The sequence below is a fragment of the Ruegeria sp. CDSC068 genome (assembly GCF_059610545.1).
The window spans coordinates 57,672-173,014 of the sequence record NZ_JBXWNV010000003.1 but is presented as its reverse complement, the minus strand read 5'-3'; the positions used below and the strand labels follow the sequence as shown (position 1 = coordinate 173,014).

Genomic DNA, 115,343 nt, shown 5'->3' with positions numbered 1-115,343 from the left:
CGATTTTGGCTTGCTGGCTGGCCGAGCCGTGATAGCTGCGGAAACTGCGGCTGAAACTGCGCTGAACGCGGTCTGCGATCTGTACGTTCATGCGACCCACACCTGCCAGTTCTGACCGTCGCGAAACGGGACATGCGGGGTGGCAATACCACGCACGGCAGCTTGTTGGTGCGCCCATGCCGCCTCTTGCGCGGGGGTCGGGATAATACGGTCCCGCTGGGGGATCCAAATCCGGTCAAACGCCACCTCGGGTGCGCCACCACGGTCGATCACGGCGTGAAGCTCTGCCTGCGCAGCCTCCAGATCAATTTCAGGCACCGGCCCGTTCATTCCAGCACGGCGACAGAACTTTGCGAAACTGGCTTCGGTCAGATTATCCGCTGTGGCGCGGATCATATCCGGTGCGATTCCACGCTCGGGGTCAGCCGGACATAGCGTGCCACCGACAGCAATCAGCCGATCGGGACGAAACCCGGTTTGCGCCAGCCAATGACCCAAAGATGCAACACCAAAAGAAAAGGCAATCAGATTGACGCGGTCATATTGCGCAATATCAGGCAGAGGATCGTCAAGGTGGCGGAAGTCGTCGACGAATAGCACATCACCGTGCCCTGAAAGCCCAGCAAAAGGCGCAGCCCCCAGCGCCCAACCACCAAAAATCAGGATCAATTCATCCGTTCCCGAACGCGATAACCACCGCTGTTTCATGACATGCCTTTGACGAGCGAGATCATGGCCGATGTTACACGGCTCAATTCATTCGCAGAGATGATGTAAGGCGGCATGCAATAGATGTTGCGGGCAAACGGGCGCAACCAAACGCCGGTATCGGGTGCGAGCGCATGCGCAACCGCAGGATCAACCCATTGCTCCATTTCGATGACCCCGATCGCGCCAAGCACGCGCACATCGGCAACGCCTGGCAATTCACGTGCGGGGGCAAGCTCTTGCTTCATCTGGTCGGCGATCGCGTGCACTTCGGCACGCCAATCTCTGACCGATAATTGTTCCAGACTGGCCACCGCGGCAGAACAGGCCAGCGGGTTGGCCATATAGGTCGGGCCATGCATCAAAACGCTGGCTTCGCTTTCCCCAATTCGGCGCGCGACATCTTCAGTCGTGGCGGTCGCGGCCAGAGTAATATGGCCGCCAGTCAAAGCTTTGCCCAAACAGATGATGTCCGGAACCACTTCGGCGTGGTTCATCGCGAACAGTTCGCCCGTGCGACCAAACCCGGTCGCGATTTCGTCAAAAATCACAAGAATTCCAAGTGCTTTACACAGGTCTTGCGCGCCTTTTAGCCACTTGGGGTGATAGAAGTACATACCACCCGCGCCCTGCACCACAGGCTCAAGGATCAGGGCCGCGATTTGATCGGCCTTGGTTTCCAGCAGCTCTTCCAAAGCATCCAGCCCATTCAGGGTTGGATCATCCGTCCATTCCTGCTCAAACGATATCGGCGGGCGTGGCAGGAAATGTTGGATTGACAGCGCGCCACTGAACAGCCCGTGCATCCCATTCACGGGGTCGCAGACGCTCATCGCTTTCCATGTGTCCCCGTGATAACCGCCGCGAATGGTCGCAAACTGCGTGCGCCCCGTGTGACCCAGCGCCATCTGAAACTGCACGGCCATTTTCAAAGCGACTTCAATCGCGACCGATCCGCTGTCGCTGTAGAAAATGCGATCCAGCCCGTCAGGCAACAGCTCGACCAGCTTGCGTCCCAGGTCAATTGCAGGTCGATGCGTCAGGCCACCGAACATGACATGGGGCATTTGCCGCAGCTGTTCCTGCATCGCAGCAGTAATGGCCGGATGACGATGCCCGTGCACCGCACACCACCACGACGACATTGCGTCGATCATCCGAGTGCCGTCTTCCCGGGTCAGCCATACCCCTTCGGCCTCGGTGATCAGATGCATCGGACCGGGGTTCAGAACATTCGTATAGGGATGCCAAAGGTGGCGGGCATCAAACTCCAGAGCGGTCACAGAGCCCTCCGAATTGTTGCTGTGTCAATCGCATCGAAAGCATCCGACAGCGTTTCCCGCGTCAGGGTTTCAAGATACGGCAAGCGTCCCAAATAGGTAACCTGACACATCTCGGCGATGGTCTGTTCAACCTCTGGCTCAGCGTCGCCTACAAACGCTACGCCCAAAACGTTGCAACCTGCACCCCGCAAGGCCATCAGGGACAGGCTTGTGTGATTGATCGTCCCCAACGCGGTCCGGGCCACAAGAACCACGGGCGCCTGCCACCCCGAGATGACATCAAGGAAAAAGGTTTTGCGGTTCAGCGGCACCATGATCCCGCCTGCCCCCTCGACGACCAAGGGGCCGTTGACCTGCGGCAGCGCAAGTCGATCCGGCGAAATCTCGACACCCATGTCTTCGGCCGACAAATGTGGTGAGGCTGGCATGTTCAGCCGATAGGCTTCCGGCAAAATTTCAGCACCGGAAAGCGCCGCGACGGTTTCTGTGTCCGTTGCATCCTCCAGCCCGGATTGCACCGGCTTCCAATAGGTTGCGCCAAGCGCGGCTGTCAGGCCCGCAGCAAAAACCGTTTTTCCGACACCAGTGTCGGTGCCTGTGACGATAACAGCGCTCATGCCGCCTCCGTCTGTTGATGCGCCAGTGTTTCGAACAGGGCGCATATGTCGTCCTTGCCCACGTTGCCGGTGATCGAGACGCGCAGGCGTGACGTGCCCCGTGGCACGGTCGGCGGCCGGATACCACGGACATCAAAACCTTTGGCCTGTAACGTCGCTGCCATTTCCATGGTTTTGGCGTCATCGCCCAGAATAATGGGGATAATCTGGCTGTTCAGCGCCTCTTGGGGTGTGCCGATCTGACGTGCGACGGCATGCGCGTGGCGGATGCGGGACAGGGCGTTCAGGCCCAGCGAAGCATCTGTTTGAAGATCCTGCAGAACCGCGCGAACAAGGGCCGCGTTAAACGGCGATGGGGCCGTGGCAAAGATAAACGGACGCGCGCGGTTGATGAGTGTTTCGATCATCACCCGGCGGCCGCAAATCAGACCTCCAGAAACCCCCAACCCTTTGCCGCATGTGTGCAAAGTTAGCAACTCAGCTTTAAGACCATGCGCCAGACCTTTACCGTTCGGGCCAAATACTCCGGTCGCATGAGCCTCATCCACGACCAATATGGCACCGTGTTCGCAGGCCAGATCAGACAGCGCGGCCAAGGGCGCAATGTCGCCTTCCATGGAATAGATGCTTTCCACGGCGATCCAGATTTGGCCAGACCCGCCTTCTGCCAACCACGCCTCAATGGCCAGACGCGCTGCGGTAACGTCATTATGAGCAAAGGCACTCGTTTGGCCGCGTCCCATCCGCATGCCTTCATGCGCGCTTGCATGAATCAAAGCATCGTAAAGGATCAGATCTTCGGCGGCAGGAAGGGTCGAGAAAATCGCCTGATTGGCTTGGAATCCTCCGCCCATGAACAAAGCAGCCTCAGCATCAAAAAAGGCGGCGGCCTCGTTTTCAAGCGTCTCATGTTCGAGATGATTGCCCCGCAAAAGACGGGAACCACCAGATCCCAGCGGCACGCCCTGCGCCAATGCCGTTTGCGCGGCATCGCGCAGGAATGCCGATTGCGCCAATCCGAGGTAATCATTGGAAGCAAAATCCAGACCGCGCGGCTGCGCCAACTCCCGGCGGCGGTTCCGGGTGTCCAACGTTTCAAGCATCGAGTTCAACCGACTCAGTGCTTTCATTCAGCAGCATCCAAACAGGATTTTTCAGCTGATGTTTCCGCCTGCAGCCCAAGCTTGGCAAACAAAATAGCATCAGTGTCTTCTTCGGGGTTTTCTGCTGTCAAAAGCGTTTCACCAACAAAGATCGAGTTCGCACCGGCGAAGAAGCACATGGCTTGCAATTCCTCACTCATATCGCTGCGCCCGGCGGAAAGCCGTACATAAGACTGTGGCATCATGATCCGCGCTACGGCTATGACCCTTACAAAGTCGATCGGATCGATCGGCTTGGCGTCTGCTAAAGGTGTGTCTTCCTGCGGCATCAACATGTTGATCGGCACTGAATCTGGTGCTGGGTTCATATTGGCCAAAGTGACAAGCATATCGACCCGGTCCTGAACCTCCTCGCCCATTCCAAGGATACCGCCGGAACAGACCTTGATACCCGCTTCCTGCACGCGGTTCATCGTGTCAATGCGGTCTGCAAAAGTGCGTGTTGTGATGACTTCGGGATAGTACCGCTCGGACGTGTCGATGTTGTGGTTGTAGTAGTCCAGCCCCGCATCGCGCAGACGAACCACCTGATTATCGTCCAACATGCCAAGGGTCATGCAGGTTTCCATCCCCATCTCGCGCACACCTTCGACCATTGCGACAAGCGCATCCATGTCGCGGTCCTTGGGTTCGCGCCATGCGGCACCCATGCAGAAACGGGTTGCCCCGCCGTCGCGGGCCTTGCGGGCTTCGGTCAGAACGCGCTGAACCTCAATCAGTTTCGAGGCCGAAAGTTTGGATCCGTTCCGTGCTGATTGCGAACAATAGGCGCAATCTTCGGCACAGCCACCTGTTTTGATCGACAGCAGTTTCGATGTCTGGACCTTGTTGGGATCAAAGTTCTCCCGGTGCACTGTCTGCGCGCGAAACAGCAAATCCATCAGCGGAAGGTCATACAGAGCTTGAGCAGCGTCGCGGGACCATATCGGGGCGGTGTTTTTCATTTTATAGATACTTTTCGAGAACTCTCATGGCTACGCATTCTTTTATAGATAAAGATTGTTATCACAACCAGATTCTACCATCTGCGTCACTCAGGCGGAAAAACGCGGATGCTTGCAATGGTCCGCTGTGCCAACGCCGCTTTAGCAAACGATGCGGAACATTCTATCCCAATGCCGCTGTCGCTATTTCCGCAATATGCACCGCGCGATAATCAACCGTCTCAAATCGACACATGTTGCCATGATTGGGTAAGCAGATCACAATGGGCATCAGTACCAAACATTCCCGCATGCGCCGCGCCGCTGCAAACGCGTTGGATACCAGTGTCACACGGTTGTTTTGTAAGTCATGCAGAAGGCGCGTTAGCCAACATATTGAAAGGTTCCGAATGACCTCCTCCAACCATTTTTCGATGTCTCGCCGCCAGTTCCTTGCCACAACTACGGCCAGCGCCGCCGCAATCACCCTACACCCGTTTTCGGCCGCTGCTGCCGACAATCAGGCGCATCTTCGGATCATGGAAACCACCGATATCCATGTGCATGTCTTCCCTTATGATTACTACGCAGACAAGCCGCGCGATACGGTAGGCCTGTCGCGCACCGCATCGATCATCAATGACATTCGGTCGGAGGCAACCAACTCGTTGCTGGTGGACAATGGCGACTTTTTGCAGGGCAACCCAATGGGTGACTACATCGCCTATGAGCGCGGCATGAAAGAAGGCGACAGCCATCCAATCATCGCCGCATTCAACACCGTGGGCTATGACGCCGCTACTTTGGGCAACCACGAGTTCAATTACGGCTTGGATTTTCTGGAAAAGTCACTGGCTGGAGCAGATTTTCCGGTCGTTTTGGCTAATATCGCCAAGGAACAAGGCGCGGGGCCACGCGATGATAAGACCCTGGTCAAGCCTTACGCCATTCTCGACCGCGAAATTGAAATGGGCGACGGCAACAAGCATCCAATCAAGGTTGGCGTCATTGGCTTTACCCCACCTCAAATCATGAATTGGGACCGCAAGCACCTGGAAGGCAAGGTTCAGGCCCGCGACATCGTCGATACGGCGAAAGCGTATGTGCCAGAAATGCATGAGCAAGGCTGTGATCTGATCATCGCCCTGTCGCATTCGGGCATCGGTGAGGCCGATCACACTGATGGGATGGAGAACGCCTCGGTCGTGCTGGCCGGCGTCGATGGCATCGACGCGCTGGTCACGGGCCACAATCATCTGGTCTTCCCCTCGCCTACATTCGCGGATCGCCCGGGTATCGACGTCGAAAAAGGCACGCTGATGGGCAAACCAGCAGTCATGGGCGGTTTCTGGGGCTCGCATCTGGGTCTGCTGGACCTGTTGCTGGAACGCGACGGGAATGAATGGCGCGTTGTAACAACGACGTCCGAGGCGCGCCCGATCTCAAAGCGCAACGAAGATCGCTCAATCACCGCGCTGGTTGGCGACGACCAGACCGTGCTGGATTCGGTCGCCAAAGATCACGACGAAACACTGGCCTATGTGCGCCGCGCCGTTGGGAAGACGTCCGCGCCTTTGCACAGCTACTTCGCACTCGTCGCGGATGATCCATCGGTGCAAATCGTGTCGATCGCGCAAAAATGGTATGTTGAAGAGATGATGAAGGGCACCGAGCACGAAGGGCTGCCCATCCTATCAGCCGCCGCCCCTTTCAAGGCCGGTGGGCGTGGTGGGCCAGAGTATTATACCGACGTTCCAGTGGGCGATGTGGCTATCAAAAACGTGGCTGACCTGTACCTCTATCCAAACACCGTGCGGGCGGTCCGCGTGAACGGGGCACAGGTTCGAGGCTGGCTGGAGCGTTCGGCAGGCATGTTCAATCAGGTCGAGCCGGGCTCGGCCGACGCAATCCTGCTGAACCCAGAGTTCCCATCCTACAACTTTGATGTAATGGACGGCGTGACCTATCAGATCGACCTGTCCCAGCCCTCGCGATTTGGACCAAAAGGCGAAGAAGTGAACCCAGACGCGGCGCGGATTGTGAACCTGTCCTTCAACGGCACGCCGGTTACGGATGACATGGAATTCATCATCGCCACTAACAATTACCGCGCGTCTGGCGGCGGGTCTTTCCCGGGCGCATTGGGCGACACGGTTGTCTTCGAGGCCCCCGATACCAACCGCGACGTCATCGTTCGCTACATTGTCGAGCAGGGCACAATTGATCCAAAAGCGGACGCCAACTGGTCCTTCGCCCCGCTCGCAGATACCACGGTGCTTTTCGAAACCGGCCCCAAAGCGCGCGACTATATGAGCGATGTCAAAGGAGTGGTGATCGAAGACGCAGGCGAAGGCGCGGATGGTTTTGCCGCGTTCCGCATTAAACTTTAAACGTCAAAGATTTTAAGCCGGCTGCCACCCCGACTAATGGGTGGCGGTCGCGCACCGAAGATGGCGAATTTTTAAACACTTAAAACCGGGCTTTGGAGCAATCAGTCAAGTTCGCCGCTTTCTGACATCAAAATCGCCAGCGGTCGCGTAGAATGGATTTGCGACAAGATAATCATCACCACGGCAGTCAACGGTATCGCCAATATGGTGCCTGCCAGACCCCACATCGCGGTCCAGATCGTCAGCGAAAACAGCACCATAAATCCGCTCAGGTTCACCGAGTTTCCGACCAAGCGGGGTTCAAGGAAGTTTCCGACAAACAGCTGAGCGGCCATAAGCGCGATCAGTGCGACCCCGGCATGCCAGATGCCGCCGAATTGCACGAGGCTCAGCATTACGGGAAACAGAACGCCAACAATGGAACCCAGGTACGGAATATAGTTCAAAAGTCCGATCAATATGGCCCAGAACATTGCGAACTCGATCCCAAGCAACAACATGATCACATATGATATCACAGCCAAAATGACGTTGATCAGGGTCTTTGCGCTTAGGTAGCTGCCAATCTTCTGGTTGATCTGGGCGACGATTTGCAGCGACCGGTCAGCTGTTTCGGCATCACCCAAAGCCTTTCTAACTTTTTCCGGCATGTCATCCAGATCGGATAGGATGAACACAATATAAAGGATTGTCATCAACATGACCGTCCCGAAACCCTGCACTGTGGAAAGCGTCCCCTGCACAAAACCCAAAATATCGAACTTGCCAGCAATCGTCTGCTCGATCGTGGACCAATCTGGCAGTTTTTTGACGCCCAACATCGCCATTGCCGAGTCAATCAACGCTTTTAAATTGGTTTGGTAACGCGGGATATTCTGGGCGACCGCTTGCGCGTTTGCCTCAAGAAAGACCCCTATCAGAACCAACGTTAGAAATATGGCAAGCAGCGCAAGCAAACGGCGCCCGCGGCGTGGAATGTGGCGCAACCCCGGAACACGGCCGATTGTCGAGGCGGTCGAGTCCAGAATGTATATCCCGATTATGCCTAGAAGCACCGGAAGAAGGATACTTTTGCCCAGCACCAGCAGCCAGCCGATGACAACAGCGACGATCAGGCCAGATGCAAGTTTTGTCACATTAAACAGCAGCATATCTTCGCTTTCGGTCGGACGGGTGGTTCCTTTTGTGCCGGGTTCAAGGCTTACATTCAACTTCTTTCACGCGATCTGCGCGCCCCGAGCGCGGTGACGGCTGCCCGGTGCAGGAGGCGTTTCGCGACCACCGGCAAAACACTGGGCGATTGACATCCATTCGGCAGCAACCGGCCCCTCCACCTTCAGCGATGTATCCGCGATGTTGCGGGTTTGGGCTGAGACCTGTGCAAAATCTACCGCAGGGCCTGTTATCCGATTGTCCCCCCGTTCACCGAACTCCCACAAGGCTCCGGATGGCGCGGTCAGTTCAAGCCGCGGCATCGCCTCGGGCACAGGTTTGCCGTTGACCTGATAGGCCCAGCCAAAGGTATTCACACCCAGAATGACGATGTTCTTGACCCGGTCATGTTCGACGCGCTCGACACCAAGAACGTCAAAAACCTCTTGCCCATGTGCCCAAGTCTCCATCTGGCGGGCCGTGATCGACGAGCGTACAGACATATCTGGACCGGCCCATTTCACCCGGTGCTTTGGATCGAAATCGGCCCAACGCGCGCCAATATCTGTGTAAAGTGTCCGCCAGGAATCGCGCAGCTCGTTCCCGCGCAGCAAGATCGCTTCGTTCTCGGCTGCGCGCAGCCCTTCGGCCTTGGCTTTGACAAACAATGCCCCAATGCGCGCAGTGAACGCGTCGGGGTCCTGAAGCGACAGATCTGCCATCTGGTTCCAATAGTGCAGATGCACCAGAACATCGTTCAGCGTCCATCCCTTGAACTGAGTTGGCACTTCCCATTGATCACCCGAAATATCGTCCAGAATGGCAAACAATGCCTCGCTTTCTTGCAGAAAATCCGTTGCCTGTTGCACTGCTTGTTCCCTCAATTTTGTATTTGCCTATTCGATGTCCCCGGATGCAGTGTCTGAGCGGCGGTGACCGACACACACCCAATTCTATCTATATTTCGTCAATCTCGATCATCACATCCCCCGCGCTCAGCTGCTGCCCGACCTCAACATGGACAGAGGTCACGACGCCTGCAACGGCAGCAGTGATCTGGTGTTGCATCTTCATGGCTTCGAGAACGGCCAGACAGTCGCCTATCGAAACGCTTTGACCAGGTCTTGCCGCCACCTCGACCAGGGCACCCGGCATGGGGGCGGTGACGCGACCGCTAGCGATCGTTCCCGCATCCAATACACCGGGACGCAGGCGTCGAAACGTCAGGCGCTCGGCGCCGATGGCGATCTGGGCTGTGTCGCGGGTTATGTGTGCGGTGGCGTCGACGGTGTTGTCATTTATGCGTGCCCGGACCTTCCCGCTGCTGCGCTTGATAAACGAAACATCATACGCGTTGCCCTCAACCCATACCGTCCATCCATCGGGGCAGACGCGTGCGCGCGTTTGTATCTCTTCGTCACTATAGGCAAGCGTCACGGCGAACGGCGGTAACGCCGCGCTGGACCAACCCAACTGTTCGGCGGATACATAGCCCGCCGCCGCCCTTGCGCGGGCCTCATCCGCACCCAACAACAGCGCAACCGCCAAGGCGACGTCCTGCGCAGTTACCCAGTACGCAGGAAAGCCCCGGGGGTAGGTCCGATCCAGAAATGTTGTCGTTGCATCGCCGGCAATGAAATCTCTGTGCTGCAGCACATCTGCAAGAAACCGCGAATTTGTCACCGTTCCCAGCAAAATAGTTTCATGCACAGCTTTGATCAGCCGCGCACGTGCCGTTTCGCGGGTTGGACCGTGCGCGATGATCTTTGCAAGCATGGCGTCATAGAAAGGCGATACCTCTTGTCCCTGCTGAATGCCGAAATCCACACGCATTCCGGGACCGGACGCAGCCTGCCAGAAATCAATTGGACCGGTCGCCGGCAGATATCCGTTAGCGGGGTCTTCGGCATAAAGCCGCGCCTCAATGGCGTGGCCGGTCAAGGTGACGTCTTCCTGAGAGATTGGAAGGGCGTCACCCTGCGCGACAGCGATCTGTAGCGCCACTAGGTCGAGGCCAGTGACCATCTCGGTCACAGGATGCTCAACCTGCAGTCGGGTGTTCATTTCAAGGAAATAGAACACGCCGGACGGTTCAAATAGAAACTCCACGGTTCCGGCGCCGCGATAGCTCACCGCACGGGCCGCCTCAATCGCCACAGCCCCCATTTTTGCGCGCAACTCTGTCGTCATGACCGGGCTTGGGGCTTCTTCGATGACTTTTTGGTGGCGACGCTGGACCGAGCATTCCCTTTCGCCCAGATGAATTACGTTCCCGCACCCATCGGCAAAAACCTGAAACTCGATGTGGCGCGCATCACCGATCGCTTTCTCAAGGATCAGTTCGCCGGATCCAAAAGCGCTCTCGGCCTCGGATCTTGCGATTGAAATCGCCTCAGAAAGAGCGTCGGCGGATTGGACCACGCGCATTCCGCGTCCACCGCCACCAGCTGCGGCTTTGACCATGATGGGAAAACCGATTTTGCTCGCTTCAGCGACCAGTGCGGCACCCGATTGATCATCGCCTTCATACCCTGGAACGCAGGGAACGCCCGCGCCAATCATAAGGCGTTTGGCGACGGCCTTGTCGCCCATCAGCCGGATCGCTTTGGGATCGGGTCCGATAAAAGTCAGATCCGCGGCCTCGACTGCCGCTGCAAAACCCGCATTTTCGGACAAAAACCCATAGCCCGGGTGGATCGCCCCTGCCCCAGTTTCCTGAGCCGCAGCAATGATCTTTTTTGCGTTCAGATAGCTGGCACCAATCGGCCCTTCACCGATCCAAACTGCCTCATCAGCAAGTTCGACATGGGGTGCCCGAGCGTCAGAGGTTGTATAAACGGCCACTGTGCGCAGGCCAAGCGACCGGGCGGTTCGCATGATACGCGCGGCGATTTCCCCACGATTGGCAACGAGAAGCGTGTCGAATGTCATGCCTCAGCCTCTGCTATCTATCTTGGATGTGGATTTGGTGAGTAATGCAGCATGGTCAGAACCTGTGCACCCCGTACGAACTGGGTTTGACCGTTCGCGCGCGACCCTCAAGGCAGGTTTCAAGGCAAAAACCCAGCACACGCCGCGTGTCGCGGGGGTCGATGACGCCATGATCGATACACCGGCCCGAGGTGTAAAATGCATTCTCCTGTCGTGTGAAATGTGCTGTGATCGCTGCCTTTTGCGCAGTCAGTTTGGCTTCGTCGGGGTCGATCCCTTTGCGTTTGAGCCCTGCGCGCGCAACCAGTTCCATCGTCCCGGCGGCTTGCTCACCTCCCATTACGCCCGTTGCCGCATTGGGCCAGGCGAACAGGAAGTCCGGGTCATAGGCGTAGCCGCACATCCCGTAATTGCCGGCCCCGAAACTTGCCCCGACATAGAGCGTGATCTTGGGCACATCGACCGACGTAACGGCCTGGATCATCTTGGCCCCATGCTTGATCATGCCGCTTTGTTCATATTGGGTGCCGACCATGAACCCTGTGATATTATTTAGAAAAATAAGGGGAATATCGGCCTGACCACATAACTGGATAAACTGTGCGGCTTTGTTCGCGCCTGCAGGGTCCAGTGGCCCGTTGTTTCCAAGAATACCCACAGCGATACCATTGATTGCGGCCTGCAAACAGACAGTCGCTGAGCCATATTCGGGCTTGAAATCCTCAAAATCCGAGCCGTCTACTATGCGGGCCGCAACCTCGCGGACGTCATAGGGAACGCGATAATCGGTTGGAACAATGCCTGCGATCTCATCCGCATCATATTTCGGTGGCTGCACTTCTTTGCTGCGACGCACAGGCAAGGATTTGTTCCAATCCAGCCGGGCCATCACGTTCCGCGCCATTTCGATACCGTGCGCATCATCCTCGGCCAGATAGTCGACCAGCCCGGATGTGGTGGCATGCATCTCGGACCCGCCCAGATCACGGTCATTGGCCTTTTCGCCCGTCGCCGCGTGAACCAAGGCGGCACCGGCCAAGGCGGCCATGCCGTTGTTCTTCACGCCAACGACATAGTCTGCAAGGCCGGGCATATAGGCCCCGCCGGCGGTTGACGGGCCGTGCAGCACTGCAATGTTGGGCAGTCCTGCGGCCGAATGGCGGGCCAGATTGCGGAACAGTTTGCCGCCATTGGCCCAGAATTCGACCTTGTATTCCATCAGGTTTGCACCGGCGCTTTCGACAAGATGCACAAAAGGCAGGTTCTGTTTCAATGCCATGTCTTGCGCGCTCAGGAAGGCCGCAGCTGACATCTCGACCATCGCGCCGGCCTTGATCCCTGAATCGTCGACGATGATCATGCAACGCACGCCCGAGATGAAGCCGATGCCGATGACCAATGACGCGCCCGGAACCGATTGCTCAGGATCGCAAGTATCGACGCAGTAGCCCGCCAACCCGTGCAGTTGCAAAAAAGGCATGCCAGGATCCAACAGTTGGGCCAAACGGTCACGGGGTGTGATCTGCCCCCGGGCTTCCATCCGTTCGCGCCGTTTCTCTGACAGGGCGACAGGACGCGCTTCAAGCGCGCGCATCTCGTCGACAAGAGCCAGCATATCGGCTCGGTTCTTGGCAAAGCTGTCAGAATCGCGGACGACTTTACTGACAAAACCCATCAGCTTTCTCCTCGCTCGGGATATGAGAATAACTCTGCAGGAATCCTGATCGGTGTGGCCAGCAATATCTGGGCATAACTCTTGCCTTGCGCGTCGTTGCGCAACGAGGCGACGCCACCGCCACCCAGCGCATTGTGCAGCAGAATGTTCATGGAATGCGTTCCTGGAAGATAGAACCGTTCGACCCTGCCAGATAGGTGGTTAGAAAAAACATCTGCCAGCGTCGCTTCGGTCAGCGCGGCCCAAATGTAGGGCAAAAAGGTAGCATGACGTGCAATGACCCCAATGTTTGCGGCGTCGCCTTTGTCTCCAGATCTAGCCCAGGCCAAATCTTCCAAGGGGCATGTGATCCACTCGGTCACCTTTTCATCGGCTATTTCCGGGGCTTTTGCCGGGACAGGTTCCGGGTCTTGTGGGGACGTTTTCGGCGGATTGTATGCGATATCGTCCCCATCCATCGTTACGCAATAGGTCAGCGTGTTGTTTGGCACCAAGAAGGAAAACAGGGCAACGACTGGCGAGGGCTTTGGACGCCCTCCTCCGGTAAAGATGTGCAACCCCGGCGGTGCGGCCAATGCGCACCCGGTCATTTCACGCAGGAATACGCCAACCGCGCGAGGGTCATCGTGTTTCACGGCTACCTTGAACGAGATCTCTTCGTAATCACCGTCGCCAGGCCGACCTCCGAAGGTTTCAAACGACACCTCGCGATAGTCGGGGGTGCCCATCCGTTGCAGGACAGCGCGCGCGCGATCCAACCCCGCTTGGGCAAAAGTCTTCGCCTTTTGTCGTGCCTCACGCCCGTTGATCAGAATCGTCATGCCCGCGCGATAGCCATCCGCCCAGGTGGCGGACACTTTGAGTTGCCCGGTCGGCGCGCGGCCTTTTGCACCCGAAACGGTTACATGGTCTGGCTCGGATTGCTCAATCCTGACATTGGAAAAGTCGCAAATCACGTCAGGCAGAATATAGGACTGCGGGTCGCCGATCTCATACAGCATCTGCTCGCAGGCCGAAGCTGGGGCCACACATCCCGTCGTGCCCTTCGGCTTGGTCAAGACCAACCCGCCATCTGCGCTTACCTCGACAATCGGATAGCCAATTTGGGCGATATCCCCCGCCATTTCCCAATCCGTGAAATTCCCGCCAGTGGCTTGGGGTCCACATTCCAGCAGATGCCCCGCAAGCGACCCGGCAGCCAGTAAGTTGTGGTCCTCGTGCCGCCATCCAAAATGATACATGCACGCGGCCAACGTAAGTGCGCTGTCGACGCAGCGGCCTGTGATGACGATGTCAGCCCCGGCGTGCAGCGCCGCCAATATCGGCCCTGCCCCAACATAAGCATTCACCGAGGCGATCTTTTCGATCGGTGGCATCGGCGCACCGGAAAACATCTCAGTCCGATCGACAAACTCAGCCATACGCGGCAGCAGGTCGTCGCCTTCGACCACTGCAACTTTCAAGTTCAATCCCAACTCAGCAGATTTGCTACGCAATGCATCAGCACAGGCCACTGGGTTGACCCCCCCTGCATTTGACAAGACCTTGACGCCTTGCTCGGCGATTTGGGTTAAATTGTTGGCCATAACGTCAGAGACGAAATCCACCGCATATCCCTTTTGGGGGTCTTTAAGACGGGCGCGGGCCATGATCGACATGGTGATTTCGGCCAGGTAGTCGTAGACCAGAAAGTCAATCTGAGGGGCACGCAGCAATTGCTGTGTCGCATGAGGGGCATCCCCCCAAAAACCACTTGCTCCTCCGATCCGCAGAGAATGTGTCACGCCACGTCTCTCCCGCTTGGGTACGATCTGCAGTTTACAGACCGACTGTTCTGTTTTTATGATCCCCTGACCGCCTTGGTCAATGAAGATTTGCCACTGCGACGCGACGGAAGATGACGGATACGATGCCAAAGAAACCCTCGGTCCAGGATCAAAGGTCCCGGGATATGCAGGCCAAAATCTGCAATGCGACGGTCACCTGTCTGGATCAGCTTGGGTATGCCGAGACTACTTTTGCCAAGGTGCAGGCCAAGGCGGGAATCTCACGCGGGGCAATTACGCATCACTTCCCCACGAAACAGGCCCTGGTCGCATCTACCGCGATGCGACTGCTTGGCAATGCGCAAAACCCGCTCTGGCCACATGATCGCGCCCCTCAGCCCGTCTATGATCTGATTATGTCCGCCTGGGCCAATATCGTAAATTCCGCAGGCGGACGTGCCATAGTCGAGATTCTGGTTGCTTGCCGAACCGATCCGGAACTGTTTGGAATGCTTGAACAGAGCCTGAGAGATTGGGACAAATCGAACCTGAGCCTGATCTCAGCCCGGTATGTCAGCGCAACAGGCAACCGTGACGACACTGAATTGTTGTGGAGTATCGCCCGGAACTTCCTGCGTGGTTTGTTGTTGCATGAGAAATTCGTTTCGTCGCCAGAATACCTTACGCAGATGATGGATCGCTTTGCCCGCATGATGGAAAGCCAGCTTCAGGTATTGCCCAAAAATGACGTCGAGGAGGTCGAATGACCCTGCCATCCCCTTTCATGACCCCGGAACGCGAAGCTTTCCGCGGGAATTTCCAGCGATTTGTCGATGCCGAAATCAAACCGCATATTGAGCAATGGGAGGCGGATCGCAGCGTTCCATGGGAACTGCATGCTGCAATCGCTGAGTTCGGAGTATTTGGCTTTGGGATCGATGAGGAATACGGCGGTCTGGGTTTCGACAATGCATTTATGCGCCATGATTATAGCGAAATCCTGTTTGGTTGTGGGGCATCCGGTATCGGAGCCGCCGTAGGGGGGCGCACGATTTCAATCAGCCCAATTGCGAAATTCGCTTCCGAGGAGTTCAAACAGAAAGTGCTGCCCGAGATCATCTCGGGGCGCATGATGTCGGCCCTTGGGATCACCGAACCGGGCGCAGGGTCGGACGTTGCCAATATTCAAACAAGGGCCGAGTGCAAAGGCGGCAAATGGATTCTGAACGGGGAAAAGACCTATATCACCGGGGGGATGGATGCCGAATGGTTTGTGGTTGGTGCCCGTACCGGTGGAACAGGATTGACCGGCATTTCGTTGTTCTTGGTCCCTCATGACGCGCCCGGATTCAGGCGTACACCTTTTGGTGGCAAGATGGGCTGGCACAGTTCACAGCAAGCGACACTGCATTTCGATGATTGCGAGCTGGATTCTACTGCCCTGTTGGGGCCTAAGAACAGGGGCTTCATCGCAATCATGAACAATTTCAACTTTGAACGGCTCGGCCTGACATCCGCTTCGTTGGGAATGATGAAACTATGCTACGATAGTGCGCTGGACTGGGCACGGGAACGCGAGACATTCGGCAAGCGACTGGTCGAACATCAAGTCATTGGCCACAAATTTGCAGAAATGTCCGCCCGGATAGATATGAATGAGGCATATATCGAGCGGATCTGCTGGGCGATTGAGCAGGGCTTGATGCCTGTCGCCGAAATCGCCAAGGCCAAAGTTCAGGCCACGACGTCGCTGCAATTTGTTGCTTCCGAGGCGATGCAGATCTTTGGCGGTGCCGCGTACATGCTGGGTAACCCTGTCGAGCGTGTCTGGCGCGAAATCAAAATAATGGCAATTGGCGGCGGATCCGAAGAGATATTGCGCGATCTGGCCGTGCGGCAGATGGGATTGGCCGTGCAATAGCGGCGACGTTACGGGTCCGCATGCGCGTACTATGAACGTGAAGAGGTCGCCGACAGGCCAGCCTTAGACAAATCCTTTTCCTGGCAATTGTCCGTAAATGATCAATGCACAATTGCGCAATCATTCATGACAATCTAAGTTGCACCAAACTCAACACGCGAGGGAATTATGGATATTTGGTTCTATGTGGGGCTTGGCTTGTTGATATGGGCTATCAGAGATTTGGTATTTGGTTCGACCTACTTGTGGGAACGGGTTACCCGTGCCGAAAATCCGGGAACCTACTGGGTTTGTGTTTTGGTTTGGCTTGTCGTTGCGTTGGCTATTTTGGCCACGTCCCCAACGGTCTACTACCTGTTCTCCTGACAACACGTTCCGAAAAGAAGGCCATGCAACCCGCCGTTCCTAGACATGGAGACCGGTGTTTTCACTATGGATGCAGTCACCTTATCGTTCGCTTCGCGAACGCACCCGACTGTTCGGGTGTCAAAATCCAGTCGGCTATCCAGTATAGAACTTTATCGATTGCCTGAAAGCCCGCAAAGGCGATCCGGAATGGAAAATTCTCTAGAACGATATGGTGCGGGTGGAGGGACTTGAACCCCCACGCCTTGCGGCGCCAGAACCTAAATCTGGTGCGTCTACCAATTTCGCCACACCCGCAACCCAAGCACTCAGTGCCAGAATGTCGGCGTGAATAGCAAAGCTTGCTGCGGAGTGCGAGAGGTAAAATTGAGTTGTGCACAAGATTATTGATGACATCGGCGGAACATGCTTCTGAACCGACCGCCGTGCACATATGATGTGTGCTGGACGCCGCTGCCAAGCAGGATGCGGGTTATTCTCATATGTTGCTGTTCGCGACAGGAAAGCAGTCTGATTATTGGCGTTTTCCGAGCAGATAAAAAAGATTCCCAGGTCAAAATTTTTCAATTTCATTGTTTTGCATTTAGCAACATTCAGGTTCTTTTGGTGATAGTTTGAAAACTATCTAACGTTGAGTAAAGCGCCTCTCATTTAAGATCCTGCAATGGTGAGAATCCAAAGACGATTCCAACAAACACAAATTTTACAGACGTCCTCTGCGTAAATTATGTTGGGCTGAGTTCAAAAGAGGTGTCTAATTTCCGTTTATTAACAAATTACTAAATCCGCACTCAAAAATGTCGCACATTTGCGCCGTTGCAAATTTTGTCCTCTTGAATGCTGCAAACGGCAAATGGCGCTGTCTACATCGATGCCGAAAATACGCTCGTAAGTTGTGGTTAAAAAATACCACCGACCACAATTGCGACACAATTCAAACGCCAAAAAATCTTATTCGCGTCAAAATAAGACCGCCTTGAAAGTCACTTATGAGCAGAAGGAGTTAATGAGTCTTTTTTGCCTTCGGGCGCTGTACGAGTTTTTTCGCTCAACTCCAGTACAAGGGTCTGAAACGTGACCAATATGATGAACTCCGCTGCTGCCGAGCAAGAAGCCGTTGGCCTTGCGCGTGAAAGTTTTCTTGGTGAACTCAAATCCCTGAACCGCGACCATCCAAACACCGGGTTTGGCGTTTCATTGCGCACGCGCTCGGGGCGGCGATACTTGCTAGCCAACTCGCGTATGCCGCTGCCCGAAACCAAATCCGAGGGCTTTCCGACCGGGCGTCGTCTTGCCCGCCTTGAAAATAGCGAGCGCTTCAGCTCGATCGAAGTTTTGGCGGATTGCCACACCTTCGAGTCGATTTCGCCGGGCGCCGAAGCCGCTATCTTGGGCAATGCCCTGAATCTGATCGCCCGAATCGACACCATGACCAGCACGCCAACAGACACGTTGGCCGCGACCGGAACCGGAGGCTGAACATGGCGCGCAACGACCATCTTTTGTCAGTTGGCAATGAGGCACTGACGCCCATGACGTCAGCGATGAACTCGCTGACCGCACAGATTGATCAATTGACAGAGGTGGCGGATGCACGTTCGTCCGCGCGTCTTGCCACGCTCAAGACGCGGATGGAGAATTTCTCGGCCAGCGTTACGATGGTCGGGCAGGTCAAGGCTGGTAAGTCCTCGATCGTGAACATCCTGGCCGGGCGCCCTGCCCTGCTGCCGTCGGATGTAAACCCGTGGACATCGGTGGTGACCACACTGAACATCAACACCCGCACCGAAGGCGACAAACGCGCCAAATTTACCTTCTTTGAACAGGAAGAATGGGACAACCTGATGGTCGGCGGCGGCCGTCTGGGTGAGCTGGCAAACCGCGCTGGCGCCGATGACGAGATGGATGACATTCGCCGCCAGATCGGCGAGATGAAGGCTAAATCCGAATCCAGATTGGGCCAGCATTTCGACCTGATTCTGGGGCAGAGCCATCAATATGATTACTTCGACGAAGAGCTGATCCAGCGCTATGTCTGTCTGGGTGACGAAGATGACCCGGACATCAACCCCAAGACCGGGCGGTTCGCCGATGTGACGAAGTCGGCAGAACTGTATATGGACATTCCGCAATACCCGATTGCGTTGAAGCTGTGTGACACGCCGGGTGTCAACGATACTTTCATGGTCCGCGAGCAGATCACCCTGCGCAGCTTGCGCGGATCTGAGGTCTGCGTTGTTGTTCTGGCTGCCAGCCAGGCGCTTACAACCATGGACATGGCGCTGATGAGGATTATTGCCCAGTTTGAGAACCGGCAGATCATCCTGTTTGTGAACCGAATTGACGAACTGGCTGATCCGGTCAATCAGGTCCCGGAAATCCGTGACCGTATCCAGGACACGCTCAAGCAGAACAATATCGATGCCAGTACCAGCGTTGTCTTTGGCAGCGCATTGTGGGCTGAGGCCGCGTTGACGGGCAACCCCGAGATTCTGTCCGATGAATCCCGCGAGGCGTTGAACACGTTCTATCTGGCTGCCGGTTTTGGTGATCAGGCACCCTCGCTCGACAAAATCTGGGCGCTGTCCGGCCTGCCCGATTTGCTGTTGGCCATGAACGAACGCATCGCAGAAGGCGCAGGCACCCGTTTGCTAGATCGCGTCCGCCACCGCGCCCGCAATATCGCCAGCCAAATCCGCGCCACGGCCGTTGCCAAGACCCTTTCGGGCGGTGAAGGTCTTGTGCGTGATCTGGATGGTGTATCGCCAGAGGACGCGATCGCCACACTCTCGGATCAATACGATAAGAAAGTAGCTGAACTGACCGCATCCTTACGTGCGAAGGTGTTGGAGAGACTGAATTCGGCGGAAACCAACTTTGTCAAACGTGCAACGGATTCGCTGATTGCCCACCTTGAGCGGAACGGCGAACAAGGCACGTGGCAGTATGACCCGGCGGGTCTGCGGACCTTGCAAAAGGCCGCGTATTTCAGCTTTGCGCGGTCGATGCGCAAAGAAGCAGGTGCGCTGTACAATACGGCGGCCGCAGATATTGAGACACTGTATCAGAAGATACTGGGCAACCACCTGGGTGAGTTCAGTATCGAAGCACCCATTGTTCCGCGTGTCCCACCCCCACTCGGAATTGGACGAACAATCGCATTGGACTTGCAAAGCACCTGGTGGCGTCGCTGGTGGCAGCGCCGCAAAGGGTTCGAAGCCTATGCAGCCGACTATACGCGCCTGATCGCGTCCGAGGCGAATTCGATCACCAAGGACATCGAGGAAAATCAGGTTGCAGCTGTGTTGGAAAACGTTCGCGCGATCCTGTCGGATTTCATGCGCGAGCAGAAAGAGACGTTGCTTAGCATTTCGGCATCGGCCGAGAGTGACCCAAGCCGCAACGCAGCTCTGATGGCAGGACTGACACCACAGAAATCGCGTGACGATATTCTGGGCGACATCCTGAAAGATCTTAGTAACGAGGCAGCATAAGTAGCGATATGGCAAAAGACTCACAAACCCGTTTCGTCTCGCCCAAGGCATGGGAACGCATTGAGCAGTGGTCCCGCCGCAAGCCGATCTTTGCGCTTATGGGAGAGTTCAGCGCTGGCAAATCGACGCTGATTAACTTTCTGCTTCGGTCGCACACGCTGCCGACTCAGGTGACTGCCACGCAGTTGCCGCCCGTCTGGTTCAGCTGGGGCAAGCAATCTGCATATGTACAACGCCATGACGGCAAACGCGAAAACATCGAGCTAGATGCGTTGGAATCCGTCGGCGTCAATGACGCTCAATTCGTTCGTATTTTCCTTGAATCCGACATTCTCGAGGCGGTCGATCTGATAGACACGCCCGGCATTTCGGACCCCAAGATTTCAACCGATGTCTGGCGTCGCGCCGTGGGTCAAGCCAATGGGGTGCTGTGGTGCACACACGCCACCCAGGCCTGGCGTGAGACCGAACGGGCGACATGGGTCGCGCTGCCGGAACGGTTGCAACACAACTCGCTGTTGTTGGTCACCCGCGCGGATACCCTGGGCACGAAGGACCGTCAGAAGGTGTTGCGCCGTGTAAACCGCGAGGCCGGGCATCTGTTCAATCGATCGATTTTGTTCTCGGCCCGCGATGCTATTACCGCGCGCGACAAGAGTGGCGACGCCGAAATGTGGGGACGCAGTGGCGGCGGCAAGATGGTGGACAGCTTTCTTGAGATCACCGAACAGATCATGGACAACCGAGCAGACATGCTGGCACGTTACCAGATCGACAACAGCCTTGCCCATATGCCCAGTGTGCAACCTATCCGCCCACGCAAACACGGCGAGAGCGCAGAGCAACCTGCCACGCTAAAGCTGGTCAATCCTGTTCAGGACGAAAATCTGCAGGACGAAGTCGTTACGAGCTTTCCGGTCCGTCCTGCCCGGGTCGAGGCACGCTCAGGCGACACTGAACGCGCACCCCGCATTGACGCGGATGAGGCCGAACGGTTGCGGGCTGAAATGACCGCGATCTCGGAAGAGACCACGCCCGAAACAGATCAGGACGAGCTACGCTCTTTCTTCCGGGAAACGCCAAGTCAGCCTCTGAATTTGGCGGATGTTGTCGAGATCCCTTCCGAAGAAAACGCGTTTCTTGAACTGGATGACGAGGATCTCGACGAAGAAGAGCCCCAGGAACTGGAAGCCGAAGTCGAAGCAGATCAATCGGACGTTAGCGCCGATGGTCAGGATCCTTTTGTGGCGTCGCTTGGAGACAAGCTGGCCGACGTACCTGAAACTGTTGAGACCGACAAACCCGGCGCAGACGCGCAAAGCGCTGATGTGTCAGTGTCCTCCATCGCCGCCTTGCTCGCCGAGCAATCGGATGGTGCGGCGGATGAGTTCGAACCGGAACCTGAAACCAGCGGCCTGATGGAAACACAGATCGTGCATATGCCGAACGGCACGTCATCCGAGGCGGAGGCCGAGTCTGAATCGCTTGAGCAACTGCTCAATGTGGAGGCCGGATCAACACTCAGCGCATCGGCGATGTGGCGCGAGATCACAGCTGGTGAGGATCTTCCCGACGACTCGGAAGGCCTGAAAAAGGTTTTCATGGCCTTCCTGGAAGAGTTCGACAAGATCGCCGCTGAACACGGCGCCCGTGACGAAAAAAAAGACGTTTCAACGCTTCCGAAAGCCGGGAACAAAGGCGGGGCTGAATGGCATGTTTTATAACGTGAAACCAAGGTAGAAGGACGGGAAGCCCGATGTCTATCGAAGCCGCACTGAAATCTGCGATGGAAACGATACCCGACTGCGTCGCAGCCGGGTATGTCGACATGGAAACAGGGATGTTATTGGGGACCAGTGTCCGCGATCAAGAGGACGCCGAAGTGCTGGACAGTCTTGCGCTTGCAGTGGCGAACCTGTTTCAGGGCGGCGGCGTGGGTGCTTTTGAAGCCTTGCTGCGGAAATCGGGTAATGCTGATACCGAAAATCCGGGATTTGGGGAAATCGCGGTGTTTTCAAAGGATCGGTTGAACATCTTCTTGCGGACGCAGGCCTATCCGGATCATGTGGTCTGCTACATCTGTCGCAACAGCGCGAATGTAGGATTGGCACTGACAAAATCGCATCTCAGTCTGGGGCCCGTCGCGGCCGCAGTTTAGACGGGACCAGAGGGGGTCACGGCATGATGGATACAAACATACTCGATTTGCTCGAGGACATTGGGCGATCATCGGTTGCCCGGCTGGAGCCAGCCGTCGCGCTTGCTGGTGACACTGCGCTTGAGCGTCGCGAAAAGGTGTTGCAGTCCATCCGTGGCACTGTTTTGCCGCGCCGGTTAGAGTTTACAGCTGCCAATGGCGATTGTCTCGCGATCGAGGTCAACAGCTCTCGGGTTACTGATGTCTTTCGTGTCCGATCCGGCGTTGCGCCTGATTTTGAGACCGAAGGACGCGATACGCTGGCGGGTCAATTGGCGCAACTGGTAACCGATATTGCTGCCGCGCCTGCACCGCTTAGCCTGATATCATTGCGGCCGGACGCCACGCTGGAAGCGGACGATGTCGGAATCACTTTTAGCGAAATCGCTAGTGCTTGCACGATGATCGAATTGCCAGCTGAACCCGTCATAGCGGTCGTTCCGGACACTGCCGAACCCGCAATTAATGTGGAACTAACAGACGAAGCCAGCGATTTGGCCAACCAGTTCTATTACGGCAGCCAACGTTTGGCCGTTGGTCGCATCCAGGTCAAAGCCGAAGACGGGGAAGTGGTTCAGACTGACGGCGACTGTAGTAAAGATCAGCCATTTCATGCAGATCAAACTTTGCTGGCGCAGTTCGCGCGTGACCTGTCGGGCTGGGATGATGACGCGGCCGCTGCGCTGGATCATCCTCAACTGATCGTCATGCGTCCGTCCGGCGGTAAAGGTTCTGGTTTGGCCGTCCTGAATGACGGCAAGGAATTCTCCATGGTCGTTCACGAGGCGCGAAAGCTAGGCGCCATTGTGAATCTGTGGACATCTCTGACGGAGCGTTCCGAATGATAGCGCCCGTAATATTCAATTTTTCGACTAATTCAATCTGTGATTGCAAGTACCCAGGGTAACAGTATGAGTGAAAATAACCGTCGTGAGTTAATTCGAATCGCCGAAGACATGAACGGGGTCAGCAACGACGAGACCCGCCAGTTTATTTCGCGCATTGTAGGCGATCTTTCAAATCTGAAACCGTCAATTGCATTTGTCGGGCAGATCAAGGCTGGCAAGTCCCGCCTAATCAACGGGTTTACGGGACAGGCCGAATACCTGCCCTCGGATGTTAATCCGTGGACGACCGTGATCACCGACATGCATTTCGGTCACCCCTCGGGTCGGACCCAAGGGGCCGAATTTCATTTCTTCGATAACCGCCAGTGGCAGGCGCTGATCGCCGAGGGCGAAGAGCTGCGCAACATGTTCCCCGACGACGAGGACAGCTATAAGCGCGAGATGATCGAAGAGCAGGTCGACGCGATGAAAACCCGCGCCCAACTGCGATTAGGCGACAGCTATGAGCAGTTGCTGGGTCAGCATCACGATCTGGAACATCTGAACTCGGACGATCTGGCCCGTTATGTTTGTGCAGGTGACGATCCGACCGACAGCGAAGAATACGACCCCGGTTCAGATCGGGGACTGTACAGTGACATCACGCGCAAGGCCGAGGTCTACTTTGACATTGGCCATTTTCCGTTCCCGCTGACGGTCACGGATACGCCCGGCGTCAACGACCCGCTGCTGATCCGCGAAGAAATCTCGCGCCAATACCTCAAGGAATCCGATTTCTTTGTTGTTGTATTGTCCGCACATCAGGCGCTGTCCCGTGCGGATCTTAAGTTGTTCCGCCTGATGCAGGCGCTGGAACTGGGGCAGATCGTCGTCTTCATCAATCGCGTGGACGAACTGGGCGGCGGCGCTGAAGACGCTGGAAAAGTCCGGACGGACGTGTTGGATGGCCTGGAAAAAGCCCTGGGCAACTCGGACATTGATGTTCTGATGGGCAGCGCCCAATGGGCCCATTATGCCTTGACTGGTGACGATACCGGCGTGAACCACGATCACGTTCTGGCTTGGCTGCGCGCCCACCCCGAGCAGATGAAGCAATATCTGGACGGTGTAGAAGAGATCAAACAGGGCCCCGGCCCAATCAGCCGTGAGGGCGTTTTGCGCTTTGCCGCAATGATCGCCTCTGGTCTACCCGATCTGCGCCGCCACGTTACGCACGCCTTGACCCAAGGGCCCCGTGACGAACAGCTCAAGATGGCCTGGCAGCACCTTAACAGTTTTGCGCAAGGTGAGCTGGAACGGTCTAAGGCCCATCTGCGCGTAATTGACGACGAAAACTCCGCCGACATTACCGACGGCGACGAAAACGACAAAACATTGGCCGAGCTGCGCGCGCTGGTTTCGCAAAAAACCACACAGATCATTGACGATATGGATGATGTGTTGGCCAATCTTCGCGGCGTCATGGATGACACTGTATCCGAAGCCGTCTCCGCCGTTGTCCGCGGACCGAATGGCGATTCCCCTTTGTTGGCCAAGGGCGGTGACACTGAATTGAACTTTTCGCCGCTTCGGGAGCGCATGCGCGAGCTGGTTCAGGGTGCAACACAAGTGGTGCGGCAGCGAATGCTCAGCGAACTTTACGCCGTCGACATGAACAGCAATGCCGCGCTTCGCGCCCTGCCCGGCTGGCAGGACCCGGCCGATAGCCGGATGAACACCAGTGCAGTTCGATGGTTCCGTCCTGATACCACGGCACTTACCCGGGGCATCACCGTGGAATTGCGCGTCAGCTGGTTGTCCCGGCTGATTTCGCGCAAAAGTGTGGTCGCTCGGGCCGAGCGGATGATCGTTCAGGAATTCGAAATGATTGGGGACGATCTGGTAGACACGGCGCGCGCCGATCTGCTTGAGCGTCTGAACACCGTTCTTGACCATTATATGGCATTGTTGGCTGGACATCTTGAACTACGGGTCGGAACCGGCCAAACCAATGTTCGTGCAGAAGCACAGGCAGCATTCGATCAGGCGCAACGTGTCGCAGATGATCTGGATGCGGTATTCGGCGGCAATAGCGCGGACAAGAAATTAGCAGAGGCTGCGGAATGATTGAATTTCCCGGAACCGAACAGGAAGTACGCAAGCTTGAACGCTTCCTGACCGCCACCGAAAACCTGCCGTCAGAGGCCGGTCTGGACAAGATGCGCGAGCGCGCCTTGTTCCATGCCGAACGGCTTTCGAATGCGGTCAATATCGGTTTTGCCGGGGAATTCGGGGCCGGGAAATCCAGCCTCGCAAACATGCTGGCCGGGGCGGACATTCTGCCCACGGGTCCGCAGCATCTGAAGCTGCCATTGGTCATCGTGGCCTATGCGGACGCACCGGAAACCACGGTTGGCTGGTGGGACAAAGAGCCCAAAGTCTATTCCGGCATTGCGCTGGAAAAAGCCGCGGCTGATAACCCTGATTTTATCTCGGTTGGGTTGAATACCCCTGCCCTGCAAGAGATCTCATTATTCGATCTGCCGGGAACCGGCGCACTGGATGACACCTACAAGTCCACTTTGGACCTATTGTCCTATGTCGATTGTGCCATCTGGTGCACGAACGGAACCAATGCCTGGCGTGAGACTGAGCGCCACCTGTGGGCACAAGTTCCGCAAGAGTTGCGCTCGAACAGTTTGCTGGCCGTAACCCACGCGGATCTCCCCCCGGTTCGGGACGCGCTGGACCGTGTTCTGCACCGGTTGGAAAAAGAAAAAGGTAAATTCTTCCGGTCTGTCGTACCAATCGGCACACCGGTCGCCGTCAAGGCTATGGCGCAAGAACCCGAGCCTGATTTTGATCTGTGGGAGATCTGTGGCGGTCAAAATCTGGCCGAACAGGTCCTGCAAGTCGCATCCGAGCGGCGTTTGAAGGACTTGGAAGCTGCCCAAAATGACATCGAGCAGGAGTTTCTTCCGTTTCTGGCCAGCCTGAACATCACAGAAGCCGAACCAGCGCAGGTCGAAGCGCCCTCGATTCACGCCACGTTGGAATCCGCCCTTCCCCCGCTCGAAAACCCGATCCTTGAAGACTGGCTGGCGGCAATTGCTAGCATTTATGACGACTTGCGCGAGACATCGGATATTGAACCCGCCGCGTTCCTGAACAGCTGTCAGGAAATCGTCGAAGATTTTGCAGAGCGTCTGGAGCAAGGCGGCGAAATCGCCACTGAAGCCGACTGGATTCCCGGTGAGTTTGAAAAGGCCACCGATCTTCTTTTGCTGCTGCAATTCGAAAGCGGTGACGCGCCACTGAAGGACGCAATTAGCATCCTCGCCCAGCTCAGCGACAACCTCGCCTGGGCCGGCAGCCGCGTCGATTCCGTTCAGGCAAAAACCGGAACTTGACGCCTACCCGTTTTAATTGAGCCGCAATGCAGCGATTCGAAGCCCTCAGAATCGCGCGTTTATTGTTTCGGATTTAGTGACCAATCCGCAAAAAACAGGCACTCAGTCCGCAAGTATTGCCGCTAGAAAATCAACATTTAGATTTTCGCATGAGAAAGAGCGCGATATATAGATTTTCTTTGCGCTGGGTTCTTAGTGAAGCCATCGGGCGGCCCCAATAAAGTCAAATTTGAAACGTCTAACGTACATGAGTGTCCTGCGGTTGTGTTTGGTTGTGAGTTCGCGGGCTGAAAGCCCAGTTAAGTAAGCCGCAAAACGATTAGAACGGGCGGAAAGAAATGAGCCACAACCAGGCCGTCGGCGCGACGCACGACGAACCGAAAATCGAAGGTCTTCAACCAGGCGCCAAGCTGTTGCGCGGGCAGTACGAGATCCTGCGTTTTATCAGCAATGGCGGATTTGGGATCACCTATCTCGCGCGGGACAGTCTGGAACGCGAAGTTGTGATCAAAGAGTGCTATCCCGGTGCCCTTTGCCATCGTAACGGCGATATGGTTGAGCCGGTCGAGCCGGACTACAAGGACGATCTGCGCGCAATCATCGACTTGTTTATCCTCGAAGCACGCAATCACGCTCGCTTGGTACACCCCAATATCGTCGACGTTCATCAGGTGTTCGAAGACAACGAGACCGCTTATATCGCGATGGATTTTATCCGTGGCTGCGATCTGCTGGATTATGTTGAAGATTCCAAAAACAAAGCTGGCCCGGACTTTATCGTTCAGGTCACTGAAAAAATGCTGTCGGCGGTGTCTTTCATCCACCAAAGCGGCATGCTGCACCGCGATATTTCGCCCGACAACATCCTGATCGACGAAAATGGTGATCCGGTTCTGATCGACTTTGGCGCCGCGCGCGAACAGGCTGCCCACCAGTCCGCCGCGCTGATGACCCTGCGGGTTATCAAGGATGGTTATTCGCCACATGAGTTTTATGTACGCGGCGCGGAACAAGGGCCAAGCAGTGACCTCTATGTTCTTGCGGCGACCCTGTATCACGCCATCAGCGGCGAACGTCCGATCGACGGTCAGACTCGCCTGAACGCATTCAACAACGGTCAGACGGACCCCTACACACCGCTGGCGGGGCGTATCGAAGGCTACCCCGGCGGGTTCCTGGAAGCCATTGACAAGGCGATGGAAGTTCACGCAACGGATCGCCTGCAGACCGCATTAGATTGGCTACGCATGTTCCGCGGCCCCGGCGTGATGTTCGACAGCTTTGACTATCGGCCGGTGTCGGTGATCGTGGCGATGGACCAAAAAGACGAAGAAGAAGAGAAAGCCAGGATCAAGGCTGAAAGCGAAAACGCCGAAGCCGTTGTCACCGCATTGCTTGCCGGAAACACTGACATTGCACTGGGCAATGAGGACAAGAACGACGACGGGCTAGCCACGTTCACATCGAAGGATGAAGTTCCGGTCGCGGTGGATACCGTGGTCAAAAGCGGGTCCAGTGGTGCAGGCAAAATTGTTGCGGGTGTGGCCGTGGTCGCCGCTTTGGCGGCGGGCGGGTTCTTCCTGATGTCCGGAGAGGAAACTCCGGCCGAAGACACCGCATCGACGCAAACGCCCGTAGTAACGGAAACGGTGGAGGAAACCGCCACAGTCGAAACATCCGAGCAGGAACCGGTCGAGCAAGTGACCGCAGCCGAAGTGGAGCCGGCATCAGAACCAACTGAGACCACGCAGGCCGAGGTCGCACCCACTCCAGAGCCTATCGAGCAGGCGCATGAAGATCCGGTTGCCACGGAGCAGGAAGAAGCTGCGGCGACGGAAACGGCTGAAGCCGGGACCGTCGAGCCGACACCGCCTGTTCCGGCGGAACCGGTGAACCTCGCAGAACAGCAGATCGCTTTCTCTCACTGGGACGTAGACATCCCGTTTCAGACATCACGCCGCCGGGCTTCGACCGGCAACGTGATTGCGATAACTGGTGTTGACCAGGATATGGACGCGTCAATTGTGGGTGAGTGGGTCACGCGCGGCGCCACGATCTTCACTCTGAACGGCAAGCCAGTGCAGGCAGATACGACTTTTGCTGCTCAGGTGTTGAACGATCTGAATGTGGACCCGGACGGCTACATCCGCGTTTCTGCCCGCTATCGCACATTGGGTGAAACCCGCCCTCAGAACGGATTGTTGGCACTGCCCGCAATGCACGTGATCGGCTTGGAAAATGGCTACGTTTTCACAATTCTGAACAAAGACGGTGCGGGTTGGACAACCGTTCTAAGCTCGGTTCCGCCGGAGGCGGCAGGCAGCTTGCAGGAAGGGGATGTCCTGGTCTCAGAGACAATTTCTGGCACTGGCATTGATGGCTCGGACAGCCTTGATGTTTTGTTGGCCAAACTCGTTTCCGAAGATCAGCCGCAGGCCCGTTTCAGCGTTTTGCGCAGTGGCGTCGAGACGGATGCTGACATGCCATTAGCGCAGGAGTGATCTGACCGGTTCGTATGTGATCTGCCAGTATGTATTTGCTGAGGGTAGCGCCAAATTCGGCACCCCTGACGGGAACCGGCCCGTCGCGGAAATAGAAAGTGACCTTGTTGTCACAAATATCCGTGCCGTTGTGCAACCGCGCACAGAGGTAAGAAGCAGCCCCATAGGACCGTTGTCCTGTGCCAAGGAATAAAGGTGTCGACACCATGTTCAAATACAAAAGCCCTCTTAGCCGGCTTCTCGAAGGTGCCGGCAAACCGAAAGAGAACGAAGCCGAAGAAGCGGTAGCGCCAGAGGCGGAAAAGGCCGAACCAATCGCCGATTTCAATGCCCTGCGCGAAGCGCTGGCAGGCGGCAATATGTCCTCGGACAGCTACGAAGAAACCGATGAGTTGGTGCCCGAAGAGAAAATGCCGGAATTCTCTGAGGAAGACGTAGCAGATGCAACTGAGGCTGAAGATGATGTCGTCGTCGCTGAAGTTATCGCAGAAGTTCAGAACGTGGCAGACGAAGTATCCGCGCCCGAAGCAGAAACCGTGTTGACGCTGCACTCGGCAGTTGAGGAAGAAGTCGAAGAGGTTGTCGAGCACGAGGTACTTGAAGTCGAGGAACCCGAGCCGGAACAGATCATCGAGGTAATCGCTGACGAACCCGCCGCAGAACCGGTGCCAGAAGCACCGGTCGCCGAAGAACCACTGGCTGAAGTTGCACCGGTTCCGCAGCCTGCGGCTGCCGAAGATCGTCGTGGTCGCGTCAAGACAACCTTCCTGGGTTTCGAACGCGCCGACACGCATGTGCAGGACCTCATCGAGACAGCAGAACCTGCAGCCAAGACAGACAATGCCGAACAGTCTTTCCCGGTTGGTTGGCTGGTCATCACTGGTGGTCCGGGCCGGGGTGCGAGCGTAACACTGACCGAGGGCTTGATGCAGATTGGCCGCAACGACGATCAGGCCATTCAGCTCGACTTTGGAGACACTGGTATTTCCCGCAGCAACCATGCGGTGATTGCTTATGATCCCGAGGACCGCAAATGTTATCTGGGACACGGCGGCAAGGCCAACCTGGTGCGCTTGAACGGCAAGCCGGTTCTCAGCACCGTCCCACTGTCCAGCGGGGATCTGATCCGCATCAGTGAAACATCAGTCCGCTTTGCCGCCTTCTGTGACGATGGCTTTGACTGGCGGGATTCCTAATAGATGCTGGCGACACCGGCATATGATATTGCGTTGATCCTGGACAAGGGCCAGCGTGACACGCAGGAGGACGCGGTTGCTTCGCGCACGTTCGATGCGGCGAATGCAAGCTATGTCGTCGTCGCTGACGGCATGGGCGGGCATGCGGCAGGTGAAGTCGCCTCGGACCTTGTGATCCAGGCCTGGCGTGACGCGTTAGATGCCGAGCTTGAAGGTTCAACGACACCCGAGTCCGCTTTGATCGACGCGTTGCCCCTTGCGGCAATGCAAGCCAATGCGTCCATTGCCGGTTATTCCGAGGAACAAGGTACTGGATTCAACATGGGCTCAACCATGTTAGGCACTTTGTTGTTGGGCCAGCGGCTGTTCTGGATTTCGATCGGCGACAGCCCGCTTTACCTGTTCCGGGACGGAGAGCTGTCGCAGATCAACGAAGATCACTCGATGGCTCCTATGATTGATGCACAATTGGCCGAAGGGACTTTGACCGAGGCCGAAGCCCTGGCGCATCCTGACCGCAACCAACTGACTTCGGTCATCATGGGTGCGGCAATTCCAAAGGTCGATTGCCCGGAAACCCCGCTGGACCTGACACCTTCGGATGTTTTGGTTCTGGGAAGCGACGGCCTCCAATATCTCAGCAACGCTGAAATTCGGTCCATTCTTCAATCCAATGCCAGCGGGCTTGCACAAGACATAGCCGGGGCGCTGCAGGCCGCGCTGAACGCTAAGGGCGACCCAGATCAGGACAACATCTCAATCGGTGTTGTCAAACTTACAAAAAACTAAACAAGGCAAAGCAACAGGACCCATGAGAAACCATCTGATCATATCAAGCCTGGCACTTGCTGCCGCTGCGGGTACCGCCTCGGCACAACAGGCATGCTCAACCTACGAGATTCAACGAGGCGACAGCCTGCGCGAGTTATCCATCGAAGTTTATTCGACCGAAGACTTTCGTATCATTTACGATGCAAACCGGGACTTGATCGGGAACAATCCGAACATCATTCGGGTAGGCGACGTTCTGACCATGCCTTGTTTGGAAGAGATCGGGCGTGCACCAGCCGCGCCGCAGACTGAAGCCGAAGCCATGGCCGCCGAAATGGCCGCCGAGTTGGTCAAGGCAGCCGAGAATCGCGCGGCGAAAGCCATCGCAGAGGCTGAAGCCCGCGTTGCCGAAGCCGAAGCTGAAGCCAAAAAGGCAAGCGAAGATGCAGTGATCGCTGCAAAATCGGCTGCCAAGGATGAGATCGAATCCGCGCGGGCAGAAGCCGCAGCGCTGATCCGTAATGCAGACGCCGGCGAACGCCCGGAGATCCGCGACCGTCAGTTGTTGCTTATCACTGGCGGTAACTATGCGCCTTTCACCGACGAGGCCCTGCCCAATCGTGGGCTCTACACCTACCTTGTCGAGACAGCGATGCTGCGTGCCGCACCCGAGCAGGCTTATAAAATCCAGTTCGTCAATGACTGGTCATCGCATCTGGACCTCCTGATGCCGACACTGGCGTTCGATGCCACCTTCCCATGGTCGCGTCCGAACTGCGAGGCAGCAGAGACTTTGTCGGAAAAGGACCGTACGCGGTGCGAAACGTACGACTTCTCTAACCCGTTCTACGAAGTTGTGGACACGTTCTTTGCCCGCGAAGGATCGGGCTATGAGCAAACACTGACCTATGCTGACTTCGCCGGGACAACAATCTGTCGGCCGGAAGGCTGGTCGTTGTCACACATGGATGAGGTCGGATTGTATGAACCGGCAATCTCGCTTGTGCGTCCGGTTTCACCCGATGACTGCTTTCACGCCGTTATGGACGGGACAGCCGACATCGTCGCAATCGAAGCTCATCTGGCGATCGAAGCAATCGGACGGCTGGGATACGAACACCGTATCGTTGAAAACCCCAACCTGGCGGCGATCAAGTCCCTTAACGTCATGACGCATAAAGATAATCCGGATGGCGAAGCGATCCTGGAGACGCTGAATCAGGGTCTGGCAATCATGCAGCAATCCGGCGAATGGCGCGACATCGTGTCAACCGCCCTACGCCATCAAATGGAAAACGGCTGAAACACTTGAAAGCCCTCTCAATTACTATCTCTGGAGAAAACAACTAATGCCTAAACTACCGCTCCATAACGTTGCGATGACCTCTGCTGCCGTCATCGCGTTAAGCGCCGGAGCCGCCGCCGCCCAGCAAGCCTGTACGAATTATACGGTACAGGATGGTGACACGATGGCCACCATTGCAATTGCTGCTTACGGCACGTCAAACTACCAGCCAATTTTCAACGCAAACCGGAACTCGATTAGCAACCCCAACGATCTGGCACCTGGTCTGGCGCTTGTGCTTCCGTGTGAGGACGGCAGCTTGCCGAACGGCCAAAGTGCACGCGAGATTATTGCTGAGCAGCAAGAACGCTTTGCGAGCTCGACCCAAACAAGTTCGTTCAAAGCCCCAATCAAACTGGTTACGGGCAACGGTTGGGCTCCTTTCGCGGATGAGACCCTGAACGGCGGTGGTTTCATCACTCGATTGGGAACCACGGCTCTGCAGCGGGCGGGCAATGCGCACGAGTATTCGATCAGCTTTGTCGATGACTGGAACTCGCATATCGAAACCCTGCTTCCGCTGGGCGCGTTTGACGTGTCGATGGCGTGGAACATGCCCGATTGCACCAACCGCAGTTACGAATGGTCCTGGGAAACAGAAATCCGCTGTACGCAATTCCACGCGTCAGCACCTGTGTACGACATCGTCTTGGGTTTCTACACACTTCCCCAAAGCGATTACGCCAGTGCGACCAGCTTTGAAGACCTGAAAGGTGCAACCGTCTGCCGTATGGAAGGTTGGTTCATCCACGACCTCGAACAAGAAGGTCTGCAACCAGAAAAAACCATCGATCTGCTGCAACCCGTTACCGCGCGGGAATGCTTGGATGCCGTCCTAACTGGCTCCGCGGATGTCGCGACCTTCGAAGTTCAGCTTTTTGCCGACGCAATGGCTGAAATGGGTCTCAACGAGAACGATCTCGTCGAAAACCCGTATGTCACGACACTTTCAGCCCTGCGGTTCATTACTCACCGGTCCAACCCAATGGGTAAACAATACTTGGCGATGCTGAACAAAGGCCTGAACGAAATGCGGGAGTCTGGCGAATGGTACGCCATCATCTCGGACACACTGAATGAGCACAATGAACGACTAATAGCCTCATCCGGCTAAGGATCCACTTTCCAAATTCCAACCCACGGGAGGAAAAACAATGCACAAACAAAAATTTAACACCAAGGTGATGACGGCGACTGCCGTCCTCACACTCACCGCAGGCGCAGCGGCAGCGCAGGAAGCCTGTTCAAACTACACGGTCTCGGACGGTGACACGATGGCCACCATCGCGATCGCTGCCTACGGAACGTCGAACTATCAGCCCATCTTCAACGCAAACCGTAACATCATCACCAACCCGAACGACCTTGCGCCAGGTCTGGTTCTGGCCCTGCCCTGTGAAGATGGCAGCCTGCCAAACGGTCAATCCGCGCAGGAGCTGATCGCTGCGGAAGAGCAACGTGCAGCAAGCGTCAAGCGTTCGAATGTCTATGCCCCGCCGATCAAAATGGTTGCGGGTAACGGCTGGGAACCCTTTACCAGTGAAGCACTGGGCGGCGGCGGCATCATGACCCGTCTGGCTACGACCAGTCTTCAACGTGCCGGCAACAGCCGCGACTACTCGGTCAGTTTTGTCGATGACTGGAGCTCGCATCTGGACACATTGTTGCCGCTTGGCGCGTTCGATATTTCGATCGCATGGACCGTTCCGGATTGTACGAACCGCACATACGAATGGTCGTCAGAAACCGAAGCGCGTTGTACGCAATTTGTGGCTTCTGTCCCTGTATACGACATCGTAGGCGGCTTCTTCACATTGCCGGAAAGCGACTACGCCAGCGCGACCAAATTCGAGGACTTCGTAGGTTCTACCATTTGCCGCATGTCAGGCTGGAGCATGGTTGTTCTGGAAGAAGTCGGATTGAACCGCGAAAACACAACTGTGGTCCAACCCAACTCGGCCCGCGAATGTCTTGATGCTGTTTTGACCGGCACGGCGGATGTCGCCGCGTTTGAGGTCGATCTGTTCGCTTCGACCATGAACGACATGGGACTGACTTCGTCTGATCTGGTTGAAAACCCATATGTTTCGACCTTGTCCTCGATGAGCTTCCTTGCGCACCGCACCAACCCGTTTGCTCGCGAATATATCGCGATGATGAACAAGGGCCTGAACGAAATGCGTGAGTCGGGCGAATGGTACGCGATTATCTCGGACACCCTTCGCGAACAAAACGAAAAGCTGAACGCAGCATCTAACTGATCATTCGACTTTTAGCACGAATTGGGCCGGTCATTTGACCGGCCCTTTTTCGTTTAAAATAGGCGGTTTAGCTACAGGTTGCACCCAAATTCCCAAAAGTACGGGAATCCCCTAATTTCCAAAACTCGTGGATTAGTTAACGTGAATTCAACTACACCGGTGAGGCTTCGGCCTGACCACTCACTCAAAAAAGGGCCGACTTTGGGGGTCGGCCCTTTTTTCTATTGATCTCATCAATCCGAAAATACCCACGCCGCAAAACGTGGGTACTGTTTATCAGCCGATAATCGCGTTCAGTGTCGCGCTGGGGCGCATTACCGCTGCGGTCTTGGCAGGATCGGTGTGATAATATCCACCAAGATCCGCGGCAGCACCCTGAGCGGTCGCCAGCTCAGACAGGATCTGATCTTCTTTATCCGCCAGCTCTTTTGCAATCGGCGTGAATTCTGCTGCCAATTCAGCATCACCCGATTGCGCGGCAAGAGCCTCAGCCCAATAGCGTGCGAACCAATAGTGGCTGTCACGGTTATCTGGCTGCCCAACTTTACGGCTGGGCGACTTATTGTTGTCCAGGATGCCTTGCGTGGCCGCTTCGGCCGCGGCACCCAGAACACCCGCTTTGGCGTTGCCATTATTGTCGGCTAGGAAGTTCAGCGATTCACCCAAGGCACAGAACTCACCCATCGAGTCCCAGCGCAGGTGGTTTTCCTCAACCAATTGCTGCACGTGTTTCGGAGCGGACCCACCCGCGCCGGTTTCGAACAGACCACCGCCATTCATCAGCTTCACAATCGACAGCATCTTGGCCGATGTTCCCAGTTCCAGGATCGGGAACAGGTCAGTCAGGTAGTCGCGCAACACGTTGCCCGTGATAGCGATGCTGTCCTTACCTGCCGTGATGGTTTCCAAAGACTGGCGGGTCGCCTCGCGCGGAGCCATGATTAGGAACTTGTCGGCTACGCCAGCTGCCTCGAGTGCCGGTTTGACGTATTTGATCAGCTCCGCGTCATGGGCGCGGTTTGCGTCCAGCCAGAAGATCGCTTCGGATCCAGTCAAACGCTGCCGGTCCATGGCCAGCTGGATCCAGTTTTCGATAGGAGCTTTCTTCACAGTGCAGGCACGCCAAATGTCGCCCTTTTCAACGTCATGCGAATGCAGCGTCTCGCCATTGGCCAAAACGATACGGATGGCACCGTCGGCCGGCGCTTGGAACGTTGTTGGGTGCGAACCGTATTCTTCCGCTTTTTGCGCCATCAGCCCGACGTTGGCGACAGCACCGACAGTTGCAGGGTTCAGCGCGCCATTGGCTTTGAAAAACTTGATGCTCTCATCATAAACTGATGCATAGCAACGGTCGGGGATCACACAATTGGTGTCGCCCTTGGCACCGGCCTCGTTCCAGCCTTTTCCGCCCGCCCGGATTATGGCGGGCATCGAGGCGTCGATGATCACGTCTGACGGCACGTGCAGGTTGGTGATGCCTTTGTCACTGTCGACCATATACATGGACGGGCGATCACCTTTGATCGCTTCGATGGCAGCCACTATATCGGCATTGCCCTGAACACGTTCCAGTAAATCGCCCAAGCCGGAATTCGGGTTCACACCTAAAGCGTCGAGTTCAGCACCAAATTTTTCGAATACCGGGGCCAGCCAGGCTTTGACCGCAAAGCCAAAGATGATTGGGTCCGAGACCTTCATCATCGTGGCTTTCATGTGCAGCGAGAACATCGTGCCGTCTTTCTTGGTGTCCTCAATCGCATCTGTCAGGAAGGATGACAGTGCCTTGACGGACATGAAAGTGGCGTCTGCAACTGTGCCCTCAGCCAGAGGCCAGGCGCCTTTCAGGACAGTGACGCTGCCGTCTTTGCCAACAAATTCGATCTTGGCATCACCGGCCTGAGCGGCGGTAATGGTGGCGGACTTCTCGTTGGCATAGAAATCATTGCCAGACATCGACGACACTTTGGTTTTGCTGTCCGACGCCCATTCCCCCATCGAATGCGGGTTCTTCTGAGCATAGTTCTTCACCGCACGCGCCGCGCGACGATCCGAGTTACCTTCGCGCAGCACCGGGTTCACAGCCGAGCCTTTGATAGCGTCGTAACGCGCACGGATCGCCTTTTCTTCATCGGTCGACGGCTCTTCGGGGTAGTTCGGAATGTCATAGCCTTGCGACTGCAACTCTTCGATTGCCGCCACCAACTGCGGGACCGATGCCGAGATGTTGGGAAGTTTGATGACGTTCGCATCCGGAGTTTTCACTAACTCGCCCAGAGCTGCGAGATCATCGGTGATGCGTTGCGCGTCAGTCAGGTTCTCGGGGAACGTTGCCAGAATACGACCCGCCAGTGAAATGTCCTTGGTTCCGACACTGACACCCGCCGCAGAGGCGAATTTGCGAATGATGGGCAGAAACGATGCGCTGGCCAGTTCGGGCGCTTCGTCTACAATGGTATACAATATGTCGAAGTTTGAGTTATCTGCCATATTCTTTTACCTTTTTTAAGCCTTTCGGGGCGTGCGATCCTAGAGTGTGCCACAAACGGGTGGCTAATGATGGGCGTGTTCAACCTACCGCCCAACGGTGACTCTGTGTTGACAAGGTCTCCCTTAAATCACGATTGGCTTGGGATCAATCGTCTAAACGGGGCGCAAATTGCCACGGGTATGAGAATGTGGATAGAGGTTTTAGCTAAAACTACTGAGCACCGGTTGTGAGGGTCATTACTGGCGCTACTTTTTCCGGCAGCCCGTACGCCATGAAGCCGCTTTGTTTTTCAAGTTGACCGAGGTAATCTGCGATTGCGGCGTTCAAATGCTCAACAGAACCGGCGTCCGCCTCGCGCGGAACCGAGATTCCGAATCCTCGCATAACTAGTATCAAAATGTAGCGCCCATTCTCTCCGGTTTCCTCAAGGAAACCTTGGAGTACGGACATGGCGAGGTCCGGCCTGCCAAAGGCAGCAAGCAACGTGTAGCGGTGCAACCACTCTTCATCTTGACCCAAGGCATACCAATTCGAAACTTTGCGAAACCATCGCTTAGGGAAAACCAACTTAGCAAAGTCTCGCTGTACAGCGTAATCTGCATATTCGTTCACAAATTCAATGCCTTTGTCTTCGTCGCCGATTTTCAGATGTATCATGGCTGGCATAAACAACTCGTATTTTTCGCCAGGCTCCAGCCGAGCGAGCGTCGCAGATGCCGTAAGAGCGCTTTCATGATCTCCTGCGACATTCAGATCGTAGAGCAAACGAGCACTATACACCCATGTTTGATCGGGCCAACGCTGTTCGGCTTGTGCAAGAAACTGTTCGACCGCGTCATGTCCATTTACGTCGTAGTGAGCATTGATCAGTACTGTTCCCGCATCCCCATTGCTCGGGTCGAGTTCCAGAACCTTCTCCAACCCATGAATGGCGGCTAGAGTGTTTCCCTGGCCCCTGTCGAACTGAGCTTTGTGAAACAAAGCCTCAGTGCTGCTTGGGGATAGCAACAAAGCTCTTTCATACGCTGCTTCAGCAGATTGGACGTCCGCCGCCGCGTTATAGGCAATAGCACGCCACAAAGTTGAACGTGGGTCGTTCTGAGCGAGAGCCAAAGCACTGGTATAGTCCGAAATTGCCTCTTCGTACCGTTTGCCGCTGTAATACGCCCAACCACGAGATCTCAGCAGTGTGTTCCGGTTTTCTGGGGTAACACCCTCGCCATTTATCAAAGTTGTGCAGGCCGCGATCACATGCGCCGTGCCGCCTTTGTTGCCAAGGCATGACTGGGCCAGCTGCGTGTAATTTGGTCCGGATTTTGATGGTGAATTGAAGGACAGCAACAACGTGGCGATCACAATAACCAGGGCGGCAAGACGAATGTGCATTACACCTCCAATCTGTTCAAAGCACTCACCTTAAAGTGGCAATCCAGAACCTATACTCAAGGAAACGGGTCGCCAAAATTGTGTAATGAAACGGAAAAGACACAAGCGCAATCGCAGAGATTGATTAAACGCCCCAAGTGTCACTCAACCGATACCCACCCGGCCAAGGGTCGTCTGGATCAAGCATGTGCTGATGGGTTCCGGTGATCCATCCGCGCCCGCTGATTTCTGGAATGATAGCGGGTTGGGCACCAACTTGCGTTTCCCGAACAATTCTCCCGGTAAAGCGCGAGCCAATGATCGAGACGGCCTCGAGGGTTTGCCCAACCGTCATCTGCCCTTTGGCCGCCATTAACGCCATGCGCGCAGATACTGCTGTGCCAGTGGGCGAGCGATCCACCTTCCCGGGCTGGATGGCAACGGCAGATTTACCGCGCCAACCAGTCGGCGTCTTTTCAAGCGGGCCACAAAAAGCGCAAAAGGAAATGTGGGTCCAATCTGGGTTCTCGGGATGCGAGAACCCCAGTTGGGCATTGGCGGCATTCGTAATTGTAACGCCGGTCCGGGCGATTTCACGCGCTTCGTCTTGGGTTATATCAAACCCCAGCTTAGCGGCATCTACAACCACGAAACTGTCGCCTCCAAAAGCCGTATCAACAGTCAGCGTGCCCAAACCCGGAACCTCTAACGGGACAGAGAGCTTACCCGCAAAAGTGGGGAGGTTCTGCACGTGGATCCGTTCTGCCTTACCGCCCCGGCATTCAGCGCGCACGCGAACCAGGCCTCCGGGCGCTTCAAACGTCAGAATTGTCTCGGGTTCTTGCATTGCTATGATCCCGCTATCCAGCAATACCGTGGCAACACAGATTGAGTTTGAGCCGGACATGGGCGGAGTGTCCTCGGGCTCCATAATGATAAAGGCGGCGTCAGCATCCGGATGTTTGGGCGGAACCAGTAGATTGACGTGCCGAAACACACCGCCTCGCGGTTCGTTCAGTACGAAATTTCTTAACGTTTGATTGTTGGCGATATGCGTCCGTTGCTCCCAGATCGTGTCACCGGGCGGCGGAGAGACCCCGCCAACGATGACGTCGCCGACCTCGCCTTCGGCATGGGCCGACACAACATGAATGGTCTTAATGCTGCGCATATCCCCTCCTCAAAACCGGGTGGCGGCGTAAGGCGACAATGATATTGGTGGGTCTTGCCCATCGACCAGCGCCCCGACGAGTTCCGCAGTTCCCGCAGATTGGGTCAGGCCCAAATGCCCGTGCCCGAATGCGTAAACGACATCCGCCGATTTACGAGACGGGCCGATCACCGGAATGCTGTCCGGCAAGGATGGGCGGAACCCCATCCATTGCGTGCCACCTTCGGTTTTTAGTCCAGGCAGAAACGCCGCCGCCTTTTCCAACAAAATATCGGCGCGCTTGTAGTTTGGCGGTAAGGTTAACCCGCCCAGTTCGACCGCCCCTCCGACGCGCACGCCACCATTTATTTTGCTGGCAACAAAGCCGTGGCGCGAGAATGTCAGGTGCATACGCAAATCAAATGCGCCTTCCGGCAAGGTGGTATTGTATCCACGCTCGGTTTCCAGTGGGATGCGATCGCCCAATGTTTGCGCGATGTGATGAGACCAGGCACCTGCGGCAATCACCACTTTGGCCGCATCTATTGTTCCGTCCGCGCATGCGACCCGCACACCATTTTCCTGCGGTAACAGGGTTCGGATTTCTTTCCGTTCGAACCGACCGCCTCGACCCTGAAAGATCTCAGCAAGATGTTCGACCCATCGCTTTGGATCAACAGTGTTCAGCCAGTTCGGCGTAAACCCCGCATGGGTGAACCGAGGGCTGAGGCCCGGCTGCATCTCGGCAATTGCGGCCGGGCTTTCAAGCAGTTCAAATTCGATCCCGTGTTCGCGCCGCAAGTCCCATGTCGGCAAACTGGCGCGATATTCAGCCTCGCTTTCATACAACTGCATCTGTCCATCGCGTTGCAGCAAGTGCTCGCCATCGGCGGTAGATATCAGCTGATCAAGCGCAGTTTTGGAGAACGCCATCAAACTGGCTTGCGCACCAAGCAAGTTTTCATAGCGGTCCGGTCGGCTGGCGCGCCAAAACCGGTACATCCACGGTGCAATTTTCAAGGCGTAGGCCGGCGGGATAGACAGTGGGCCCAACGGATCCAACAACCACTTCGGTGCTTTGCGCATGATGCCAGGCGTGGCCAGTGGTTCGACCTCGGAAAAGGCAAACGCCCCTGCATTACCGGCTGATGTTTCAGTCGCGATGCCCTTGCGGTCCAGGACAAGCACGGAATGGCCCCGTCGTTGCAGTTCGAGCGCTGTCGTAATCCCAATTACTCCGGCGCCGATGACAACGACTTGTGAGGTCATGTTTCGATCCCGGCTCTGAAAGGATCGTTTTCGTTGAACAACAACGTCGCGTCGGCCATGACGAATGCCTGCCCGGTGATCGAGGGGATAATACCCCCGTTTGGCCCAGGCTGGTAGGACAGCCGATAGGAACTGCCAATCACGCTTTGCTGGATGATCTCCTGACTCGGCGCTAAGCGCCCGTCCGCCGCCAGACAGGCCAGTCGGGCCGAGCTGCCCGTTCCGCACGGTGAGCGGTCATAATTGTCATCGGGGCACAGAACGAAATTGCGACTGTAAACTGACGGATCTGGTGAATCATCTTGAAAGATAACGTGGTCAATTGGTTCGCCTTTTTCGCCGCCAACCCCGCGCGTGATCGAAGCCTCTCGGATGGCGACCGTCATATCCGTCAGTTGGCGAATATTGGCAGGCTCGACCGGGATCGGGCTGGGATCAACGATGAAGAACCAGTTGCCGCCATATGCAACGTCGCCTGTGACATGGCCATAGCCCGCGACATCCAGTGTAACGGCCTGATGAATTCTGCGGCTTTCAATGTTGATCACGGTTGCGGTGTTTGCATCGTGCAACTTGACCGTCACCACCCCGGCAGGCGTTTCGATCCGGTGTTGGCCCACGTCGATTCGTCCCAGATGAGCCAATGTGACCGCCAGACCGATGGTTCCGTGCCCACACATGCCCAAAACGGCATCGACATCGAAATAGATCACACCAGTCACGCATGTCGGATCAACCGGCTCGACCAGTAACGCAGCGACCATGGCTGGCTGGCCGCGCGGCTCTAACATGACAGAGCGATAGAACGCCTCATGCTCTGTCGCCAGCCGCTGTGCTCGTTCCGCCAACGGCCCAGAACCTAGATCGGGCGCGCCATCCAGTATGACACGCGTCGGTTCGCCGCCTGTGTGACTGTCGATCACGTGCATTCAGCGATCACTCCACCCTGTTTCGACCAATCGGCATACCAAATCTGGAACAGATCATATTGCTGTTCGCAATAGTTACGTTGTGCATCCGTCAACTCATCCGTTTCGTTAAAGTGCAATCGGTATTCCTGTTCCCCGTTCAGGACCAACAAGTGCTTGTAATACAGCACCAGATCCGGGCCTTCGTCAAAGCTGGAAAGTACTTGAATCGCCTCGGTCAGTTCCAGTGCGCGCTTGCGGGCCTCAGCATGGCCTTGCGCCGCTTTTTTGGACAAAGCAGCCAGCAACAGCGCTTCGCGCGGCAATGCTGTGCCAATCCCGGTGATCGACCCGGTTGCGCCGCAGTTTACGAAACCGTGGAAGACCTCGGTATCAACACCCACCATCAGGGTTACCTGATCGTCCTGACTGGTAATGTTCTCGGCCGCATATCGCAGGTCGTCTTTGCCGCCGAATTCCTTGAAGCCAATCAGATTTGAATGTTCTGTGCGCAGAGCAAAGAACAGGTCAGCCCGCGTAGCAAAGCCATAATACGGGCTGTTGTAGATGATCGCCGGAACATCGGGGGCGGCTGACAAAATCGCTTTGAAGTGGTTCCTCTGCGCGGCAGGTGAACTGCCGCGAGACAGAACGCGTGGAATGACCATCAGGCCAACGGCGCCTACCTTTTGTGCATGGGCTGCATGGGCCACGGCGGATTTGGTGTTGATGGCTCCGGTCCCGACCACAACGGGCAAACCCGCGTCGACCAAACGCTCGACACCTTCCATCCGCTGTGCATCGGTCAACAAGGGCCAATCCCCCATCGAGCCGCAGTAGACCACCGCGGACATACCCGCGTCGATCATCTGCTTTCCTTTGTGCACCAACGCATCAAAGTCAGGCGTCCGGTCGGGTTTGCATGGTGTCATCAGAGCGGGCATCGTGCCGGTGAACACATTGGTCGACATTGGTAAATTCCTCGATGGCTGGGCGGTTACACACACTTTTAGAATCGCCATAACGGATATTGGATACAAAATCCAGAAAAATTGAAAACGCGCCGGATCGATGATCGGGCGCGCTCAAATTACAAAATGGATTTTTCAGCGAAGGCGGTGACCTGTTTCGGGATCGAACAGCATCGCGCGTTCCGGTCGCACTGACAGCCCGATGCGTTCACCCTGTTTGCTGCGCTGATCTTCTCGTTCCTCGACAATCAGCTTATCGCCATTGGGCGTCAGCAGATACGTATAGCTGACACCGCCAAGCGCTTCGGTCAGATCAACCGTGCAAGTATCGCCTGCCCGATCCACTGCGATGTGTTCCGGACGTATGCCAAGGGTCACTTTACTCATCCCTGCCGGTACGTTTACAGGCACATCCAGCGGCTCGCTGAGAGCCGGGTGCGAAACCTTTCCATCGACGATGTCGCAATCAAGGAAATTCATGGCTGGTGACCCGATAAACCCCGCTACAAACCGATTGTCTGGGTCCCGATACAAATCCATCGGCGCGCCGACCTGTTCGATCCGGCCATCACGCAGCACAACGATCTTGTCGGCCATAGTCATCGCCTCGACCTGATCGTGAGTTACATAAATCATGGTCGCGCCAATTTCATTGTGCAGCCGCGCAATTTCAACCCGCATTTCGACCCGCAATTCAGCATCAAGGTTGGACAAGGGCTCGTCGAACAAAAACACTTCGGGCCCCCGCACGATGGCACGCCCGATGGCGACCCGCTGGCGTTGACCGCCAGACAGGGCTTTGGGTTTGCGCTTAAGGTATTGATCCAACTTGAGGATGTTCGAAGCGTCTTGCACTTTCTTGTTGATCTCGGACTTTTCCACGCCATTCATGCGCAAGCCAAAACCCATATTCTCAGCCACAGTCATGTGTGGATAAAGGGCGTAGGTCTGGAACACCATGGCCACGCCACGCTTGGCCGGATCCATATGGGTCACTTCGCGGGCACCTATATGGATTTGCCCTTCGGTTGTTTCCTCAAGGCCCGCGATCATCCGCAGCAAAGTGGATTTACCACAGCCCGACGGGCCAACGAAGACACAGAACTCTCCATCTTCGATTTCCAGATCAATGCCGTGAATAACCTGCGTCTCGCCATACCGCTTGATCGCCTGGTTCAGAGTCACACCTGTCATGTTGCTTGCATCCTGTCTGTGTCGGCGCTTGGGCGGGTCTCGGGGAACCGCCAGGCCTGTGCTTCGGCTCCGATTTGTTCGGCCACACGGCGAACACGGGGAACCCAGGTTTCCAATTGGTCGAAATTCATCCGTTCGGTCGATCCGGTCACGGAAATCGCCCCCAACATCCGCCCGCCCGAGGTGAGGATAGGACAGGCAATGCAGATGATGCCGGGCTCATGCTCTTCGTCATCGACGGCATAGCCACGGTTGCGGATCAGGTCGAGATCGGCACGCAACGCCGCCTCCGAGGTCAGTGTCTTGTCGGTAAAGCGGTGGTAGCTTTGCTGAGACACGGCGCGGTCCAGCGCGGCCTCATCCAAAAACGCCATCATGGCCTTACCGACGCCAGTGCAATAGGCCGGGCCGACCTTGCCAGCCTGCGAATACATCTCAATCGGCTGGGCCGCATTGCGTTTATCCACGTACAGCACCTGATTTGAATCAAGCTGTGCCAAATGCACCGTTTCCCCGGTTTCCCGGCTCAATGCATCCAGAAAAGGTCGCGCAATTGGCGCGAGCGAGCTTTGTGTCCACGCTGCATGAGCCAGCCGAACCAATCGCAAACCAGGCGTATATGTCTGTCGGTCCGGATCATACGACAGCATTCCCTGATTGGTCAGCGTTTGCAGGAACCGATACAGGGTCGCCTTGGGGAAATTGCTGCTTTCCAACAGCTCTGCGAATCGAACCGGGCGCGCGAATGCAGCCACCTGATCCAGCACATCACATGCTTTTCCTATTGTTCCGTCACCAGCCACGGATGCCTGTTCTCCTCCAATTAACCCATCGCAATCGGCACGAGGGTCTTGACAAGACTAACCGAGTTGATGTGTAGTTTTCAATATATAAAACACAGTTTCACTATTTGGAACTGAAAAAGTATAAAATGGAAGCTAAGGGAGGAAACCATGCATTCCATGTACAAGCGCACTGCCGCCGCTTTGGCAGCCAGTGTCGCACTTGCCGCACCTGTCGCCGCCGAACTGACCGGCGAGCTGCGAATCTTTCTCGATACCTCCAACCCGGCGCCACGCGCGACGATGGAGGCAATGATCGACCGTTTTGCGGAACAGCATCCGGGACTGGAGATCGAAACCACAGTAATCGACCGCGAGGCGTACAAGACCCAGATCCGCAACTTCCTGACTGCGGATACGCCGGACGTGGCGACGTGGTATGCGGCGAACCGCATGAAGCCCTACGTCGAGGCGGGCCTGTTCGAAGATGTATCGGATTTATGGGCCGAACCTGAAATCGCCGAAAATCTGGCATCGACCAAAGGTGCGATGACCATCGACGGCAAGCAGTGGGGTGTACCCTACACCTACTATCAGTGGGGTGTTTACTATCGCAAAGACATCTTTGACGAGCTGGGCCTGACCGAGCCAACGACTTGGGAAGAAGAGCTGGCGAACTGCCAGAAGATCGTCGATTCCGGTCGCGCCTGCTATACGATCGGCACCAAGTTCCTATGGACCGCTGGCGGCTGGTTCGACTACCTGAACATGCGCACCAACGGGTTTGACTTCCACAACCAGCTTGCCAATGGCGAAATCAGCTGGGAAGACGACCGGGTCAAGCAGACGTTCGCTAACTGGAAACAGCTGATCGACATGGGCGCGTTCGTCGACAACCATCAGACGTACAGCTGGCAAGAGGCCCTGCCCTTCATGGTGAACGGCGAAGCCGCCGCGTACCTGATGGGTAACTTTGCTGTTGCTCCGCTGCGCGAAGCGGGACTGACCGACGACCAATTGGACTTCTATCAGTTCGTTTCTATCAACCCGGATGTCGAACTGGCGGAAGATGCGCCAACTGATACGTTCCACATCCCGGCCAACGCATCGAATAAAGAAGCCGCGCGTGAGTTCCTGCGCTTTGCCGTTTCCGCGGATGAGCAAACTCAGATCAACAACGGCGCAAACCTGGGTCAGCTGCCTGTGAACGCCCAATCGTCTGTTGATGAAGACAAGTTCCTGCAGCAAGGCTTTGAGATGCTGTCGGCCAACAGCCCCGGTGGCGTCGCCCAGTTCTGGGATCGTGACGCGCCCGCGGAAATGGCGAAGGTGTCGATGGAAGGGTTCCAGGAGTTCATGGTCAAGCCGGACAATGCTGACCGTATCCTGTCCAAACTGGAACGCGCACGTCAGCGTATCTACGAAAACTAAACCGGTCGGGCCGGGCCTTTGCCCGGCCTGCACCACTTCGTGCGTAAGGCGGGTGCATACCCGGCTTACTCCTTTGATCCAAAACCGAGTGAGCGCATGTCAGCCGTCGATGTCCCTGAACAAGAAAGCTGGTTCCACAGAAATCAACAGCGCATAGCGCCCTGGCTATTTTTGGCCCCGGGTCTGCTGTTCTTCATGGTCTATGTGATCATTCCAGTGTTCCAATCGTTCAACTTGTCCTTGTACGAATGGGATGGGCTTGGCGCTGCGGAATATGTGGGTTTTCGCAACTACGAAGACCTGTATTGGGAATTGGCCGACCGCGACGCGTTTTACATATCGCTGAAGAACAACCTGATCTGGTTGATCATGTACCTGCTGGCAATCCCAGCTGGTCTGTTCATTGCTCTGTTCCTGAATCAAACCGTCTGGGGCATTCGGCTCTATAAGTCACTGTTTTTCTTCCCCTTTGTCATCTCTCAGGTCGTCGTCGGACTCGTTTTCACGTGGTTCTATGATCCGACTTTCGGCCTGTTGAACGAATTCCTGGGATTCTTCGGCTTCGGCCCGCTGAATGTTCTGGGGGATGAGCGTTTCGTCACCTACGGCATCATCTTTGCCGGTCTCTGGCCGCAAACAGCTTATTGCATGATCCTGTATCTCACTGGCCTGAACGCTGTGGATCCTGAACAGATCGAGGCCGGACGTCTGGACGGTGCAAAAGGCGGGCGGATGCTGTGGCACATCATCCTGCCTCAACTACGCCCAGCCACCTTCATTGCTTTCGTTGTCACCATCATCGGCGCGCTTCGGTCATTCGACTTGATCTCGATCATGACCCAGGGTGGCCCGTTCGGTTCGTCCCGTGTGCTTGCCTATTACATGTTCGAAGTCGCGCTGTCAGAATACGGCTTCCGCATGGGATATGGCGCCGCCATCGCGGTGATCCTGTTCCTGATCATGCTGTGCTTCATCGCCTATTTCCTGTGGTCGATGTACCGCGAAGAAAGGGGGCATTAAGATGTTTCCCAAACCCATCGAAAAACAACCCCGCGGGGCTCAGATCACCTACCAGGCGATGCTGCCCCTGGCACTTCTGCTGTGGCTCGGCCCCCTGTTGGCGGTAGCGCTGTTCTCGGTCAAGCCGGCAGCCGACTTTACCAACGCAAACTACTGGGGGATGCCGTCCAGCTTTGAGGGTGCCTACAACTATGGGCAGGTATTCTTCAACTCGGACATGCCACGCTATTTGCTGAACTCGTTCATGATCACCATTCCAACAGTGATCGGTGCCGTTGCGCTTAGTTGCATGACCGGGTTTGCACTGGGGATTTATAAATTCCGCTCAAACATCTGGATCTTTTTCATGTTTGTTGCGGGCAACTTCGTCCCGTTCCAGATTCTAATGGTTCCGGTGCGCGACCTGACGTTGGAGTTGGGTCTCTACAACACCAAAACCGGCCTCGTCTTGTTCCACATTGCTTTCCAAACAGGCTTTTGCACGTTGTTCATGCGCAACTTTATCCGCGCCCTGCCCTTCGAACTGATCGAGGCGGCTCGCGTTGAAGGCATCAGTGAATGGCGCATTTTCTGGTACGTGGTCCTACCGCTAATGAAACCGGCGATCGCGGCCCTCAGTGTGTTGATTTTCACCTTCATCTGGAACGACTACTTCTGGGCTGTTGTCCTGACACAGGGTGCGGAAAGCCAACCCGTGACAGCAGGTATAACCAGTTTTAACGCCCAATTTCGGGCGGCCTATCAACTAATGAGTGCCGGTTCCATCGTCGCGGCTCTGCCGCCGGTGGCCATGTTCTTCCTCATGCAGAAACACTTCATCGCGGGTTTGACCCTCGGTGCCGTAAAATAACGTCAAACCAAAGGTTTGCCACATGACCAAGATCACCTTTATCGGGGCAGGCTCCACGATCTTCATGCAGAATATCGTGGGCGACGCCCTGCTGACACCTGCACTGGCCGACAGCCATTTTGCGCTGATGGACATCGATCCCGTGCGCCTTGCCGAAAGCGAGGCCGTCGCCAGGGCGATGATCCGCTCTGTCGGAACAGGGGCATCTGTCTCAAAGCATACCGACCGGCGCGCCGCGCTTGAAGGCGCCGATTTCGTCATCACCGCCTTCCAGGTCGGCGGCTACAAGCCCTGCACGGTGACGGATTTCGAGATCCCCAAACAATACGGCCTGCGCCAGACCATCGCTGACACCCTGGGCGTCGGCGGCATCATGCGAGGCCTGCGCACGGTTCCTGTGTTGTGGGACGTTGCACAAGACATGATGCAGCTCTGCCCAAACGCAACGCTGCTGCAATACGTGAACCCGATGGCGATCAACACATGGGCGCTGGCAGAACGTTTCCCGGCGCTGAAACATGTCGGCCTGTGTCACTCTGTCCAAAACACCGTTGAAGAACTTGCTCACGATCTGGACCTGCCCAAGGACGAGTTCCGCTACAAGGTGGCAGGCGTGAACCATGTGGCCTTTTTCCTGAAGCTGGAGCATGACGGGCGCGACCTCTACCCGGCGTTGCGGCAAGGGTATGCCGGCGGGCAAATTCCCAAACCACCGCTTTTGATGCCACGTTGCGCCAACAAGGTGCGGTATGAGGTGATGGAACATCTGGGCTATTTCTGCACGGAAAGTTCAGAACATTTGGCAGAATACGTTCCATGGTTCATCAAAGAAGGCCGCCAGGACCTGATTGAGCAGTTCGGCATCCCGTTGGATGAATACCCAACCCGCTGCGAGGAACAGATCGCCAGTTGGAAAGAACAGGCCAAGACCCTGACCGACGGGCGTGATATTGAAGTGATCCGAAGCCATGAATTCGCCGCTGACCTGATGAATGCGATCGTGACGGATACGCCCTACGTGGCGTATGGGAACCTGCCCAATACTGGACAGATCCCTCAACTCCCCCTTGGCGCGGCTGTCGAAACACCTTGCGTTGTCGATACTAACGGTGTCCAACCTTCGGTCGTAACAGATATTCCGCCCCAGCTGATCGCGCTGATGCGCAGCCAGATCAACGTGCAGGAACTGACTGTGCGGGCATTGGTTGAGCAGAACCCAGAATACATTTACCACGCCGCTATGATGGACCCGCATACGGCCGCTGAACTGGACCTGCGTCAGATCCGCAGCTTGGTTAGTGACCTGTTGGTGGCACATGCCGATTGGTTGCCAGATTGGTGCAAACCCGCCAAGGCGGCCTGATCCCAATTTTAGAAGGCTTAAAAACAATGACAAAAAAACGCCGCTCTCAGCATTGGTATGGCAAGCTGGACAAGGATGGCTTTATCCACAGATCTTGGATGAAGAACCAAGGCTTTCCCGATCACGCGTTCGATGGTCGTCCGATCATTGGCATCTGCAACACCTGGTCGGAACTGACCCCCTGCAACTCGGGCCTGCGGGATCTGGCCGAAGGCGTCAAACGTGGCGTTTGGGAGGCCGGAGGGTTTCCGGTCGAATTTCCCGTCATGTCGCTAGGCGAGACCCAAATGAAACCCACCGCCATGCTGTTCCGCAACCTGCTGGCAATGGATGTCGAGGAATCTATTCGCGCCTATGGCATCGACGGCGTAGTCCTTTTGGGTGGTTGCGATAAGACCACGCCGGGGCAGCTGATGGGGGCCGCTTCGGTAGATCTGCCCTCTATCGTGGTCAGCTCTGGCCCGATGCTGAACGGAAAATACCGTGGCAAGGACATTGGATCCGGAACAGATGTCTGGAAATTTTCCGAGGCCGTTCGTGCCGGCGAGATGACCTTGAAGGATTTCATGAACGCCGAATCCGGTATGTCACGCAGCGCAGGTGTTTGCATGACCATGGGTACGGCCTCAACCATGGCGTCTTTGGTGGAAGCGATGGGTATGTCCCTGCCCACCAACGCCGCCCTGCCGGCAGTTGATGCCCGCCGTATGGCGCTGGCACACCTGACGGGTAAACGGATTGTCGAGATGGTGGACGAAGATCTTAAGCCGTCGGACATCCTGACCAAGGAAGCGTTCGAAAATGCCATTCTGGCCAATGCGGCCGTTGGCGGCTCGACCAATGCAGTAGTGCATCTACTCGCGCTGGCGGGCCGCGTGGGCGTAGACCTGACACTGAAAGATTTTGAAATCGGGTCGGAAATCCCACTACTGGTGAACTGCATGCCCTCAGGGAAATACCTGATGGAGGATTTCTGCTACGCGGGCGGTGTGCCGGTGGTTCTGAACGAGTTGAAACCCTTCCTGCGCCCCGCAAAAACCGTTCTGAACAAAGATATCTCGGCGCATTTTGAAGGGGCAGAATGCTTTAACCCTGACGTTATCCGCCCCTTCGACGATCCGGTGAAACCCGCCGCTGGTCTGCGCGTGCTGCGCGGTAACCTCGCGCCCAACGGGGCCATTGTGAAACCCTCGGCCGCGACGGATGCGCTACTGGAAACAGAAGCCGAGGCCTACGTTTTTGAGAGCATCGAAGACTTGAAAGCAAATATTGACCGGGATGATCTGCCAGTAACGTCTGAAACCATTCTGGTCCTGAAGGGTTGCGGCCCAAAGGGCTATCCCGGCATGCCCGAGGTCGGCAACATGCCGATCCCGGCCAAACTGGTGAAGGAAGGCGTCCGCGACATGATCCGCATATCCGACGCCCGCATGTCCGGCACCGCCTATGGCACCGTCATCCTGCATGTCAGCCCCGAGGCACAGGCAGGCGGTACGCTGGCACTCGTCAACACCGGGGACCGTATCCGGGTTTCTGCCAGCAACGGGGAATTGGAGTTGCTTGTCGCCGCTGAGGAGCTGGAAACCCGCCGCGCCGCGTGGCAACCGGATGATCCGCACTACACGCGCGGTTATGCGAAACTCTATGTCGACCACGTGCTGCAAGCCGATCAGGGCGCGGACCTAGATTTCCTCGTCGGCAAAGACACCCGCCTTGTGACCAGAGAGAGCCACTGATGGACCATCCAGCCACTTTCCACGATCTAAACGGCGCCTCGGTCTATATTACCGGCGGCGGCTCTGGTGTAGGGGCCGCACTGACAGACGGTTTTTTGGCCCAGGGCGCAAACGTTGCCTTTATCGGCCGCTCGGACGCCAGCGCATTCGTTGAGGAAATGCGAGACAAACATGGTCGCGCGCCGCTGTTCATGCAGGGCGACATGACGGATACCGAACTGCTGCACGCCACAATGCAAAAGGCTGCCGAGGCACATGGACCTTTGGATGTGTTGGTCAACAACGCCGCTAACGACAAGCGTCACTCGCTTGAGGAAACCACCGCCGAGTTCTGGGACTGGATGATTGAGGTGAACCTCAAGGCCTACTACTTCGCCTGTCAGGAGGCTGCGCGCCAAATGACTGGCAAAGGGGGTTCAATCGTCAACTTCAGCTCGATCAGCTACATGATGGGGAATGCGGGGTACCCAATCTATACGACGTCGAATGCCGGGATCACCGGGATGACGCGATCTTTGGCACGCGAATTGGGGCCGCAAAAAATTCGTATCAATGCGCTGGCTCCCGGATGGGTTTTGACGCAAAAGCAACTTGATATGTGGGCGACGCCGGATGACCTGGCAGCGCATTTGGAGCGCCAGTGCCTGAAAGAACACCTGACGCCCGAAGACATGATCGCACCGACATTGTTCCTGGCCTCGGGTGCCAGCCGCGCGATGACCGGACAGTGCATGGCCGTCGATGGCGGCGTTGTAGTAACGGGGTAAGGCCATGAATGCAGAGTGGATAGCCGTCGACTGGGGAACATCCCAACTGCGGGCCTGGGCCATGCAGGGCGACACCGTACTGGTGCAATCCCAGTCTGATCGGGGAATGGCTCGGCTGAGCAGAGATGCGTTTCAATCTGCCTTGCTTGACCTGATCGCCGACTGGTTGGGTCCTGAACCTGTCGACGTTGTGGCCTGCGGTATGGTCGGTGCGCGGCAAGGTTGGGTCGAAGCCCCATATTCGGCCGTCCCGTCAGCACCGCTGTCGGATGCGCCTATACGGGTACCCGGTACCGATGCCCGGATACGCGCATTCGTGGTGCCCGGTCTTAAACAGAACGCACCGCCAGACGTTATGCGCGGTGAGGAAACTCAAATATCTGGCTTTCTGGCAACCCGTCCGAACTGGGACGGGGTTATCTGCCTGCCCGGGACGCATTCAAAATGGGTTCAGATCAGCGCAGGAGAAGTCGTGAGCTTTCGAACGTTCATGACGGGTGAGATGTTTGAACTGCTCTCCGAGCAATCAGTGCTCAAGCATTCGGTCGGTGACGGCTGGGACGCCGACGCCTTCGCAGAAGCTACGGCAGACGCGTTGTCCAAACCCGAACAATTGGCTGCGCGTCTGTTCGGACTGCGAGCGGCGGATTTGTTGCACAATCAGGACAAGGAGACAGCCCGAGCCAAGTTATCCGGGCTTTTGATCGGGGCCGAGTTGGGCGCAACACGCCCTTACTGGTTGGGGCAGCAGCTGGCAATCATCGGCGCCGAAGGGATGTCCCAAATCTACGCACGTGCGCTGCAACTACAGGGCGCTTTCGTGGACACAGCTAACGCAACACAATGCACATTGGCAGGTCTGGCACAGGCCCGCAAACTAACGAGGCAAACCGCATGAGCCGCCCCATAATCGCCATTCTGCGTGGCTTGCAACCGGCAGAAGCCGTCAATGTAGGCCATGCTCTGATCGAATCCGGTATCGACAAGATCGAGGTGCCGTTGAATTCGCCTGACCCGCTGAACAGCATTGAATCGTTGGCCAGCTCATTCGGCGATCAAGCATTGATCGGCGCTGGCACGGTTCTGACCCCCAAGCAGGTAGAGGCCGTTTCGCAAGTTGGCGGAAAACTGATCGTTTCCCCGAATTATGACGCCGAGGTCATATTGCGCTCTGTCGCGCTTAACATGCAAAGCTGGCCGGGCGTCTATACCCCGACCGAGGCGTTTGCCGCGCTTAAGGCTGGCGCGACGGGATTGAAATTGTTCCCGGGTGTCACCGCCGGACCAAGTGGTTTGGCCGCACTGCGACCTGTATTGCCATCGGGTACTTTGGTCTATGCCGTTGGTGGCGCTGGACCTGAGAACTTCGCCGAATGGATCAAGGCTGGGGCAGACGGGTTTGGCATCGGATCGGCCCTGTTCAAACCGGGGATGTCCGTCGCGGAAATTGCCGGTCAGGCCAAGCGGATCGTCGCTGCCTATGACGAGGCTGCTGGATGACCTTTGTTTTTGATGATCGCCCTTGTGAGCTTGGCGAAGGACCCCTGTGGCATCCTGAACGCAAGCAACTGTACTGGTTTGACATCATCAACAAACGTTTGATGACGCAGACCGGGGATGAGCAACACAGCTGGCAGTTTTCGGAACATGTCTCAGCAGCAGGTTGGGTTGACCGGGATACAATAGTGATGGCCTCGGAAACCGGTCTGTGGCGGTTTGGTTTGAACAGTGGTCAAAAAGACCTGATCGTCTCGCTTGAGGCGAACAACCCGGTCACCCGCTCCAATGACGGGCGCGCAGACCCGTGGGGCGGGTTCTGGATTGGGACGATGGGTAAAAACGCCGAACAAGAGGCGGGCGCGATCTATCGGTACTGGCAGGGCGAACTACGCCTGCTTGTGCCCGAGGTCACAATCTCGAACGCGATCTGTTTTTCCTCAGACAGGTCCTGCGTCTATTACACAGATACAGTCACACGACAGGTTAGGCGCTGCTCGCTGGAGCCTGAGACGGGGTGGCCCGAAGGCAATAGCACGGTGTTTCTCGATTTGCGCGCTGATGACCTTTTTCCCGATGGCGCTGTGGTCGACGCAGAAGGCAATATCTGGATCGCCCAATGGGGGGCAAACCGTGTCGCTTGCTATGACCCGAACGGGCGGTTTCTGCATGCCGTTTCGTTTCAGGCCGCACATACATCTTGTCCCGCCTTTGGCGGCGACGATCTGACAACGCTGTTTTGCACCACTGCCCGTCAGGGGTTGGACGCAGACACTGTTGAAACACAACCAACCAATGGCATGACCTTTGGCGCATTGGACGCGGGCACAGGCCAGGCAGAACACAGAGTCCTTCTATGAAACCAGAACTTGGTGTTTGCTATTACCCGGAACATTGGCCCGAGGCCATGTGGGCCGAAGACGCGGCTCGAATGGTTGAAACTGGCATAAGCTGGGTCCGGATCGGTGAGTTTGCCTGGAGCCGAATGGAGCCGGTTCCTGGCGATCTGCAGTTGGATTGGCTGGACCGTGCAATCGAAACGCTTGGGGCGGCTGGGCTCAAGGTTGTGCTGGGGACGCCCACTGCGACGCCTCCGCGGTGGATGCTTGAGAAACACCCAGACATGCTGGCAGTGGATGTTCTGGGGAATACACGAAAATTCGGCTCACGCAGGCATTATTGTTTTAGCCACCCGGGTTATGTCCAGGAATCCGTCCGCATTGCCCGGATCATGGGCGAGCGCTATGGACGAAACCCGCATATTGCGGCATGGCAAATCGACAATGAATATGGCTGTCACGATACGACCGTCAGCTACGGCCTCGCCGCTCTGCATGCCTTTCGGCATTGGCTAAAGGATCAATACGGCAGCATTGACGCACTAAACGAGGCATGGGGCAACATATTCTGGGCGATGGAGTATCGTGATTTCGACCAGATTGATCTGCCCAATATGACAGTGACCGAACCCAACCCGGCGCATGTTCTGGCGTTCCGGCGTTTCAGTTCGGATCAGGTCGTTGCGTATAACAAAGCCCAGGCAGATGTACTGCGCGCTTTGACCGATGCGCCTTTGTTGCACAACTATATGGGCCGAGTGCTGGATTTCGACCATTTCAAGGTTGGCGAAGATCTGGATATCGCCACATGGGACAGCTATCCAATCGGCTTCCTCTCTGACCGGCTTGAAGCGGATGAAACGCACAAAACCGCCTTTCTTCAGCAGGGCGACCCGGACATGCAGGCTTTTCATCATGACCTGTATCGCGCGGTCGGGCGTGGGCGTTGGTGGGTGATGGAGCAGCAACCCGGCCCGGTGAATTGGGCACCATACAATCCGGTGCCACTACCCGGAATGGTTAAGCTTTGGTCACTTGAGGCAGTGGCGCACGGGGCAGAGGTCGTCAGCTATTTCCGCTGGCGGCAGGCGCCGTTTGCGCAAGAGCAAATGCATGCGGGGCTGCTGACACCCAACAACCACCCTGCCCCGGCCCTGACCGAGGCAAAGCAGACTTCGGACGCGTTGTCAGAAATAGGCAACGTTGTGCAGACACAGGCCCAGGTGGCCATCCTGTTCGACTACGCCTCGGATTGGGCTTGGTCGACACAGCCTCAGGGCGCTGGATTTGACTATTTTCGTCTGGTTTTCTCGGCGTATCGCGCCTTGCGGCGGGCGGGCTTGTCTGTGGACTTCGTGTCCTCAACCAACATTCCGCGTGTTGGCTACAAGTTCATCCTTGCTCCGGGGATAGCCACCGTGAGCGACAATTTGGAACGTCAATTGGTGGAGGCCTGTGATCTGCTCATCATGGGTCCACGCAGCGGGGCGATCACACATGATTTCCAGATTCCCCGGGCACGACCCGGTCTGAACGGTCTGAAATGCGACGTCAATTTGGTCGAGACACTGCCGCCTAACATCCGCCGTGGCGTTGAAGGCGGCGGAGCGGTGCAACATTGGATCGACAGGGTTTCGGGGGCTGCCCCCAATTTGCTGACATTTGCAGATGGCACCCCTGCGCTTTTGGGTGAAAATCGTCTTTGGTATCTGGCAGGTTTCCCGGATGACACATTGTGGGACCGGGTCGTTGAAATGGCCGCGCGCAAAACCGAGGTGACCCTATATCCGATGCCCAAAGGGTTGCGCCGTCGCGAGACGGCCACGCATGTTTTCCTGATAAACTACAATGCGCAACCGGTCGCATGGAACGGTGACGTCGTTGACGCCTGTGACGTTGCTGTCACGCAGAAAGATGCGCCCGAAGAGGAATAACCTCTCCGGACGCACGTTTAGGATTTAACTTCGAAACCTACTGGTCAGTCTGCAGGCTGTTGGGATCGAACACGCCCCCGAAGCCACCGTTGTTTGAAGGCGGAGTTTCAGTATCTGAACTCTCCTCTTCGGCGTCCCCACCAAGAGTATTAGGCGCGAAGACATTGCCAAAACCACTGTTGTTGGATGGTTTCGGTGTGGATTGCTGCGCACCACCTTGTTCGGCTTCTTCGGCCTCACGTTTCTTACGCTGTTCTTCGCGCTGCTTGCGCAGCTCTTGAATGCGTTGTTCCGCTTCCAGGCGTTTCTGCTCTTTCACATTGGCGATGCATTGGCCGGGGTTGTAGGCCGTTGCGGTGCCAACGACAGTGATCGTCGCAGCCGCAAACACAACCAGCAGGACAGCCGCCATGTTGCCAGCAAAGAAGCTGGGCAGCTTAATCTTGCCGGCCAGCTCCTCAACTGTGGCGCTCTTGCGGGCTGCGGCCACCAGTTCCTGACGCTTCAGCTTGGCTTCGTTCAACAAGGCAAAGAACACTGTCAACGCCACGATGATGAAGGCCAGAGCCGAAATGGCGGGTGTAATGCCGTAGCGCACCTTTTGGGCCAGTTCGATCGTAAGCGTCGGGTATTCACCAAAGGTGAAAGTGGTCGTGTTGTAGTTCTCGAACGAAGCGAGGAACGCCAGCACAGCAGCCGACGCTATCGCGGGACGCATGAAGGGCAACAGGATCTTGCGGAAAGCCTGAGCATGCGTTGCACCAAGGTCCAACGCCGCTTCGGTCAATGCCACATCGTAACGCTGCAGGCGCGCCACCAGAACCAACATGCAATAGCTTGCAATAAAGGTGGATTGGCCGATTACCGTCAGGAAGATACCGTTAGACAGGAAGCTATCTGCACCCAGTCCCAGCATCCGGTTGATCCGATCCCAGAACACCAAAGTCGAGATGCCAAGAACAACACCCGGGATCAGGATCGGAGCGATTATGATCGTATAGTAGGTCGCCCGCAACTTAGGCCAGATCTGGGTCAGCATCAGCGCACCGGCCAGACCCATCGCCACCGACAGAATAACCGTTCCGGCACCAATGATCAGCGAGTTCTTGATGCCGTTCAGGATACGCTGATCCTGAAACAGCTCGCCGAACCACTGGAAGGTCAGACACTCCCACGGCGTCATCCGTGGGAAGGCCGAGGAATTGAAGGCCGTGACCGACATGATTACCAGTGGGCCCAGCAGGTACAGGAAGAAGATGACCAGATAGACCCAGATGCTTACACGAAGGAAGGAATTATTCATTTCCCGATATCCCCCATGTTCACCTTGAACAGGCGCATCATCGCCAGCACGAACAGGATACAGGTCACCAGAAGAACGATGGCGTAGGCGGCACCCTGCGGCCAGTCATTGTTGTCATTGAATTGCTGGTAAATCAGCTGCGTGAACCACAGGCTGGACGGTCCGCCTAGGATTTGCGGCGCGGCCAGCGCACCGGCACTTAGCATGAACACCATGGTACAGCCCGAGCTGATGCCCGGTTTGGCGTAAGGAATGACCACACGCCAGTGGATCCGCCACCATGGCGCACCTAGATCGCGCGCAGCCTCGATCTGGTTTTTGTCCAGACTTTCGATCACGTTGTACATCGGGAAGATCATCAGCAGGATGTAAGCGTAACCCAGACCGGCATAGAGCGCGATGTCATTGCGAATAAAGTCAAATGGCGTATCCCAGATGCCCAGCCCCACGAACAGGGTATTCAAAACACCGGTCTCACCAAAGATTATCCGCAGGGCAAAGGCTCGCAAAATCTCGTTGATCCAGTATGGGATGATCAGCATGATCGCGAAGATGCGAATGTGGTTGCCTTTGGACTGACCCAGATAATAGGCAATCGGATAGCAGAGGATCAGGTTGAAGATCGTCACACAGACCGCGGCCAGCAGCGTGCGGAAAAAGACCCTCAGGTCGACTGCATTATAGGACTGACTACCGCCTTCAGGGCCATAGATCAGGTATTTGTAGTTCTCCAGCGTATAGACGTCCTTGGGTCCGCCAATCTCGGGCGGTGGCAGGTTCGGACGGAAGGAAAAATCCAGCATCGACAGCTGGGGCAGAATGATCAGGCCAATGGTCCAGAACAGGACAAGACCCAATATTGCGGCGCCCATGCCGATGCCGTTTCGGTTAAAGAATTCTTTCAGGAAGCCTGGCATAGTCGGCCCCCTTATTCCGCGGCCAATTCACCCGCCGGAACCAGAACCGCATTGCGGGTCTCATATTCCAACGTGATGTTTTGGCCTGTGTGGTCATCGAAGGATTGGCCGAGGTTTGGCAAGGACACCTTTATCTCTTTTCCGCCGTCACCTTCGGTAAAGATGTTAAAGACGTTACCTTCGAATTCTTCGTGGTTCACCCGCGCGGTGACAAAGTGATCGCCTGACGCACCATCGGAGGCGATCGCAAAAGCCTCGGGGCGAATGAACATCATGGCGTCATCACCCACTGCCAGCTTTCCTTGGTTGGCGGTCGAGATGCGTGCAACCAATTCACCAGACCGGTTCGTTGAAATCAGCGCTTCGTTCCCCATAATCTGTTTAATTTTGCCGCGGAATACGTTGTTTTCACCTACGAAAGAGGCCGCGAATGCAGTGTTGGGATCATTATAAATGGTCTTGCCATCAGCGATTTGATCGATCACACCAGCCCGCATGACCGCGATATTGTCTGACATGGTCAGGGCTTCGCCCTGGTCGTGGGTGATATAGATGAAGGTGATGCCGACGCGTTTTTGAATCTCACGCAGCTCGGTGCGCATATGCTGGCGCAATTTGAGGTCGAGCGCGGACAACGGTTCATCCAGCAACAGTACATCCGGTTCCGCACATAGCGCGCGAGCGATGGCAACCCGTTGGCGCTGACCACCGGACAGCTCGCTTGGCAGTTTGTCACCCTGGTCGGGCAGCGCGATCATGTCCAGCAGCTCATCGGCACGTTTTCGGCGCTCTTTGGCGCTTGCGCCGCTGATCTCCAATGAGAAGGTGATATTTTCCCACACTTTCATCAGCGGGAACAACGCGAGGTTCTGAAAAATCAAGGCGGTCGGGCGTTTGTTCGGGCCGATGCCCCGCATATCCTTGCCACCGATCAGAACTTTGCCTTCGCTTGGTTCCAGAAAGCCCGAAACGGCCCGCAGGATCGTTGTTTTGCCGCACCCCGAGGGACCGAGAAACGAAAAGAAATCGCCCCCGTTGATGTTCACGTTTGCATCCCTCACGGCAACAAAATCACCGAAACGGATCCACAGGTTCTCAAGATCTACACCGACCCCTGCACTCATTTTTGGTATCTCCGTCAGGTGCGGTCCGTGACCACACCGAAATAGCGTCCGTCACGCCATTGTGGCATGCGGGTTGATAGCCCTCCGCACAGTGGCGGAGGGCACCTTGTCAAAGCAATCAGGCGCTTTTGAACTTGTTGACGAACTCGGTCCGAGTTTCGGCATACCACGGAGCCTCAGCAGGCCATGGGTTCAGGTTTGCCAGCGAGTCGCCCGGATAGGCCTCGGCGAAGTTCTTCTTGTAAGTGTCGCCCGCATATTGGTCGGCACCCAGAACTGGCGAGTTGTAGCCATGGCTATCGATGGCGACACCAGCAGGCTTGGCCTGATAGGCAAAATCGATGAAGGCATAAACCTGATCGATGTTCTGCGCACCGGTCGGCATCGACATACCGTCGACCCATGCCATCGCACCTTCGACCGGAGCCTGATAGTGCACCGGCTCACCAGCCGATTTCAGCGCCAGCGGCGGACCATCCCAGGTCTGGCCAACAATGACGCCTTCGTTCAACAGGCCGTTTTTCTGGGTGTCGGCATCGTTCCAGATCAGCTTGATCCGGTTCTTCCGCTCGACGCACCAGTCGGTGATCTGACCCCAGACCTTGCGCATGGTGTCTTCGTCGCCGTACGCGGCCCACACAGAGCCAGGCTCCATCTCTCCGGAGGCTTCCATATACAGACCGGCACCCAGCATCATCGAGTGCGCGCGGCCCATGGTCTTGCCTGCGTTTGCTTCGGACCAGACGTCCCCATAAGACGGGGCGTCGCCCTCGGGCAGCCACAGGTCGGTGCGGTAGGCAATGCCTTCTGTACCCCAGATATGCGGCAGCCAGTGCACGCCACTGTCAGCAAAGTTCCAGGCGTCGGTGCCGATCTGCGCCATCGCGGGGTTCACCAGATCAATCGGAACCTTGTTCATATCGAAGGGCTGCAACAGTTCCAGAGGCCCCCACTGCAGCGAGCGGTTGTTCGTCGGTGATACGATGTCAAAGCCTTGGCCCTTGGTGGCCTTCATCTTGTTGATGATTTCTTCGTTCGACCCGATACCGGTATAGTTCACCTTGATTCCGGTCAGAGTTTCAAACTCTTGCAGGAATGCTGGCGGCAGATAGTCCGACCACATCAGAATGTTGATTTCACCCGAAGATGCCAGCGCGCTTTTGCTGTAAAGCGGTGCTGCCAGTGCTGCTGCGCCCGCGCCTTTCAGGACCGAGCGTCTGGAAACGGTTTTCCGTTCAGCCATATTTTAGTTCTCCCGTTATTGGACTGTGTTGTTTTGTTATTATGGGTGCCACGCTAGAACTTTGCGGGGGCATTGTCAGGCCAAAAGTGACGGATTGGGAATTTCGTATGTCCAGATTGCGATTTAATCTAGCAAATATGGCTAGTTACCCCCTAGGACCGCAGTCACATATTGAGACCGAAGTAGCCTATTTCTGCAACGTTTCTTAAGAAAATGACACAGCTGCCCGTTCGGCCCGGGACCAGATTTTGGGCCGCAATCCAATAGGGGAAAAGCGGGTTCTGTTATGCCAGGCCGAAAGAAATCACGCCAAAAACAGTCGTAAACAGCATGCTTTTGGCAACGCAAACAGATCCCGGGACTTGCTGCAGTGGGGCGCAGACAACGTTCCAAGCCGTATGAAAAGGGGCATTCGCGTACTGCATCGCACCCGTCGATCCATCAGGTTTGGGTTACAGTTATTTTCTCATAGACAGGCCCAGGTGAAAAAGGTGAACCTTGCCCGGATCTGCTGAAACGGCAACCGTTTGGCCCCGCATGTTTTTTTGGACGCCCGGCAGTTTTGCGATTGTGGCGTCCTCCCCGTCTTTTGCCGCAAAATACAGCAGTGTGACTTCGCCAAGGGCTTCGGTAAAATCCACAATCCCTTCCATAATCGGATTGCTTTCAACGGGGTGAAAGTCTTCGGGGCGCACTCCGATATTTACCTGTTTACCCTCGTCAGCTGCATCGGTTGGGATGCTGGTCACCGCCGTCCCACCACCATCCAGTTTTACGACGGTGCGCTCACCAGCCTGCGTGATGACCCCCGGCAAAAGGTTCATTGCGGGCGAGCCAATGAACTGGGCGACAAATTCATTGTCAGGCGTTTCATATAGTTCGAGAGGGGTGCCAACCTGTGCGATCCCCTTGTTGGCCAGAACGACAATCCGGGTGGCCAATGTCATTGCCTCGACCTGATCGTGGGTGACGTAGACCATCGTGCTATCCGGCATCGCCTCTTTCAGGCGTGCGATTTCGATGCGGGTCGCGACGCGCAGCGCCGCATCAAGATTGGAAAGAGGCTCATCAAACAGATAGACTTTGGGGTCGCGCACGATCGCCCGGCCGATTGCAACCCGTTGCCGCTGACCACCAGAAAGGGCCTTGGGAAGGCGGTCCAGAAACGGTTCCAACTGTAGGATACGAGCTGCGCGGTCTACCGCTGCGTCGACCTCGTCCGATGGCATTTTGGCTATCTTCAATGCAAAGGCCATATTCTCGCGCACCGTCATGTGCGGATACAGGGCATAGCTTTGGAAAACCATCGCAATGCCCCGTTGCGCGGGCGGTACGTCGTTCATCACCTGACCTTCGATCTCAAGCGTTCCGCCCGAAATCTTCTCTAGTCCCGCAATCATACGCAGCAACGTAGATTTTCCACAGCCAGAGGGCCCGACAAAAACGATCAGTTCACCGCGTTCGATGTCCAAGTTGATGTTTTTGAGCACATCGACGTTGCCATAGGTCTTTGCCACATCCGTGAGATTGAGTTCCGACATGGCTTACTCCTTTTCGCGCATCATCAAACAGAATTGAGCCGCGTCGAGGGTGATTGTCCCCGCCCCTTCGACGCCGCCCAACTCTTGCCCGATTGCCTGCCAGTTACCGTCGGGCAGTGTGATTTCCGCGCTGTCAGATCCAAGATTGAATGCGCAGAATATCTGTTGGACATTGTCCTCACGCAGGAAGGCAAGGATCGGTCCAGACTGCGCCATCTCGCGCTGTTGGCCTGACATCAATGCGGAATGCGCGTGGCGTAGCGCAATGGCACGGCGATAATGTTGCAGCATGGAGTTTGGGTCTTGCTCTAATCTGTCTACTGCACGCTCGGCCTGCGTTTGGCTGACTGGCAACCAGGGGGCTCCAGTACTGAACCCGGACTGTTCGTCCTGCGCAGCCCAAACCATCGGAGTGCGACAGCCATCACGGCCCTTGAACTCCGGCCAGAATTCTATACCGTAAGGGTCCTGCAGATGTTCAAACGGTACGTCCGCCTCGGGCAGACCAAGCTCTTCTCCTTGATACAAGCACGCTGACCCACGCAGGCACATCATCAGCACCGCGTGCTGACGGATGGCCGCATCGTCCAGCGCCCACCGTGTCGCGTGGCGCTGAACATCGTGGTTCGAGAACGCCCAGCAAGGCCATGCATCGCCAGCCTTTTCTTCCAACTGATCAAACACCTGCTTGGCGTACGCGGCGGTTAAAGCGCGTTTTTCGAGAAACTCAAAAGCATAACACATATGCATGCGTTTATCGCCGCTGGTGTACTCGCCCATGATCTCAAGACCGCGCTGCGCGTCGCCAACCTCGCCCAAACAAGCGCGGCCTTCGTATTCGTCCGTTAGTGCACGCAACCGCTCGAGGAAGGCGATGTTTTCCGGCTGGCTTTTGGAATGAAGGTGATCCTGATGGTTATAGGGGTTCACCATCGGCGCGATCGAGGCATTGCGCTGATCCATCGGCAGGCCAGGGTTGTCGCGCAGTTGTTTGTCGTGGAAATAGAAGTTGATCGTGTCCAGACGGAAACCATCAACGCCCAAGTCCAGCCAGAACCGTGCAACATCCAGCAATGCATCCTGCACGTCCGGGCAATGGAAGTTCAGATCCGGCTGCGACGTCAGAAAGTTGTGCAGATAATATTGCAGGCGTCGGGAATCCCACTGCCATGCGGACCCACCAAAAATCGACAGCCAGTTGTTTGGCGGCGTGCCGTCGGGCTTGGGATCAGCCCAAACATACCAATCGGACTTGGCATTTTCGCGATTGGATCGGCTCTCCTTGAACCATAGGTGCTGATCCGACGTGTGCGACAACACGAGGTCGATCATCACCTTCAGCCCAACTGAATGCGCCTGATCCAGGAGATACTTAAAGTCCTCCATGCTGCCAAACATCGGATCAACATCACGGTAGTCGCTGACATCGTATCCAAAGTCCTTCATCGGCGATTTGAAGAATGGCGAGATCCAGATGGCATCGACGCCAAGCGAAGCGATGTAACCAAGCCTTTGGGTGATACCCCTGAGGTCTCCGATACCATCGCCGTTGCTGTCTTGAAAGCTGCGCGGATAGATCTGGTATATCACTCCGCCCCGCCACCAATCGGCGGACGCTTTGGTTGCTTTATGTAGTTCTACGGTGTTCTGCACGTTCATCAGACGCCTCTACTTGACGGACCCGGCCAACAGACCGCGGACCAGATATTTTTGCATTGCGAAGAAAACAATCAGCGGGACGATGATCGAAACAAAGGCCGCTGTGGCAAGGATTTCCCAATTCCCACCGCGCGTGCCTAAAAGCTCAACGATGCGGTTGGTCATGACAGTGGTCTGTCCGGATGCGTCGATCAGGAACACCTTGGCGACCAGCAAGTCATTCCACGTCCAGAGAAACTGGAAGATCGCAAAAGACGCCAACGCTGGAAAGCTGAGCGGCAAGATCAACTTGGTAAAGATCTGAAACTCGGTCGCGCCATCGACCCGCGCGTTTTCGATCAGATCGCGGGGCAGACCCGCCATGTAGTTACGCAAAAGATAAATCGCCAGCGGCAACCCGAACCCGGTGTGTGCCATCCAAACCCCCAGATATCCTTTGCCAATCCCGATATTTAGGTGGAATTTCAGCAACGGGATCAGGGCCAGTTGCAGCGGGACAACCAACAGGCCAACGACAGCCGCAATAATCAAAGCGCGCCCGGGGAAATCCATCCAAGCCAGCGCGTAGGCTGCAAAAGCCGCCACGAGAATCGGAATGATCGTTGCCGGTATCGTCACGGTCAACGTGTTGAAAAATGCGCGTCCCATACTGTCGGTGCTGTCTTCTGCCAGAAGAACCTTGTGATAATTGTCTAAGGTAAACTCAGGCGGCAATTCTGCAGTTACAAAAACACGCGATCCGCGGCTGCCGGTGAACTCGTCCGGGTTCTCCATGCGGTAATTCCCTGCGGCATCTACGGTGATTGTGCCGCCCTTTCGCAGCTCAGCTGTTTCGCCGGGGGCAAAGGCATCAATCGCGCGAGAGCTGATCCCCCATTTTGAGATTGTCGCCTTCGTCCCTTCGTCAAACAGATTGCCTTCGATCACGTACAGCCCGTTTTCGAGTACCTGGGTATCCGGGGCAGCGCTGCGCAGTGTCAGGTTCTGCTCGGACGGAAACAGCGACCGCCACCAGCCGCTGGTTGCGATTTGATCCGCAGTCCGAAAAGACGAGATCAAAAGACCCAGAGTTGGCACAACCCACAGCACCACCAAAAAGAGGACCGAGGCATGGACGACCCAGCGAAGGGCGGGTTTGGTTCCTGCAATATCGCTCATGACCCTACTCCATCTCTTTCCGCGCGTTGCGCACATTCCAGACAAGGATTGGAGCCACTAAGAGCATGATCACCATGGCCGAAGCCGACCCGACGCCCCAGTCGTTGGCGCGGAACAGCTTGTCATACATGTAGTTGGCCAAGACCTGCGTTTCCCACTGGCCATTGGTCATTGCAAAAACGATGTCAAAGACCTTGAGGACGGTGATCGTAATCGTGGTCCAGACGACAAGGATAGTGGTTTTGATCTGCGGCACTTTGATCCGGAAAAATATCTGAAACGGATTAGCCCCATCCAGAATTGCGGCCTCAATCGTTTCCTCGGGGATTCCGCGCAGGGCGGCCGATAGGATAACCATGGCAAAACCGGTTTGGATCCAGATGAGGACAACCATCAGCAAAAAGCTGTTCCAGAACGGTATCGTCAACCAAGTCTGCGGCTCGGTCCCGCCAAAGAAAATATAGAGCGCATTGAGCATGCCAATCTGGTCTTGCTCAGCCGGACGAGTGTCATAGACCAACTTCCAGATAACCGATGCCCCCACGAACGAGATCGCCATTGGCATAAAGATCAGCGACTTGGCGAGATTGCCCCAACGAATGCGGTCAGTCAGCTGTGCCACCAACAGGCCAAAGGCCGTCGACATTGCAGGCACAATGATCAGCCAGAACATGTTGTTGCGCATCGCTTCCCAAAACTTGGGCTCCTTGGCCATCTGGATATAGTTGTCCAGCCCGACCCATTTGTAGCCGCCGCCCGGGACACGATCAGTCAGTGACAGCCGCAGGGTTTCGACAACCGGATAGGCCAGATACAAGCCCAAAGCAGCCAGCGCCGGGAACAGAAACAACCAAGGCCGGATCATGTTCGCGCGGTTGATATTGCGGCCAGCATTTGGCCCTCGAGGCGGGAAAAGAACTCTGTCCAGAAACTGATTGGATAGATAGAAATAGCCCACGCAACCTGACACGCCGATGGCGATGGTCAGCAGGCCTTGAAATGCCGGGTGCATGCCGCTCTCCCTTGCGACGATGGGTTCGGGCAACCCGACAGAGCGGGTTGCCCAATCTCAGACGCTTTAGTCCAGCGCGTCCCACGAGGACTGGATTTCGTCGGCGACGTCCTGGGCAGGTGTTCCGCCCGTATAGTCGACCATTCCAGTCCAGAAGGTGCCTGCACCCACGCCGCCCGGCATCAGGTCGGAACCGTCAAACCGGAAGGTGGTGGCCCCCAGAAGAATGTCGTTCATCTTCTTCAGCGTTGGGTCTGAGAAGACCGAGGTATCGACGCCTTTGTGCGGCGTCAGGAACCCGGTCAGAGCCATCCAGGCTTCGTGCGCCTCGGGCGTTTCCAGGTATTTCATCAGCGCATGCGCGCCTGGGCTGTCATTGGTAATGGCCCAAACTGTGCCGGCCCCAAGGACCGGACTGCCGAGGTCTTTGCCTTCATAGGCCGGGAAGTAGAAGAAGTCAGCATCCTCGCCCACAACCGTACCTTCGGGGAAGAAGGCGGGAATGAACGAGGCCTGACGGTGCATGTAACACTGCGGAGGCGAGCTGAACATACCCTTCGGGCTGTCGCGGAAGTCAGTTGTCGCAACCGCACCGGCTCCGCCGGCCACGTAATCATCGTTGCGCGCAAACGCTCCGAATTCTTCAATCGCGGCGACAACCTTAGGATCGTTAAATTTCAATTCGTTGGCGACCCAGGCGTCATAATCTTCGGGCGGCAACGTGCGCAGCATCATGTCTTCAACCCAGTCAGTCGCTGGCCAACCGGTGGCTCCGCCGGACCCCAGCCCGATGCACCATGGCGTTTCACCATCTGCAACGATCTGATCGGTCAGCGCCTTCAGTTCTTCCATTGTGGTCGGGATTTCATAGCCGGCGTCTTCGAAGTTCTCCGGCACAAACCAAACCAGCGACTTCACGTCGACCTTGTAGAAAAACCCATACAGATGGTCCTGCCCGTCCGGGCCCTGATAGGTTCCCAGATCCACCCACGACTGACCGGCCGCATAGTTGTCGCGAATCCAATCCGCAGTTCCTTCACTCAGGGGCGTCAGGAATCCCGCCTTGGCCATATCTGATGCCAGACCGGGTTGGGGAAACACTGCCACGTTGGGCGCCGATCCGGCTTCGGCATCAATTCTGATCTGCTGCTCAAAGCTGTCCGAGCCGACATAGCTGTACTCATGCCCGGTCGCTGCGGCAAAGCCGTCCAAAACCTTTTCGACATTTTCCTGATCAGGCCCCAGCCACGGACCGAACACGGTGACCTTGTCGGCATACGCCGCGCCCGCCATCAGGGCGAACGTGGCCGCGCCTGCATAAAGCGAGTGTTTCATGAAGTTTCCTCCCAACTTTGCTCGCGCCTTTGAGACTCATTTTCAAAGCGCTTTGGATAACGCACTTTATCCGCTAACATTCAATTTTTGTCAATAATCTGTTTACTGTTGCCTATATTATTAATATTCAGGGCAGTGCCAGCAAGATGTGGCAGTCGGGCGGGAAGCGCCCGCAAATCTGAAAATGATCAAATTTGAAGGCGCTTTGAGGCGAAGATGAATCTAAAGCAGCTCTCAGAAATCCTTGGTTTATCTCAAACCACTGTCAGCCGCGCGCTGAATGGTTACCCCGAGGTGAACGAGGATACGCGCCTGCGCGTTCAAGCCGCCGCTGCCAAGCATGGCTATCGGCCGAACAGCCGGGCCAAGGGATTGGCAACAGGGCGCTCGATGGTGATTGGGCACGTGATTCCCTCCTCATCCCAGCATGAAATGGTGAACCCGATTTTTGGTGATTTTGTCGCCGGTGCTGCACGCAAGTATTCGGATCATGGATATGACATGATGTTCACCAATGCAGATGACACCTCGATCGAGGAAGCATATCGCAGTCTTTTCCAGCGTGGCGCGGTCGATGGTATTGTTTTGCAAGGCCCCAAAGTCAACGAGCATCGGATCGAGGTCCTGACCAGAATGGGCGTGCCCTTTATCGTTCATGGCAGATCGACCGGGGTAGACGTGCCCTATGACTGGATCGACGTGAACAACAAAAGTTCGTTCCTGCGCGCCACCCGGTTTCTGATCGACCTTGGGCATCGTCGCATTGCCCTGATCAACGGGCTTGAGGATATGGATTTCGCTCAACGTCGCCGCGAGGGATATCTTGGAGCCCTGCATGAGGCAGGTCTGTCCCCCGACCCGGAATTGATGCGCAGCGCCGAGATGACCGAGGTTTATGGTCACCATGAAACCCGCGATATGCTTCGCCTGGATGACCCCCCTACGGCCATTCTGACAGCCTCTATGATTTCCGCGATCGGTGTGCGCCGTGCACTCAACGAAGCGGGGTTGAAGATGGGCAAGGATGTCTCGGTCATCGCCCATGACGACGATCTTTCCTATCTGAAGAACGGTCAGGACGTACCGATTTTCACCGCTACACGATCGTCTGTACGTAGGGCCGGAGAAATGGCGGCTGAAATGCTGATCGAACGCATTAAATCTCCGGAAGACCCGGTGAAAACTAGATTGCTGGAGGCCGAACTGGTAGTTGGCGGCTCAACCGGCCCCGCCCCAAACAGGTTCTGAAAATGAAATATACACGCTCGGACTTCCCCAAAGATTTTCTCTTTGGTGTCGCAACCTCGGCTTATCAAATCGAAGGACACGCACAGGGCGGCGCAGGAAAAACCCATTGGGATAGCTTTGCGGCCTCACCCGGAAACGTGGTGCGAAACGAAAATGGAGATCTGGCCTGCGATCACTTGAATCGTTTTCCACAGGATTTCGATTTGGTGCGTGATGCTGGTTTTGATAGCTACAGATTCTCGACCAGCTGGGCGCGCGTTTTACCCGAAGGGCGTGGCCCGGTAAATCAGGCAGGCCTAGACTATTACGACCGGCTCGCCGATGCGCTGCTGGAACGCGGCATTCGGCCCTGTGCGACCCTTTATCATTGGGAATTGCCTTCTCCGCTTGCTGATCTGGGCGGCTGGCGTAACCGGGATATCGCAAGCTGGTTTGCCGACTTTGCCGAGGTCATCATGGGCCGCATCGGCGACCGCATGTACAGTGTAGCGCCAATCAATGAGCCGTGGTGTGTCAGCTGGCTGAGCCATTTTGAAGGCCACCATGCACCCGGAATGCGCGACATTCGCGCGACGGCACGGGCCATGCATCATGTTCTGCTGGCTCATGGCCGCGCCATTGAGGCGATGCGTGGTCTGGGCATGTCAAACCTGGGCGCTGTGTTCAATCTGGAATGGGCCGAACCTGCCGATGACAGCCCCGCTGCGCGCAAGGCGGCTGACCTTTATGACGGGATTTACAACCGGTTTTTCCTAGGTGGTGTGTTCAAAAAAGCCTATCCGCAAAACGTTCTAGACGGGTTGGAACCTCATCTTCCATCCGGCTGGCAAGACGACTTTGACACCATTGGTGCACCCGTTGATTGGTGCGGTCTGAACTACTATACCCGCAAACTGATCGCGCCTGCCGATACCGCATGGCCAAGCGTGGAAGAAGTACCCGGCCCGCTTCCCAAAACACAGATGGGGTGGGAGATTGAACCCGATGCCCTGACGCGCTTTCTGACCCGTACGGTGCGCGATTATACCGGCGACTTGCCGATTTATGTCACCGAAAACGGCATGGCGAGCCCGGAACGCCAGCAAGATGACGACCGCATTGACTACCTCAACAAACACCTTGGTGCCGTTCAAAACGCGCTGGACGACGGCGTTCCAGTCAGGGGCTATTTTATCTGGTCCTTGTTGGATAACTACGAGTGGTCCTTTGGCTATGAAAAGCGGTTCGGGTTGGTTGATGTAGATTTCGATACGCTCGAACGGACGCCAAAAGCCTCGTACAACGCGCTGAAATCGGCCTTGTCCGGTGGGCCTGTTTCTCTGCCGATGGCTCAGCCTGCCGGAACAATGCACGAGCACTGGAATCTTGTCGCGGACATCGGTGGCACAAACACACGACTGGGTGTCATCTCGAACGGACAACTGACGGACCTTCGCAAATACCCAACCGGGTCGTTGCCAGAGCTTCTGGATGCGTTTCACAGCCTGCGCGACGAGATTGGCACCGATCCACGCGCCGTCGTCGCGGCCGGAGCAGGTCCGGTCAAAGACGGGACAATCCGCCTGACAAATGCGCATCTTGATTTGTCCGAACGCGACATCGGCAAGGCAACCGGCGCGCAGCATACCTTTGTTATCAACGACTTCACCGCTGCTGCCTGGTCGGTCGCCGAAATCACCGGTGACCATGTCGAGGTCCTGCAAGGGGCTGAGACACCACCGGCCGGAACGCGGCTGGTTGTGGGCCCCGGCACTGGCCTTGGCGTCGGCGCATTGCTGTATTCCCAAGGGCGATACCATACCGCGTCGGGTGAAGGAGGCCATATCGGGCTGTCCCCACGCTACGAGGATGAGGTCGAAATCTTCAAGGCCGCGCGCCATATCGCGCCCGAATGCTTCTTTGATGACAGCCTAGTGCTCGAAGCGGAAATGTTCCTCAGCGGAACCGGCCTTCCCATTCTGTACCGAGCCGCCAGCATGGCCGCTGGACAGACCGATGCACCAAATCGCAGTGCCAAGGATATCCTGCAGGATGCGCTGGCGGAATCCGACCCGATTGCGGTCCAAACGGCGCATATGTTTAAAGCGCATCTAGGCGCCATCATGGGCGACTTGGCTGTCGCCTACATGCCGACAGGAGGTGTTTTCCTTGTGGGTGGCGTCGCCGAGAAAAACCGGTGGCTGTTCAAGGATGCGTTCCGGGATGCCTTTAACGCCGGTGGGCGGTTCAGTGACTTGCGGCGTTCAATGAACCTGTATGTGTCCGAGCAGGATGAATTTGGCATTGTTGGCGCTAACAATTTCTGTAAAAGTGCGCTCGCGCGGTAAACTGGCCGCCTGACCCTGTTACAGAAAGGACCACGGCATGATTCTGTGCTGCGGTGAAGCCCTTATCGACATGATCGCCGAGCCGACCGTCTCGGGTTCGCGCGGTTTCGTGCCCCATTCCGGTGGTGCCGTCTTCAACACAGCCATTGCTTTGGGTCGGCTGGGCGCGCCGGCGGGTCTGTTGACAGGCTTATCGACAGATATGTTCGGACAGCAACTGGCAGACGCGCTGCAAGCCAGCCATGTGGAAGCAAGCCATGTGATCCAATCGGATCGCCCCACGACACTGGCCTTTGTGCAGCTAGTGGACGGCCACGCCACCTACAGCTTTGTCGACGAAAACTCGGCTGGGCGCATGTTGATGCCTGAGGACATGCCAAAACAGCTGCCTACTGTATCCGCCTTGTATTTTGGTGGGATCAGTCTTGCAAGTGAACCGTGCGCGGACGCCTACGCAGCCCTGCTAGAGCGTCACGGATCAGATCGGGCGGTCATGCTGGACCCAAACATCCGACCCGGGTTTATCAAGGATCAATTACGGTATCGTACACGATTGAACCGTATGATCGCTCAATCTGACATCGTGAAAGTCTCGGACGAAGACTTGGACTGGATTGTTCCGGGCCCTGAAACACTGGCCGAGAAAGTCCCACTACTCCTGCAAGCAGGACCTTCCGTGGTTATCGTAACGCGCGGCAGTGATGGGGCGTCGGGATATCTGGCGGACAGGTCCGAAACTTCGGTGCCTGTCAAAGCGGTCGAGGTGGTCGATACGGTGGGTGCCGGTGACACGTTCAACGCCGGCGTTCTGGCTGAGTTGGACCGTGCAGGTCGATTGACCAAGGCCAATCTGCGGACGTTAGGCCCGGACGACTTGCGCGCGGCGTTAGCCAAGGGCGCAGACGTCGCCGCCATCACCGTTTCCCGCGCTGGCGCAAACCCGCCCTGGGCGCATGAACTTTGACCCCCTGAGGGACCGAGATGAAAAGATCAGATATCAACGACATTAAAACCGAAGCCGAAGCCTTCATACGCTCGTTCGGGGCCGTCCTGCCCCCGTTTGCCAACTGGTCGCCGGAACAAATGCGCAGCGCACAGGCACAAGGCATCCGTGACCGCGGCCTCGGGTGGGATATTACCGACTATGGTCAAGGCCGGTTTGATGAGCTCGGCCTGTTCCTTTTTACCCTGCGCAATGGCGATGTGCAGGATCTGAACAAAGGTCGCGGGATGCTTTACGCAGAAAAGCTTTTGGTTTCTCGGGACAAACAACTCTCCCCGATGCATCGCCACATCATCAAGGCCGAAGACATCATCAACCGGGGCGGCGGCGATCTGGTCATGGAGATTTATGCCTCGGACCCTGAAGGCGGTATCGACCGAGATAACCCGGCGGTTGTTCCCAGTGACAACTGCCCTGTCACCATCCAACCTGGTGAGTTGCTGCGGCTGAAACCCGGTCAGAGTGTAACCCTGATGCCGGGTATCTGGCACGCATTCTGGGCGGAACAGGGCGACTGCCTGATTGGCGAAGTGTCAACTGTCAACGATGACCGGACCGATAATGTGTTCGAGGATCCCATTCCGCGCTTTGCAACGATTGAAGAAAACACAAAGCCCGATTTCTTGCTGGTATCGGACTATTGATAAACGGATAGCGCGTGCGCAGGCTTGATCACATCCGGGCCGGGTGCTGATCGCTGCATCGGGATAACACCCTTTCCCGAATTCAAAAAATCGAATTAACATGGCCCTCGACAAAGGAAAAAGTCGCGAGCCTGATTTTTGCGCGACCATCGAAGGACCCAAGTGATGGTAACCAAAGCACAGCTAGAAGCCGAAGTCGCAGAGTTGCGGCGTCAATTGGCCGAACAATCCAGCGCACGAGAAGGCACCTCAGATTCGAACAGCGGCAAACAAGCTGATCCGCACAAATCGATGACGGACGGAATTGTCGAAAGCTTGGATGAGTGGTCAACGCAACTAGAAGAAGTCATGACAGAGCTTGAGGAGTTTCCACATAAAAGGCCGATCCTATTCGCCCTTGGGATTTTCACACTTGGCTATCTTCTAGGCCGTTCCCGGTAGGAGCCCGAACATGAACCGCATTTCACGCAACATTTCGATCATCCTGCGAGCCGAGCGTCTTATTGCTCAAAGGCAACTGTCCGTCGCGGCAAAACGCACAGGCTTTTACGCTGCTGCCGGGTTAGCCGTTGGGCTTGCAGTAATCATGCTGAACGTCGCCGGGTTCTTTTGGCTGTCCGAGACCATGTCAAAGTCTCTGGCCGCGATCATAGTGGCCGGGGTGAACCTTGTTCTGGCCGTGATCCTCGCACTGGTCGCAAATTCCATGACCGCCGAAAGTGACACTTCGGCTGCCGTCGAATTGCGGGATATGGCGCTGTACGACATCGAGGACGAAGTCCGGGACAACTTCGCCGAAGCGCGCAACACAATCGTCGGCCTAAAGCGCGATCCGATCGGGATGCTGTCACCCGATATTATCAGCACGGTTCTAGGCGTTCTGCTCAGATACGCGCGGCGTGGAAAAAACAAACCGGATTAGGAGTTATTCTGCCATTCTGGCCGCTGCACGCGCGATCACCATCTCTTCGTTCGTGGGAATAGCCAGAATACGTACCCGGCTGAAATCAGTGGACAGAACCGTAGCGTTGTCGGCATTTTGGTTCGGATCCATATCAATGCCGATCCAGCGCATCCCTTCGCAGACCATCTGACGGATACGGGCGGCATTTTCACCGATGCCGCCGGTAAAGACCAAAGCGTCGATGCCTTCCAGTGCGGCAGACAAGGCGCCCAGTTCACGGCGGATGCGGAAGACATAATACTCAATCGCCTTGCGCGCGTCCGGAGTGTCAGCAGCCAACAGGGTGCGCATGTCCGAGGACATGCCGGACAGGCCAAGCAAGCCGGACTTTCGATAGAGAAGCTCAGCGATTTCGTCTGCCTCCATCCCTTCTTGCTGCATCATGTAAAGCACGACCCCCGGGTCCAATTGCCCGCTGCGGGTGCCCATGGGCAGACCGTCGAGCGCCGAAAATCCCATGGTCGAGGCCACGGCCCGGCCACCCGACACCGCACACATCGACGCGCCATTTCCCAAATGCGCAATGACGACGCGGCCGTCGTACAAACCCGGCGCAATTTCTTTCAGCTTTTGCGAGACGTAGTCATAGCTCAGCCCGTGAAACCCGTATCTGCGAACGCCCTTTTCGTAGAATCTTTGAGGCAATGCGAAGGTATCATTCACCCAAGGGTGTGTCCTGTGAAACGCGGTATCGAAGCACGCAATCTGGGTGGTACCCGGAAAGGCTGCCGCGGCCGCCTTGATACCCGCAAGGCTGTAGGGTTGGTGCAAAGGCGCGAAGGGAATGAAACCGCTTAGCGTATCAAAGACGTGCTCGTCCACCACGACAGGTTCCGAATAGACTGGTCCGCCGTGAACGACGCGGTGGCCCACGGCCCGGACGTAAATGTCCGGCAGGTATTCGCGGGTAAGTTCAAGAAACGCGCTGATGGCCTCGTCATGGGTCTTAGCCCCAGACAGCTGACGGTCGACAGACCGCCCCCCTGCCGATTGGGCCAACAGGCGTGGGGCATCCCCCAACCGCTCGATTTGACCGCGCCAGCGCATACTGGGACGTCGGTCCTCGACCAGTTCGTAAAGCGCGAATTTCAACGAGGACGACCCGGCATTCAGCGCCAAAACATGTTCAGCCATGGATTTTGCCTTCATTCGCAATTGCATGCAGCGCCGCGACAGCACAAGACGCCAGCCGCGAAGCATCATCATCTGCCCGAGATGTCAGGATAATCGGTGCCGCAGCACCTATCACAACGCCGGCAGCCTCGGCATGAGAGATATATGTCAGCTGTTTGGCTACCATGTTGCCGGCTTCGATATTCGGAACAACCAGAATGTCTGCGACCCCCGCGACTGGTGAGGTAATGCCTTTTGTCCGCGCCGCGTTCAGATCAACCGCGTTGTCCATGGCCAAGGGACCATCGACCAGTCCGCCGGTGATCTGTCCACGCTCGGCCATTTTCGACAACAGCGCGGCATCGACAGACGACGGTAAATGCGGGTTGATGGTCTCAACCGCTGATAAGACGCCAACCTTGGGCATCTCGATGCCAATAGAATGCGCAAGATGGATGGCGTTCTGAACGATATCGGCCTTGGTTTCGAGATCCGGTGCGATATTCACCGCCGCATCTGTAACCATGATGGGTCGAGACATGCCTGGCACGTCCATCACGAACACATGCGACAGCCGCCGCCCGGTTCTCAGGCCTTTTTCACGGCGCAGAACGGCGCGTAACAAGACATCTGTGTGCAAGTGACCTTTCATCAGCATCCGGGCCTTACCTTCAACGACAAGCCCGACCGCGCGTTGGGCAGCCACTTCGTGGCCTCGCGCTTCAATGATTTCAGCTCCGGACAAATCGGCCCCAAGCTGGGCGGCAGCGGCGGTGATTTTGTCCGGGTCGCCAACCAAAATCGGAGTAATGATGCCGTTTTCCAACGCGAGTAATGCCCCGCCTAGCGAATTCGGCTCTTCCGGGGCGACGATCGCTGTGGGCATCGGGTCCAGAGGACGTGCCTTTTCCAACAAAGCGTCGAAATGCCGGTGACGCTGAACGATCAGTCCCGGCACCTCGACCGAGTCGAAGGTCAAATGCCGCGACGGTGGCGTGACCTGTACGGTACCGCTTAGGATCAATGCGTTATCCCCGACCCGGCGCACTTCGGCGGAACAGGTCAGATCGCCGTCTTCACGCTTTTCGGTAACAGCCACAAAGGCGGTCAGTTCTTCGCCCGCCATAACCGGAGCATGAAAACTCAGGTCCGCCCGACGTGTTTGCGTACCGGCCCCCGGTAAGATGTTTCCAATGACTGCAGCCACCAGACCCGCGGGCCACAAGGCGGGCGCGACAGCCTCGGGGTGTCCATCTCCATCTCCGTCATAGGCCGCCAGATTCAGCGGGTTGTGATCACCCGAAGCCGAGGCAAACGCGTACAAGTCGTCCACGGTGCACAATCGGGTGACCTGCGCCTTGTCGCCTACCTTCAGTTGAGAATAGGTTCTGTTTTCTTGAATTTTCATCTCGACCGGCTTTGTTTACGAATGCGTGTTCGTCGTTTTAAACATTGGATGTGCGGCCCCTCCGGAACCAGAGCATATCCACCTTTGTCCCTACATTTCTGCGACGCAGCGTAGTCAGATCGTGGGCAAATGACAAATGACCTCTGTGCGTGGGGCGCTGAGTATTATCGCTTGACCCAAAATCGGAACTCGGGCAAGCATCACCCACGATGGTTCCCTATGGTTCGCCAAGGGATGAAAAGGGAATACGGTGAGGTTGCCAACAAGCGCCAAGTCCGTGACTGCCCCCGCAACTGTAAGCGGTGAGCGACGCCAAATACCCACTGACCCCAAATGGGTCGGGAAGGATGGCCAAGCCACGACCCGCAAGTCAGGAGACCTACCATCCGATGTTCAACCAACCCGGGGCGGGGCGTCCTGGAAGGAGGCTTTATGACACGTCTAAGACGTGATGACATGATTGGCACCTTCTGTCCGCGCTTGGCAACAGGCGGAGTGGGCCATGTCGATCAGTCCTGATCACTTCCTTCTGATTTGCGAGACCTGCGAGGGTTCTGACCGGGCGGATTCATTGCGCGCTGCGCTTGCAAGCAAGCTTCCATCCAGTTTTGACATCCAAAGCGTTTCCTGCATGGCCGGTTGCGGTCGTCCCACAGCCGTCGGGTTTCAGGCATTCGACAAAGCGCAGTACCTTTTCGGTGATATCCAATCGGCTGAGGACGTGGATGCTTTGGCCGAATTTGCACATCAATACCTTCGCAGCGCGGATGGGTGGACCAACGCAACGCAGCGCCCGCCTGCCCTTCTTGAAAAGACCCTGGCGCGCCTGCCACGGCTGAAGCTGGAGACAAGCGCATGACCTGCGGAGCTTTCCTTGAGGCGCGCGGGCTGGAGTTTTACGCCCTGAACGGCGACGTACTGCTGCAAAACATCAATTTCGAACTGAATGAAGGGGCCACTCTGGCAATTGCCGGCCCAAACGGTGCGGGTAAGACAACGCTGCTGAATCTTTTGTGCGGCGGCGAAGAGATTGTTCTGGGGGACGTTTTGGTAAAGGGGCGCAGCCTTCGGCAGCTTTCGGCGATGGACCGCGCCCGAATGATCGCCGTGGTCAGTCAGCAGGAATCGCCGGACGGGCGTTTGTTTCTGCGCGACTACGTGGCCCTTGGGCAAATCCCCATCCGCGCCGATCGATCTGCGGCTGAGCACGCCTTGGAATTGGACCGCATCCTGAAGCTGACCGGACTCGTCGCCCTCGCCGACAAGCGGATGGCCGTGTTATCCGGCGGGGAACGCCAGCGCGCTCATATCGCAAGGGCGCTGGCGCAAAACCCGTCGCTTTTGTTCCTGGATGAGCCGACGAACCATCTGGACCCGGACGCCAAGGGACGCATGCTGTCGCTGGTCGCCGAGCTGGGCATTACGGTGGTCATGATCGTCCATGATCTGGTCATGATCCCGGAATTCGCGACCCATGTCGCGTTGATGAAATCCACGCGTCTGACCGGTTTCGGCCCCGTGCACGAAGTGCTGACACCCGAAAGGGTCCGTGAAACGTTTGGTGTCGATTTTCTTAGCTTTCAGCACGAAGGCCGCATGATCCCGGCACTGGATATCCGAAGAACCACTACCTCAAACTAGGAAAAATAACATGAACAAAACTCTCTGGTGCGCTGCACTGATCACTGGCATTGCAAGTGCCGCAACAGCGCGCGAGATCACCGTCGACAATTGCGGCGAGCCGCTGGTGTTTGAAACTCAGCCCGAGCGGCTGGTCGTACACGACATGAACATGACCGACATGGCCTTTGCGCTGGGTTTGCAGGACAAGGTCGTTGGCCTGACGGGCATCACTGGCTGGTACAAAACCAGCCCCGAGTTTGACACACTGCGCGGCGACATCCCGGAACTTGCGCCTAAGTACCCGACAGTTGAAAATCTGGTCGCTGTCGAACCCGACCTTTTCTTTGCGGGCTGGTACTATGGGATGAAGCCGGGCGGTGACGTGACCCCCGACACGCTTGCGCCGTTTGGCATCAAAACGATGATCCTGACGGAAAGCTGCGTACACCTGGATAAGGATCGTCCCGAAGCCAGCATGGATTTGCTGTTCACCGACGTCCTTCGCTTGGGCAAAGTAATGCACGTTGAAGACAAGGCAGAAGAGCTGGTTTCCGGCTGGAAAGAGGAACTGTCCGCGATTCAAACACAGACAGCCGACCTGCCGAAGCCCCGCGTTTTCCTGCTGGACGGTCCCGCCGATGCCCCGTTTACGGCTGGTAAGTTTGCCATTCCTGACGCGATGATTGCTGCCGCTGGCGGCGAGAACGTCACCCATGACATGGACACCAGCTGGGGACGTTCCTCGTGGGAGGCTGTTGCCGCTTCGAACCCGGAATTCCTGGTTTTACTTGATTATCAAACTGGAAATGGCGCCGCAGATACCTTCAAGTTCCTGCAGGACCATCCCGTGATGTCTCAGACGGATGCGGTCAAGAACGAACGCTGGATTGGTCTGCGCTACGAGGAACTGACACCCGGACCGGCAAATATCGAAGCAATTTCGAAAATGGCCAAAGCCATGCACCCGGGCCTGAACTGATATGGGCCGACTTGGCCTTACACTCTTGCTGGGGGCGGCTGTATTGGCCGCCCTTTTGCTAACCTCGACGGTCTACGGGACCACATCCATTCCAGCCTCTGACGCACTGGCCGGTGTCTTGTTGGGCACGGGAATAGTGGAAGGGGACATGTCTCCGCTCCACCGCATCGTGTTTGACCTGCGCTTACCACGCGCGCTGTTTGCCGCCGTGATCGGTGCCGGGCTGGGCATCGTCGGCGTTGTCCTGCAAACCACCACACGCAACGATCTGGCGGACCCGTTTCTGTTCGGCCTGTCCTCTGGCGCTGCAGCGGGAGCTGTCTTTGTCATTACAGTAACCGGAGATGTGCTGGGCTTTTGGACCCTGCCACTGGCCGCGTTTTTCGGAGGGCTTGTCGCATCAGGTATTGTGCTGGCTTTGGTTCATGGGCTGCGCACAAGCGCGCCCGAAAAACTGATCCTCGCGGGGCTCGCGGTTTCGTTTTTGTTTTCAGCTATTACCAATTATCTGATTTTCGCAGGCGACAGCCGCGCGGCCCATTCGGTTATCTTCTGGATGCTTGGGGGTTTGGGTCTTGCCCGGTGGGAGACATTCCCGCTGGTCTGCGCAGGTTTAGCATTGATCCTCGCCTATGCAATGTACCGTAGCCGCTGGCTTGATGCACTGCTGACTGGTGATTTGACGGCCGCCACCCTGGGTGTGCCCGTTCAAGGCTTACGGTTCCGAATGTTCTTCGTCGCAGCTCTTGCAACCGCTGTATTTGTGTCCGTCGCGGGTGTGATCGGTTTTGTCGGCTTGATGGTTCCCCACATCGCACGCGGTATCGCGGGGCCTTTGCACAGCCAGCTTGTGCCTACCGCCGCCATTGTCGGAGCAGCTTTGCTTACAGGCTCGGATATCCTGAGCCGTCTGTTGCTTGCCCCGCAAGAGCTGCCTGTTGGGATTGTCACGACATCGCTGGGATCGGTTTTTGTTTTTCTTCTACTAATCCGAACCGCGCGCCCTCGCAGATGATCTCAAAGGGTCGCTTCGGCAAAAAAATTAAAGTTTCCTAAATGACTAATATTTAACAGGCCAAATGACCTAAATCAAAAAAGGCCCCCACAGATCACGGTATGCGATACACTCGATTACAGGAATCGAGTGTAGCCAGGTCGCATGCAATGCAACAACTGACCAGCCGACGCGCGTTTCTAAGCGCAAAGATCAGACCAGAGGACGGCAATATCGCCAGACCTCCGGGCTCGGTTGAGCTGTGCTTTGTTGAAACATGCAGTAAATGTGGTGATTGCGCAGATACTTGCCCCGAAGATGCGATCGTCATCGGGACAGATGGATATCCCCGCTTCCAGCCCACTGACAATCCCTGCACCTTCTGCGGTGACTGCGCCCGTATTTGTCCAACCGAAGCGATATCGATTGACCGTTTGCCAGATTGGCCATGGCGCGCCGCGCTTACAGCGGACACCTGCCTATCTATGAACGGCATCAGTTGCCGCATCTGTCAGGACAATTGCGAACAAAGCGCGATCCGTTTCAAACTGATGACCGGCGGCCGCGCAGAGCCGGTGCTTGACCTTGATACATGCAACGGCTGCGGGATTTGCCCAAGTTTATGTCCCGCCGATGCCATTGCGCTGGAACGCCAACCTCAACCACAAATGGAAGCTACTCAATGAACATCTGCGGTTGTCTCGCCCATGTCGCACCTGATCACACGAGCGCAGCAGCGCGCGTGATGAAGGGCACGCCGGGTGTCGAAATTCACGCTGAAACGGAAGATGGCCGATTTGTTGTCGTCGTCGAAGACACTCCAACCCGTCTTGCATCCGAAACCATCATGGATCTGCACCAGATCCCAGGCGTCATCTCTTTGACCCTGACTTATCACCATTTCGAGGATCTCGCGGACGCCCATCCGCAGCCCGATGCCCCAAGCCCAACCACCAGCCGGAGGCCCACGCAATGACACATTCTGAATCCCGTCGGACTTTTCTCAAGGCCTCTGCGGCCGCAGCAACGGCGTCAGCCGCTGGTATTCCGTTGGCGGCCGGTCAAGCCAATGCCCAGGCCGGAGCGCCAGACATCCGGTGGGACAAGGCGGCTTGCCGGTTCTGTGGTACAGGCTGCTCTGTTCTGGTTGGCACCAAAGAAGGTCGTGTCGTTGCGACGCAAGGCGACCCCGACGCGCCGGTGAACCGGGGGCTGAACTGTATCAAGGGTTATTTCCTGTCCAAGATTATGTACGGCAAGGATCGACTGACTACACCTTTGCTACGCAAGACCAATGGCGAATACGACAAAAACGGTGAATTCGAGCCGGTAAGCTGGGACGAAGCGTTCGATGTCATGGCCGCAAAATGGAAAGAGGCGCTGGCCAAGAAAGGCCCGACCAGTGTCGGCATGTTTGGTTCCGGTCAATGGACGGTTTGGGAAGGCTATGCGGCCTCCAAACTGATGAAAGCCGGGTTCCGGTCCAACAATATCGACCCCAACGCACGGCACTGCATGGCATCAGCCGTTGTGGGCTTCATGCGGACGTTCGGCATTGATGAGCCGATGGGCTGCTATGACGATTTTGAGCACGCGGACACGTTCGTTCTGTGGGGTTCGAACATGGCCGAGATGCACCCGATCCTGTGGTCGCGCCTCACCGATACACGTCTGACCAAACCGGATTGCGAAGTGCATGTACTGTCGACGTTTGAGCATCGCTCGTTTGAACTGGCGGACAACGGCATCGTTTTTGAACCGCAGACCGATCTGGCGATCCTGAACTACATCGCCAACTACATCATTCAAAATGGCGCGGTAAACGAAGACTTCGTCAAGAAGCACGTCAACATCACCAAAACCGCCACCGATATCGGCTATGGCCTGCGCGACACCAACGCACTGCAGCAAGAAGCCGAAAATCCGAACTCGGGCAAGATGGATCCGATCAGTTTCGAAGAATACGCCGAAGCCGTCGCGCCCTACACGCTGGAATATACCTCTGAACTGTCTGGTGTCCCTGCAGACAAGCTGGAGAAACTGGCCCAGCAATATGCCGACCCGAACCGTAAAGTGATGAGCTTGTGGACCATGGGCTTCAACCAGCACACCCGTGGGTCCTGGGTGAATTCGCTGATGTATAACGTGCACTTGCTGGTGGGAAAGATTTCCGAACCCGGAAACTCACCGTTCTCGCTGACGGGTCAACCGTCGGCCTGTGGTACGGCGCGTGAGGTGGGGACCTTTGCCCACCGTCTGCCGGCGGACATGGTTGTTACGAGTGATAAGCACCGCGAAATCTGCGAAACCGCATGGAACATCCCCGAGGGCACTATCCCGCCCAAGCCCGGCTTCCACGCCGTGTTGCAGCACCGCAAACTGAAGGACGGCGAACTGAATGCCTATTGGGTCCAGTGCAACAACAATATGCAAGCCGCGCCCAACATCAACGAAGAAGGCTATCCTGGTTACCGTAACCCGGAAAACTTCATCACAGTCTCGGATCCTTACCCAACTGTCACCGCAGTTTCGGCCGACTTGATCCTTCCCACGGCCATGTGGGTTGAGAAAGAAGGCGCCTATGGCAACGCCGAACGCCGTACGCAATTCTGGCGTCAACAGGTGCAGGCACCGGGTGAGGCCAAGTCGGACCTGTGGCAGCTGATGGAATTCGCGAAACGTTTTACCATCGAAGAGGTCTGGGGCGAAGAGCTGCTGGCCAAGATGCCCGAGCATCGCGGCAAGACCATGTATGACGTGCTTTATGCCAACGGTAAGGTCGACCAGTTCCCGCTGTCGGAAACGGCGGAAGGGTTCCACAACGACGACGCGGAGCATTTCGGCTTCTACGTTCAGAAAGGTCTGTTTGAAGAATATGCCGATTTCGGACGCGGCCACGCGCACGACCTTGCTCCGTTCGAGATGTATCACGAGGCCCGTGGCATGCGCTGGCCTGTCGTCGACGGCAAGGAAACACTCTATCGCTTCCGCGAAGGGTATGATCCGTATGTGCCGGAAGGCGCAGACGTTAAGTTCTACGGCTACGAGGACGGCAAGGCCAAGATCATCTTTGCCCCCTATGAGCCCGCCGCCGAGGAACCGGATGAGGAATTCGATCTGTGGCTATCCACCGGTCGTGTGCTGGAACACTGGCATTCAGGCTCGATGACCCGCCGCGTGCCCGAACTGCATCGCGCGTTTCCGTCAGCCGTTGTCTACATGCACCCGGAGGACGCCAAGGATCGCGGTCTGCGCCGTGGGCAAGAGATCGTACTCTCCACCCGCAGGGGCGAGGTGACCAGCCGGGTTGAAACGCGCGGCCGCAACAAGGTGCCACGCGGATTGGTCTTTATGCCATGGTTCGACGAGCATCAGCTGACCAACAAGCTGACGCTGGACGCGACTTGCCCGCTGTCGAAAGAGACCGACTACAAGAAATGCGCCTGTAAGGTCGAGCGCGCGTAACGGACAAGCGAGGCAAAGGCCGTCCCCATGCCCTTTGAAGGTAAACCTCTTTCGCCGCAACGGCGTCGCTTCCTGCAGGATGCGGCGCGTGCGTCGGGCGGCTGTGTGGTCGCCGGGTCATTGTTGGCATGGCTTGCCCGCGATGCCCGCGCGTTGCCGGCCGAAGCGTTGCGCCCCCCCGGCGCGCTACCGGAAGAGGCGTTTCTGTCCGCTTGCATTCGCTGCGGGCTTTGCGTGCGGGATTGCCCTTACGACACATTGAAACTGGCGGAATTGGGCGTGGATGCGGTTGCTACAGGGACGCCCTATTTCACAGCGCGGGATGTGCCTTGTGAAATGTGTGACGACATCCCTTGCGTGGCCGCCTGCCCCACCGGTGCATTGGATCCGGCCCTCGACAATATTGATGATGCCAAGATGGGTGTTGCCGTCCTTGTCGATCAGGAGAACTGCCTGAACTTCCTCGGCCTGCGCTGCGATGTCTGCTATCGCGTCTGCCCCGTGATTGATGAGGCAATCACGCTGGAAACGGCCCATAACGAACGTTCGGGCCACCACGCAATGTTTATCCCAACCGTTCATGCGGACCACTGCACAGGCTGCGGCATGTGCGAGAAAAGTTGCGTTCTGCCCGAGGCCGCGATCAAGGTCCTGCCTGCGCGCTTGGCCCGCGGCAGCAGTGCCGATCACTACCGCAAAGGCTGGGAAGAAAAAGAGGCCAAAGGCGGTCCCCTTGTTGAAGGCCTCATCGATCTGCCGGACCGTCTGCCCGGACCGGGCACCGACAACCTTGCCGCACCGGGCGGGTTCGCACCAGCATACGATTTGCCGGGGGTCGGACAATGAGTGCACGCACACATATGCCGGCCGGAATGGAGGCCATCGAAGAAAAAGGTTGGGTGCGCGCCCACAAATACCTGCTGCTGCGCCGCGCAAGCCAGTTGCTCTTTCTGGCTGTGTTTCTTCTGGGACCGTGGTTCGGCATCTGGATCGTTCAAGGCACGCTTGCGGGATCTTTGACACTGGGCGTGCTGCCGCTGACCGACCCGCTTATCCTGCTGCAAAGCGTGATCGCTGGGCATTGGCCGGAATTGACGGCCCTGATCGGCGGAGTGATCGTTCTCGCCGCTTACGCTCTGATTGGCGGGCGCGTCTATTGTTCATGGGTTTGTCCGATCAACCCAGTCACCGACGCAGCCAACTGGTTGCACAGACGTTTGGACCTGCCGAAAGGCTGGCAGCCCAAGCGCAGCACCCGCCTTTGGATATTGGCCACCGTCCTAATCGTCTCGGGCGTTACAGGCGTGATCGCATGGGAGCTGGTCAACCCGATAACCATGCTGCATCGCGGGCTGATTTTCGGCGCGGGGTTCGTGTGGGCCATGATCATTGCCATCTTCGTGTTCGACCTGTTCGTTTCGCGGCACGGTTGGTGCGGTCACATCTGTCCGGTTGGCGCATTTTACGGCCTGATTGGTGCCAAAGGTTTGCTGCGGGTCAGCGCCCCGAACCGGATAGCCTGCGATGATTGCATGGATTGCTATGCCGTTTGCCCAGAAAATCAGGTCATATCTCCTGCGCTGAAGGGTAAGTCGGGTTCCACACCACTGATCCTTTCCCCTGACTGCACCGCCTGCGGTCGTTGCATCGACGTGTGCGCCGTCGACGTCTTCAAATTTACTCACCGGTTCGACGACAAGGTCGCCGCACCTACTGATCCAGTTCCCGCGCCCGATCCGCGCGCAGCCAGACCTATCTGAGGGAGTGCCAAGATGAACAAGCCAACCCGAACAGGCCTTATAGCCCTTATCCCCGTTTTGCTCTTGGGCGGATTCGCCCTTGCGCAATCAGCTCAGGTAGAATCCCTGCGGGGTGCCGATGTGGATGAACTGATCCCTCTGGAACAGATCCACAAGAACGTCGAAGGGCGCATGCAGCGCAACTATCGCCAACAACCGCCGCTGATCCCGCACTCGGTCGAGCAATACCAGATCGACACGCGCACAAATCAGTGCTTGTCCTGCCACGACTGGACCAAAGCCGGTGAACGCAACGCCCCGACATTGTCGATGACACACTATCTGGATCGCGACGGCAACGAGTTGGATCACATCGCAGGCACACGTTATTTCTGCAACCAATGCCACGTGCCACAAGCAGACGCACCGCCATTGGTTGACAACGTCTTTCAACCGTCCTCGGGCAATTAATCCAACGCAAGAATGAAAGGAGCACCAACATGGCAGACTCTCCTGAAAAACGCGGGTGGATTGGCCGCATCTGGAACTGGATCTGGACCCCGGCGGTTGCCTTTAGCTCGGGCTTTCTGATCCTTGCGGGTTTTCTGGCTGGAATCCTGTTCTGGGGCGGGTTCCACTGGACGCTTGAGCTGACGAATACCGAGGAGTTCTGTACCTCGTGCCATACGATGGAGACTAATCTGGGCGAGTATCGTGAGACGATCCACTACAACAACCACTCCGGTGTGCGGGCCATCTGTTCCGATTGCCATGTGCCGCATGAATGGAACCACAAGATCAAAGCCAAGATCATGGCGGTCAAGGACGTCTATCACGAGCTGGCAGGCACGATTAGTACACCCGAGAAATACGAAGAGCACCGTCTGAGCATGGCGACCGCCGTCTGGAAGAAGATGAAGGCCTCCGACAGTCGCGAATGCCGGAATTGCCACAACTTCGACTATATGGATTTCACGTTGCAGGAAACGCGCGCTGCCTCTGAGCACCAACGCGCCATTGATGAAAACATGACCTGTATCGATTGCCACCAGGGCATCGCCCATAGCCTGCCACCCGGCTATCAGGAGCGGTATCAGGAAGTGACCGAAACCTTGGCCAGCAAAGCGCAGGGTTCGTTGCAACAACAGGCCGCAGCTGACGGCGATGACATCAAGTCATTCCTGAGTACTCGGGCAGACTAAAAAGGGACACGAAATGCTGGAAATTCTGGGAACAATCGGGGCCAACGTCATCAGTCTGCCGGGTATCCTTGGGCTGGCCTTGGGAATGATGACACGCCGCGTTTGGCTGGGCGCATTGATGGGGGGCATTGTCGGGGTGTTGGCAACCTTCGTATTCGCTCATGGTTCATTTGCCGCGGTCGATACATTTGAGCTGTTGGTCGCAATTGGCATTGGCCTTTGCGCTGGTAGCGTGGGATCGGCCATACGCATCAAGGGGGCAACGGTCTGACACTATTGGCAATCTAAGATCCAATTACATTTACTTTGCCGCATGTGAAACTGCGGCAAACAACCCAGCGTTGCCTCAACGTAAAAGTTCAGGAAACGCGACAAACGATATCAATTCAGTAGTATAACCCTGTTAAGGCCTTTGGGCTTGGCGTGATGGTCAATGAAAACAAACCATTCAGACGGGGGCATCTATGCTGCGAACATTACAAGATTGGTGTTTTATCACCCGTGTTTTAGCGGCTTCGATTGCATTTTTGCTTGCTGATCAGGGTTTGGCCCAGTCAGATGCAGCAGCGCCCAGTGCGACCAATGACGATAGGCTGGAAAATGCAGACTGGGCCAACGTGCAGGATATCCTGAACCACCGCTGTGTGGTGTGCCACAGCTGCTACGACGCGCCCTGCCAACTCAAGCTGACATCCCCTGCCGGCCTTTTGCGCGGCGCCAGTAAAGAGGCGGTCTACCACTCCGAACGACTAAAAGATGCGCAACCAACACGGCTTGGCATCGACGCGCACACAATTCCCGGGTGGCGGGATCTTGGTTTTTTTCCCGTTCTTCCGTCATCCGAGGTGACCGGCACGGGCAGGTCGGTGTTAGAGCGCTCCCTTAACCTCGGCAGGCAAGCCCGTTTGACGCCTAACGCACCTGTCCCAACCCAGCTTGGTTTGTCGATTGATCGCCCCTTGACCTGCCCTACAACGCAGGAATTCGACGCCTTCAGCACGGAAAACCCAAGGGCGGGAATGCCCTACGCCACAGCCCCACTGAGTGAGCAAGAATACCAAACCCTCATGTCATGGCTTAAAAATGGTGCGCCCTTGCCATCGGCCACACCACAAATCCCTCAGGACATTCAGGATCAGATCACAAATTGGGAGGCCTTTCTGAACGTGCCCGACCTGCGCCATCAATTGATGAGCAGATATGTATACGAACATCTGTTTCTGGCGCGTCTCCACTTTCCATCCGACAATCCAAGACAGTTTTTTCAGCTGGTGCGGTCCGCCAGCCCGCCAGGATCAAAGATTGAGATCATCGCGACACGCCGTCCCTTCGATAGTCCCGGCCCAAGGCCGTTCTACTATCGCCTGCAGGCATTCGACGAAACGATCGTGCACAAAGATCATCTGGTCTATAGTTTTGGTCCGGATCGTCTGGCGCGATACCAGCAGCTATTCCTTGATCCGGCCTGGTCCGTCACCGACTTGCCTGCGTACGGAGAAGACGAAGGCGGCAACCCCTTCAGCACCTTTGCCAACATACCGGCCCGCAGCCGTTATCAGTTTCTTTTGGACGATGCGTTGTTTTATGTGCGCAGCTTCATCCGCGGACCGGTCTGTCACGGCGAAACCGCTGTTGACGTGATTGAAGATCGGTTCTGGGTCAGTTTCCTTGATCCGGATGCCGATCTGTCCGTCACAGACCCCAGCTTTTTGGCGGACGGAGCGGCCTTTCTGGAATTGCCGGTGGGTACTGCAGATATAGGGTTCTTGGGGGGCATTCAGGGAATGTCCCATGAAAACCAGATCAAATACCTTGAGTTTCGGGATGCCCGATATCGCAACAGCGCGGCGCACAAAAACGGGTTTGGATATGACGCAATCTGGGATGGCGAGGGCACCAATCCCCAGGCGCTGATTACCGTGTTTCGGCATTTCGACAATGCCTCTGCTATGGCCGGGTTCCACGGCGGCATCCCCGAAACCGCATGGGTTATCGATTATCCGGTGTTCGAACGTATCTATTACGACTTGGTCGCCGGTTTTGATGTTTTCGGTCGGCTCGAACACCAGCTTTCAACCCGGTTATACATGGACGAGCTGCGGATGGAGAGTGAGGACACTTTCCTGAACTTCATGCCGCGCGGCGACAGGCAAAGGATGCACAAGACCTGGTACCAAGGAGCTCTGGCCCAACTGCACACGTATTGGCACCGGCGCCGTGTCGATGACAGTTTTCCGACTGGCATAGATTTTAAAACGGACACGCCAAAGCAGGAATTCCTCGTGGAACTTCTAAATCGCGGCAACGGACTTTGGGCTGTCGAGGACACGATCAACAGATGCAATGGGGCCGCCTGCTCGAATGGCAATGCAGAAGTTGTGAACAACTTGCGCGACATTGCGAATGAAACCGGCGATTGGGTCAGGTATCTTTCAGATGTTTCTCTGCTTTTGGTGGACAACGAAGATGGTTCCACGTCTCTCTATTCGCTGCTCCACGACAAGGCCCATTACAATGTGGCGTTCTTGTTTGAAGAAAAAGATCGCAGGAATCCGCAAGCCGACGTGCTGACCATCCTTCCGGGGGTGATCGGAAGCTATCCAAATTTCTACTTTCGACTTCAGGAAGCCCAGCTGGCGTCTTTTGCAACCGACCTCAAATCAGTGCGGTCGCAGACCGAATGGCTCGATTTCGTAACCACTTATGGCCTGCGCAGGACAAGCCCGGGGTTTTGGGAAACCAGCGATCAGGTGATGACTATGTTTCTGGCAAGCGACCCCGTTCAGGCAGGCGTGCTGGACCTGAACCGGTATAAGGACCCTCGATCCGATAGCGATCCTGAAAACAACTAAGTCCGCCCATTGAAAAAGGGGCGTCTGATCATTCGCATTTTATCAACTCGACGCAGAAAGAAAGCCTAATACCTAGGCCACGTCATTGAGCCAAACTGAAGTAGCGGTAAGCACAGCAAACGCGGTTGTTACGGCATTTTCAAAAGCCGATGCCGCCTCGTTTACTTTATTTTCTGGCATGACATTATACTGCCTGCAAGAGCTCCGTCAGCCCTAGATAATCGGCGGGAAACCTTGTCTGTAACCCGAGCGGAAACAGAACGAAATATACACCTCGGCAAGCGAATAGCGAGATGGCGGAATATTGGTCCGCAACTTACTTTTCACCCGTCAGGTAGCCTATAATGCGTTTTAAGTGCCGCGCGATGTCCTCCGCGGTGAGTGGCATCCCGGCAATGCTTTGCTGAATGTAATACCGGTAGGCGCCGTCCAGCATCACATAGATGTCCACACCACGCACATCATTGATCGCAAACTTCTTTCCAAGCTCGTCACAAATTGCGATATACCGGGCCTCGACGTCAGCTACTCGCGGCCTGAGCAAACCATCGAACATAGCCTGATTGCGGATATCATACCAAAGCCTGTGCAGATGCGCATAGTTGATGATCGAATGGGCAAACAGATCGATATAGGCGCTGCGCGCCTCGCGCGGGATGAGTTCTGCATCAAGAATTTCGTTCAGCTGTGACGTGAACCGGTCGACCGACAGATCTACGCAATACAACAACAATCCCTCTTTTTCGGGAAAATAATACTGTATTTTGCCCAGCGATACGCCGGTAGAGGCCGCGATATCCCGCAAAGTGGTATTGGCATATCCAGCACGCGCAATTGTCGCAATCGCGTTCTCGGCAAGTTCCCGTCGCTTCTGTTCTCGGTTCCTGTCGCGCTGCTGGGCCCGATTCTCTGTCAAATTTCGCGTCATCTGCCTTTCCTAGCGCAAATCCCGCAAAAGTGTGAGCGGAACCCTGGTGTTTGTGGGAACTGGATCAAAGCCCTGAAAATACAACGTTTGCCGCGAAATATTATTCCAATTCCTCCGTACAATACAAACGTATTGAAAAGTGGTTTGCTATGTGCAACAAATAACTGTCATATCAGACAAACAACAAGTCGACGGGTAAACAGCAGGGGCAGATCCATGACCAATCCAGAGCACATTCGGGTCATTGATGAAGTTCGTGCAAGACAGTTGTTCGGTAACGCGGCGCAAACCCAAGAGGAGCGTGCCAATTAAAACATCTAAACAACGAGGAGGTGTCAGCCCGGGGATACTCGCACCGCAATAACCAGATCAAAACCCGGCCTAAGACTGGGCTGCAATACACGACAGGGACTATGAAAAATCGCGCAATCGGCTTGTTTGCCGAACCAATTGGTATTGCCTGCTGCAAAGCGGCCCACATCAGGGTCGAGGCATTGCATTCAAACGGAAGGCAACGTTCCGCCATCGCACCTAATTGCGACGGCCTCACGCTGCGCGCCTCCCTGCTGCACCACAAACAGTTTCACAAGCCGGAAACGCAACCATTTGAAGACACGTCATTCGATGGTTGCACGACCATGCGCAAACCACGGCGCTTTCAACAGGCCGCCGCGCCTTAGCGCCACGGTCACATCAGGTCCCCTCGGCACAATTAAGGACACAAAGCCGAGGAAAGGGAGGGAAGTATGAAGAAAATTGCAACATTGGCATTGGGCGCGGGCTTGATTTCAAGCCCAGCATTTGCCGGCGGAATCGAGGGGTTCCCATCGGTAAACCGGTTCCTTTTTGAGCAAGGCCGTTATGTCGAAATCACCGGAGGATGGGCCGATTCAAAAACCGAAGGCACTGAGTTCGGACAGCCAACAGGTAATGTTACACCCAGCATTAGCGGCCTGTCCCTGGCTTACAAACAGGATGTAGGCGACAAATGGGCAGTCGCAATCCACGGGTTCAATTCGGTCAACTATAAGCTACTATACCCAACCGGTACGGGTGCTCCGTCTGCTGGCACCAACGTCCGGTATCGCGGCACGGAAGTCGCGCTGATGGCGCGGTACAAGTTCAATGAAAATTTCAGTGCCTTTGCTGGGGTGCGCTTTGAAAAGTTGAACGACTTCAGCGGCGCCTTGATCAATCCTTCACTTAGCTACTCGCTGGACTCCGAAGGGGATTTCAATCCTGGCTTCCTCGTGGGCGCTGCGTATGAGATCCCGTCGCTCGCGTTTCGCGCCGACCTTACCTATTACTCGGAGATCAAACACGATCTGGACGGCGTCGAACAGCTGCAACCTCTTGCTCCAGCTGACGTGACCACGCAACTGACCACTCCTCAGACAGTCGCCCTGAACGTACAAAGTTCAATCAGCGGCCCTTGGGGCGCCTTCGGGTCGGTCCGTTGGAGAAACTGGGATGACGTCAGCGTGGAGTCTCCGGCCCTCGGCGGTCCGCTTGCGGAATTTGCGGAAAATTCGGTCGACTACCAAATTGGCGTCGGCTACCTGCTGAACCCGAAATGGTATTTCTACGGCATTCTGTCCCGCTCTGAACCTGAAGGCGGTTTTGTTGGCTTTGACTACGAAGGCGGCGGCAAAGGTATCACGCTGGGTGCCGTTCACTCGATTGGTCAGACCCGAATTCTGGTTGATGTCACGTATGGCACGCTTGGCGATGTGAACGAACCTGACGCGGGCCTGCAGATCCGGGATGTTTCCGGCACCGCTGTACGTGTGAGCCTGTCGCATAACTTCTGATCAAGCACCCGACCGCGGACGCGATCGGGATTTGCACTCCACTACGCGAATGGCCCCTGCTTGTTGCCTGTTGCTTCGGCGGTCATTTGCTTCTCAAACGCGGTCGTTAGGTACCTTTATCTAACACCTTTGACAATAAACGATCCTTGTGATCTGCTTTGAGTGATCGATCACTCACCGTCTTGCTGCAAGAAAATCCGGAGGAGAATATGAATACCAGTACTGAAAGCCCACCGGTCAGCATGCAGCTGTTTTACGGGGCGGGCGGCATAGCCAACGGCATCTTGTCGAACGGGCTGAGCTTTTTCCTGCTTATCTACTACAATCTGGTCATCGGCCTTCCGGCCGAGACGGTGGGGTTTGCGCTTTTCATTGCTCTGATGTTCGACGCTGTGTCCGATCCTGTTGTCGGTTACTTGTCGGATAACACGCGCTCTCGGGCCGGCAAGCGCCACCCGTTCATCTACGCGGCGGTTATACCTGTCGCGCTCCTTTTCTGGTTAATTTGGAACCCACCTGCAGCACTGACCTCAGAGACCCAGCTGTTCTGGTTCCTGCTGATCACAACGATCCTTCTGCGGACGGCGATGACGTTGTTTGACGTTCCACACAACGCGATGGTGCCAGAGTTGACCAAGGACTATGGCGGACGAACCATGTTGTCTGGCCTCAAGGTCTCGGTCACCTGGATTGCCGGTCAGATCATGGTCATCGCGATGTATGTGATCTGGTTGGTTCCGACCGACACGATGCCTTACGGCATCCTCAACCAGGCCGGCTATCAGGAAGCAGGCCTTGTCGGTGCAATCCTCATAGCGCTGGCTATCACTGTCACCGCCTTGGGCACGCGCAAATGGCAGAATAGAATGCTGGATATTTCGCATGTGGCGACCTACAGCATCTCTGGGTTTTTCAGACAGTTTTTCGCGGCGTTCAAGCTGCCTGCATTACTTGCCATCTTTGTCAGCTCGGCGGTTTTCGCGGTGGGCGCTGGGATCGGAGCAGCTTTGTGGACCTACCTGACCTCGTTCTTTTGGGAGCTGAACAATGACCAAATAGCTCTGATCCTGATGGCCAACCTGATCGGTGCTTTGATAGCGGGCGTAACCCTGAAACCTATCGCAGGATCCGGCGACAAAAAATCGAGCGCCATATACTTGTCGATCCTCTCGGCAATTGTCGGTGTCGCCCCTTACGTGCTGCGTGAAATCGGGTTCTTCCCTGCAAATGGCACCGAACTTCTGATCTGGTTGCTGTTTGTTCACGGCATTCTGCAAATCATCCTGATTGTCTGGACCACATCTCTGCTGACGTCGATGACCGCGGACGTCGTTGAATTGGGTATCAGCCAGAACGGTTTCCAGAACGAAGGGATCATCACATCGGTCATCACATTCGTGCTTAAGGCGGGCACGGCTGGCGGGTTAGCGATCTCAGGAATGTTTCTGGCATATGTAGGCTTTCCGGAAGCGCCAGACCAATCGAACCTTACCCCCGAGGTCACCCGTGCACTGGGATGGAACTATGCCTGCCTTAGCCTCGTCATATACATGGCCTCGATTGTTGCCCTGATGTTCTACCGGTTGGACAAGGCGCAGTTCGACCAGCTTCAGGCAATCCATGACTAAACAGCTGGCAGGTCGCCCGCGTGGACGGAACTTCAACTGATCAGCAATGGCGGCAAGCCAGAATATTACACAGCCTCTTCAAAGCCACGCAGTTTTTTGAGGCATAGGTAACCCATCGTCGTGCCCACTTTGATGCGGGCACAAACCCCGAAAACAGATAGAGAAGTTCAATGCAATACCTCAAATCCCACCCCCTATCTTGGATCATCTTCTTATGTTTGCTGTTGGCCACATGGTTTCAGGTCTACGCGATCTGGGGGTTGCTGTTCATGTGGTGGGCCGCCTCATCCTTCATGACCGGCCAGGCCTTTTTGATTGAAACAATCGACAGCCGAGAAAACCCGCCGCTTTTCTACGCCATCACGATCATGTGGTTCACCTTCGGGCTGCTTTACGTCGTGCAGGATCTCGCATGGCGTCTGTTTGGAATTTACATCGGTTAACTGTTCAGGAGAAACTCAATGACCAAAACTGCATTCATCGCTGGCCTTATGGCTCTTGCAGCATCTCAGGCGGCGGCCGGGGATATACAGATCGATATCTCTGGTGTCGATTCTGGACGCGGAGGCGTCCTTCACATCCTGGCCTTTGACGATAAGACCGCGTTCGACCAAAGCCAGATGGCGAAAATCGTAGGCTACGCGAAGATCCCCGCCTCAGGTAGCACAGTTTCCGGAACGCTCGAGAACCAGAAACCCGGACAGCTTGCGATCATGATACATCATGACCAGAACGACAACGGCCAGTTCGAGATGAAAGGGCCGATCCCGCAAGAAGGTTGGGCATATTCCAAGGGCGCAGGCGTCAGATCGTTGCCGGCGTTCGAAGACGCGGCGATTGAATACGATGGCAATACCTCATCGCTTGGTTTGAAAATGAATTACGCAAACTAAAGCTACCTTTCAAATTTGACCCCAACTGCCCCGGAAACGGGGCATTTTTTGCGGATATCGAATTGTTCGGGTTGAAACGGCGGGGCTAAGTTTTATTTTGTCTCATATGACAGTTTACTGAAATCGCAGCCGCTGTCGTCAGATCTAAAGGACCGCCATCCGCCATGAAGTCATCCCTGGAAGACACCAGTCGATTCTTGATGCAGGCCACGCTTGGGACCGATCAGAGGTTACTGCATCAGGTCAGCAAGACCGGCCCGGAACGCTGGTTGGATGATCAGCTGAACGCCTCGGTCGGAAACAATGGGCCGTTCGAAAAATCCACCCGCAGGATTTGGAAGAGCATTCGGAAGCGCCTGAAGCGCGCTCATGGTGAATGGGCGATCAACGGCGACGGCAACAATCCCGCCCTGCCCTATAAATGGTATTTCCACATGGCCTGGTGGAACCACACGCTGACGCAGCGCGACGACCTGTTGCGTCAGCGTGTTGCGCAGGCGCTGTCCGAGATTCTGGTTATTTCGGACGCATCTTCGCTGGAGCTGGATGCCATCGGGATGGCGAATTACTATGACCTGCTCTATAAGCACGCGTTCGGCAGTTATTCAGACCTTCTGTACGATGTGTCGATGCACCCGATGATGGGTATCTACCTGTCGCATATGACCAATCAAAAGGCGAACGAGGCCAAGAACATCCATCCGGATGAAAACTATGCGCGTGAGATCATGCAGCTGTTTTCTATTGGCTTGTTCGAACTGAACCCCGATGGCACGGAAAAACTGGATGCCAGTGGGGATCCGATCCCGACCTATGACAATCGCGACATCAAGGAACTGGCTCGGGTCTTCACCGGCTTGCTGCCCGCGGCCTATGAATACGAGTGGAACACATCGTTCTGGGAAGACAGCTATAATGGTTATCCAGTTCAGTTCGATGATGGGGTCGAAAAGGCCTATAAGACAGTGCCCTTCATTGACGCGACCAAACCGATGATCGTGGAAGAAGCCTTTCACGACCGTGGCGCAAAATCCCTGCTGAACGGTCGTCTGACCTTGCCCGGCGATCAGTCCGGCCCAAAAGAAATCCGTTCGACCATCGACCAACTGGTTGCCCACCCTTCGACCGCGCCGTTCATCGCAACCCATCTGATCAACCGGCTGGTCACCTCCAATCCCTCGCCCGCCTATGTCGAAGCGGTGTCGCAGGCATTTGGCCCAAACGGAGATTTGAAAAGCGCAGTTCGCACAATCCTGACCTACCCATTGACCAATGAGGTTGCCGCTAAACGTCTGCCGTCGGCATACAAATCCCCGACAAAAGTAGTACAGTCCCAAAAGCTGAAATCGCCCCTGCATCGCGTCACGCAGGTTCTGATTGCGTTTGGAGTGCATAACCAGACCGGCAAGCTGTGGCTGCTGGGTGATGACATTCAAGAGGCGCTGCAGATGCATCCACTGTCCGCGCCCACTGTGTTCAATTTCTACAAACCCGATTTCACCCCTCATGGCGCATTGCAGAAGATGGGCCTTCGCGCTCCCGAGTTTGAGCTGCACACGGCCGCAACCTCGGTCGCTTATGTCAACAACATCTACTACTGGTTCTTTGGCGGCTATCTCCCGCTGGTTTCGACCCAGATCGGCGCGGGTCCCGAGCAGATGATGGTGATGGAGTTTGACCCCGATACGCTATGGGCCAATTCCAAGAACGCGCTGCGCTTCGATCTGAGCGAAGAGATCAAAATTGCAAAGAACCGAGGCCGTCATGATGAGCTGATAGATCGGATTTCGGTCCTATTGACCGGTCGGACTGATGCCGTAGTGCGCAAACGGATCAAGCAAGCCTATGTGCAGTATGCGGACAATCCCGAATGGGTGGTGCAGACCATCGCCTTCATGATTGCCGTTTCCCCAGAATTCACCGTGCAGGAGGCCTGAGCCCATGCTGACCAAATCCTTTACGCGTCGGCAGTTTTTGGCCTCGACCGGTGTTGCCGCAACTGGCGCATTGATGGGTGCCGCCCTGCCCGGCTTGGCGCAAGCTGGGACGGGAATGATCAAGCCCGCCCGCAGGGCGCTTGTTTTTGTTATGCTGGATGGCGGCAATGACAGCTTCAACATGCTGGTACCAAAGGACAAAATCGCGCATGGCCAATACTCGGAAACGCGGGCGAATCTTGCCCTTTCGCGAGGTGAGCTGCTGGACTTGGATACGCCCAAAGATCGGCTGGGCCGCAGCTTTGGCCTGCACCCGTCGATGCCCGAAATGGCCGAGCTGTTCGATCAAAGGCGCCTCTCTTTTGTCGCCAATGTTGGGCCCTTGGTCGAACAGGTCCGGAAAGAGCAGTTCTATGACGGCTCGGCCGCACTCCCCCTGGGACTGTTGAGCCACGCAGACCAGTTCAAACATTGGCAAACCTCGCGCCCGGATCTGCATGTGAATGTCGGATGGTTCGGGTTCTTTGCCGACGACCTGCAGCCCTCAAAGTCGGCGCACGAGATCGGAATGAACATCTCATTGGCCGGAAACAACATTGCGCAGAACGGCAAGATCGACTTGCCATATTCAATCACAGACAAGGGCAGCGTCGGTCTGTATGTGAAAGAAGAGAAGAGCCCACTCAACGACCTGCTTTTGGACAGTTTCAACCGAATGATGAACGCCGATCAAAACGGCGATCCCTTCCGCGCGACATATCTGAACCTGACCCGCGACGCGCAGTCCAAACACGAGACGTTCAATTCAGCGACCCGCGGGATCAAGATACCCCGGTCCTTCCCATCCTCGGACCTTGCACAGCAATTGCGCATGGTCGCCAAAACGATTGCCGCCTCAGACCGGCTGGGTCACGAGCAGCAAACGTTTTTTGTGCGCTATATCGGCTGGGACCATCATGATGAGCTGTTGGCGAACCATGCCCGTATGCTGCGCGTATTGTCCGAAGCGTTGGGAGCGTTTCAGGCAACGCTTGACGATATGGGCTTGGCGGATCGTGTTGTGACGTTCACGGGATCAGATTTCGGCCGGACGCTGACGTCGAATGGCAACGGTACGGATCATGGTTGGGGCGGCAATACCCTGGTTATGGGCAATGCTGTCAAAGGCGGGCAGATTCTGGGGGACTACCCCGAACTTGGCCTAGCCAGCGACAACGCGCTTGATGTGGGCGACGGCGTTTTGATTCCAACGACCTCGACCGATCAACTTTATGCTGACCTATCTATTTGGTTTGGTGTGCAACCGTCGGCACTGAACACTCTGTTCCCAAATCTCAACAGATTTGCGGATGTGGCGGGCGGAGAAAGGCTTGGGCTTTTCACCTAGGCCCACCGCCCTCAAACACTTCGCCCCACCGGGACGCTTGAACACTGCTTGCGTTAGATTATCGTCTGGAACGATGGGCACTAATGTAGAAAGCGCTGAAGAGCGGTAGACACTCTAAACTTAAATTGACTGTCAGTATTGACAGTTAATTTCAACTAAGATATCTCTAAAATTCCGTTTCTGTGTAAGGGTAATCGCATGGGTCGCCCCTCGGTACAAGATCAACGTAAAAAAGAAGTCCTCGATGCCTTTATGTCGTGCGTCGTTCGCTACGGCGTCGAAGGCGCCACACTTGAACATATCGCGGCACAAGCCGGGCTGAAGCGCCCACTGATCCGCCATCACCTTGGCAACCGCAAAGCCATGGTTCTGGCGCTAGGTGAGCATGTCGTCGAAACGTTCAGCAAACAGACCGAAACATTGCGCGTTGCGCTGGACGAACATCCCGATGTGCGCAATCTGATCGAGGCTCTGTTCAACTCTGACGGTGAGATGGATCCCCGGATCAACATTTGTTACCAGGCCCTCGTCAACTCGATTGAGATCTACCCAGAGCTTCGCAAGCCGTTGCTGGAATCGATGGAGGCTTTTTACAAGGTCGCGATAGACATCGTTCTTGCCTCACACCCAAAAGCCGACAAACAAGCCTGTGAGATCGTCGCGCACGGAATCATAAACCTGTTTATCACCACGGATGCTTTCGTTCCGCTTAAACCGCCGAAAACATGGGGTTATTCGTCCTACTTCGCAGCGCTGAAACTGGCTGAAACATTGGAAGAAAAAACCTGACGGCGACGGCCAGGCCAACGGCCGAGTTAATCATAACTGACCGCAAGCTTGTCCGTCGTGGCAACCGCCTGGCAGGATAGGACGGCACCTTTCGCGATCTCATTATCATCCAAAGCGGTGCGCGCCCGCATATGAACTGCGCCCTTTTTCACCTGACACCGGCACGCGCCGCAGACCCCAGACTGGCAGGAATATGGCGGCTCCAACCCCGCCTGTTGAGCAGCTTGTAAGATCGTCTGACCAGATGCCATCTGAACCGATTGTCGCTGACCGTTCAGCGTTATGTCCACAACAGCATCAACGCCCTTGATACTGTCATCGGTCTCTTGCGCGCCGCCGTAGCTTTCCATGTGAATCCGATTGGCAGGCACATCCAAAGACATAAGCGCGTCTTTAACCGCTTTGTTCATCCCGCCGGGACCACAGATGTAGTACTGGGCATTCTGGGCATATGGCGGATTTTCTGTGATCAGCGCCTCGATCGCATCCTTGTCGATGACACCCCGGCGCCAATAAGCTAAACTGGACCACATTGAGGGTTTGGAAAGAAGGTGATGCACCGTCAGGCGTTCAGAAAATGCCTGCTGGTATGCGGCAAACTCATCTTTGAACAGGATACTGTCCGCGTTCGCATTACCATAGGCCAGATGCGCAACCGACCAAGGTTCGGCCAAAAGCACAGACTGAAGCATGGAATGCAACGGGGTGATGCCACTGCCAGCCCCAAAGAAGTAGTGTGTGCGCCGTTCCTCCGGGTCTGTATCCAGACAAAAACTGCCGAATGGCGGCATGACGTCGATCACATCACCCTTTTGAACCGTATCGTTGATTTGGTTGCTGACGAGCCCCTTTTTCACACGTTTGACGGTGATACGCAGCGGATCCCCTGAAACGGGCGAGGACGAGATTGAATAACTTCTGCGCACCTCTTCGCCTTTGAACCAAAAGCGAAGGGTCAAATGCTGACCGGCACGCCAGGCAAAGTCTTCGGCCAGATGCGCCGGCACGGCGAACATGATGGATTTGGCCTGCCCGCCGATCTCACTACGCGTTTCAAGCACCTCAAGCGGGTGAAAATCTCTGGTCATTAGGGCCTCCGAAATTCGTGCCATGCGAATGGGCAGGATGTGTGATGATACCCGATACGGGCCGGGTGTTTGAATTGAACGGATTAGGCATTGGCACCCAGTTTCGATGCCGCCGCGTTGATCCGCTCGGTGATCTCGGACAAGCGCGCGAGGCTTTGCAGGACCATCGGTAAAACCACGACCGATTGCACAAACTCGAACGAATAGGTGACAACCGAGAAGATCTGCCCGGCCGTCGCCCCGCTTTGCGTCGCCGCAAACCACAGGTTGAAGGCCAGCATGCTGAGCAAGACAGCAAAAATCGCAGCGTAGACAAGTGCCTCGGAATCCGACAACCGAACCTCATGCGTGCGCAATCGAAACAAGTGTTGGCCGATCTTTTTCAAATCCATGCTTTGCAACGCAGTCACCTGTCTTTCTGACTGGTGGTTCAACAGCCCGTTCAGGCGGAAGAAGCGACGCGAAAACAGGGTAAAGATGATCAGGATAATCACCGCAGCGGCCCCTGCGGCGGTGGCAAGTGCCCCGTGAAAGGACATCAGAATACCGACCGAGACCAGAAGCTGGACGACCGCACCCATTGATTCAGGGGCCTCATTTTCCAGAAAATCCACCAATTCACGCGCCATCAGCACCCGCGCATTTAGCACCGAGACTTCGCGCCCCGCATCCCGTTTGGCCTGCGCCTTACCCAATTCGACGCGGATCGTGCCATAGGCCCGGGTGTCGTAAATTCGGCGCAACGTCGACACAACCAGCAGCGCTGCCATCGCAACACCGAAATGGATGAACGACGTGTAGTCCCCTTTCGACAGACCGTCGATCGAATAGCCGATCAACAGGGGAAGGAGGGTTAACAACGCCGTTTCAACCAGGGTCAGACCCCAGGTCGTTGCGATCTTTGTGCGGAAGACCCGCAGCAAGGTCGCAATCGACAACCGGTCGTCGGAGTTGATCATTCTTCTTGCAACCAATCGCGAACGACCCTTTGGTGTTGAACCACGGGGCTTTCCCCAACGGCGGCTGGACCGACCTCAAAATAGGGCGATGTCAGGGATTTCTGTTGCTGTTCACAGGCATAGATGTCCTCTTGCGTGAAATCGCCCGAGGCCATCGGATCGTTTTCATCATACGCGTCGTCACCGTCATATTTGCCTTTGATGCCAAAATTGTTCCAGAAGGACGCCGACCGGGTGGCCTGTTTCGAAAACTCCCAGCCCGAGGCATTGGCAACACGCGTCCGGTTCAGAATCCGCGTCCTGTTCGGAGCAAGCGGGGTAATGATAAAGACGTTCCACACGTCCTCAGACGCGCCAATTCCGACCCCTGGAAACAGCATCGGCACCCATGCACCATTCTGATCTTCGGGGACGACCCGAGGCATCTGAAGCTTTTTGTTCTGATCTTTGGCGAACTCTGCGACCGGCGGTTCCCAAAAGATGTAGTGCGGCCCATACCAACCATATTGCGCATTGGCGTGGTCATACATCTGTAAGGTGTTCGAATGCAGGTGGCTCAGATGGTAGACGTCGATGTAGTTCTCGACGACGATCTTCCAGTTGGCCTTGATCTCATAGGTGTTGGATGTGTCCTCGTGCTCCACCAGCTCTTCTGGCACGTGCGGCCCGACTTTGTCGTCCACATCGCCGAACCATTTCATGATCGATCCTGCGTTCGGGTCGGGATGCACAAACAACATACCCTTCCAGATATCGACCGAAGCAGGTTTCAGGCCAAGGCAGGATTTGTCGACGGACTTATATTCGCGATCCTCATCCGGGACCGAGATCAGGTTGCCCTCCAGATCATAGGTCCAGTCGTGATAGGGGCAGGTCAGCGCTTTTTGGGTCTTTCCCACGGCGCGGATCAATTGGGTGCCCCTATGTCTGCAGATGTTGTGGAAGGCCCGCAGCCTGCGATCCCTCCCCATGACGATGAACAAGTTGTTCAATCCCGCCTGAACCGAAAGATAATGGCCTGGCTCGGGCAAATCTTCCATAAAACCAGCAAAACGCCATGTTTTTGAGAATATCTCTCGCTGTTCTCGGTCGAACCACTCCTGCGATGTATATGCCTCTGCAGGTAACTCATGGTACATTTGCGGCATGCTGTCCCCTCCTAGGGCCGTCGTCTTCACGGTTGGCAAGCTAAACGTTTTGACCTCAGCAACAGTGGTTAACACATGCCCGATCTTACGGTGCTTGGAACCGAGATAGGCAAACAGCATGCGGCTGTCAATGGTGACAATTTAAAGAATGAGATCAGCCGAAACATGTAAGCGTATTTTTGCGATGCCCGCTGTTTCGATCGGTGACATCTCGCACATTACCTAACGATACAATCGGATTAAGGCGCCTGCAGAGATTTGGCACTCAACAAAATATGCTTGGCACTATACAGAGCGGCACCACTTTCAAAACGGACAATTCACCGATGCCCTCATTCAACATTTGCGTCAATTTCGCCCTCGCGCTGATGCTAACCGCCTGTGCCAGTAGCTATGATCGGACAGCACTTACGCCGACGCCCGAGAATTACGAGACCTTTCTGCCGGTTGGAATAACCCCGGACAGCCGGTATTTCGAGGATGATAGCCGCGACCGGCTGGCAACTCTCAATGCGGAAATGCGCAAGACGCTAGCACAGGTTCCAAGGGGACAAGGCCTGAACATTCTTGCGCGGTCAGGCGGCGGCCAGCACGGCGCTTTTGGGGCCGGCGTTCTAAATGGTTGGACCGACAAGGGCACACGCCCGTCCTTTGATGTGGTCACCGGAATCTCAACTGGCGCGTTGATTGCGCCCTTTGCTTTCCTCGGTCCGGATTATGACAGCCGTCTGAAGCGGTTCTACACCGAAACCGCAACCCGGGATGTCGTGCGATTGGACGTTTCGGGTGCCGTCTTTGGGCGCGGCTTTCTGACCAAAGCAACGCCACTGAAAGCGGCAATCAAGCAAGAACTGACCGACGATCTGATCCGCGAGATCGCGGAGCAGCACAGATTGGGCCGCCAGCTTTTGATCGGCACCACCAACATCGACGCGGAACGTCCGGTGCTGTGGAACATCGGAGCTATCGCCCAAACCGACACACCGGGCGCACGGGAGCTGATCCGGGATGTAATTTTGGCCTCGGTCTCGATACCTGTCGTATTCCAACCAGTTACAATCAAGGTGACCAATGGCGAAGTTCAACGCGAAGAACTGCATGTGGATGGCGGTCTGACCCGCGAGATTTTTGCCTACCCATACGACTTGCAGATGCGTCGGCTATTGCGGGACGCTGGGCTGAGCAACCAAAAAAACCGCATTTGGTTAATCCACAACAAAACGCTGGAACCGAGTTTCGATCCCTTGCCCGGAAATGCAACCGCAGTGGCTAACCGCGCGTTCGAAATGCTGATCCGTTCGCAAAGCCTTGGCAATATCGAAAGCATCCTGACCCTCGCGAACCGGGACGGGTTTCAAGCCAACATCACCTATATACCCAAGGAATTTCAAAGAAAGCCGCAGGAACCCTTCGACCCCGAATACATGACCGAACTGTTTGCGATCGGTTATTGGGCCGGACAGCTTAAGGAAGAGTGGATCTATAATGCGCAGCAGTGGCAGTGAAGAGGACTTAAGGCCCGGCCAATTATTGAAGCAGACAATCAACAAGATGTTTGAACAAAGCGCAAATAACTGCAAGATAACGGGGCAAATCATGAGCAGACCGCATAGATGGTAACGCCACGCCGCCTCTTCCCCTCAATTTCATCACTCCGCGCCCTTGAAGCGCTGGATCGCTTAGGCTCGGCTTCTGCGGTCGCTGATGAGCTTGCCCTGACCCAAAGTGCCGTCAGCCGGCAATTGCAAACACTGGAAGCCCAGCTAGGTGTCGATCTGATCCGTCGGGATCGCAAACGCCTGCTGCTGACGCCGGTTGCGCAGGAATATGTTGCCGAGGTTCGGCAAGGCTTGAACCAGATCGCTCAGGCCTCGCTAAAGCTGCACATGGTTCCTATTGGTGGCACCTTGAACCTTGCGATTTTGCCGACGTTCGGAATGCGGTGGCTAGTGCCCAGATTACCCGAATTTGCCCGAATGCACCCGGAAATAACCATCAACATGTCGACCCGCCTGCGTCCGTTCAGTTTCACCGCTGAACCCTTCGACGCGGCGCTGCATTTTGGAGAACCCGATTGGCCCGGCACGGATCGGCTGTTGCTGCGTGTGGAAAGTGTATTGCCGGTTTGCGCGCCATCCCTGCTGCCCAAAGGCGCGCCGCCATCACCGCGAGATCTGCTGAAACTACCATTGCTGCACATCCAGACCCGGCCCCACGCCTGGCAAGAATGGTTCAGTCATATGGGGACAAGCCATCCCGACGCATTGCCCGGAACGATTTACGATCAATACACAACGATCAATCAGGCGGCGGTTCACGGTCTTGGCGTTGCGTTATTGCCCAATTATTTGATCGAACAGGACCTCGCGACAGGCAAACTGATCGCAGCCTTCCCGGACGCGGTTGAGATGATGGGCGCCTACTATCTTGTTTGGCCGAAAACCAAGTCGGACGACCCGTCGCTGCGCAGCTTTCGTCACTGGCTGTCCACGCAGGCCCAAACCGAAGAGGGCCTGCCGCGCTGACGTCGTCGGATGCGACCCGACTTGGCAATCACAAAGTTTCCGTCAGCAATGAAGCCGCCCGCCTCAATTCGGTGCGCCAATTTGACGGCGCATCAAGTGCGGCCAGTGAATCGAGGGACAGGAAGATCGTTGAAATGCCCTGCGCCACGGCCTTCACCCGTTCTGGTGTGGCGTCGGGCGACACGCGAGCAAGGAACTTCTCAAGAACCGCCACAAAACGTGCCAGGACTTCCAGCAACGCCTCCGCAAGTTCGGGATGATCCCCGACTGATGCCGATAACCCCTGCCATGCAGCAGCAAGCCGCGGATCGATCTCTTCATCTTCGGCAAATAGGATTTCCAAGAACTGATCGCCTGTTTCGATCTGTGTAAGATGACAATCCAACTCCAATGTCAGATTGTTGAACGCGTCTGCGACATGCTGATTTAGCGCACCAATCATCTGGTCACGATTGCCAAGGTAGTGCCGTAACAAAGGTCGCTTCACACCCGCCTCGGCCGCGACACGCTCTTGAGTGGCGCCATCAAGCCCGTACCGGGCCACGCAGGTCATATAGGCATCAAGGATTTCTTCTGACCGTTGCGGTTTTAAGCTCGGGCGCGGCATAGCGTTTCCAGTCTCTTCATCAGGCTCAGGACAAGAGCCCTTGAAATCGTGATTATCCGCAGTTTTTGCGGCCAATTTCTTCCAAATCGTCAAAATTAGTGAACGATCACTTTGCATTGACTTATGCCGCGCTCAAGGTTACCTGTCAACGTTGACAATAATGAAAACTTAGCAGCCATTTGTGAGATCCTTCATGCAACAGCCAAACCAAATGCCAGAGGTCGCTACCCAGGAATTGCCACCCGAAGCCTACACATCAGATGAATGGCTGGCGCAGGAAAACAAGAAGCTGTTTTCGCGCAGCTGGGTGTTTGCTGGCGTCGAGTCAAAGGTTGCCAATGCGGGCGATTACATGACGGCCAAGGCAGGGCACTTTATCCTGGTCGTAATCCGCGGAAACGACGGCGAACTGCGTGCGTTCCACAACATTTGCCGACATCGCGGAACCGAACTGTTGGACCACGGCTGCGGCAATGCGGGCAAGACGATCGTGTGCCCCTATCACTCGTGGACTTTTGGCCTGGATGGCGCGCTGCGTGGCATCCCCGACCAGCAAGCCTGTTTCCCGGACATCAACAAAAAAGAAAACGGCATGCACAGGGCTTCGGTCGCGGTCTTCAAGGGTATTGTCTTTGTCAACCCCGAACCCGATCAGGACTTGTCAGAATGGCTCAGCGGATTGGAAGATGTCGTCTGGCCGCACGACATCACCAGCCCTGAACTGATATCCTACGGTGAACCTGTAACCTATGAAATGCAGTGCAACTGGAAAGTGTTCTTCGAGAACGCGATCGACGGATACCACCTGGCCTATCTGCACAAGAACACACTGGGCGGCCCAACTCAGGACAAGAACATCTGGGACCCTTATGGCGACAATCAGGTTTGGTACTCGACTGAAAACGAAACCGTGCGTTCGCGTGTTCCGAATTTCGTGTCAACGCGCATGGACAAATGGAACGCGAAGAAAATCCCGCATGCTGAGAAAGAAGGCTATGGCGGCGTCTACATGTTGTTCCCGACAACCCTGATCGTGGCAAGCCCCTGGTCTTTTTCGATATCCGTGATGGAACCTGTAAGCGCCGGTGTGACACGGTTGCATGCTTATGTCTGGGCCGCAAAATCATGGATGTCGAGCCGCGGATCCGTCAAGGATATCCCCGGTTATGACAAAGTATCCGGCATGATCAAAAGCTCGCACTGGAAAGTGCATCCGCTGGAAACGCAGGACTTCCAGACCGAGGATGTATATGTCGTCGAGAAAATGCAGCGTGCGATGATGTCGCCCAAATACACGGTCGGCAAAATGGCCTCTGGTCCGGGGGCTGAATCTCCGCTGACCTACTTTCAGAGATCGGTTCTACGCCACATGGAAGCGTAGGTACACGCGGCAAGCGACAGAGATTTCACTGGGTCACTTGCTCAACCGGATGGCCTGCTTCATTTGAGGTGGGCCATTGAAACGACGAGGCTTGACCGCATTTCAACGATCAAGCCTCACACTGTTTTTCGAACTTTCATTCCCTGACCAAGAGCATTCGGTCAGGAACGGTGCTTATGCCGCACCGCTTTGGTCGTCGCGGCTGCAAATCTCGATGATCTCGCGTTTTTGAATTTTACCTGTCGGTCCTTTGGGCAACGCGTCCCAAATCTCGATATCTTTCGGGATCTTGAAGTTGGCAATCTTACCCCGGCAGTACTCACGCAGTTCCGCGCTGCCGACAGCGGTGCCCAAGTTCAGGGTGACAACGGCATGAATCCGATCCCCCCATTTTGGGTCGGGCAAGCCGAACACACTGACTTCGTCGATTGCATCATGTTCAGCCAGACAGTTTTCGACCTCGACCGGGAACACGTTATAGCCGCCGGACTTGATACGGAACTTTGCCCGGTCCTTGAGATGCACGTAACCCTCGGCATCGATCACTGCGATATCCCCGGTATGCAGCCAGCCATCACGGACGGTTTCCGAATACTCCACCGCTTGGTTCCAATAGCCAGGTATCACATAGGGCGAGTGTATCAGCAGCTCACCCGCCTCACCGCTAGGAAGGTCATTGCCCTGCTCATCCACCACACGGACGTCCACGTAGTATAGTGGTCGACCCGCGCTTTCCAGACAGTTGTGCCCGTCTTTCAAAGCGCGCTCGTGATCCGTTGCGGTCAGCATCATGCCCATGCCCATCAGCTCGGTCGTGCCAAACATCTGCAAGAACTTGCACCCGAAAGCCTTGAGCGCATCGCGCACTGTCGCGGGTGGAATTGGCGCAGATCCATACCCCAGCTGCCGGATCGACGCGCAATTGTATTGCGTGATCAGCCCGGAAGACAGCAGGTCGTTCAGCATTGTCGGCACCAGAACGCAGATCGTCGCCTGCTCGCGGTCAATAAGCTTAAGCGCCGTTTCTGCATCCCATTCGCCGACAATGGCGCATTTGGTACCGTGGAACATGTTGCGCAGCAGGTGAATGATCGGAACACCCGATGCCGGCATCGCGTGCAACCAGACATCGTCCGGACCCGCACCTTCCGTCAGCGCGATTACACCCATCGACTCGATCATCAACGTGTGAGGATAAATCGCACCTTTCGGCAAACCGGTTGAACCAGTGGTGTAGCAGATCATCAATTGCTCATGCGGGGTATGGATGAAGGCTCCGCGATCAGATGCTGATGCGATCAGGGTTTCATAATCCCGCTCCAGCGTATGCTGCGCACCAACTCCCACCAGCACCGGCTGGCGTTTGCTGAAGGTCAACGCCTCTTGGGCGATTGCAACTTTCGTGTCCTGAACGATCAGAACATCCAAGCCTGCGTCGTCAATTAGCGCGCCAATCTCGCGCGGGGCAAGGCGATAGTTCAGACCCACTCGAATCGCACCGGCCTTGGCGCAAGCGCCTATGGTTTCTGCAACCTCGATGCAGTCAGGCAGGATCACCCCGACCCTGTCACCCTTGCGGACATCCAGCGGCCGCAACGCATGCGCCAGCGCATCCGTTCGCTGGCCCAACTCGCGCCAACTGCGACGGCGGTCCAGTTCCACATAAGCATCCTGATCCCCAAAGCGGTCTGCGTTTCGGTCGATCAGCTGTCCAAGCGTCGGCATTGGTGTCTCCTCCCGGGCATCACGGCAATTCTTAAGTTACGTGATTGTCGTTTTTGGTGGTGTGGGGCGTGCGAGGTCAGGTGAAAATTCACTTTGACCCTCCATCAGCCTTCCAGCGGTGTCAGTTTGTGAAATCCCTTGCGCCCATAAATAAGCGCCGACTTTTCCGGGTTCAGGTGAACTTCTTTCACCATACCGAAGAACACCGCATGTGTCTTCGTGTTTGCCCAGTTGTCGACCACGCATTCAAAGGACACGACGGACTCTTTCAAAACAGGCAGACCCAGATCTCCTTTGATCCATGTCCCGGCTGCCTGGAACTGTTGTTCCTTGTCCATTTTCGACGAAAAGGCACCGACAACCTCGGTCATGTCATCGGGTATGAGGTTTACGGCAAACTTTCGGCTGTCCATCACGACGCCATATGTTCGCGCTGTTCGGTTGATGCAAACCAACAAAGCTGGCGGATCGGCCGTTAGCGAACATACCGCCGTCGCCGCCATTCCAGCGCGCGAATCCTCGAATTCTGATGTGATGATGGTCGTTGAGGCCGCCAGCAACTGCATGCCGGTCTTGAACCTGTCTTCTGTGGTCAGGGTCATACTGCGCTCTTGCTATTTAGTGAACGATCACTTACCTTCCACATCGCCGGATAAATGTCAACGCAGACTTCGCAGCCCGGCGGCAAAGAAACGAAACCCGAACCTTGTGACCAATGGGACAGAACGGGCACACAGACCAACGGGAAGGCGGTTGCGCACCGCAAAACCAACCGCAGGAGACGCGTATTGAACCAGCATAGCCCCAACCCCGCCGAGAGCCTCGCGACGCTTTTGGAGATACAAAAAGCCCACCAGGCCGAACATGGCGCGCCAAACGCGGCTGAACGCAAGGATCGCATCACGCGGTTAATCGACCTGGTACTGGATAATCGCGATGCCATGATTGACGCGATCTCGGCCGATTTTGGCAATCGGTCACAACATGAAACGATCGCGGCCGACATCGTTGGCACGGTAAAACAGTTAAAATTCGCGCGGGACAACCTTGATCGTTGGATGCGCCCTGAGAAGGCAAAAGTCGAGTTTCCCCTGGGATTGCTGGGCGCGCGCGGTCGCATTCATTATCAACCCCTGGGTGTCATTGGGATTGTCAGCCCCTGGAACTTTCCGATCTATCTGGCCATTGGCCCCATGGCCGAAGCCTTTGCGGCAGGCAACTCGGTCATGCTGAAGCCGTCAGAATTCACATCCCGCACATCCGACTTTTTGAAATCGCTGATAGAAGCAAACTTCGCCCCGCACGAAGCCGTGGTTGTGACCGGTGGCGTCGACGTCGCACAGGCGTTCACTGCGCTTCCTTTTGACCACCTTCTGTTTACCGGCGCCAGCAGCATTGGGCCGCACGTCCTTCGCGCAGCAGCTGAACATATGGTGCCGACTACACTGGAGCTTGGCGGCAAGAACCCCGCCATCATCGCCCCCAGCGCGGATATGAACCTTGCGGTCGCCCGGATCGCCGCCGGCAAAGGATTCAATGCGGGTCAGGTATGCCTGGCACCGGACTATGTCTTGGTCCCACGCGCAAAGATGGAAGAATTCGCCACCCAGCTTGCGGCAAAACTTGCCGAGGCCTTCCCGACCCTGTCCGGCAACCCGGATGTCACCCATATTGTGACCGACCGCCAATTCGATCGGCTCAAGGGCCTTGTGGAGCAAGCACGCTCGGCAGGGGCGCGGGTCGTTCAGGTCAACCCCGCCAACGAAGATCTCTCAGCCACGAATGAGAAAATTCTACCCCCGACACTGATCGTCGACGCCGATCCGGCGCTGGACGTCATGCACGATGAAATCTTTGGGCCGATCCTGCCAATCCTGCCTTACGACTCGCTAGATCAGGCCATAAGCTTTGCCAATGCCCGTCCGCGCGCTCTGGCGGCTTACGTATTTGCTAAAGACGCGGGCGAGCAGGAGCAGGTGATGGAAGGCACCATTTCCGGCGGAGCGTGCATCAACGAGACCATCATGCATTCGACCCAGAACACCCTGCCCTTTGGCGGCGTCGGAAATAGTGGCATGGGCGCTTATCACGGCCTGCATGGCTTCAAACGGTTCAGCCACGCAAAGGCTATTTTCAAGCAGATCAACATGGATGGCGTCTTCAAGGCTCTTCGCCCGCCCTATGGCGAGAAGTTCTTTAAGACAATGGCACCGTTCCTGAAAAAGTAATCTGGTGCACCAAAAAAGAAGGGAGCTCTGCATTTGTGGAGTTCCCGTCAGTCGTTTTGCGGTAATGCCGGCAGCGCGGCTTGTTATGAGCAAGATGCCTGCGGCGATACCTCAGACCTCCAGCCATTCCTTCCGGATTTCGTCATTTTCGCGCAATGCCTGCGGGGTGCCTTCGTAAACCATGTGCCCGTGACCCATGACGTAAACCCGGTTGGTCACACGCAAAGCGATGGTCAGCTTTTGCTCGACCAACAGGATCGAGACGCCACGCTCGGCAATCTGCAGCAGCAGATCCCCTACCTGCTCAACAATCTTCGGGGCCAGGCCTTCGGTTGGCTCGTCGATCATGATGAAATCGGGGTTGCCCATCAAGGCACGGCAGATCGTCAGCATTTGCTTTTCGCCGCCCGACATAACTGAGGCATCCACATCCGCACGGTTGCGCAGGTTGGGAAACATCTCGAACATATCCTCGATACACCAGCGGCCATCGCCGTCCTTTTGGCCCGGCTTCAGCCCCAATATCAGGTTTTGGCGCGTTGTGAGACCGGGAAAGATATCCCGGTTTTCGGGCACGTAGCCAATCCCGGCCTTGGCAATCTCAAAGCTCTTGCGGCCAGCGATCTCCTGGCCGCGGAACTTGATTGACCCATGAGGCGCGACCTCGCCCATGATCGCCTTGCAGGTGGTTGATCGCCCAACCCCGTTGCGCCCCAGCAGCGAGACGATTTCGCCCTCGCCCACTTCAAGGTTCACCCCCTGAAGAATGTGACTTTTTCCGTAATATGCGTGCAAGTCGGTGACCTGAAGCATTACACCGCCTCCTCTTCCAAACTTGCGCCCAGATAGGCTTCTTTCACTTTCGCCGATGCGCGCACTACGTCCGGCGTGTCGGATTCGATCACTTCGCCATATACAAGGACCGAGATTTTGTCAGCCAAATCGAAAATCACGCCCATGTCGTGTTCGACAATCAAAAGCGTCTTATCCTCGGTCACGTTGCGGATCAGGTCGACGATCAGGTCAGTTTCCGAATGACTCATCCCGGCGCAGGGTTCGTCCAACAGTATGACATCCGCCCCACCTGCGATCGTGATCCCGATTTCAAGCGCGCGCTGCTCGGCGTAGGCCAGCGTGCCCGCCAGTTCATTCCGGCGCGAGGTCAGATTGATTTGTGCCAGAATGCCCTCGGCCTTTTCGGTCACGTCCTGCTGCTGGCCAATCATATGCCAAAACGAATAGCGATAGCCCATTGTCCACAACAACCCGCACCGAATGTTTTCGAAAACCGTCATGTTGGGAAAGATGTTGGTGATCTGGAACGACCGACTAAGGCCGCGGCGGTTGATCTCGAACGGTTTCAATCCGGTGACATCCTCACCGTGCAGGAACACCCCACCTGAGGTCGGCGCGAACCGCCCGGTGATCAGGTTGAACAGGGTCGATTTCCCGGCCCCGTTTGGCCCAATGACCGCGTGGCGTTCACCCTTGGCGATCTGCAGGTTCACACCCTGAATAATCCTGGCAAGACCAAAGCTTTTTTCGAGGTTTTTCAGCTCAATAGCAGGAGCGCTCATGCCCGATCCTCCGCATGGTTCGCATTGTCCCAGGCGTCACGGATTTCCGGCAAAACGCGGGACACAAGGAATAGTGAGATCGCGGCGATGATTACTGCAAACGCCACGGCCTGATAGCCGCCACTGTCAAAGGCAATACCATAGAGATGCATCTCGTGATCGCCACCGTATCCGTGGCGCTTGTGGAAAAGGATTTCCAAAATGGCGGCCAGGGACAAGACACTCGTGATCGCAGGGATTGCCACCTTGAGATACGGCTTGATCAGCAATTTCAGTTTACCCAAGGCGAGCGGGCGTCGATGCATCGCGATCAACCCGGCAAAACCAGACGGGAAGAACATCACACAGGCCACGAACAATATGCCCAGATACAACGCCCATAATTCGGTATGCAGGCCAAGAACCGTTTGAAGCAAGGTGAACACGACCGCCCCGATAATCGGCCCGACAAAGAAGCCGGCACCACCAATGAAGGTGATCAGCAGGATCGAGCCTGACGTCGCAAGGTTCAGGTTTTCCTCGGTCAGAATCTCAAAATTGATCGCGAACAACGACCCGGCAACACCGGCAAAAAAGCCCGAAGCACAGAAGGAAATCCAGCGAATATTGCGCTGGGAATACCCCAGAAACTCGGCGCGTTCTTCGTTGTCGCGTACTGCGTTGGCGATCCGCCCGATCGGCGTGAGCGAGAACAGATACATCAGCAGTGCTGCCACCAAAAGCCACACGACTGTAAGGTAATAGACCTCTTGCTGTGTAAGGAATTCATATCCGAACACTGGCGGACCCATGGTCCGGTCGCCCGAGATGCCTTCTTCGCCGCCAAAGAACACGACGATGATGACGGAACAGGCGGCGATCAGCTCTCCGACACCAAGCGAGATCATAGCGAATACAGTGCCTGCCCGACGGGTCGAAAAACTACCGATCAGGAAGGCGAAGACCATGCCGAACAAGCCTCCGACAATCGGAAGAAACGGCAAAGGCAACCACAGCCCGTCCTCGACCATGTTCATCACGTGCATGGCGAAGAACCCGCCAAGACCCATATAGACCGCATGACCAAAGGACAGCATACCACCCTGCCCCAGCAACATGTTGTAGCTCAGCGCGAAGACGATGGTGATCGCCATCTGGTTCATGATCGTCAGCGCCGAACTGGACTGGAACACAAATGGCAGGCACAACAGGAACAGAGCGGCAAAAGCCCAAGGCATCATGTTCGATAGCGATATCAGCCGGGTAGTCCCCGCAGTTAAGGGCGTCTTACTGGCGATACTCATGATTCACGGTTCCCCATGAGACCTTGCGGGCGCAGAACAAGAACGATGATCATCAGCAGGTATGGCAAGATCGGGCCAAGCTGAGGCAGCGTCAGTGTCCACAGGTCCTGCAGCGGATGATCCCAGATCATCTCTGGCTTGGTAAAGCCTATCGCGGTCAGCACTTGTTCGGCCGTGACGTCATAGGCGGTGGCAAAGGTCTGAAGCCAGCCAATAATCAGGGATGCAACCAAGGCGCCCCAAAGCGAACCCAGACCGCCGATCACAATGGTCACAAAAACGATCGAACCAAGCTGCAAGGCCATGCCTGGGAAAACGCCCAGAACCGGACCGGCGATGACGCCAGCCAGACCGGCCATCGCGGTTCCCACGCCAAACACGCACATAAAGACCAGCGGTACGTTGTGACCCAGATTCTGCACGGTTTCGGGATAGCTGAGCGCGGCCTGAATGGTCATGCCGATACGGGTTTTGGTCAGAATGTATAGCAGCGTCAGGAAGATCCCCATCGCAACGGCGATCATGAAAACCTTGTAGGCAGGAAAAGCATTTCCAGCGATAGCGAAAGCTGCAAAATCCAGCGCGGCAGGTTCCGAGAATGGAAGCTGACTTTTGCCCCAGAAGAATTGAATCGTTTCTTCAATCAGCAGCGCAAGACCAAAGGTAAAGATCAGTTCTGGCACATGCCCGTATTTGTGAACTCGCCTTAACCCGTATCGCTCGATCAGAGCCCCGATCAAACCGACAATCAATGGCGCGACAAGCAAGCCGACCCAGAACCCGGTGACGAGGCTGATCTGATAGGCGAAATAAGCACCCAGCATGTAAAAACTGGCATGAGCAAAGTTCAGAACGCCCATCATGGAAAAGATCAGTGTCAAACCGCTGCATAGCATGAACAGCAACAAACCAGTCACAAATCCATCCAACACGTTCACGAGGAACAGCGCCATTACGTGTCTCCCTGCATATTATTGAGTGGCAGCCTGGTAGCCCGCCCGAATTTCAGACGGACCACCAGAGTGGTTAGAGGCTTATGGGCGCTTCATCTCGCATGTGGTGGACGAGTCATTGGACGCCATTTCGACAACAGTTTCTGCAACCATACCGCGGCCAGACTTGTCGTATTCAAAAGCGACCTCGGGTGTCTGGCCCTGCACGGTCACGGTTTGGATCGTCTGGTGATCGCTTTCACGCATCACGGTCTTGCCAGTGACAATACTGTCGTATTCCATGCCTTCCAGCGCGTAGGCGATCGCCTTGATATCCGTGGCGTTGCCAACTTCGTTGATCGCGGCTGCCAGCATCGGTGCGACATTCGCCATCTGAGGTTGACCAAAGTCCAGATCCGGGAAGCTTACATAGAAGGCCTCGATGAACTCCTGCGCTTCTGGTGTCGGGGCCGGATTTACCTGACCTGCACCGACCAGCTTGACGATTCCGTCGCCTTCTTCACCAAAGGCCGCGGTGATGCCCGAAGTCGCGCCATAGTAGGTGTAGATCGGCTTGTCGAAACCAGCACCCATGACCGCCTTGCCCAAACCAACCATGTCGCCACCCCAGTTACCTGTGATCACGGCATCTGCCCCCGAACCAACAATCTTGCGCGCGTAGGGCGTGAAGTCTTTGACTTTGCCGATTGGGTGCAACTCGTTCCCGACAATCTCAATATCGGGGCGCTTTTCCTGAAGGAAACGCTGAGCGGCCGCAGCAACAGCCTTACCGAACGAATAGTCCTGACCGATCACATAGACTTTTTTAATATCCGGGTTGGCTGCAATGTCATCGGTCAACGCGTCCATTTTGATGTCAGCATTGGCGTCAAAGCGGAAATGCCAGAACTGACACTTGTCATTGGTCAACGCCGGGTCAACGGCCGAGTGGTTGAGGAAGATAACCGGATCATCAGGATTGCGACGATTGTGCTTGGCAACGGCTTCGGTCAGCGCGTTCGCCACACCGGATGATGCGCCCTGAGCGATGATGCGAATGCCCTGATCCATGGCAACCTGCAACTGGATGAGCGATTCCTTTGCGCTGATCTTATTGTCGAAAGGCACCATCTCGAATTCGGCATTCCCATCCAACAGCGCGCCAGGTTCGTTCACCAGCTCTTTGACGCTGTGGCGATA

The 115,343-nt window shown here is 56.0% G+C and carries 98 protein-coding genes, 1 tRNA gene, 1 pseudogene and 1 riboswitch (2 of these 101 cut by a window edge); of the genes and pseudogenes, 57 read left to right on the top strand and 43 right to left on the bottom strand.

The features are described from left to right. The 6 genes in view from AC2FID_RS08250 to bioB are tightly spaced (each overlapping or abutting the next) and all read right to left on the bottom strand, a layout consistent with a single transcriptional unit that may run on beyond the window. Positions 1-91: the 5' end (the start) of a methyltransferase gene (locus AC2FID_RS08250; RefSeq protein WP_496836306.1), read on the bottom strand. The gene continues 668 nt to the left of window position 1, outside the view; the window shows 91 of its 759 coding nt (coding positions 1-91); it begins with the start codon at positions 89-91; the stop codon falls past the left edge of the window. Then, the gene (locus AC2FID_RS08245) at positions 88-708 is read right to left on the bottom strand and encodes a pimeloyl-ACP methyl esterase BioG family protein (protein WP_496836304.1); all 621 of its coding nucleotides are present in this window, start codon (positions 706-708) and stop codon (positions 88-90) included. The genes AC2FID_RS08250 and AC2FID_RS08245 overlap by 4 nt, the downstream gene beginning before the upstream one ends. After that, positions 705-1,991 (bottom strand): adenosylmethionine--8-amino-7-oxononanoate transaminase, encoded by a 1,287-nt coding sequence (gene bioA / locus AC2FID_RS08240; RefSeq protein ID WP_496836302.1) that lies wholly within the window; start codon positions 1,989-1,991, stop codon positions 705-707. The genes AC2FID_RS08245 and bioA overlap by 4 nt, the downstream gene beginning before the upstream one ends. After that, positions 1,988-2,608 (bottom strand): dethiobiotin synthase, encoded by a 621-nt coding sequence (gene bioD / locus AC2FID_RS08235; RefSeq protein ID WP_496836300.1) that lies wholly within the window; start codon positions 2,606-2,608, stop codon positions 1,988-1,990. The genes bioA and bioD overlap by 4 nt, the downstream gene beginning before the upstream one ends. Beyond that, positions 2,605-3,738, bottom strand: coding sequence for an 8-amino-7-oxononanoate synthase (locus tag AC2FID_RS08230; RefSeq protein ID WP_496836298.1), 1,134 nt, complete (start codon positions 3,736-3,738; stop codon positions 2,605-2,607). Before AC2FID_RS08230 ends, bioD begins: the two co-directional genes overlap by 4 nt. Beyond that, complete coding sequence (gene bioB / locus AC2FID_RS08225) at positions 3,735-4,715, bottom strand: biotin synthase BioB (protein WP_496836297.1); 981 nt, start codon at positions 4,713-4,715, stop codon at positions 3,735-3,737. Before bioB ends, AC2FID_RS08230 begins: the two co-directional genes overlap by 4 nt. 389 nt (positions 4,716-5,104) lie before the next feature. On the opposite strand from bioB, the gene AC2FID_RS08220 reads away from it, so the two are divergent. Continuing rightward, positions 5,105-7,084, top strand: coding sequence for a bifunctional 2',3'-cyclic-nucleotide 2'-phosphodiesterase/3'-nucleotidase (locus tag AC2FID_RS08220; protein ID WP_496836295.1), 1,980 nt, complete (start codon positions 5,105-5,107; stop codon positions 7,082-7,084). Between the two features lie 101 nt (positions 7,085-7,185). Here AC2FID_RS08220 and AC2FID_RS08215 read toward each other — a convergent pair whose 3' ends face one another. From AC2FID_RS08215 to AC2FID_RS08195, 5 genes are all read right to left on the bottom strand, one after another. Beyond that, entirely contained in the window at positions 7,186-8,295 is a 1,110-nt protein-coding gene (locus tag AC2FID_RS08215) for an AI-2E family transporter (protein ID WP_058272136.1), read from the bottom strand. Positions 8,296-8,301: 6 nt separating this feature from the next. After that, on the bottom strand, positions 8,302-9,105 hold the full coding sequence (locus tag AC2FID_RS08210; RefSeq protein ID WP_496836293.1) for a TIGR03084 family metal-binding protein: 804 nt from the start codon (positions 9,103-9,105) through the stop codon (positions 8,302-8,304). 88 nt (positions 9,106-9,193) lie between these two features. After that, positions 9,194-11,167 (bottom strand): acetyl/propionyl/methylcrotonyl-CoA carboxylase subunit alpha, encoded by a 1,974-nt coding sequence (locus tag AC2FID_RS08205; RefSeq protein WP_496836291.1) that lies wholly within the window; start codon positions 11,165-11,167, stop codon positions 9,194-9,196. A 55-nt stretch (positions 11,168-11,222) separates the two neighbouring features. Next, positions 11,223-12,842: an acyl-CoA carboxylase subunit beta gene (locus AC2FID_RS08200; RefSeq protein WP_496836290.1), complete on the bottom strand. Its 1,620-nt coding sequence runs from the start codon at positions 12,840-12,842 to the stop codon at positions 11,223-11,225. Continuing rightward, positions 12,842-14,626: an acyclic terpene utilization AtuA family protein gene (locus tag AC2FID_RS08195; protein ID WP_496836289.1), complete on the bottom strand. Its 1,785-nt coding sequence runs from the start codon at positions 14,624-14,626 to the stop codon at positions 12,842-12,844. The genes AC2FID_RS08200 and AC2FID_RS08195 overlap by 1 nt, the downstream gene beginning before the upstream one ends. A gap of 113 nt (positions 14,627-14,739) precedes the next feature. Here AC2FID_RS08195 and AC2FID_RS08190 point away from each other — a divergent pair, with 113 nt between their 5' ends. Both AC2FID_RS08190 and AC2FID_RS08185 read left to right on the top strand, forming a co-directional pair. Next, positions 14,740-15,375 (top strand): TetR/AcrR family transcriptional regulator, encoded by a 636-nt coding sequence (locus tag AC2FID_RS08190; RefSeq protein ID WP_496836287.1) that lies wholly within the window; start codon positions 14,740-14,742, stop codon positions 15,373-15,375. Then, positions 15,372-16,529: an acyl-CoA dehydrogenase family protein gene (locus AC2FID_RS08185; protein ID WP_496836285.1), complete on the top strand. Its 1,158-nt coding sequence runs from the start codon at positions 15,372-15,374 to the stop codon at positions 16,527-16,529. Before AC2FID_RS08190 ends, AC2FID_RS08185 begins: the two co-directional genes overlap by 4 nt. 578 nt (positions 16,530-17,107) lie before the next feature. On the opposite strand, the gene AC2FID_RS08180 is transcribed toward AC2FID_RS08185, so the two are convergent. Further along, a tRNA-Leu gene (locus AC2FID_RS08180) sits at positions 17,108-17,192 on the bottom strand. Between the two features lie 786 nt (positions 17,193-17,978). Between AC2FID_RS08180 and AC2FID_RS08175 the strand changes: the two genes are divergently transcribed. The 13 genes from AC2FID_RS08175 to AC2FID_RS08115 all read left to right on the top strand — a co-directional run bounded on the left by AC2FID_RS08175 (position 17,979) and on the right by AC2FID_RS08115 (position 34,897). Then, positions 17,979-18,374 (top strand): hypothetical protein, encoded by a 396-nt coding sequence (locus tag AC2FID_RS08175; RefSeq protein ID WP_174822482.1) that lies wholly within the window; start codon positions 17,979-17,981, stop codon positions 18,372-18,374. 2 nt (positions 18,375-18,376) lie between these two features. Next, positions 18,377-20,389 carry a dynamin family protein gene (locus AC2FID_RS08170; RefSeq protein ID WP_496697914.1) on the top strand — a complete coding sequence of 671 codons (2,013 nt, stop codon included), beginning with the start codon at positions 18,377-18,379 and terminating at the stop codon, positions 20,387-20,389. Positions 20,390-20,397: 8 nt separating this feature from the next. Further along, positions 20,398-22,113: a dynamin family protein gene (locus AC2FID_RS08165; RefSeq protein ID WP_496836283.1), complete on the top strand. Its 1,716-nt coding sequence runs from the start codon at positions 20,398-20,400 to the stop codon at positions 22,111-22,113. A gap of 32 nt (positions 22,114-22,145) precedes the next feature. Beyond that, complete coding sequence (locus AC2FID_RS08160; RefSeq protein WP_109311066.1) at positions 22,146-22,547, top strand: hypothetical protein; 402 nt, start codon at positions 22,146-22,148, stop codon at positions 22,545-22,547. A gap of 23 nt (positions 22,548-22,570) precedes the next feature. After that, a complete protein-coding gene (locus tag AC2FID_RS08155) occupies positions 22,571-23,431 on the top strand; it encodes a hypothetical protein (protein WP_496836281.1) in 861 nt (286 codons plus the stop codon). 66 nt (positions 23,432-23,497) lie between these two features. Then, a complete protein-coding gene (locus tag AC2FID_RS08150) occupies positions 23,498-25,540 on the top strand; it encodes a dynamin family protein (protein WP_282169548.1) in 2,043 nt (680 codons plus the stop codon). Beyond that, positions 25,537-26,823 carry a dynamin family protein gene (locus tag AC2FID_RS08145; RefSeq protein ID WP_496836279.1) on the top strand — a complete coding sequence of 429 codons (1,287 nt, stop codon included), beginning with the start codon at positions 25,537-25,539 and terminating at the stop codon, positions 26,821-26,823. The genes AC2FID_RS08150 and AC2FID_RS08145 overlap by 4 nt, the downstream gene beginning before the upstream one ends. Before the next feature lie 338 nt (positions 26,824-27,161). Continuing rightward, positions 27,162-29,324 carry a serine/threonine protein kinase gene (locus tag AC2FID_RS08140; protein ID WP_496836277.1) on the top strand — a complete coding sequence of 721 codons (2,163 nt, stop codon included), beginning with the start codon at positions 27,162-27,164 and terminating at the stop codon, positions 29,322-29,324. A gap of 206 nt (positions 29,325-29,530) precedes the next feature. Continuing rightward, positions 29,531-30,520, top strand: coding sequence for an FHA domain-containing protein (locus AC2FID_RS08135; RefSeq protein WP_496755894.1), 990 nt, complete (start codon positions 29,531-29,533; stop codon positions 30,518-30,520). A 3-nt stretch (positions 30,521-30,523) separates the two neighbouring features. Further along, positions 30,524-31,309, top strand: coding sequence for a PP2C family protein-serine/threonine phosphatase (locus AC2FID_RS08130; protein ID WP_496836275.1), 786 nt, complete (start codon positions 30,524-30,526; stop codon positions 31,307-31,309). Positions 31,310-31,331: 22 nt separating this feature from the next. Continuing rightward, positions 31,332-32,594 (top strand): substrate-binding periplasmic protein, encoded by a 1,263-nt coding sequence (locus tag AC2FID_RS08125; protein WP_496836273.1) that lies wholly within the window; start codon positions 31,332-31,334, stop codon positions 32,592-32,594. Positions 32,595-32,640: 46 nt separating this feature from the next. Beyond that, positions 32,641-33,750, top strand: a complete 1,110-nt coding sequence (locus AC2FID_RS08120) for a transporter substrate-binding domain-containing protein (RefSeq protein WP_170559914.1) — start codon at positions 32,641-32,643, stop codon at positions 33,748-33,750. A 40-nt stretch (positions 33,751-33,790) separates the two neighbouring features. Further along, positions 33,791-34,897, top strand: coding sequence for a peptidoglycan-binding protein LysM (locus AC2FID_RS08115; RefSeq protein WP_496697930.1), 1,107 nt, complete (start codon positions 33,791-33,793; stop codon positions 34,895-34,897). Positions 34,898-35,173: 276 nt separating this feature from the next. On the opposite strand, the gene AC2FID_RS08110 is transcribed toward AC2FID_RS08115, so the two are convergent. The 8 genes from AC2FID_RS08110 to AC2FID_RS08075 all read right to left on the bottom strand — a co-directional run bounded on the left by AC2FID_RS08110 (position 35,174) and on the right by AC2FID_RS08075 (position 45,048). Continuing rightward, entirely contained in the window at positions 35,174-37,387 is a 2,214-nt protein-coding gene (locus tag AC2FID_RS08110; RefSeq protein WP_496836270.1) for an NADP-dependent isocitrate dehydrogenase, read from the bottom strand. A gap of 211 nt (positions 37,388-37,598) precedes the next feature. Continuing rightward, entirely contained in the window at positions 37,599-38,774 is a 1,176-nt protein-coding gene (locus tag AC2FID_RS08105; protein WP_496836269.1) for a tetratricopeptide repeat protein, read from the bottom strand. A gap of 124 nt (positions 38,775-38,898) precedes the next feature. Further along, positions 38,899-39,924, bottom strand: coding sequence for a trans-3-hydroxy-L-proline dehydratase (locus AC2FID_RS08100; RefSeq protein ID WP_496836267.1), 1,026 nt, complete (start codon positions 39,922-39,924; stop codon positions 38,899-38,901). A 9-nt stretch (positions 39,925-39,933) separates the two neighbouring features. Beyond that, on the bottom strand, positions 39,934-41,172 hold the full coding sequence (locus tag AC2FID_RS08095; RefSeq protein WP_496836265.1) for an NAD(P)/FAD-dependent oxidoreductase: 1,239 nt from the start codon (positions 41,170-41,172) through the stop codon (positions 39,934-39,936). Then, positions 41,169-42,101, bottom strand: coding sequence for a 4-hydroxyproline epimerase (locus tag AC2FID_RS08090; RefSeq protein WP_496836263.1), 933 nt, complete (start codon positions 42,099-42,101; stop codon positions 41,169-41,171). Before AC2FID_RS08090 ends, AC2FID_RS08095 begins: the two co-directional genes overlap by 4 nt. After that, entirely contained in the window at positions 42,092-43,051 is a 960-nt protein-coding gene (locus AC2FID_RS08085) for a dihydrodipicolinate synthase family protein (protein WP_282119363.1), read from the bottom strand. Before AC2FID_RS08085 ends, AC2FID_RS08090 begins: the two co-directional genes overlap by 10 nt. Before the next feature lie 135 nt (positions 43,052-43,186). Next, on the bottom strand, positions 43,187-44,245 hold the full coding sequence (locus tag AC2FID_RS08080) for an ABC transporter ATP-binding protein (protein ID WP_496697943.1): 1,059 nt from the start codon (positions 44,243-44,245) through the stop codon (positions 43,187-43,189). After that, the gene (locus tag AC2FID_RS08075) at positions 44,242-45,048 is read right to left on the bottom strand and encodes an IclR family transcriptional regulator (protein WP_496697944.1); all 807 of its coding nucleotides are present in this window, start codon (positions 45,046-45,048) and stop codon (positions 44,242-44,244) included. The genes AC2FID_RS08080 and AC2FID_RS08075 overlap by 4 nt, the downstream gene beginning before the upstream one ends. Before the next feature lie 150 nt (positions 45,049-45,198). Here AC2FID_RS08075 and AC2FID_RS08070 point away from each other — a divergent pair, with 150 nt between their 5' ends. The 10 genes from AC2FID_RS08070 to AC2FID_RS08025 all read left to right on the top strand — a co-directional run bounded on the left by AC2FID_RS08070 (position 45,199) and on the right by AC2FID_RS08025 (position 56,464). Next, a complete protein-coding gene (locus AC2FID_RS08070) occupies positions 45,199-46,458 on the top strand; it encodes an ABC transporter substrate-binding protein (protein WP_058271992.1) in 1,260 nt (419 codons plus the stop codon). A gap of 96 nt (positions 46,459-46,554) precedes the next feature. Further along, on the top strand, positions 46,555-47,478 hold the full coding sequence (locus tag AC2FID_RS08065) for a carbohydrate ABC transporter permease (RefSeq protein WP_058271993.1): 924 nt from the start codon (positions 46,555-46,557) through the stop codon (positions 47,476-47,478). A 1-nt stretch (position 47,479) separates the two neighbouring features. Beyond that, on the top strand, positions 47,480-48,328 hold the full coding sequence (locus AC2FID_RS08060; protein WP_058271994.1) for a carbohydrate ABC transporter permease: 849 nt from the start codon (positions 47,480-47,482) through the stop codon (positions 48,326-48,328). Positions 48,329-48,350: 22 nt separating this feature from the next. Beyond that, positions 48,351-49,691, top strand: a complete 1,341-nt coding sequence (locus AC2FID_RS08055; protein ID WP_496836259.1) for an alpha-glucosidase/alpha-galactosidase — start codon at positions 48,351-48,353, stop codon at positions 49,689-49,691. A gap of 26 nt (positions 49,692-49,717) precedes the next feature. Further along, the gene (locus AC2FID_RS08050) at positions 49,718-51,427 is read left to right on the top strand and encodes an IlvD/Edd family dehydratase (RefSeq protein ID WP_496836257.1); all 1,710 of its coding nucleotides are present in this window, start codon (positions 49,718-49,720) and stop codon (positions 51,425-51,427) included. Further along, entirely contained in the window at positions 51,427-52,194 is a 768-nt protein-coding gene (locus AC2FID_RS08045) for an SDR family NAD(P)-dependent oxidoreductase (RefSeq protein ID WP_282151993.1), read from the top strand. Before AC2FID_RS08050 ends, AC2FID_RS08045 begins: the two co-directional genes overlap by 1 nt. A 4-nt stretch (positions 52,195-52,198) precedes the next feature. Then, entirely contained in the window at positions 52,199-53,092 is an 894-nt protein-coding gene (locus tag AC2FID_RS08040) for a 2-dehydro-3-deoxygalactonokinase (RefSeq protein ID WP_496836254.1), read from the top strand. Next, the gene (locus AC2FID_RS08035) at positions 53,089-53,694 is read left to right on the top strand and encodes a 2-dehydro-3-deoxy-6-phosphogalactonate aldolase (RefSeq protein WP_496755859.1); all 606 of its coding nucleotides are present in this window, start codon (positions 53,089-53,091) and stop codon (positions 53,692-53,694) included. The genes AC2FID_RS08040 and AC2FID_RS08035 overlap by 4 nt, the downstream gene beginning before the upstream one ends. Next, on the top strand, positions 53,691-54,551 hold the full coding sequence (locus AC2FID_RS08030) for an SMP-30/gluconolactonase/LRE family protein (RefSeq protein WP_496836252.1): 861 nt from the start codon (positions 53,691-53,693) through the stop codon (positions 54,549-54,551). Before AC2FID_RS08035 ends, AC2FID_RS08030 begins: the two co-directional genes overlap by 4 nt. Continuing rightward, a complete protein-coding gene (locus tag AC2FID_RS08025; RefSeq protein ID WP_496836251.1) occupies positions 54,548-56,464 on the top strand; it encodes a beta-galactosidase in 1,917 nt (638 codons plus the stop codon). Before AC2FID_RS08030 ends, AC2FID_RS08025 begins: the two co-directional genes overlap by 4 nt. Positions 56,465-56,501: 37 nt before the next feature. On the opposite strand, the gene AC2FID_RS08020 is transcribed toward AC2FID_RS08025, so the two are convergent. The 9 genes from AC2FID_RS08020 to AC2FID_RS07980 form a co-directional block, all read right to left on the bottom strand. Then, complete coding sequence (locus AC2FID_RS08020) at positions 56,502-57,767, bottom strand: ABC transporter permease (protein ID WP_496836249.1); 1,266 nt, start codon at positions 57,765-57,767, stop codon at positions 56,502-56,504. Beyond that, a complete protein-coding gene (locus tag AC2FID_RS08015; protein WP_058272003.1) occupies positions 57,764-58,684 on the bottom strand; it encodes an ABC transporter permease in 921 nt (306 codons plus the stop codon). The genes AC2FID_RS08020 and AC2FID_RS08015 overlap by 4 nt, the downstream gene beginning before the upstream one ends. Before the next feature lie 11 nt (positions 58,685-58,695). Then, positions 58,696-59,808 carry an ABC transporter ATP-binding protein gene (locus AC2FID_RS08010; protein ID WP_058272004.1) on the bottom strand — a complete coding sequence of 371 codons (1,113 nt, stop codon included), beginning with the start codon at positions 59,806-59,808 and terminating at the stop codon, positions 58,696-58,698. A 118-nt stretch (positions 59,809-59,926) separates the two neighbouring features. Continuing rightward, positions 59,927-61,051: an extracellular solute-binding protein gene (locus AC2FID_RS08005; protein WP_108859641.1), complete on the bottom strand. Its 1,125-nt coding sequence runs from the start codon at positions 61,049-61,051 to the stop codon at positions 59,927-59,929. A gap of 458 nt (positions 61,052-61,509) precedes the next feature. Continuing rightward, positions 61,510-62,592 carry an ABC transporter ATP-binding protein gene (locus AC2FID_RS08000; RefSeq protein ID WP_496836245.1) on the bottom strand — a complete coding sequence of 361 codons (1,083 nt, stop codon included), beginning with the start codon at positions 62,590-62,592 and terminating at the stop codon, positions 61,510-61,512. Between the two features lie 3 nt (positions 62,593-62,595). Next, positions 62,596-64,251: an alpha-glucosidase gene (locus tag AC2FID_RS07995; RefSeq protein WP_496836243.1), complete on the bottom strand. Its 1,656-nt coding sequence runs from the start codon at positions 64,249-64,251 to the stop codon at positions 62,596-62,598. A 9-nt stretch (positions 64,252-64,260) separates the two neighbouring features. Then, positions 64,261-65,409: a carbohydrate ABC transporter permease gene (locus AC2FID_RS07990; RefSeq protein WP_496697966.1), complete on the bottom strand. Its 1,149-nt coding sequence runs from the start codon at positions 65,407-65,409 to the stop codon at positions 64,261-64,263. 4 nt (positions 65,410-65,413) lie between these two features. Next, on the bottom strand, positions 65,414-66,421 hold the full coding sequence (locus AC2FID_RS07985; protein ID WP_170418733.1) for a carbohydrate ABC transporter permease: 1,008 nt from the start codon (positions 66,419-66,421) through the stop codon (positions 65,414-65,416). A 66-nt stretch (positions 66,422-66,487) separates the two neighbouring features. After that, on the bottom strand, positions 66,488-67,756 hold the full coding sequence (locus tag AC2FID_RS07980; protein WP_058276650.1) for an ABC transporter substrate-binding protein: 1,269 nt from the start codon (positions 67,754-67,756) through the stop codon (positions 66,488-66,490). Between the two features lie 216 nt (positions 67,757-67,972). Here AC2FID_RS07980 and AC2FID_RS07975 point away from each other — a divergent pair, with 216 nt between their 5' ends. From AC2FID_RS07975 to AC2FID_RS07945, 7 genes and pseudogenes are all read left to right on the top strand, one after another. After that, a complete protein-coding gene (locus AC2FID_RS07975; protein ID WP_496836240.1) occupies positions 67,973-69,004 on the top strand; it encodes a LacI family DNA-binding transcriptional regulator in 1,032 nt (343 codons plus the stop codon). 2 nt (positions 69,005-69,006) lie between these two features. After that, positions 69,007-70,308 (top strand): annotated as a pseudogene (locus tag AC2FID_RS07970) (GH1 family beta-glucosidase); the annotation flags it as partial. A 21-nt stretch (positions 70,309-70,329) separates the two neighbouring features. Continuing rightward, complete coding sequence (locus AC2FID_RS07965; protein ID WP_496836477.1) at positions 70,330-71,331, top strand: glucokinase; 1,002 nt, start codon at positions 70,330-70,332, stop codon at positions 71,329-71,331. A gap of 37 nt (positions 71,332-71,368) precedes the next feature. Next, complete coding sequence (locus AC2FID_RS07960) at positions 71,369-72,295, top strand: carbohydrate kinase family protein (protein WP_496836238.1); 927 nt, start codon at positions 71,369-71,371, stop codon at positions 72,293-72,295. 17 nt (positions 72,296-72,312) lie between these two features. Continuing rightward, positions 72,313-72,978: a D-lyxose/D-mannose family sugar isomerase gene (locus tag AC2FID_RS07955; RefSeq protein WP_496836236.1), complete on the top strand. Its 666-nt coding sequence runs from the start codon at positions 72,313-72,315 to the stop codon at positions 72,976-72,978. Positions 72,979-73,143: 165 nt separating this feature from the next. Next, positions 73,144-73,419 carry a hypothetical protein gene (locus AC2FID_RS07950; RefSeq protein ID WP_496721501.1) on the top strand — a complete coding sequence of 92 codons (276 nt, stop codon included), beginning with the start codon at positions 73,144-73,146 and terminating at the stop codon, positions 73,417-73,419. 10 nt (positions 73,420-73,429) lie between these two features. Further along, positions 73,430-73,900, top strand: a complete 471-nt coding sequence (locus AC2FID_RS07945) for a phage holin family protein (protein ID WP_496836234.1) — start codon at positions 73,430-73,432, stop codon at positions 73,898-73,900. Between the two features lie 3 nt (positions 73,901-73,903). Here AC2FID_RS07945 and AC2FID_RS07940 read toward each other — a convergent pair whose 3' ends face one another. Together AC2FID_RS07940 and AC2FID_RS07935 are read right to left on the bottom strand one after the other, a co-directional pair. Then, entirely contained in the window at positions 73,904-75,076 is a 1,173-nt protein-coding gene (locus AC2FID_RS07940) for an acetate/propionate family kinase (RefSeq protein ID WP_496836233.1), read from the bottom strand. Then, the gene (locus AC2FID_RS07935; protein ID WP_496836231.1) at positions 75,069-76,463 is read right to left on the bottom strand and encodes a bifunctional enoyl-CoA hydratase/phosphate acetyltransferase; all 1,395 of its coding nucleotides are present in this window, start codon (positions 76,461-76,463) and stop codon (positions 75,069-75,071) included. Before AC2FID_RS07935 ends, AC2FID_RS07940 begins: the two co-directional genes overlap by 8 nt. Positions 76,464-76,656: 193 nt before the next feature. Then, positions 76,657-76,864, top strand: a riboswitch (cobalamin riboswitch). A 101-nt stretch (positions 76,865-76,965) separates the two neighbouring features. Here AC2FID_RS07935 and AC2FID_RS07930 point away from each other — a divergent pair. From AC2FID_RS07930 to AC2FID_RS07870, 13 genes are all read left to right on the top strand, one after another. Further along, a complete protein-coding gene (locus tag AC2FID_RS07930; RefSeq protein WP_496836229.1) occupies positions 76,966-77,322 on the top strand; it encodes a DUF1636 family protein in 357 nt (118 codons plus the stop codon). Further along, the gene (locus AC2FID_RS07925; protein WP_496836228.1) at positions 77,319-78,104 is read left to right on the top strand and encodes an ABC transporter ATP-binding protein; all 786 of its coding nucleotides are present in this window, start codon (positions 77,319-77,321) and stop codon (positions 78,102-78,104) included. Before AC2FID_RS07930 ends, AC2FID_RS07925 begins: the two co-directional genes overlap by 4 nt. Before the next feature lie 10 nt (positions 78,105-78,114). Next, complete coding sequence (locus AC2FID_RS07920; protein ID WP_496836227.1) at positions 78,115-79,065, top strand: ABC transporter substrate-binding protein; 951 nt, start codon at positions 78,115-78,117, stop codon at positions 79,063-79,065. Position 79,066: 1 nt separating this feature from the next. Next, positions 79,067-80,080: a FecCD family ABC transporter permease gene (locus AC2FID_RS07915; RefSeq protein WP_496836226.1), complete on the top strand. Its 1,014-nt coding sequence runs from the start codon at positions 79,067-79,069 to the stop codon at positions 80,078-80,080. Between the two features lie 149 nt (positions 80,081-80,229). Then, on the top strand, positions 80,230-80,745 hold the full coding sequence (locus tag AC2FID_RS07910; protein ID WP_109311108.1) for a ferredoxin-type protein NapF: 516 nt from the start codon (positions 80,230-80,232) through the stop codon (positions 80,743-80,745). Beyond that, the gene (locus AC2FID_RS07905; RefSeq protein ID WP_058276663.1) at positions 80,742-81,035 is read left to right on the top strand and encodes a chaperone NapD; all 294 of its coding nucleotides are present in this window, start codon (positions 80,742-80,744) and stop codon (positions 81,033-81,035) included. The genes AC2FID_RS07910 and AC2FID_RS07905 overlap by 4 nt, the downstream gene beginning before the upstream one ends. Beyond that, a complete protein-coding gene (gene napA / locus AC2FID_RS07900) occupies positions 81,032-83,524 on the top strand; it encodes a nitrate reductase catalytic subunit NapA (RefSeq protein ID WP_282151975.1) in 2,493 nt (830 codons plus the stop codon). The genes AC2FID_RS07905 and napA overlap by 4 nt, the downstream gene beginning before the upstream one ends. A gap of 27 nt (positions 83,525-83,551) precedes the next feature. Then, positions 83,552-84,370, top strand: coding sequence for a ferredoxin-type protein NapG (gene napG / locus AC2FID_RS07895; protein WP_496721492.1), 819 nt, complete (start codon positions 83,552-83,554; stop codon positions 84,368-84,370). Then, on the top strand, positions 84,367-85,284 hold the full coding sequence (gene napH, locus AC2FID_RS07890; protein ID WP_496836223.1) for a quinol dehydrogenase ferredoxin subunit NapH: 918 nt from the start codon (positions 84,367-84,369) through the stop codon (positions 85,282-85,284). Before napG ends, napH begins: the two co-directional genes overlap by 4 nt. A 12-nt stretch (positions 85,285-85,296) precedes the next feature. After that, complete coding sequence (locus tag AC2FID_RS07885) at positions 85,297-85,734, top strand: nitrate reductase cytochrome c-type subunit (protein ID WP_282119339.1); 438 nt, start codon at positions 85,297-85,299, stop codon at positions 85,732-85,734. Between the two features lie 29 nt (positions 85,735-85,763). After that, a complete protein-coding gene (locus AC2FID_RS07880) occupies positions 85,764-86,465 on the top strand; it encodes a NapC/NirT family cytochrome c (protein WP_058272027.1) in 702 nt (233 codons plus the stop codon). Between the two features lie 13 nt (positions 86,466-86,478). Next, the gene (locus tag AC2FID_RS07875) at positions 86,479-86,736 is read left to right on the top strand and encodes a hypothetical protein (protein WP_058276668.1); all 258 of its coding nucleotides are present in this window, start codon (positions 86,479-86,481) and stop codon (positions 86,734-86,736) included. A 193-nt stretch (positions 86,737-86,929) separates the two neighbouring features. Beyond that, positions 86,930-89,317 carry a fatty acid cis/trans isomerase gene (locus AC2FID_RS07870; protein ID WP_496836220.1) on the top strand — a complete coding sequence of 796 codons (2,388 nt, stop codon included), beginning with the start codon at positions 86,930-86,932 and terminating at the stop codon, positions 89,315-89,317. A 316-nt stretch (positions 89,318-89,633) separates the two neighbouring features. Here the strand turns inward: AC2FID_RS07870 and AC2FID_RS07865 are convergent, their stop codons facing one another. Continuing rightward, complete coding sequence (locus AC2FID_RS07865; RefSeq protein WP_282119335.1) at positions 89,634-90,245, bottom strand: TetR/AcrR family transcriptional regulator; 612 nt, start codon at positions 90,243-90,245, stop codon at positions 89,634-89,636. Between the two features lie 746 nt (positions 90,246-90,991). Between AC2FID_RS07865 and AC2FID_RS07860 the strand changes: the two genes are divergently transcribed. The 7 genes from AC2FID_RS07860 to AC2FID_RS07830 all read left to right on the top strand — a co-directional run bounded on the left by AC2FID_RS07860 (position 90,992) and on the right by AC2FID_RS07830 (position 98,690). Beyond that, positions 90,992-92,056, top strand: coding sequence for an outer membrane protein transport protein (locus AC2FID_RS07860; protein ID WP_496836218.1), 1,065 nt, complete (start codon positions 90,992-90,994; stop codon positions 92,054-92,056). A 209-nt stretch (positions 92,057-92,265) separates the two neighbouring features. Then, entirely contained in the window at positions 92,266-93,684 is a 1,419-nt protein-coding gene (locus AC2FID_RS07855) for an MFS transporter (RefSeq protein ID WP_496836217.1), read from the top strand. 170 nt (positions 93,685-93,854) lie between these two features. Next, positions 93,855-94,127, top strand: coding sequence for a hypothetical protein (locus AC2FID_RS07850; RefSeq protein ID WP_496698000.1), 273 nt, complete (start codon positions 93,855-93,857; stop codon positions 94,125-94,127). An 18-nt stretch (positions 94,128-94,145) separates the two neighbouring features. Next, positions 94,146-94,577 (top strand): DUF2141 domain-containing protein, encoded by a 432-nt coding sequence (locus tag AC2FID_RS07845; protein ID WP_496836215.1) that lies wholly within the window; start codon positions 94,146-94,148, stop codon positions 94,575-94,577. Positions 94,578-94,741: 164 nt separating this feature from the next. After that, positions 94,742-96,514, top strand: a complete 1,773-nt coding sequence (locus AC2FID_RS07840; protein WP_496836214.1) for a DUF1800 family protein — start codon at positions 94,742-94,744, stop codon at positions 96,512-96,514. A 4-nt stretch (positions 96,515-96,518) separates the two neighbouring features. After that, entirely contained in the window at positions 96,519-97,901 is a 1,383-nt protein-coding gene (locus AC2FID_RS07835; RefSeq protein ID WP_496836212.1) for a DUF1501 domain-containing protein, read from the top strand. A gap of 198 nt (positions 97,902-98,099) precedes the next feature. Further along, entirely contained in the window at positions 98,100-98,690 is a 591-nt protein-coding gene (locus AC2FID_RS07830; RefSeq protein WP_058276671.1) for a TetR/AcrR family transcriptional regulator, read from the top strand. Between the two features lie 26 nt (positions 98,691-98,716). Here the strand turns inward: AC2FID_RS07830 and AC2FID_RS07825 are convergent, their stop codons facing one another. From AC2FID_RS07825 to AC2FID_RS07815, 3 genes are all read right to left on the bottom strand, one after another. Then, entirely contained in the window at positions 98,717-99,778 is a 1,062-nt protein-coding gene (locus tag AC2FID_RS07825; protein ID WP_496836210.1) for a 2Fe-2S iron-sulfur cluster-binding protein, read from the bottom strand. 83 nt (positions 99,779-99,861) lie between these two features. Further along, positions 99,862-100,737 carry an ABC transporter six-transmembrane domain-containing protein gene (locus tag AC2FID_RS07820; RefSeq protein WP_496836208.1) on the bottom strand — a complete coding sequence of 292 codons (876 nt, stop codon included), beginning with the start codon at positions 100,735-100,737 and terminating at the stop codon, positions 99,862-99,864. Further along, entirely contained in the window at positions 100,734-101,885 is a 1,152-nt protein-coding gene (locus tag AC2FID_RS07815) for an aromatic ring-hydroxylating oxygenase subunit alpha (RefSeq protein WP_496836206.1), read from the bottom strand. The genes AC2FID_RS07820 and AC2FID_RS07815 overlap by 4 nt, the downstream gene beginning before the upstream one ends. A 326-nt stretch (positions 101,886-102,211) precedes the next feature. On the opposite strand from AC2FID_RS07815, the gene AC2FID_RS07810 reads away from it, so the two are divergent. Together AC2FID_RS07810 and AC2FID_RS07805 are read left to right on the top strand one after the other, a co-directional pair. Next, a complete protein-coding gene (locus AC2FID_RS07810) occupies positions 102,212-103,390 on the top strand; it encodes a patatin-like phospholipase family protein (RefSeq protein WP_496836204.1) in 1,179 nt (392 codons plus the stop codon). Between the two features lie 108 nt (positions 103,391-103,498). After that, a complete protein-coding gene (locus tag AC2FID_RS07805; RefSeq protein WP_496836202.1) occupies positions 103,499-104,410 on the top strand; it encodes a LysR family transcriptional regulator in 912 nt (303 codons plus the stop codon). A gap of 28 nt (positions 104,411-104,438) precedes the next feature. Here the strand turns inward: AC2FID_RS07805 and AC2FID_RS07800 are convergent, their stop codons facing one another. After that, a complete protein-coding gene (locus AC2FID_RS07800; protein WP_496836201.1) occupies positions 104,439-105,017 on the bottom strand; it encodes a TetR/AcrR family transcriptional regulator in 579 nt (192 codons plus the stop codon). A gap of 193 nt (positions 105,018-105,210) precedes the next feature. Here AC2FID_RS07800 and AC2FID_RS07795 point away from each other — a divergent pair, with 193 nt between their 5' ends. Next, positions 105,211-106,398 (top strand): aromatic ring-hydroxylating oxygenase subunit alpha, encoded by a 1,188-nt coding sequence (locus AC2FID_RS07795; RefSeq protein WP_496836199.1) that lies wholly within the window; start codon positions 105,211-105,213, stop codon positions 106,396-106,398. A gap of 174 nt (positions 106,399-106,572) precedes the next feature. On the opposite strand, the gene AC2FID_RS07790 is transcribed toward AC2FID_RS07795, so the two are convergent. Together AC2FID_RS07790 and AC2FID_RS07785 are read right to left on the bottom strand one after the other, a co-directional pair. Then, a complete protein-coding gene (locus AC2FID_RS07790) occupies positions 106,573-108,123 on the bottom strand; it encodes a class I adenylate-forming enzyme family protein (protein ID WP_496836198.1) in 1,551 nt (516 codons plus the stop codon). Positions 108,124-108,227: 104 nt separating this feature from the next. Further along, entirely contained in the window at positions 108,228-108,725 is a 498-nt protein-coding gene (locus AC2FID_RS07785) for a flavin reductase family protein (RefSeq protein ID WP_109311127.1), read from the bottom strand. 186 nt (positions 108,726-108,911) lie between these two features. On the opposite strand from AC2FID_RS07785, the gene AC2FID_RS07780 reads away from it, so the two are divergent. After that, positions 108,912-110,351: a coniferyl aldehyde dehydrogenase gene (locus AC2FID_RS07780; RefSeq protein WP_496836196.1), complete on the top strand. Its 1,440-nt coding sequence runs from the start codon at positions 108,912-108,914 to the stop codon at positions 110,349-110,351. A 111-nt stretch (positions 110,352-110,462) separates the two neighbouring features. Here the strand turns inward: AC2FID_RS07780 and AC2FID_RS07775 are convergent, their stop codons facing one another. The 5 genes from AC2FID_RS07775 to AC2FID_RS07755 form a co-directional block, all read right to left on the bottom strand. Further along, entirely contained in the window at positions 110,463-111,164 is a 702-nt protein-coding gene (locus tag AC2FID_RS07775) for an ABC transporter ATP-binding protein (protein ID WP_496724825.1), read from the bottom strand. Continuing rightward, positions 111,164-111,928, bottom strand: a complete 765-nt coding sequence (locus AC2FID_RS07770; protein ID WP_496836195.1) for an ABC transporter ATP-binding protein — start codon at positions 111,926-111,928, stop codon at positions 111,164-111,166. Before AC2FID_RS07770 ends, AC2FID_RS07775 begins: the two co-directional genes overlap by 1 nt. Further along, positions 111,925-113,211, bottom strand: a complete 1,287-nt coding sequence (locus AC2FID_RS07765; protein WP_496836194.1) for a branched-chain amino acid ABC transporter permease — start codon at positions 113,209-113,211, stop codon at positions 111,925-111,927. The genes AC2FID_RS07770 and AC2FID_RS07765 overlap by 4 nt, the downstream gene beginning before the upstream one ends. Then, positions 113,208-114,164, bottom strand: a complete 957-nt coding sequence (locus AC2FID_RS07760; RefSeq protein WP_109311132.1) for a branched-chain amino acid ABC transporter permease — start codon at positions 114,162-114,164, stop codon at positions 113,208-113,210. Before AC2FID_RS07760 ends, AC2FID_RS07765 begins: the two co-directional genes overlap by 4 nt. A gap of 81 nt (positions 114,165-114,245) precedes the next feature. Beyond that, positions 114,246-115,343 carry the 3' portion of a branched-chain amino acid ABC transporter substrate-binding protein gene (locus AC2FID_RS07755; protein WP_496836192.1) on the bottom strand. The gene runs 147 nt beyond the window's last position, so only the last 1,098 of its 1,245 coding nucleotides appear in the window; its start codon lies off the right edge, out of view; its stop codon occupies positions 114,246-114,248.

What these genes read in the sequence shown, in the direction of transcription:
- AC2FID_RS08245 (WP_496836304.1), bottom strand. Translation starts at nt 708, where the DNA reads ATGAAACAGCGGTGGTTATCGCGTTCGGGAACGGATGAATTGATCCTG.
- bioD (WP_496836300.1), bottom strand. Translation starts at nt 2,608, where the DNA reads ATGAGCGCTGTTATCGTCACAGGCACCGACACTGGTGTCGGAAAAACG.
- AC2FID_RS08230 (WP_496836298.1), bottom strand. Translation starts at nt 3,738, where the DNA reads ATGAAAGCACTGAGTCGGTTGAACTCGATGCTTGAAACGTTGGACACC.
- bioB (WP_496836297.1), bottom strand. Translation starts at nt 4,715, where the DNA reads ATGAAAAACACCGCCCCGATATGGTCCCGCGACGCTGCTCAAGCTCTG.
- AC2FID_RS08220 (WP_496836295.1), top strand. Translation starts at nt 5,105, where the DNA reads ATGACCTCCTCCAACCATTTTTCGATGTCTCGCCGCCAGTTCCTTGCC.
- AC2FID_RS08205 (WP_496836291.1), bottom strand. Translation starts at nt 11,167, where the DNA reads ATGACATTCGACACGCTTCTCGTTGCCAATCGTGGGGAAATCGCCGCG.
- AC2FID_RS08200 (WP_496836290.1), bottom strand. Translation starts at nt 12,842, where the DNA reads ATGGGTTTTGTCAGTAAAGTCGTCCGCGATTCTGACAGCTTTGCCAAG.
- AC2FID_RS08190 (WP_496836287.1), top strand. Translation starts at nt 14,740, where the DNA reads ATGACGGATACGATGCCAAAGAAACCCTCGGTCCAGGATCAAAGGTCC.
- AC2FID_RS08185 (WP_496836285.1), top strand. Translation starts at nt 15,372, where the DNA reads ATGACCCTGCCATCCCCTTTCATGACCCCGGAACGCGAAGCTTTCCGC.
- AC2FID_RS08175 (WP_174822482.1), top strand. Translation starts at nt 17,979, where the DNA reads ATGATGAACTCCGCTGCTGCCGAGCAAGAAGCCGTTGGCCTTGCGCGT.
- AC2FID_RS08170 (WP_496697914.1), top strand. Translation starts at nt 18,377, where the DNA reads ATGGCGCGCAACGACCATCTTTTGTCAGTTGGCAATGAGGCACTGACG.
- AC2FID_RS08165 (WP_496836283.1), top strand. Translation starts at nt 20,398, where the DNA reads ATGGCAAAAGACTCACAAACCCGTTTCGTCTCGCCCAAGGCATGGGAA.
- AC2FID_RS08160 (WP_109311066.1), top strand. Translation starts at nt 22,146, where the DNA reads ATGTCTATCGAAGCCGCACTGAAATCTGCGATGGAAACGATACCCGAC.
- AC2FID_RS08155 (WP_496836281.1), top strand. Translation starts at nt 22,571, where the DNA reads ATGATGGATACAAACATACTCGATTTGCTCGAGGACATTGGGCGATCA.
- AC2FID_RS08150 (WP_282169548.1), top strand. Translation starts at nt 23,498, where the DNA reads ATGAGTGAAAATAACCGTCGTGAGTTAATTCGAATCGCCGAAGACATG.
- AC2FID_RS08145 (WP_496836279.1), top strand. Translation starts at nt 25,537, where the DNA reads ATGATTGAATTTCCCGGAACCGAACAGGAAGTACGCAAGCTTGAACGC.
- AC2FID_RS08140 (WP_496836277.1), top strand. Translation starts at nt 27,162, where the DNA reads ATGAGCCACAACCAGGCCGTCGGCGCGACGCACGACGAACCGAAAATC.
- AC2FID_RS08135 (WP_496755894.1), top strand. Translation starts at nt 29,531, where the DNA reads ATGTTCAAATACAAAAGCCCTCTTAGCCGGCTTCTCGAAGGTGCCGGC.
- AC2FID_RS08130 (WP_496836275.1), top strand. Translation starts at nt 30,524, where the DNA reads ATGCTGGCGACACCGGCATATGATATTGCGTTGATCCTGGACAAGGGC.
- AC2FID_RS08125 (WP_496836273.1), top strand. Translation starts at nt 31,332, where the DNA reads ATGAGAAACCATCTGATCATATCAAGCCTGGCACTTGCTGCCGCTGCG.
- AC2FID_RS08120 (WP_170559914.1), top strand. Translation starts at nt 32,641, where the DNA reads ATGCCTAAACTACCGCTCCATAACGTTGCGATGACCTCTGCTGCCGTC.
- AC2FID_RS08115 (WP_496697930.1), top strand. Translation starts at nt 33,791, where the DNA reads ATGCACAAACAAAAATTTAACACCAAGGTGATGACGGCGACTGCCGTC.
- AC2FID_RS08110 (WP_496836270.1), bottom strand. Translation starts at nt 37,387, where the DNA reads ATGGCAGATAACTCAAACTTCGACATATTGTATACCATTGTAGACGAA.
- AC2FID_RS08105 (WP_496836269.1), bottom strand. Translation starts at nt 38,774, where the DNA reads ATGCACATTCGTCTTGCCGCCCTGGTTATTGTGATCGCCACGTTGTTG.
- AC2FID_RS08100 (WP_496836267.1), bottom strand. Translation starts at nt 39,924, where the DNA reads ATGCGCAGCATTAAGACCATTCATGTTGTGTCGGCCCATGCCGAAGGC.
- AC2FID_RS08095 (WP_496836265.1), bottom strand. Translation starts at nt 41,172, where the DNA reads ATGACCTCACAAGTCGTTGTCATCGGCGCCGGAGTAATTGGGATTACG.
- AC2FID_RS08090 (WP_496836263.1), bottom strand. Translation starts at nt 42,101, where the DNA reads ATGCACGTGATCGACAGTCACACAGGCGGCGAACCGACGCGTGTCATA.
- AC2FID_RS08085 (WP_282119363.1), bottom strand. Translation starts at nt 43,051, where the DNA reads ATGTCGACCAATGTGTTCACCGGCACGATGCCCGCTCTGATGACACCA.
- AC2FID_RS08080 (WP_496697943.1), bottom strand. Translation starts at nt 44,245, where the DNA reads ATGACAGGTGTGACTCTGAACCAGGCGATCAAGCGGTATGGCGAGACG.
- AC2FID_RS08070 (WP_058271992.1), top strand. Translation starts at nt 45,199, where the DNA reads ATGCATTCCATGTACAAGCGCACTGCCGCCGCTTTGGCAGCCAGTGTC.
- AC2FID_RS08065 (WP_058271993.1), top strand. Translation starts at nt 46,555, where the DNA reads ATGTCAGCCGTCGATGTCCCTGAACAAGAAAGCTGGTTCCACAGAAAT.
- AC2FID_RS08060 (WP_058271994.1), top strand. Translation starts at nt 47,480, where the DNA reads ATGTTTCCCAAACCCATCGAAAAACAACCCCGCGGGGCTCAGATCACC.
- AC2FID_RS08055 (WP_496836259.1), top strand. Translation starts at nt 48,351, where the DNA reads ATGACCAAGATCACCTTTATCGGGGCAGGCTCCACGATCTTCATGCAG.
- AC2FID_RS08050 (WP_496836257.1), top strand. Translation starts at nt 49,718, where the DNA reads ATGACAAAAAAACGCCGCTCTCAGCATTGGTATGGCAAGCTGGACAAG.
- AC2FID_RS08045 (WP_282151993.1), top strand. Translation starts at nt 51,427, where the DNA reads ATGGACCATCCAGCCACTTTCCACGATCTAAACGGCGCCTCGGTCTAT.
- AC2FID_RS08040 (WP_496836254.1), top strand. Translation starts at nt 52,199, where the DNA reads ATGAATGCAGAGTGGATAGCCGTCGACTGGGGAACATCCCAACTGCGG.
- AC2FID_RS08035 (WP_496755859.1), top strand. Translation starts at nt 53,089, where the DNA reads ATGAGCCGCCCCATAATCGCCATTCTGCGTGGCTTGCAACCGGCAGAA.
- AC2FID_RS08030 (WP_496836252.1), top strand. Translation starts at nt 53,691, where the DNA reads ATGACCTTTGTTTTTGATGATCGCCCTTGTGAGCTTGGCGAAGGACCC.
- AC2FID_RS08025 (WP_496836251.1), top strand. Translation starts at nt 54,548, where the DNA reads ATGAAACCAGAACTTGGTGTTTGCTATTACCCGGAACATTGGCCCGAG.
- AC2FID_RS08020 (WP_496836249.1), bottom strand. Translation starts at nt 57,767, where the DNA reads ATGAATAATTCCTTCCTTCGTGTAAGCATCTGGGTCTATCTGGTCATC.
- AC2FID_RS08015 (WP_058272003.1), bottom strand. Translation starts at nt 58,684, where the DNA reads ATGCCAGGCTTCCTGAAAGAATTCTTTAACCGAAACGGCATCGGCATG.
- AC2FID_RS08010 (WP_058272004.1), bottom strand. Translation starts at nt 59,808, where the DNA reads ATGAGTGCAGGGGTCGGTGTAGATCTTGAGAACCTGTGGATCCGTTTC.
- AC2FID_RS08005 (WP_108859641.1), bottom strand. Translation starts at nt 61,051, where the DNA reads ATGGCTGAACGGAAAACCGTTTCCAGACGCTCGGTCCTGAAAGGCGCG.
- AC2FID_RS08000 (WP_496836245.1), bottom strand. Translation starts at nt 62,592, where the DNA reads ATGTCGGAACTCAATCTCACGGATGTGGCAAAGACCTATGGCAACGTC.
- AC2FID_RS07995 (WP_496836243.1), bottom strand. Translation starts at nt 64,251, where the DNA reads ATGAACGTGCAGAACACCGTAGAACTACATAAAGCAACCAAAGCGTCC.
- AC2FID_RS07990 (WP_496697966.1), bottom strand. Translation starts at nt 65,409, where the DNA reads ATGAGCGATATTGCAGGAACCAAACCCGCCCTTCGCTGGGTCGTCCAT.
- AC2FID_RS07985 (WP_170418733.1), bottom strand. Translation starts at nt 66,421, where the DNA reads ATGCACCCGGCATTTCAAGGCCTGCTGACCATCGCCATCGGCGTGTCA.
- AC2FID_RS07980 (WP_058276650.1), bottom strand. Translation starts at nt 67,756, where the DNA reads ATGAAACACTCGCTTTATGCAGGCGCGGCCACGTTCGCCCTGATGGCG.
- AC2FID_RS07975 (WP_496836240.1), top strand. Translation starts at nt 67,973, where the DNA reads ATGAATCTAAAGCAGCTCTCAGAAATCCTTGGTTTATCTCAAACCACT.
- AC2FID_RS07965 (WP_496836477.1), top strand. Translation starts at nt 70,330, where the DNA reads ATGGCTCAGCCTGCCGGAACAATGCACGAGCACTGGAATCTTGTCGCG.
- AC2FID_RS07960 (WP_496836238.1), top strand. Translation starts at nt 71,369, where the DNA reads ATGATTCTGTGCTGCGGTGAAGCCCTTATCGACATGATCGCCGAGCCG.
- AC2FID_RS07955 (WP_496836236.1), top strand. Translation starts at nt 72,313, where the DNA reads ATGAAAAGATCAGATATCAACGACATTAAAACCGAAGCCGAAGCCTTC.
- AC2FID_RS07950 (WP_496721501.1), top strand. Translation starts at nt 73,144, where the DNA reads ATGGTAACCAAAGCACAGCTAGAAGCCGAAGTCGCAGAGTTGCGGCGT.
- AC2FID_RS07945 (WP_496836234.1), top strand. Translation starts at nt 73,430, where the DNA reads ATGAACCGCATTTCACGCAACATTTCGATCATCCTGCGAGCCGAGCGT.
- AC2FID_RS07940 (WP_496836233.1), bottom strand. Translation starts at nt 75,076, where the DNA reads ATGGCTGAACATGTTTTGGCGCTGAATGCCGGGTCGTCCTCGTTGAAA.
- AC2FID_RS07935 (WP_496836231.1), bottom strand. Translation starts at nt 76,463, where the DNA reads ATGAAAATTCAAGAAAACAGAACCTATTCTCAACTGAAGGTAGGCGAC.
- AC2FID_RS07930 (WP_496836229.1), top strand. Translation starts at nt 76,966, where the DNA reads ATGTCGATCAGTCCTGATCACTTCCTTCTGATTTGCGAGACCTGCGAG.
- AC2FID_RS07925 (WP_496836228.1), top strand. Translation starts at nt 77,319, where the DNA reads ATGACCTGCGGAGCTTTCCTTGAGGCGCGCGGGCTGGAGTTTTACGCC.
- AC2FID_RS07920 (WP_496836227.1), top strand. Translation starts at nt 78,115, where the DNA reads ATGAACAAAACTCTCTGGTGCGCTGCACTGATCACTGGCATTGCAAGT.
- AC2FID_RS07915 (WP_496836226.1), top strand. Translation starts at nt 79,067, where the DNA reads ATGGGCCGACTTGGCCTTACACTCTTGCTGGGGGCGGCTGTATTGGCC.
- AC2FID_RS07910 (WP_109311108.1), top strand. Translation starts at nt 80,230, where the DNA reads ATGCAACAACTGACCAGCCGACGCGCGTTTCTAAGCGCAAAGATCAGA.
- AC2FID_RS07905 (WP_058276663.1), top strand. Translation starts at nt 80,742, where the DNA reads ATGAACATCTGCGGTTGTCTCGCCCATGTCGCACCTGATCACACGAGC.
- napA (WP_282151975.1), top strand. Translation starts at nt 81,032, where the DNA reads ATGACACATTCTGAATCCCGTCGGACTTTTCTCAAGGCCTCTGCGGCC.
- napG (WP_496721492.1), top strand. Translation starts at nt 83,552, where the DNA reads ATGCCCTTTGAAGGTAAACCTCTTTCGCCGCAACGGCGTCGCTTCCTG.
- napH (WP_496836223.1), top strand. Translation starts at nt 84,367, where the DNA reads ATGAGTGCACGCACACATATGCCGGCCGGAATGGAGGCCATCGAAGAA.
- AC2FID_RS07885 (WP_282119339.1), top strand. Translation starts at nt 85,297, where the DNA reads ATGAACAAGCCAACCCGAACAGGCCTTATAGCCCTTATCCCCGTTTTG.
- AC2FID_RS07880 (WP_058272027.1), top strand. Translation starts at nt 85,764, where the DNA reads ATGGCAGACTCTCCTGAAAAACGCGGGTGGATTGGCCGCATCTGGAAC.
- AC2FID_RS07875 (WP_058276668.1), top strand. Translation starts at nt 86,479, where the DNA reads ATGCTGGAAATTCTGGGAACAATCGGGGCCAACGTCATCAGTCTGCCG.
- AC2FID_RS07870 (WP_496836220.1), top strand. Translation starts at nt 86,930, where the DNA reads ATGCTGCGAACATTACAAGATTGGTGTTTTATCACCCGTGTTTTAGCG.
- AC2FID_RS07865 (WP_282119335.1), bottom strand. Translation starts at nt 90,245, where the DNA reads ATGACGCGAAATTTGACAGAGAATCGGGCCCAGCAGCGCGACAGGAAC.
- AC2FID_RS07860 (WP_496836218.1), top strand. Translation starts at nt 90,992, where the DNA reads ATGAAGAAAATTGCAACATTGGCATTGGGCGCGGGCTTGATTTCAAGC.
- AC2FID_RS07855 (WP_496836217.1), top strand. Translation starts at nt 92,266, where the DNA reads ATGAATACCAGTACTGAAAGCCCACCGGTCAGCATGCAGCTGTTTTAC.
- AC2FID_RS07850 (WP_496698000.1), top strand. Translation starts at nt 93,855, where the DNA reads ATGCAATACCTCAAATCCCACCCCCTATCTTGGATCATCTTCTTATGT.
- AC2FID_RS07845 (WP_496836215.1), top strand. Translation starts at nt 94,146, where the DNA reads ATGACCAAAACTGCATTCATCGCTGGCCTTATGGCTCTTGCAGCATCT.
- AC2FID_RS07840 (WP_496836214.1), top strand. Translation starts at nt 94,742, where the DNA reads ATGAAGTCATCCCTGGAAGACACCAGTCGATTCTTGATGCAGGCCACG.
- AC2FID_RS07835 (WP_496836212.1), top strand. Translation starts at nt 96,519, where the DNA reads ATGCTGACCAAATCCTTTACGCGTCGGCAGTTTTTGGCCTCGACCGGT.
- AC2FID_RS07830 (WP_058276671.1), top strand. Translation starts at nt 98,100, where the DNA reads ATGGGTCGCCCCTCGGTACAAGATCAACGTAAAAAAGAAGTCCTCGAT.
- AC2FID_RS07825 (WP_496836210.1), bottom strand. Translation starts at nt 99,778, where the DNA reads ATGACCAGAGATTTTCACCCGCTTGAGGTGCTTGAAACGCGTAGTGAG.
- AC2FID_RS07820 (WP_496836208.1), bottom strand. Translation starts at nt 100,737, where the DNA reads ATGATCAACTCCGACGACCGGTTGTCGATTGCGACCTTGCTGCGGGTC.
- AC2FID_RS07815 (WP_496836206.1), bottom strand. Translation starts at nt 101,885, where the DNA reads ATGCCGCAAATGTACCATGAGTTACCTGCAGAGGCATATACATCGCAG.
- AC2FID_RS07810 (WP_496836204.1), top strand. Translation starts at nt 102,212, where the DNA reads ATGCCCTCATTCAACATTTGCGTCAATTTCGCCCTCGCGCTGATGCTA.
- AC2FID_RS07805 (WP_496836202.1), top strand. Translation starts at nt 103,499, where the DNA reads ATGGTAACGCCACGCCGCCTCTTCCCCTCAATTTCATCACTCCGCGCC.
- AC2FID_RS07800 (WP_496836201.1), bottom strand. Translation starts at nt 105,017, where the DNA reads ATGCCGCGCCCGAGCTTAAAACCGCAACGGTCAGAAGAAATCCTTGAT.
- AC2FID_RS07795 (WP_496836199.1), top strand. Translation starts at nt 105,211, where the DNA reads ATGCAACAGCCAAACCAAATGCCAGAGGTCGCTACCCAGGAATTGCCA.
- AC2FID_RS07790 (WP_496836198.1), bottom strand. Translation starts at nt 108,123, where the DNA reads ATGCCGACGCTTGGACAGCTGATCGACCGAAACGCAGACCGCTTTGGG.
- AC2FID_RS07785 (WP_109311127.1), bottom strand. Translation starts at nt 108,725, where the DNA reads ATGACCCTGACCACAGAAGACAGGTTCAAGACCGGCATGCAGTTGCTG.
- AC2FID_RS07775 (WP_496724825.1), bottom strand. Translation starts at nt 111,164, where the DNA reads ATGCTTCAGGTCACCGACTTGCACGCATATTACGGAAAAAGTCACATT.
- AC2FID_RS07770 (WP_496836195.1), bottom strand. Translation starts at nt 111,928, where the DNA reads ATGAGCGCTCCTGCTATTGAGCTGAAAAACCTCGAAAAAAGCTTTGGT.
- AC2FID_RS07765 (WP_496836194.1), bottom strand. Translation starts at nt 113,211, where the DNA reads ATGAGTATCGCCAGTAAGACGCCCTTAACTGCGGGGACTACCCGGCTG.
- AC2FID_RS07760 (WP_109311132.1), bottom strand. Translation starts at nt 114,164, where the DNA reads ATGGCGCTGTTCCTCGTGAACGTGTTGGATGGATTTGTGACTGGTTTG.